This is a genomic window from Pedobacter segetis, from assembly GCF_016623585.1.
Classification (GTDB): domain Bacteria; phylum Bacteroidota; class Bacteroidia; order Sphingobacteriales; family Sphingobacteriaceae; genus Pseudopedobacter; species Pseudopedobacter segetis.
Genome location: NZ_JAEHFY010000021.1, coordinates 1 through 82,937, shown reverse-complemented (window position 1 = coordinate 82,937; position 82,937 = coordinate 1). Strand labels below are relative to the sequence as shown.

Sequence of the window (82,937 nt, the reverse complement as noted above, 5' to 3'; positions counted from 1 at the left end):
CAGTTTTTATTGGATAGCAAATACTTTGCGCAAACACCTGTCTCTGGAGGGCTTGTTGTAAATAAGTCGGGCAATAATCTCGACTTTTCTACAGATAAAGTAAAAGGCAGTTTTAATATCAGCAACGGGAACTGGAATTATTACGGGCTGGTAGGCAGCAATAAACTTATCGACCAGTTGCCAGAGCCCTATTTCTGGAGAGCGCCAACCGATAACGATTTTGGAAACAAGATGCCCGAAAGATTAGGGGTTTGGAGGACCGCACATGATAACAGAATTGTTAAAAGTGTAGATGTATCTGAAAAAACCGCAGATGGTGTTACCATAAAAGTAAACTATTTATTGGCCGATATAGATGTGCCTTATAACATTATTTATCAGATCTTAAATGATGGTTCTGTAAAGGTAACCGCATCAATAAACATGGAAGGTAAAAACTTGCCAGAAATGCCACGTTTCGGGATGCGCATGCAACTGCCAGGTAATTTTGACGATCTAAGCTATTATGGACGCGGCCCTTACGAGAACTACAGCGACCGCAAGACCGCTTCGTTTATCGGTTTGTATAAAGACAAAGTAGAAAACGAATACGCAGAATCCTATATCCGTCCACAAGAAAGCGGTTACCATACCGATGTAAGATGGTTTAAGCTAACTGATGGAGCGGGCAAAGGCCTAAAAGTAGCGGGAGTGGATCAGCCTATTTGTTTCAGTGCAATTAATCATAGCGCAGAAGATTTAGATCCCGGATTAACCAAAAAGCAGCAACACCCATCAGATTTAAAAGAGAAAAACGAAGTTTATTTACATATTGATCTAAAGCAAAGAGGAGTGGGCGGAGACACCAGCTGGGGCGCTTATCCGCATGAAGAATATCTTTTGAAAGATAAAGCTTATGCCTACAGCTATATTTTAAGTTTGATCAATTAATTTATTAGGATGAAATCAATGATTAATAATCTGGCGAAATGTTTGATTTGCCTCTCTGTTGTAGGATTAGCAAATCAGGCACACAGCCAAACCGTAAACAAGAAAAAGCCAAACATAGTATTCTTTTTGGTTGATGATTTAGGATATAGCGATGTGCAAGCCTTTGGAAGTAGTTTTTATGAAACACCAAACATTGATAAGCTTGCAAAAGAGGGTATGAAATTTACCGATGCTTATGCGGCCTGCCCGGTCTGTTCTCCCACAAGAGCCAGTATCATGACGGGTAAATACCCAGCAGGTATGCACACAACCGATTGGTTTGGCGCACCACAACCAGAAGAAGAGGCCAAAAAGAAAAATTATACTCGTCTTTTACTGCCGGCACATTATATAGAAAATTTGCCCTTAAAAGAAGAAACAATTGCAGAGGCCTTAAAAGCAGGCGGATATAAAACTTTTATTGCCGGTAAGTGGCATTTGGGGGGTACTCCAGATTTTTGGCCAGAAAATCAAGGTTTTGATGTCAATAAAGGCGGTAACTCTATGGGAAACCCAGGTAAAGGAGGTTATTTTTCTCCTTATAACCATAACCCACGTTTAGACGCAGGCCCTGCTGGCGAATATTTGCCAGAGCGTTTGGCTAAAGAAACAATGAAATTTATCGAAGATAATAAAGATCAGCCTTTCTTCGCTTATTTTGCATTTTACAATGTACACGGGCCTGATGATACCACCCCGGCACTCAAGGCAAAATACACGGCAAAGAGAGAAAAATTAGGTTTAACGGATCAGTTTGGTGATGAAGGCGGTAAAAAAGTAAGGATCGTACAAAGCGACCCAACTTATGCCGGGATGGTTCAATCTGTTGATGATGCGGTGGGTAAAGTGATGGCAAAATTAAAAGAGCTTAAATTAGATGATAATACCATTGTAGTGTTCTTTTCTGATAATGGTGGTTTAGCAATAAACGAAGGCTCGCCAACTTCTAATTTGCCATTAAGAGGTGGTAAAGGTTGGATGTACGAAGGTGGGATTAGGGAGCCACTTATTGTTAGGTACCCTGGAGTAATAAAACCGAATACCATTAACGAAACGCCAGTTATCAGCAACGATTTTTATCCAACATTTTTACAAATGGTTGGTTTACCACCACTGCCTAAACAAAATACGGGTGGCGTAAGCATATTGCCTTTGTTAGAACAAAAAACAATTAAAAAGCGCTCTTTATTTTGGCATTACCCACATTATGGCAACCAAGGAGGAAGTCCTGCATCGGCCGTAAGAGACGGAGATTGGAAACTGATACATTGGTATGAGCATGATAGGTACGAGCTTTTTAACCTAAGAGATGATGTTGGTGAGCACAACAATCTTCTTACTGCCGAGCCAAAAATTGCAAAGAAACTGAAAAAGGAATTGGATAAATGGTTACAGCAACAAGATGCTTATTTCCCAAGCAAAAACCCTAATGCCAAATAATAAAGAGGTTATTTTATCCATCATAAAAACAAGAAAGTCCATTAATTTAATGGACTTTCTTGTTTAATTTGCTTTTCTCAAAAACCTTTTATTCACTGATTAATATAAAATTTCGATGGTTGTTTTATCCCAAAAAGCAATTTTTAAAAATTTCTTTGCCCCAAAAGCTTGTAAAAGTAAATCATTTTTATTTTTACTTGTTTTGATCTTTGTTTTTAACTTAAAAAGTTCTCTTGCGCAAGAGAAAAATAAAATTGATCTTTCTGGTAAATGGGAGTTTCAAATAGATAGCTTAAATATTGGTATTGCACAAAAGTGGTACAACAAACAACTCGATGGAAAAATCAATTTACCCGGCTCCATGACAACAAATGGTATCGGAAATGATATTGACTTAAAAACTCCTTGGACAGGCGATATATTAGACTCGTCTTATTACAAAAAACCCGAATATGCAAAATACAGAGCAGCCGGAAATATTAAAATACCATTTTGGTTGCAACCGATAAAATATTATAAAGGAGTGGCATGGTACCAAAAAGTGGTTGATATTCCAAAATCATTTGGCAATAAAAGCATCAATATATTTTTAGAAAGGCCACATTGGCAAACCACCTTATGGGTTGATGACAAAAGCCTGGGTTCACAAAACAGTTTGGGTACAGCCCATCAATTTTTAATTGGCAAAGGTTTAACAGAAGGGAAACATATTATTACCATTCGTATAGATAATGGGATTGATACGCTAAAAGTAGGAGAAGACTCGCATAGCATTACAGATAATACACAGGGCAACTGGAACGGTATAATTGGCAAGATGGAGTTACAGGCTATCCCAAAATGTAATATCCAAAACGTACAGGTTTATCCAGATATCCAAAACAAAAAAATTACGGTAAAGCTTTATTTTGATTCTTTTGAAGGTAAAACTCAGAAAGGAGTATTAGAAATTTTTGCACAAAACTCAAACCCATCTGCAGAAAAATTGCCTTTGCTAACCAAAGATATTAAAATAGGCAGATTGAACAACTCAATGGAAGTGGTTTATCCGATGGGTCAAAACCCCTTACTGTGGGACGAGTTTAACCCTAATGTTTACAGTTTAAAAGTTAATTTAAAAACTAAGCTGGGCAACAGTCAAAAAACTGTTGATTTTGGTATGCGAGAATTTGCTGCCCAAGGCAAACAGTTTTTAATGAACGGTAAACCTGTTTTCTTAAGGGGTACTTTAGATTGTGCCGCTTACCCGATAACCGGTTATCCACCAACCGACATAAACTCGTGGATCACTATTTTCAGTAAATTAAAATCTTACGGCCTTAACCATGTACGTTACCATTCTTGGACACCACCTGAAGCCGCTTTTGAAGCCGCAGATAAGCTAGGTTTTTATTTGCAGGTTGAGTGTAGTTCATGGGCTAACGGCGATGCGAGAGTAGGAGAAGGCTGGCCCCTTGATCAATGGCTGTATGAAGAAAGCAACAGGATGGAAAAAGCTTATGGCAACCATCCTTCTTTTGTGATGATGGCTTATGGTAACGAACCTAAAGGGAAAGACCATGTAAAATACCTCACAGATTTTGTGAAGTATTGGGAGGCAAAAGACAACCGAAGACTTTATACCACTGGGGCCGGCTGGCCAGTGATCGCAGAAAGTGATTACGATAATACACCAAACCCTAGGATACAAAGATGGGGAGAGGGCTTAAAGAGCATAATTAATGCAGAGCCCCCCAAAGCAAATTACAATTGGGCTAACCGTATAGAAAAGGCTAAACACCCTACGGTAAGCCATGAAATTGGGCAGTGGTGCGTTTATCCCGATTTCAAAGAAATAAAAGAATATACAGGTATTTTAAAACCTAAAAATTTTGAAATTTTTGAGGATAAGCTAAAAGAAAATAAGCTTTATAGCTTGGCGGATAGTTTTTTGCTCGCATCGGGTAAATTACAGGTTTTATGTTACAAAGCAGATATTGAAGCAGCCTTAAGAACCCCCCATTTTGGTGGCTTTCAGCTATTAGGTTTAAGTGATTTCCCCGGGCAGGGTACAGCTCTGGTAGGTGTTTTAAATGCTTTTTGGCAAGATAAAAATTACATTACGGGCAAAGAATTTAGCCATTTTTGTAGCCCAACGGTTCCCTTGGCCCTTTTCCCCAAGTTTATTTACCACAATAATGAAACTTTGGATATACCAATTAAGTTAGCCCATTATGGCAATAAATTACTTAAAGAGGTTACCCCAACCTGGAATATAAAAGACGTTAACGGAAAAATTTTATTCTATGGCCAACTCAATAAAAAAGATCTTCCATTAGGTAACGATATTGATTTGGGAAATATAAGCCAATCACTATCTGCCATTGATAAAGCTGAGAAATTGCAATTGAATATTAATGTTGCAGACGGACACAACTCTTGGGATTTTTTTGTTTACCCTGCCATATTACCAAAGTTGGAAACAAAGGTTTTTACCACACAAAAATTTGATAAAGAAGCATTAGATGTTTTAAATAAAGGAGGGAGAGTTCTACTAACACTAAAAAAAGGAGAAATAAAGCCAGAAATGGGTGGAAACGTGAAAATCGGCTTTTCTTCTATATTTTGGAATACCTCTTATACTAGCGGGCAAGCACCAAATACATTGGGCATTTTGTGCAATCCAAATCATCCGGCATTAAATAATTTCCCTACAGATTATTATAGCAACTGGCAATGGTGGGATGGCATGATGCACTCAAACGCTATTCGGTTAGATTCGGTTTCCAAGGATATTAAACCAATAGTAAGGGTAATTGACGATTGGTACACCGCAAGCTCTTTAGGGCTGATATTTGAGTGCAAAGTAGGTAATGGAAAACTACTGGTTTCTGGTATCGATCTTTTGGAGGATAACGATAAAAGGCCCGAGGCAAAACAATTGCTCTACAGCTTACAAAAATACATGGGAAGCGATAGGTTTAGCCCAAAAACCGAAGTGAATGTTAACCAGATTAATAAGTTATTTAATTGATGAAACAGCAAAAAACCTGCGTAAAATAACAAATGCAGAAATAACCTGATAATAAACAAAATAGCCCTGTCATTTACTTTGGGGCTATTTTGTTATTTACTCGACCTAACCTTTTTTACTTGCGCAGCTGTTATTGCGCTTGCTTTATTTTGAAAATTGTTTCTTACATAAGTCAATACTGCAGCAATTTGTGTGTCGCTAAGATAGCTGAAGGATGGCATAGGGTTGGTATATTCATCTTCGTCAATCACAACACCTTTGTTATATCCTTTCAACAAAATGTTTATTAAACGGGTTTGGTCGCCCAAAACATAAGTTGTTTTAATTAATGGTGGGTTCATGTTCATTACCCCACTTCCATCAATCTGATGGCAGGGCATACAATATTGTGTGTAAACGGCCTTGCCATTAATGGTTGGGCTGGCTTGGCTAGGTTTGGTTGCTTTTTTAACTGGGGTTTGCGCACCTACCATAAAAGGAAATAATAATATTAAGATAACTAGAGTCTTTTTCACGCTTTAAACTGGTTTATGTGTCTTTTTATCTCCGCAAAGATCAAAAGGTTAAATTATTTATCTGTTGTATGAGATTTTGAAGATTGATCCTTTCGCATCATCGGTTACGTAAAGTGATCCATCTGGGCCTTGTGCCAATCCACAAGGGCGATGTTGTGCTTGCCCAGGTGATATTACTTCTGTAAGTCCAGAAAAGCCATTTGCAAATACTTCCCATTTTCCAGAGGGCATCCCGTTTTTAAACGGAACGAAAGCTACATAATAACCTTCTTGTGGTTCTGGCGAACGGTTCCAAGAACCATGAAAAGCTATAAAGGCCCCGTTTTTATATTTTTCTGGGAACAAATTTCCGGTATAGAACAATAAGCCGTTAGGAGCCATGTGGCCAGGAAACGCTACTATTGGATCTATGTAGTTTTTATTGCCTTCAATTTTTCCATCTCCGCCATATTCTGGGGCTAATATTTTTTTGTGTTGTATTTGATCGTAGTAAATATAAGGCCAACCGGCATTATCTCCCTTTTGTATTTTGTACATACACTCTGCGGGTAATTCTGCAGATTGTTTATCGGTATAGAGTTCTGGCCAAGAAGAGTGCAGATTGTCTCTACCATGCTGCATCACATACAATGTATTGTTGGTTTGGTTCCAATCAAGCCCCATAACATTTCTTAAACCAGTTGCATATCTTTCGCCTTGTGAGTAAGATTGGTTTAATCTGTCGGCTTTAAACTTCCATATACCGCCCATAGAATCAAGCAGCGGACAGCCAGGTATGCCAGGCGAATGTAACGCTCTATCCTTTTCTTGGCAAGAGTTTAATTTTGCACCAATATTTACGTATATGTTGTTATCGTTGTCTAAAACAATTGATTTCGTTTGGTGCTGCTTGCCTGCTAAAAGTCCTGTGATTATTTTTTCTGGATGATCAGGATCAATTACATGTTCGTTACCATCTAGCTTATACCTAAATACTTCCTCATCAGAAGAGGCGTACAAGTATCCGTTTTTGATAGCGATACCTGTACCCGCATAATTCCCGAAACTAGATTTTACGGTGTATTTTCCATCTTTATCATCATCAGATAAAAGCAAAATACCTTTCCCGTTTAGTAAGCGGAAAAGTTTCACATAAATTTCTCCACTTTTAGTAACCACAATATGGCGTGGCCTTCCGGTGTTCTCTATAATTTTAGATGCGGTAAAACCTGCTGGTAAAACTAAACCTGCATTTTGAGGGTCTTTATCTTGTTTTGTTGCCTTTGTAAAAGCAAAACAGAACAGTAATAATGTGGCTAAAGTATAAACAGCTATGTTCTTTGTTCTCATTTTATTCAAATTAAAATCGATTTTTAGTAAATTAAAAAAAACGGTTGAAGATAAACCTATGCTCAACTAGCATCTATCTATAGAATTTTTAATTTTCACAGTATATTTAAAATATTTCTTTATGATGATTTAATGATTTAACATTTAGTGCTCAGATTCTCCTGGTTTCTCAGGGATTCCAGGGTCATCAAGTACCTGTACCGCAGTAGCGGGCCCAAGGTTTTTCCAATCCCACAAAACCCACACCACTTTTTTATCGGGCGTAACCTCTACCAGCTGTGGTCCTTTACCATTATTCCCTCTAGAGCAAATAATAGTATTGCCGTTTGTTAAACGCGTACAGCTTTGGGTATTAATAAAGCGATATTCTTCTGGTAGATCTTCTCGTTTTAATTCCCAAACGGTTTCTTTTGCGGTATTTACTTCTCTGGTTAAGATGTCTTTCTCATCGGTAATTAAAGTGTTCCCGTTTTTTAACCTAATGGCTGCCCATGGCTGTTTAATATCATAAGTCCATAACTCTTTAAAGTTCTTATCGTATTCAATTACCTTATCCATTAACATAAAAGGGACAAGATATGTGCCATTTGCGGTGTATCTTACCCTTCTGAACTGACCATGTACCCCTTTATTTGGGTCGTAAGGCATTTCCTTTTCTACTTCTACTTTATTGGTTTTTATGTTGAAGATAAATAGTTTGGGCGGGGTCCCGTTTTGCATAAATAGCACTTTATCTAAACCAATAGGTTGACAGGCATGTATTTCTGTGCCTTCTGGTGCATCATATCGCCAAACTACTTCCTTTTTTGGTGTAATTTCTGCAATATACTGCATTCTGGTAAACAAAATATTACCGTTTGATAGCATCCATACGTCATCATATTCATATCCACCACCGGTTGAGTAGGTCCAAATTGTTTTTCCTTTATTGATCAAAAACATTTTGTTATACCCTTCGCCAATATATAGCATAGGATGTTGGGCAATTCCGTTACCCGGTAAGTTTTTAGGCACAACAATTGTTGTATCCCATTTTCTTTCTGGTACTTCTGTTTCCCCAGAACCTAAAACCGGGACATCTGCAGCAGAGAATTGGTTTAATAATTTTAACAAAGGCCTATCAGATGGCTTCTTATTTACATTTAGGTTTTGCCCATAACCAATATTTGTTAGTAAAATGAATAGTGTTGGGATACTAAAAACAAAAAAGTTTCTAGCTTTTTTATTCGTAATCATAAACAGCTTTTGTGTTAGTTAGTTCTATTTGGTTTTTGTTCTATTGTTAAGCCTGTAATATTTAGGACGTAATGAATTTTATATAAGGTCAATGATTTTAAAAAGGCATTTATTAGCATCAAATATAAATTAAAATAGGCTTTAACAATATGGATATTTTTCTGATTGTAATGGACAATTTCACTTTCTAATTGATCTTGATTTCCCTATATTTTTAATGGAGAATTTTAGTTTACTGTTATTTTGGTTGTTAATAATTTGAAGTTTGAAAGACGGTTTTTTATGCCTCGATTGAAAATTTAGTTGAAGCAATGATCATGAAACCTAAAACAGAAAATGACTAAACATTTGAAGATAGCTTAATTTTTAACAAAGCAACTGATGTAAAACCAAGGGAGGCTGTTGGATTTTGAATCCTAGTTGAAAATTTGGAAGAACTAAGGCAAAACTGATGGTATTTTTGAATCCTCTTTCTTCATTTTAGCCTTTCAAATTGAAACCTCACGGGTTAAAATTTTAATAAATGAAATGCCTCTTTTATAATTTTAGAGACATTTCATTTAGCTAAATATTTGAGATTACTTTAATTGTACCTCTTTAGAAGATTTGTTTCCTTTGCTATCTGCTATTGTTAGAATGTAAATTCCTCTTTTAAAAGTAGTAACATCTAAATGATAAGAAAAGCTATTTGTATCTAGTTCTTTAACCTTTTGACCATTTAAATTGGTTAAAGTTACCTTAAAAGACCCCACAAAATTAGATGGTACCGCTATATTTAAAGATGTAGTTGCCGGGTTAGGATAAGATATAGCGTTGGTTTGGCTTAAATCTTTAATATTTACGGCTATTTCCTTATTGTACTCAAAAGAACCGTCTTTATCAATGGTTTTTAATCTGTAATAATTTGTGCCAGACAATGGGTTTCTATCTATATAACTATAAGTTTTGGATGAAGAAGAATTTCCGGATGCTTTAACCGTACCTAAAAATTTAAAAGAGCCATCTTCTAATCTTTCGATTTCAAATTTATCTGTATTTAGTTCTGATGCGGTTTCCCATTTAAGATTAACACCATTATTTAGGTAATTGCCTGTAAAACTTGTTAATTTTATTGGGAGGGTAGCATCTGTTGCTATTTTTAAATTATCTGCATTAATAACCACTGCAGAAGCATTATTTTGTCTGGTAGCTAATAATCCAAAACCAAGAAGTGGTGTACCAGTATAAGTATTATCATTAAAAGTTGCTGTAACACCACCCATACTATAATCAACAGTTTCAGGGTCTTCAAATGCGGCAGAACTATTCTGTTTAACGTTGAATTGCCAATTATTAGTAGGATCGTTTGGCCTATATACCAATTTAACGCTTATTGAATTAGTAGTGCTTGCCAAAGGGCCTGATGAGGCTAGATCTACAAAGACTGTATTATTAAATACACCATTAGAAAAACTAACAAACCTAACTTCATTGTTAGTATTGCTAGTTGTTGATTTTTGAAATAAAATCGCATATCCGGAAGTAGATGTTGTAAAAACGTCTTCTACGTTACTACCAATTACAAACATCATACCTTTTCCACCGCTGGTATTATAAGTTGTTAATTGTCCAAAAGCTCTCATGTTGATAGTAAACGTAACATTGCCTGTGTTATCAGATAAAGTGGTTTTATAGTTGGGATTAACTTTTGAGAAACTTGTCATAATACCGTCTTTAGAATTACTTCCTTGTGTACCATAACTAATTACATAATTTCCTGAAGTCTCAGCGTCAGCAACAATTGATGCTATCTTTGTGGCCTGTGTAGTATAAGTTGCTTGAGAAGGTGAACCAGGAACCGTACTTGTACCACCAGAATAAGATCCTTCGGCAACTGCAGCACTACCAAATCCCTCCTGATAAACAACCGTTTGGGCATTGGTATTAGAGCAACAAACCGCAAATAATGCGGCCATTAAATAATTTTTAGCACAAAAGTGCTTTTTGATTGAGTAAAAATTTCCTTTCATAATATGTGTAATTTGGTTTCTGCTAAGGTATTTCCCTTTCTAATTTTTTTTAGCACCCGAAATAGTAAAAAAGGGGGGGTGTTTTAATTTTTTTTGAAAATGGGATTTCCATTAGATCAAAAATTTTGTTAAAAAGCCAACTTTTAGGGTAGTTGATACTTGAAAACGGTTGGATAAACTAAATTGCCCCCTGTCAAAAACGAATAAGCATCCCAGTTACGGCTTACATATATTTTAGTTTTGTATATCTATTTTAAAGATAAACCAATTAACCAATCCTTTAATTATCATAATTATCCAGATTGAATACATACACCTAACTTATTGATATGAACCGTAATTTTTACTTTATCCTATTTCTAGCCTTATTTCTAAGTTCTGCAAGCTTTGCGCAGAAATCTATAACCATAAATGCCCAAACTTACAAGCATATTTTTGAAGGTTCTGGCTGTTCTTTTGGAAATAGCGAAGGTGATTATGCTGGGATGAGCGAAGCTAACCAGGCTTTGGCCGATCAGATGCTAAGCAACGAGCTGAAACTTGATTTTATTCAAACTTACATGAATCAGGATCCCTCAAACCCTGCAAATGCAGGTACTTACGCAAAAAGGATTAAATTTATGAAAGCAGCCAAAGCTATAAACCCTGATAACCAGATAGCGATGGTTTTTCAGGCTTATCCGGGTTACCTATGTATTGGGGGTACAAACAACGGAGATTTGGATTATACCAGAACTGGGATATATGATGAAGTGGCCGACTGGTATTTTAACACTCTGAAATTTTTTAAAGATAGTGGGGTGGTTGTGGATATTGCCGATGTATCAAATGAACCCGATTTGAATAGACAAAACAAATATGGTTATGGTGATCCAAAAAAAGGCTTGGCAATATTGGTGCAAGAGGTAATCCCGAGACTCAAGGCAAAATTGAACGACCCATTAATTAATACTACAAATATTAAAGTTCCGCTAATTATGGGGCCAAGTACCTTATCGGTAACCCAATGTCGTAGTTACGTAAATTACTTTAAAAACAACTATCCATCAGCATGGAATCAACTGGATATTGTTTCTACCCATCAATATGCGGGAGGGTTAAATAATGGTGCATTTGGTGATATTATTGCGGCTTTAGACGGGAAAAAACTCTATCAGAACGAACAACATGGTTATCACAACGATAACTTAGGGCTGGATAATTACGCTGGTTTAGGAGACCAGATCAAAACAGTTTTGGATATGTCTGCGTTGATGAATGTAGCCATCAATAGTGGTGTGCAGGCATGGTATTATTATCAAACTAATAATTCAGCCAACTTTGCAGCTTCTAGTTTAATACGTACCCCAACAAACGGAAATGCGCCATCTCCATACAAGCAATTTAATGCCTTTAAGCAAATAACCAATACACAGCCAAAGAATTCAAACGTATTGGATTATACATCTGCGAATATTACCAATAGTATCAGACAAATTTTAGCCTTTAGAAAGCAAGGTTCGGATAAGGTTTATCTAAACCTAAGCAATTTCACAGACGTAGCCGAGCAAATTACCATTACCCTCAAGAAATCTGATAATACAGATTACCCGATAAAATCATTAACAACAGTTACAACAAGCGTAACCCAAACAGAAGGAACTACAAATGAAACATTTACTCCTAACGTTACAAGCTACACCATTACCACCGAACCGTTCTCGGTAAATACACTTACATTTACCGTGGACGACCCGAGTTTACCAGTCGAATTGATTTCATTTAACGTTAATAAAACTTCTACAAATACCGTAGAATTAAACTGGAATACATCTTCCGAATCAAATAATGATTATTTCACTATTTCCCATTCAACAGACGGAAAAACATTTCAGCTTTTAGATAAAATAAAAACTAAAGGGAACGGTAGCAAACCAAACCATTATCGTTTTGTGCATAACAATCCTAATATCGGTAATAATTATTACCAGCTTCATCAAGTAGATTTAGATGGAACAAGCAAAGATTTAGGGATAAGAGCCGTTAACCTAAGTTTAAATAAACAATCTAGTTTTGTTGCTTACCCTGTTCCGGCTAAAGATTTCGTTACGGTTAATTTCAATGGGAATTTGTATAGGTCAATAACCGTTAGTGATGTTACGGGTAAAGTTGTTTATTCTCAAAATATCGCTTCAAATGCTACTAAAGTCTCCATCAATTTGAGTGCTTACCAAAAAGGGTTATATTTTTTGAGAGGTTTAACCGATAGTTCTATTGATGTGATAAAAATATTAAAGGAATAAAAATTAAGGTGATCATATAAAACTTTTAAAATAAGTAAACTACCAATAAAACTTGAAGGAATTTGGTGTTTGATGTTTGGAAGCAGAAAGAACTAGATAAAATAGAAGTCTGTTGGCCATTATAGTTGATTTTAAGTTGATGGAGGTTAAAAAGCCAAAACAGAAACATTGATAGCCTATAATAATTAAGGTGTTTTTGCCCAATTAAGCACAGATGTCTTGTTTTATTAAAAGGATTTTAGAAAAATCCGCCTAGGTTTTTAAGTTGAAGTATCGACCAAATTATAACCATCATAACAATAAATTAAACTAAAATGAAAAGAAAAGTTTTATTAGCGGGCGCATTACTTACGTTAGTAGGTCTTGCGCAATGTAAAAAAGAGAAAACGCAGCAACAAAAAGTTGATGCGGTAGAAGGGGCTGTAAGTCCTCAAGCGCAAACCACCTTGGCGCAGACAAATATTTTTCCGGATCAGCCCTGGAAAGATACGGCTGGTAATCTTATTAATGCACACTCTGGTGGCGTTATTTTTCAGAACGGATATTATTATTGGTACGGCACACACAAAATACCGGGCAGTAGCGAAAAGAATGGAAAAACAGACGGCGGCGTACATTGCTACCGTTCTAAAGATTTAGTTAACTGGACCGATTATGGGATCGTACTGGCCGTAAATAACACCCCGGGCAGCGATCTTGAGCTTGGGTGCAAAATTCAGAGGGTTAAGGTTGTTAAGTGCGACAATACGGGTAAATACATCTGTTATTTTAAGCTTTACCTAAAAGGGGAAGGTTATGATAAAACTTATGTTGCGGTAGCTACAAGTAACAGTCCTACGGGTCAGTTTACTTATGATCATAAATTTTTGGCAGCTAATGATAGTAAAGGCACAGGCGATCATTTTTTTTATAAGGCAGATAATGGAGATTTGTATCATATTGCAAAAAGAAAAACAGATGGTGTGTTGGTTTATGCCAAAATGACCACTAACTATTTAAACCCCGCTACTAGTTATACAGTAATGAGCGGAATCCAGAAATATACAGAAGGTGTTGCGGTAATTTACAAATCTGGTACTTATCATTTATTAGGTTCGGGTTCTTCTGGCTGGGATCCTAACCCCCCTAGGTATTACACCGCAACAAGCCTTGCCGGGCCATGGACTGTACAAAGTAACCCTTTAAGCGGAACAAATTCTGTTACCGGGATAGGCCCAGATCTAACTTGGGGCGGCCAGTCAAATTATATGTTTAAGCTAGATGGCGAAGAAAATAAGTTTGTGGCAAACTTTGATGTTCATGTGCCAACTAACCCTTCAACCTCACGCTACATTTGGCTACCTTTTCGGATTGATCAGAAAAAACTTCATATCAGTTGGCAGAGTAGTTGGAGCCCTGGCCTATAATAGCTAAGCCGGCTGCGTGTTTAGATACATTAAATTAAATTTATCAGTTAAAACAAATAATGGGCAATCAAGCAAAAGATTGCCCATTATTTTAACTTTTAGGTGCAGTCTCTCCTTAGAATGGTAAAAATGCTTACAGCACATATCGATCTTTATTTTCGATGATCCAAATTTGGAACTGATGTTTAATTACTTTCATTTCTTTTAATGACCAATTATTGTTCGCCATCTTTTGATTTTGCATTTTGATTTACTTTTTCTCGATTACAATTTGGGTTTGGGATAGGCATTTGCGCATTTACATTTTTGCGCCATTTATTCATTATTTCTAACCTTTTCTTTTATAGATTAGGCAATCGTTTTTCTTCTAAAGGCAAATACATTGAACAGTTGGGCACAGCTAATTTCGCAAAAAGCTTTTTATGTCCTTTGTATCCAATCGGTAATTTATCAATATTTGATGTTTTATAAAAGTTGCTCCCATAGCAACTTAAATCCTTTTACCCAATATCATCGATAAAAAAATAACGATATTAGGTTTGTCTGATTTAACTTTGGTTTGCGAAAAAGAATAATAGCTGAAAACACGGCTTATAATAAAAGTGATAAGTTTTCTCATTGTTATCGTTGTGCCGGTAAATTTGTTTAAAAATTTTTTTTAAAGGGAAATCCTTTTTTCAGATTTATTTTTTATGGTATTTTAGGGTCTGTAAAAATTTACAAATAGCGTAGTAACAGCAGGCGATTAAACTTTATTTAAACGATGAACTAAAGAATCCATATTTTGCTGAAAGATGTTATAAATATCAATGGCTACCCAAAGTTTAAACAACTGTAATTTTTATTTTAAATTTAATCATTGGTACAAATGGCGATAATTTGCAATAATCCCGTTTCCTCATCAAATATGAAATGGATTATTTTAAGGTGTATCAAAAAAACAAAGAGATAAATGAATATGATAGCTTTTTTATATCCCTAAGATTATTAACAAAATATGAAACAATTTAATAAGGTTTTCCTCACTTTTTTTTTCTTAGGTTTTGCAACAACGCTTTCGGCACAAATGATTGAGCAGGGAAAACCGTGGCTAGATACGGATGGGGTGATGGTAAATGCCCATGGTGGTGGTATTTTAAAATATAACGATACTTATTATTGGTACGGAGAGTTTAAACGAAGCGGGAAACGTGGGAATATGGCCATGGATGGCGTGAGTTGCTATTCTTCAAAAGATTTGGCAACGTGGAAAAACGAAGGCTTAGCTTTAAAAATGATAGCAAATACCAATAGTTTATTACAACCAGGTTGCATTTTAGAACGGCCAAAAGTTATCTATAACAAAAAAACTAAAAAGTTTGTGATGTGGTTTCATCATGAACTAAAAGGTAAAGGTTACGATGCGGCACTTACAGGTTTAGCCGTTTCTGATCATCCTGAGGGACCATTTAAGTATTTAAAAAGTATAAGGCCCAATAAAGGCGTTTGGCCACAAAACTTTCCTGATAGTTTGAAAAACCTATCTTTTACTATTCCAACGGATAGAAATGCAGAATGGCATAAAAAAGTAATCGAAGGAATTTTGGTGCAGAGGGATTTTAACAAAGGCCAAATGGCCAGAGATATGACTTTATTTGTGGATGATGATGGTACCGCCTATCATATCCATTCATCAGAAGACAACCAAACACTTCACATATCAAAACTTACCGATGATTATCTGGATTTTACCGACGAATATTGGAGGGTGAAACCAGGGGGTAGTAATGAAGCTCCGGCGCTTTTTAAATATCAGAACAAATATTATTTATTTACGTCTGGCACAACTGGCTGGGCTCCCAACCCGGGCAGAAGCTTTGTGGCCGATAAAATATATGGACCTTATAAAAATATAGGTAATCCTGTACGGGGTAGCCAAGAAGATATCAAAACCACTTTCCATTCGCAAAGCACATATATATTACCGGTAAATAAAGGCACAGAAACTAAATTTATATTTATGGGCGATAGGTGGATGCCTGATAACCCGATTGACGGGTGCTACATTTGGTTGCCAATAACATTTGAGAACAATATTCCGGTTATCCGTTGGGAAGATCCTTTTAGATTAATGCCTTAAACCTCTATGAAAAAAGATAAATAACGGGAGATTTTAATTTAAACATAAATAAAGCGGGATATAATCTCCAGAAATAATAATATTATCTATGCTTTTAAAATTTTGTCTATTTTTAAGTGTGCGTAAGTACTGTATATTTGAAACTTGCCCAAGTCTTGGAAAAAAAACCTATTAATTGCAAATAGTGCAGCTTTGTTTAAAATAAAACTGTTTGCAGTATTTTTATAACCATAAATTAATTATAACCTCATTAAAATGAATTTTAAGATTAATCCTTTAATTGCTTGCATTCTGCCCTTTTTTACGCTGTTTTCTTGTACTCAAAATAAAAAAACAGAAGAAGTTAAAAAGCCCAATATCATTATCGTTTATATAGATGATTTAGGCTATGGGGATGTTGGTTTTCAGGGAGCAAAAGGAGTAAGTACACCAAATATTGATGCGCTTGCCAAAAACGGACTTGTTTTTACAGATGGACATTGTTCTGCCTCTACTTGTACGCCTTCCAGATATTCTTTATTAACAGGAAGTTACGCATTTAGAAACAATGCGGCAATTTTACCGGGCGATGCCCCCTTATTAATCGATACCAACAAAACTACCATGCCTGCCATGTTACAAAAAGCAGGGTATAAAACTGCGGTAATTGGTAAATGGCACCTAGGTTTGGGCAATGGCTATATAGATTGGAATAAAACCATTAGCCCTGGTCCAAATGAGCTTGGCTTCGATTATTCTTTTCTGGTTCCTGCTACTCTTGATCGTGTTCCATGCGTTTTTGTAGAAAACCATCATGTAGTAAACCTAGATCCAAAAGACCCTATAAAAGTTGATTATAATAAAGATTTAGGGGCTTATCCTAATGGTTTAGAGGAGCCTCAGCTTTTAAAGTTTGGAGCCGATAAGCAACACAGTAACACCATTATCAACGGAATTAGCCGAATTGGCTTTATGAGCGGTGGTAAATCTGCCTTGTGGAAAGATGAAGATATGGCAAAAGTATTGATGGGAAAGGTAAATAACTTCTTATCAGAAAATAAAGAAAATCCTTTCTTTTTATATTTTTCATTTACAGATATACACGTTCCAAGAGCGCCAAACGAAATGTTTAAAGACAAAAGCACCATGGGTTCTCGTGGCGATGATATTGCCCAGATGGATTGGTCGGTTGGCGAACTGATGAAAGCCTTAAAAAGCAAGGGATTAGATAAAAACACACTGATTATTTTTACAAGTGATAATGGGCCGGTGTTAAACGATGGTTATGATGACAAGGCAGAAGAATTGGTTGGAGATCACAAACCGGGCGGGCCCCTTAAAGGAGGGAAATACAGCATTTATGAGGCGGGTACAAGAGTACCAACAGTGGTGTACTGGCCAGAAAAGGTAAAGCCAGGAACCAGCGAAGCTTTAGTAAATCAGGTTGATCTGTTTGCTTCATTGGCAAAATTAACAGGTCAAAAACTTGCCCCAAAAGATGCCCCGGATAGTTTTGATGTACTGGATGCTTTATTAGGAAAATCAAAAACCGGAAGGGATGTAATGCTTGAAGAAGGTTTTACACTTGCCTTAAGGGATAATAACTGGAAATTTATTGCGCCACAATCAAAACCAACACCTAATTGGTTAAAGAATAAAAATATTGCGTCGGGTTTGCAAGAAACGCCTCAATTATTTGATTTAAAGAGTGATATTTCAGAAACCAAAAATCTTGCGGCTACCAACAAGCAAAAAGCAGATGAAATGGCTGCCATATTAAATAAAATTAAAACCCAAAAAGGCAGCAGACTAGGTTATAGCGAATAATTTTAGATAAAATTTTAAATATGAACTTCAAACGTATCTCAATTTGTATTGGCTTTCTGCTGGCATTTTCCATATCATTAAGTGCCCAAACTGGTAAAAAACCTAATGTCATTTTTATATTATCTGATGATGCAGGTTATGCCGATTTTGGATTTATGGGTTCTAAGCTCATTAAAACGCCAAACCTCAATCAGCTGGCAAGCGAAGGAATAATCCTAACACAAGCTTATGTTACGGCATCGGTATGTTGCCCCTCAAGGGCGGGCATACTGTCTGGCAGGTACCAGCAACGTTTTGGGCAAGAATTTAACGGACCCGATGCAAAACCGATGCCCGGCTTTACACAGGATGATTTGGGCTTAGATGTAAACGAGAAAACCATGGGCGATTATATGAAATCCATTGGTTACCACACGGGCTTTGCCGGAAAATGGAATATGGGGCTTCGTCCACAGTTTTTGCCATGGAAACGTGGTTTCGACGATTTTTTTGGCTTTTTAGGCGGCGCTCGTCCTTATTTTTCAGTAAAAGGTGAGGTAAGTGAGCATTATGTGCTGATTAAAAATAAAAAAGTGTTTCCAGAGGATAGCGTTACTTACCTAACAGATGATTTAACCAATTACGCCATCAGCTACATTAAAAACAACAAGGAGAAACCCTTTTTCTTTTACCTTTCTTACAATTCGGTACACACTCCGCTAGATGCAAAACCAGAGGATTTGGACTATTACAAAAACATTACAGATAAAAAGAAAAGATTTAATGCCGCCATGACCAAGTCTATGGATGAAGGCATCGGCAAAATTAATGCAACGCTTAAACAATTAGGCTTAGATAAAAACACACTTCTTATTTTTTTTAACGATAACGGAGGTACACCAGATATTGCCGCCGATAATGGAGTGCTAAGAGGCCATAAAGGACAAAATTGGGAAGGTGGAATTAGAGTTCCCTGTATTGTAAAATGGCCTGCAAAACTTAAAGCCAACCAAAAATATAATGAGCCTATTATGGGGTTTGATTTTTTACCCACTATTTATGCTGCTGGTGGGGGCAAACAAACTTTGGGCAAAACATTAGATGGAGTTGATTTGATGCCATATCTTTTAAAACAGAAAAGTGATAAACCTCACGAAACATTATTCTGGCGTATTGGCGATAATGCCGCGGTAAGGCATAACGATTGGAAACTGGTGCTTAGCCCGGAAGGGGATTACACTTTGTATAATATAAAAGCAGATATTTCCGAAACTACTGATCTATCAGCAAAATACCCACAGGTAAAAACCGATTTAATTAATAAGTTGAAAAGTTGGGAATCACAGTTACAAAAGCCCAAATGGACAAAAGGTGGAGGCTGGATAAAATACGACATTGCTAACTACCTAAGCCAACAAAACGATAACAAGTAAAACTCAAAACAATGAAATTTTTAAAGCTTTTGATGTTATTGCTTTGCATTCAGCAATTTGCTTTTGCACAAAAAAAGCCCAATATTTTATGGATCACCTATGAAGATACTTCCCCTCAATTTATTGGCTGTTATGGAAACAAGGATGCCAAAACCCCAGTTCTGGATAAGCTGGCCGCCGAAGGCATTAGGTTTACCAACGCTTTTTCTACCGGTACAGTTTGTTCCCCATCCCGCTCAACCCTCATTACCGGTGTGCGAACTTTTGAAATGGGTACAGGAAACCATCGAAGTAATTATAAAATACCTGATTTTATACATGGGTTTCCATATTACATGCAAAAAGCAGGGTATTATACTACCAACAACTCAAAAACTGATTATAATGTAGCCAACCCCAAAGAATTTATTAAACAGGCCTGGGATGAAAGCTCTGGCAAAGCCGGCTGGTGGAACAGAAAACCTGGACAGCCATTTTTTGCGGTTTTCAATTATATGGATTCGCACCAGTCTCGCACCATGACATTCCCATACCCAAAATATATCAGCTCTGTTATTAATGAGCTGCCCGAGGCAGATAGGATAGGCGAAAACGACTTTGCAATGCCGCCTTTTTATAAAGATTCCCCAGAAATGCGCAAGCAATTTGCCCGTGTTTACAACTCCATAAAATTAACAGACAATAAAATAGGCGAACTGCTACAAAAACTAAAAGACGATAATTTGTTGGATAGTACGATTGTTTTTTGTTTTGCCGATCATGGCGAGGGTATGCCACGTGGTAAAACCAACGGGATTGATTATGGTTACCGAGTACCATTTATTGCTTGGTTTCCATCGATGTATAAAAACCTATCACCATGGAAAACAGGCGGGATAGTAACTGACGAACTGATTGATTTTGAAGACCTTGCGCCAAGTATGCTTGCTTTGGCTGGGGCCGATGTTCCTAAATATATGGAAGGTCGGGTTTTAATAGGTGCTAAAAGGGCAAAACCTGTTGATCATTTAATTTTATCGAGCGATAGATCGGATAATGGCGTGGATATGGTGCGCTCCGTAACCAACGGAAACCTAATCTATTCTCGTAATTACTATCCTTTTATCAACGAGGCCAGGTATATCAATTACATGGAGATTGGCGATATTAAAAAACAGATGCGGAAAGATTTTGCCGAAGGAAAACTAAATCCTTTACAAAAAAGCTTATTTGAGGATAGGCCAACAGAGTTTTTGTTTGATCTTTCTAAAGATGTTTGGGAAACCAGAAATTTAGTGAACGATATAGCTTACGCAACCGCTTTACAAAAAATGCGGAAACAGCTGGATGATAAATTAAAGGCATCAAAAGATATTATGTTTTTGCCCGAATATGAGCTGGCACAAATATCGAAAACAACAAGCCCTTACCTATACCGCTTGGATAACCCTAAATATCCTTTTGATAAAATTTACGCCGCAGCCTCATTGGCTGGCAAAAGAGGGGCTCCTATTGTTAAGCAACAAATAGGGCTATTATCAAACGATAATAAAATTGTTCGCTATTGGGCAGCATTAGGTTTACGCTCTCAGCCCTTTAACTTATTACAGCCCTATAAAAAGCAAATTTTAGCTAACCTTAATGATAACTACCCGCCCGCACAATCAACATTATGTGCCGTGGCTTATGCTGCATTTAAGGATACCCAAGCAGAAAGCAATTTAAAGAAATTGATCAAAAGCGATAATGAGCTGTTGGCTTTAATGACTATCAACTACCTAATTTATACGCCTAACAGAGAGGTTTTTTTAAGTACGATACAAGGTTTGCTTTCCAATAAAAAGCTAGCCTACAATGTACAGTCGGCCGGAAGGGATTTTTTAAGAAGTTTAGACATTCATATCGATGAAAGCGAAAGTAGCGAATAATCAAAGGATCGCTAAATAGCCCAACCCATAGGTTATTTTTAAGGGACATGAGTTAAATGCCCCTATTAAAAAATGAATTTGACCCTAGTAAAAACATCAAATTTTGAGAATTTTGAAATCAATGCTCTTGTGTCAAAAGAGTGCAAAATAAACCCTTTAAGTTGATGGATGGTTTTACCATCTAATATTTATTGTACAGCCTAAAATTAAACTTCACAAATAAATTAAATGAAAAGAACCTTTTTATTTCTATTTGTTTTTTTGTTAGCACAAACAAATATTTTATTGGCTCAGGAAGTTTTAAACCTTGCTGGCGAATGGCATTTTAAGTTAGATCCAGATAATAAGGGTATATCAGAAAAATGGTTTAAAAATCCATCAGATTCTGCCATTATAAGGTTGCCTGGTTGTTTGCAAGAGCAAGGTTACGGTAACATCCCATCTATTGATACCAAATGGTGGAACGGTGAGGATTTCCACAAATGGTTTACCGATCGCCCTTGGATGGCGAAATACCAAGATAAATCAAATTTTAAGCTTCAAGAGTTTTTAGTACCAGACAGGCATTATATTGGTGCTGCATGGTACACCCTGCAAGTAAATATCCCGAAAGGTTGGGAACAAAAAGATGTTGAGTTATTTTTAGAACGTTGCCATTGGGAAACCAGGTTATGGCTAGATGGTGAGTATATAGGGCAAAACAGAAGTCTTGGTACGCCCCACATTTATCGTTTAAAAAATATAAAACCTGGGCGGCACACTTTGGTGCTTAGGGTTGATAATTCTGAAATAGTGAACATAGGCGGCAAGCCACATTCTGTTTCTGAACAAACCGCCGGAACTTGGAACGGCATCATTGGCAAACTAGAGTTAAGGGCACAATCGGCAATACATATCACAAATGTTCAACTTTATCCAGATGTAAATAAAAAATTGGTAAGGGTAAAAGGAACCATCGTTACCGAACAGCCAGACCCAAACACACAATGGCTATTGGACGCAAGTGTTAAAGACTTAAACGGAGATGCACAAAAACTCAAAATTCTTAAAGTTTCAGGAGTGCTAAAATCTACCGAAAATGCTTTTGATTTTAATTTCCCTATGGGCGATGATGTAAAACTTTGGGACGAATTTGACGCAAACTTATACCAGATCAACCTGATGCTGAAATTAGGTTCAGAATCTGCTGAAACAATAAATGTTGCCACGCAAACTTTTGGGATGCGCAGCTTTGGAATTGCCGGAAAAATGTTTGCAATAAACGGGCAACAGACTTTTTTACGTGGAAACGTGGACTGTGCGGTTTTTCCTAAAACAGGGTACACTCCTATGGATGTAAATTCATGGAAACGGGTTTGGCAAACCTACAAGGATTTTGGTTTAAACATGGCCAGGTTTCACTCGTGGTGCCCACCGGAAGCAGCTTTTACTGCTGCCGATGAGATTGGGATTTATTTGGCCCCAGAGGTTGGCGAATGGGTAACCGTTAATAAACAGCCCCAGTTTGATTTTTTGAAGGAAGAAAGTCTTGCGATTTTAAACCGTTATGGCAACCATCCAAGTTTTGTGCAATTGGCAGAGGGGAATGAAAATGGTGGGGATAAAGAATTTTTTCGGCAACTGATAGCGACTTGGAAAACCGTCGATCCACGCCACCTTTATTCTATAAAAGCAAATAGTAAAAGCAATCCAGAAAATATAGATTATGAGGTTTTGCGTGGTACCGGGAACCCTTTTCAAAGGATCAGGTATCAAGATGGCTGGCCGCCTTTACCTTTAAATTCGGCTTTCCAAAGTCAGGTGCCGGGTACATCAATAAACTGGGATGAAGGTGTATCAAAAAGAGATATACCTTTGATTCAACATGAAAATGCACAGTTCTGTGCTTACCCAGATGTGATGAATGAAATATCAAAATATACGGGCTACTTAAACCCATCCTATCTTGAAATTGCCCAAGATCAACTTCGGGAAAGAGGAATGCTAAACCAAGTGCCCGATTTTGTGAGGGTATCCGGAAAGTGGCAGATCCAGTTAACCAAAGAGGAGTTCGAAGCTGATTATAGAACCAAAGGTTTAGCAGGTTTCCACTGGTTATGCCTGGCCGATTTTACCGGTCAAGATACCGCACCAGTAGGGTTTACAGATGCTTTTTACGATACAAAACCTTATGTGAACCCCAATATGGTAAAGCAGTGGAATGCACCAACCGTATTATTGGCATCTATCCCAAAAAGAGTATTTACTTCTTTATCCGATTTTAAGGCCGATATAATGGTTAGCCATTTTGGTAAAGAGAATATCAACCTATCGGTTACAGCGCAATTAAAAACTGATGATGGTAAAGTACTGCGATCATGGAATATGTCACAGCAAAAAATAGCGCAGGGCAGCGCACAAATGCTCGGTCAAATAGCTACTCCAAAACTCACCGTTGATCAACCTACCCATTTAGTTTTAGAGCTGAAATCTGCAAGCCCACAATTAACAAATAGCTGGGATATATGGGTTTTCCCAGATGTTAAAGTTAAGGAAATCCCAAAAAATATTACCGTTGCCAAGCAATGGAACGCAGATGTAGCAGAAAAGTTAAAGAAAGGCGGAACGGTTTTGCTTTTACCAGCTCAAGAAGATTTAAAAGGTAAACTGCCTATCTGTTTTACCAATTATTACTGGACAAGCTTTGGCGAAAATGCCGGACAGTCATCAGCAGCAGGTATTTTGATCGATACCAAATATCCGGTATTTAAAAATTTCCCAACAGAAGACCATGTAAATTGGCAATGGTGGGATTTATTGACCTACGCCCATCCCATTATTTTGGATTCGTACGATTCGGTAAACCCTTTTCCAAAATCTTATAAAGCACCTATACAACCCATTGATACTTGGAAAATCAACAGAAAACTGGCACTATTATCAGAATTGAAAGTTGGCAAAGGAAAATTGATGATTTGTGCCATTGATTTGGAAACCGATTTAGATAAACGCCCGGTAACTAAAACTTTCCGCAACAACTTGTTAAATTATATTGCTTCAAAAGAATTTAACCCACAAACCGAAGTGAGCATAAGTACCATTCAAGAGCTTTTTAATGCTAAAAAATAAAATCCATCAAACCAAAAAACCAATTTAACCTAATGATTAGTTTAATCACACTTTCTAAAAAAATCAAACCCAAATACTTGTTCAGTAAAATGGTATTATCGGTGTTTTTTATAGCGATGGGATGCACCGTATTTGCGCAACAAAATGTCCAAATTGATTTTGGGAAAGTTGTAAAAAAGAATGTTAGAAAAGGCGCTGCATCAGCAAATGTTTGTTGGCTAACCGATTCTGATAAAAAAAGGCCTAACGATAAGCAGTCTTTTGCAAACGCAATAAAAGAACTTGGCTGTGGTTCTTTGCGCTTTCCTTATGGCCATTTGGCCGATAACTATTTATGGCACACCCCACCTTATGATGACACAAAAAATGGTTTGCGCCCTAAAGTTGCTTCAAAAGAAGAACAACCTTATAATTGGAAAGAGTTGGTAAATGACGATGGAACTTTTAAATCGGCCATGGATTTTGACGAATATATGGGGCTTTGCCAAAAGCTAGATATAAAGCCTCTGGTAGTGGTAAATGTTTTTTCACAAAAATATAAAGATGGCCCAACTGCCGATGAATTGATTACCGCTGCGACCGAATGGGTAAAGTATGCGAAAAGAAAAAACTATAAAGTTGCTTATTGGCAAATTGGAAACGAGGTTGACCATCATAGAAAATTACTTTCTCAAGATGCTTATGTTGATTTTTATCAGAAAATAACCACAGCCATGAAAGCGGCCGATCCGAGTATCAAAGTTGGCCCCGGCATTCTAGAAAAATCTGAATATTTTGATGCCATTGTCTCAAAATATCCAAACCTCATAGATTTCACATCTGCACACCAATATGCCTGGCAGTTTATCAAATCTTGCTCTAACTATGAAAAATGGAAGGCAAATACAGAGGATTATATACCCGTGGTAAAAGAAATGCAGGATGCCGTAAGCCGTTCAAAAAAGCCTGATATGGATATTGTGATAACAGAAACCGGGCTTTCGCCAATAGGTAAGGGCATGGGCGATATCAATAACACTTATAAAGCATTATGGTATTTTAACATGTTGATGAACGAGCTAACAATGCCTAACGTTGCCTATTCGTATTTTTGGGGAACACATTCGCCTTGGACTGGCTTAAAAGATAATGACGCACATGATGTAGAAGTGCTTTTAAGAGTTGACGATAACTCAAGAAAACCAATTGGCGAGGTTGTAAAATTGGTAAACGAAAACCTGTTTGGCAATATGGTAAAAACTACTACCAACGCAAATTTTGTGCGTTCTTATGCCAGCATCAACGATAAAAAGAATAATTGTAAAGTATTTTTGCTGAACAAAAGCAACGAGCCACAAAAGTTGATCCTAAATTTCAATCAATTACCAAAAAATATCAAAAGCCTAAAAGCAAAAGAATTTAAAGGCGATTCTCCCGAAAGTATCATCATAAACACAAAAGATTTAAAAGCTATTTCTATTTCTGGTAACAGTACAGAAATCACGCTATCGCCATTATCGGTTACCATATTGCAAAATTAACGCTTAAACAAAACATTAAATGATCAAGGCAAAAATAAAACCATTGTCGATTAAAACCGAATTGCTTGTTATAAAGCTCGGCATATTTATGCTCATTGTTTTTACAACTTTAAGCAGTGATGCACAACAACGTCAATATTTATCGGGCAAAGGCCCAAGTGATGCCGTAAATTGGGATTTTAAAATAACAGCGGGGCGCAACAGTGGTTACTGGACAAGTATTCCCGTACCTTCAAACTGGGAGTTACAGGGTTTTGGATATTATACCTACCAAACCGATGATCAGGATTATAAAACCAACCCAGAAATTGGATTTTATAAACACACTTTTAGCTTACCAGATACTAAAAACAAATACGTTAGATTGGTTTTTGATGGCTCCATGACCGATACAAAGGTAACCATCAACGGCAAACCTGCCGGCGAGGTGCATCAAGGCGGCGTTACCCAGTTTTCATACAATATTTCAGATTTAGTGAAAGAAGGAGAAAATTTAATTGAAGTGGAAGTTAGCAAGCCGTCTAAAAACACATCAATAGAACGTTCAGAACGTTCTGCAGACTTTTGGCTTTTTGGCGGAATATTCCGTCCGGTTTATATCGATATTTTGCCAGTTTCACATATAGAACGTATTGCTTTAAATGCAAAGATGGATGGAAGCCTAAAAATTGATGCTTTCCTAAATCAGGCACAAAGTGGGCAATCCCTTACCGCCCAAGTTTATACAATTGATGGCAAAGCAATAGGAAAACCATTTTCTATAAAAATGGGAAGCTCTTTAGAAAGTGCTGCTCTGCAAAGCAAAATCAGTAATGTAAAAGCTTGGTCGCCAGAGTTCCCAAGCCTATATAATTTAAAGCTTTCCCTTATGCAGGGAGGCAAAACCATCCATACCATTATGCAGCGTTTTGGTTTCCGCACTTTTGAGGTGCGAGACCACGATGGCTTTTACCTTAATGGTAAGCGTATATTGTTAAAAGGCGCAAGTATGCACAGCTTTAGGCCAAAAACTGGCAGAAGCTTAAATCCTTCAGATAATTTATCAGACGTAAGGATGATGAAAGATTTGAATTTTAATACCGTTAGAACGCCCTGTTATCCACCCGATGTACATTTTCTGGATCTTTGCGATTCTATTGGGTTAATGGTTTTAGATGAATTGCCGGGTTGGTCAAGCCCTTTAAAAACAGATATTGGCAATGTATTGGTTAAAGAATTGGTAATTCGCGATGTAAATCATCCATCAGTAGTGATGTGGGGCAATGGTAACCATAGGGCCCACAATGCAGAGTTAGAGGATGCGTTTTTAAAATGGGACATACAGCAACGCCGCCCTTATAAAAATGCAGCCAAAACAGAACCTTGGCCAGGTAAAAACCCGGGTAGGTTTCCACTCATCAACACCCAATATTATCCTACCTATGCGGAGCTAACTTCCCGTTTGGCATCAGATGAAATTGTAATGCCCAATGAAACATTGCATGCGCTTTACGATGGGGGCGGAGGCGCAGGTTTAGCTGATTATTGGAAAGCCATTGAAGATTCAAAAATTGGAGGCGGATTGATCATTTGGGCATTGTACGATGAGGGCATCATCCGTACCGATGAAGGCGGTAGAATAGATAACCAAGGGAATAAAGCCCCTGATGGCATAGTTGGCCCTAATCAAGAAAAAAAAGGCAGTTATAATGCGGTAAAAGAAATATGGTCTCCTGTGCAAATTACCACAGAAAAACTGGGTTCTACATTCAATGGTAAAATCGATTTGATCAATAAATACACATTTACCAACCTTAAACAATGCACCTTCGAGTGGAAATATATCCGTTTTGCTGCGCCGATGGAGGCTTCTGACGGTTATCGTACTTTAAAAAAAGGAAACTTGATTGGGCCTGATGTAGCTCCCGGTAAAAATGGCGTTCTGCAAATACCAACCTTTGCAGATTTAAAACAGATGGATGCCTTAGAGATTACAGCTATTGATCCTTATGGCCAACAATTGTGGACTTGGCGTTTATTGCCTGAAGATAAACGTGATTATCTAGCTCGTTTTTTGCCCAATTCTGAAGGGCAAATCGTAAAACAAGATTCAACCGATAAATGGCTTTTCAAATCGGGCAACGTGAAGTTTAAGTTTAGTGAAAACAAGCTTGGGCCGGTAGCTATACAAGTAGATAGTACGCTATTCCCCATTTCTGGTATCCCGCAAATTGTTGCCGAGGCAGATAGTGGGATTTATGATGTTAAACCTGCAACGTGGCATCAACCAACGCTTAAAAAGCAAGGTGGCAATATGGTCATCAGCTATCAAAATATAAATGGTTTTAACAATCTAATCTGGACGGTTATGCCAAATGGTATTTTAAAGTTAGATTATGATTTTACCCTGCCAAAAGGAAAATATTATTATGCGGGAGTAGGGTTTGATTTGCCCGAAATAGCAGTAAAAAGTAAGCGTTGGTTAGGCGAAGGGCCATACCGGGTTTACAAAAATAGGCTGCAGGGAACCAGTATGAATGTGTGGGAGGTTAACAAAAAAGAAAATATCCCCGGCAACGTTTATAATTTCCCAGAGTTTGAAGGCTATTTTGGCAAGTGGTTTTGGGCAAGGTTAAATTTGTTTAACAACCATACCATAGGGATGGCAACGGAAGATGATCTTTATTTAGGGCTGCTTAAACCAAACGAAGGCAAACAGCCCGAAAATGCGGCCATCCATTATCCAAAAAATAGCGGTGTCTATTTCTTTAACTACCTTACTCCAATAGGTGAAAAATGGAAGACCCCAGAAGAAATAGGCCCAGCTGGGCAACTAAATCAAATAAACCAAGATTTAAAAGGGACCGTTTATCTCAACTTTTATGGAGATAAAGGGAATGCCATTAACGGTTATAACGTAGAAATTGAATAGTTGATTTTTTTAAAATATATTGCAACCCCGATACAAATGTGTTGGGGTTATTGTTTTTATGCAACTTTGTGCTATTCCCTTAAAACTTAAAAGATATATTGCTATTTTTAAACAACTTAACCAATAAACCAAGTATATAAATGAAGCGAGTCTTCTCCATATTGTTTTTCTGTTTAACTTTTTTGATTAGCCATGCTCAGCACCTTATCAATCAGTTATCTGTAAACCAAGGGCTAAGCCATAGTGATGTTAGCGTAATGTTGCAAGATAAATCTGGCTTTATATGGTTGGGTACCAATAACGGGTTAAACAGATTTGATGGTTACGATTTCAAGGTTTTTAAAAATGATCTGAACGATGAAAATAGCTTGCCAAATAACCGGATAAAATCTTTGCTTTGCGATTCAAAAAACAGGATTTGGATTGCTTCCGAAACCAATGTGATAGCCTATTATGATCCAGTATCTGGCAGGTTTAAAAAAATCCCGTTAAGCGAGAAAAAATACCGTTTTGGTACGCAAATTATTGAAGATGAGCAAGAAAACATTTGGGTAACTACCAATACAAATGAGCTGTTAAAACTTCAGCTTAAAAATGATAGTGTAGAAAACTCGGGAGTTTTATTGCCTTTTAAAAGCGATATTGTATCCATAAGCTCATTTATGTCGCAAATATGGATTTGCACAAGTGCCGATGGTTTATGGCGATTTAACCAAAATACCGGGGAAATTAAACCAGTAGAAAAAGAAGGTATTTTACAACCCTTTTCTATTAAAAAACTTGGGGATCAACTTTTGGTGGGCGCAAGTAACGGCGTTTTTTCGATAAACAACCGATCTAAAATAAAACAGCTATACCACGGAAAGTTAAGCAGGGTAAGTAGTTTGATTAAGGATTATAAAAACGATATATGGGTAGGCTTGTTTGATGAGGGTGTTTTATGGCTGCAACCAGATTCGGGCGGCAATTATCAGTTAAAACAAGTTTACAACGCAAAAAACTTGTTGAGCACAAATCGCATTAATCAACTATTTATAGATTCTTTCGATATTTTATGGATTGCCACATCTGGTGGCGGCGTTCATTATATTGATTTGCGGGCCAAACCCTTCGCCCTCATCAACAAAGAAAACAGTACCATCCCAGATAATTACATTACCGCGATTTATGAAAATCAAAATAATTATTGGATAGGGACCCGAAGCGGACTAACCGAGTATAATAAAAAAACAGGCACCTCTTTTTTAAAAACAGACGGACATATAGCTGCTATTTTTGAAGACAGAAATGGTCAATTATGGGTCTCTAAGCGTTATGATGGTTTATGGGTTTACAAAAACGATCAGCTTTTAAAGATTTTTAAGGCCGATACTAGCGGCGAATTTCCGACCAGCGAAATTATGGGCGCCGCAGAAGATAATTTTGGGAGAATATGGGCAGCTACCTTTAACAAAGGTGTAGTGATCATTGATGCCGCAACCAAAAATGTTTTATCAGAATTAAACATAAAGAGTTACCTGCCAACCAACAATCTTAATTTTTTATACCTAGATCCTAAACTTAAAGGCGTTGCTTGGCTTGGCAGCAGGGATAAAGGTTTATTAAAGGTAAGTTTTAAAGACCTCTCTAAAATTTCGGTAACAAAATATGAGTTCGACCCAAAAGATAGCACCTCTTTAGGATCAAATTATGTTTGGCCTATCTTAAGATCATCAAAAGGGGATTTATGGGTTGGGGCACTTGGTGCAGGTTTAAATAAGCTCATTATAAACGGTAAAAAAGAAGGTTTTAAGCGATATACCGAAAAAGATGGATTACCAGATAACGATATAGAATCTATTTTGGAGGATAACGCTGGCAATCTATGGTTAGGCGGTAAAGGTTTAACAAAATTTAACCCGCAAAAGCAAACGTTTTTTGTGTACGATGTAAAAGATGGCTTGCAGTCTAACTCTTTTAAAATAGGTGCTGCTTTTAAAAACAAACGGGGGATTTTATACTTTGGTGGGATAAACGGCCTAAATTATTTTAACCCCGCCTTAATTGTTCCCAATCCGCACAAACCAAAACTGATCTTTGATGAGCTTAAAATCCTGAACAAAACCATTAATATTGGTGATAATATCCATGGCAGGATAATACTAAACCAAAGACTAAATCATATAAATAAACTAGAATTTAAGGCCAATGAGAACGAATTTACCATTGAGCTACTGGCTTTGCATTATAGCAATCCCTATAAAAACAAATATGCCTATAAACTTGAGGGCTACAGCAACAATTGGGTGTATTTAACCGCAGACCAGCGTAAGATAACCTTTGCTAACCTACCTTCTGGCAATTACCAGTTCATGGCAAAAGTATCTAATAATGATGGTTTATGGAGCGATGTGCGCACTTTGGAGATTAAAATATTACCGCCATGGTGGGCTAGCTGGTGGGCATATACCATTTACATGGTAATAATTTTGATAGCGCTTTATTATTACGCCGAGTTTGTAAAGCGGCAATCGCAACTTAAGAACGAATTGATCATTGCAGAAAAAGAGAGAAACTTGAACGATGAGAAGATGAAATTCTTTACCAGTATCTCTCATGAAATACGTACACCCTTAACGCTTATACATGGCCCTCTGGATGATATTATCCAAGCAGAAAGCGATAACAGAAAACACCTTGATAAGCTCAGCCTCATCCGTAAAAACGTTAACCGTTTATTAAACCTAACCAATCAGTTGCTAGATTTTAGAAAAATGGAAACTGGGAATATGCAGTTGAGCGTGGCTGAAGGAAATATCACGGCATTTACTAAAGAGATTTATCGCTTTTTTCAAGGATTGGCCGAAGAAAAAAATATAGATTATCGTTTTCATAGCATCCCAGAAAGAATAAACCTAACATTTGATCGCAATAACTTCGAGATTATATTAACCAACCTGATCTCAAATGCTATTAAATACACTAAAAACAAAGGAGAAATTTCGGTTTCCCTTAATGCTATCGGTAGTGATTGGCTGCCAGGGGTTTTCTCAGAAACACAAAACGGATTTAAACTGAGCGGAAACTACCTAGAAATAGTGATAAAAGATACAGGGATTGGGATGTCTCCAAAAGATCTACAGAGAATATTTGACCGGTATTACCAAGTAAAATCGTTAAGTACACTATCTATCCACGGTACTGGTATTGGTTTGGCATTGGTAAAAGGATTGGTAGAGCTACACCATGGAGAAATAGAAGTAGAAAGCTTAGAAAACGTAGGCTCTAGGTTCATCATAAAAATACCTTTTGGTAACAAACATTTTAGTGAAGAGGTTATTTTGAAGGATTTTAAAAAGAGCGATGATAGAACTTTTTACATCGATGAATATATCCAAGAACCTGATGAAACAAAAGAAGAGGTTGAAGGTAATGAATTAAAAAAACGTATCCTTTTGGTAGAAGATAACGCAGAGGTACAAGGATACTTAAATGGGCATTTAAAAAAAGAATACAAAGTTATACTTGCTTCTAACGGTAGAGAAGGCTATGAAAAAGCAGGTTTTTATCTTCCAGATATCATCATTAGTGATGTTATGATGCCAGAGATGGATGGCTTGGAAATGCTGGGCAAACTAAAAAAAGACATCAACCTGTCTTTTATTCCAGTAATTTTGTTAACCGCCAGAACCGCAAATCTTTATGAACTAGAAGGGATTGAAATTGGTGCGCAAGATTATATTACCAAACCATTTAATATCAATGTTTTAAAGGGAAAAATTGCCAATATTTTGTTGGCTAGGGAGAATTATAGGGCAACCTATGCCAGTTTAGCAAAAAATGAAATTTCTACGTTAAAACTGCCCAACTCCGAGCAGAAATTTCTTGATAAAATTTACAAATTAGTACTTAACAACCTATTGAATGAAGAATTTTCTGTGCAGAAACTGGTGCAAGAAATGGGAATGAGCCAATCTAGTTGTTATAAGAGAATAAAGGAGCTAACGGGAAGGTCAGCAGTACAATTAATTAGGGATATAAGACTGCAAAGGGCAGCAGAACTTATAAAGAAAGAAGAATATAATATTTCTGAAGTGGCGTTTATGGTGGGTATAAATGATCAAAAGCATTTCCGTGAAAAGTTTAAAGAACAATTTGGCTGCACACCTAGCGAATTTATAAACCAAAACTAAAGAATTGCCTTAAAGCAGAATTCATCCTCTTTATCAGCTGGCTAATCGGTACCTTATTAAAATAGCTTGCCATTTAGCTTATAACCATGAAAACGGGATGCCAAATGGCTGATGGGATGATAAAGAGAAAGCCTCATAAAGTTTGTAGTATTAAACAATAAATACAGCTTTGTCTTAATATTAGAAAGTTGATCAAAATTCTTATTTTCCCCTTAATAAGTCTTAGAATACCCCCCAATTTAGCTGTTTATTTTAGTTTATTTTGCGCAATAAACCTTAAAATTAAACCAGATAAATGAACAAGTTTCGTATGTTTTTGCAATTAAACATCATATTGTTTTTTGTTTTTGCAAGCACTATTTTTTGTAAAGCAAACCCGCAAACAGATGGGTCGGGCCGAATCGTCTATAATTTCGATGGTAACTGGAAATTCAAATTGGGAGATGATGTAAAAGCCAGTGCATTTAGTTTTAAAGATGATAGCTGGCGCAAACTTAATGTACCTCACGATTGGAGTATCGAGGGAGCATATAACAAAAATAATCCTGCAGGGGTAGAAGGTGCATTTTTACCTACAGGTATCGGTTGGTACCGTAAAGCTTTTAATTGGCAGCCCAACTGGCAAAACAAAAATGTGCGCATACAGTTTGATGGCGTTTATTGCAACTCTACAGTTTGGATCAACGGTATAAAATTGGGCACCCGGCCTAACGGATACATAGGTTTTTCTTATGATTTAACCCCGTATTTAAAAAAGGGGCTTAATATCATCGCCGTAAAGGTTGACCATTCAAAGGCACCAAGCGGAAGGTGGTACACCGGTTCGGGGATTTACCGACACGTAAGGGTAATCGCTACCGAAAAGATTTATGTCCCAGAGAACGGACTTTTAATATCAACACCAGAGATAAAAAATACAGAAGCGGTAATAAAAACAGATTTAGATATTGATAACGGCACAACCAGCGATAAAACGATTAGCGTTTTCTACAATATCATTGCAAAAAATGGAGAGGTACAGGTAAGAAATGAAAAAAACCTAACCTTAAAAAAGGGAACCAATAAGTTAAACTTTAACTTAAATCTTAAAAACCCTCTTTTATGGTCAACAGAAACCCCAAACTTATATAAACTAAAAGTAGAGGTAAAAGAGGGAAGCAAAACATGGGACGTTTATGAATCTAATTTTGGCGTACGCTCAATTTCGTTTAGTGCAGATAAAGGCTTTTTGCTTAATGGTGTAAAAACCATTCTAAAAGGTGTTGGTAACCATCAAGATGGTGGTGCGGTAGGCGTTGCAGTTCCTTACGATGTACTCTATAACAGGCTGGTAATGTTAAAGCAAATGGGTTGCAATGCAATTAGAACAACCCACAACCCTTTTGCGCCAGAGTTTTATGATCTGTGCGATCAAATGGGATTCTTGGTTATGGACGAAGCCTTTGATGGCTGGGAAAAACCCAAGGCCGAATATGATTATGGGCTTTATTTTGAAGATTGGTGGAGAAAAGATTTAGGCGATTTTATCAAAAGAGACTTTAACCACCCCTGCGTAATTATTTGGAGCATAGGTAACGAGATTAAGGGATATACCGATGAAACACAACAAAAACTAATCAGCTTTGTAAAAGCGATAGATACCAGTAGGCCGGTATCTCAAGGGCGTAGTTACTTTACCAAAGGGGTAGATTTAGCAGGGTTTAACGGCCATGGAGAGTATAAAGGAGCCTTGGAAGAATTCCATAAAAAAAATCCGGATAAACCCGTTATCGGTACAGAAATGACACATGGTTTGCAAACCAGAAACGTTTACAGGACCCAAACAAAATACCGCATGAGGGATTACCCTGCCCCTTGGGAAAAGGGAGAAAAATTCAGCTCTATACAAGACAAGGTTTTTTGGCAAGATGATTTAACAAAGAACGAAGTTTTCACAAATATAAACCCAATATATCATTCATCTTATGATAATGACCTTATACGGATGAGTATCAGAGATTACTGGCGAACCACTAAAGATTTGACCTACTTTTTAGGCGGTTTTAGATGGACGGGTTTTGATTATTTGGGAGAGTCTTTTGCTTGGCCCGCCAGAACAATGAATTACGGCGTAATAGATTTGGCCAATTTCCCAACAGATAGCTATTACCTGTATCAAAGCCTTTGGACAGATAAACCTATGGTACATTTACTGCCAAACTGGACACTTACAGGTAAAGAAGGTGTAGAGATACCTGTTATAGCCTATACCAATGCCGATACTGCAGAACTGTTTTTAAACGGAAAATCTTTGGGCGAAAAACCTATGACTGAGGATTATAGGATCCTTTGGAAAGTACCCTATGCCCCTGGCCAGCTAAAAGTTATCGCAAAAAAGAATGGTAAAGTGGTAGCCACAGATGTGCAAAACACGGCTTCAGAAGCCTATACATTTTCTGTTAAGAAGATAGCAAAACCAATGCTCGCAAACCAAGCAGATGTTGCCCAAATAGAAATATCTATTATTGATAAAAAAGGTAACGAGGTGCCTTATGCCAATAACCTCATCAATTTTGAGGTTACCGGCCCCGGAAAATTGATAGGCGTTGAAAACGGAGACGTTTTGGACCTAAGCTCAAGTAAAGGAAGCCAAAGAAAAGCATTTAACGGTAAATGTTTAGCACTTGTACAAAGCACCGATAAGCCGGGCGAGATAAAGATAAAGATAAGCGCAAAAAACTTGGTCTCTAAACAATTGATAATTCCGGTGGGCAAAACAGTAAATAGCTCAGAGACTAGTTTATAACACAAAAAAGCATAATAAACATAGTTGCAGTTGGTATTTATGTATAATTAAGGCCATATCCTTGAAAAAATCAGCCTCAATATTAATAATGTTTTTACTATGTGGTAAAATGGTTAATGGGCAAATGTTGTGGCTTAATACTAAAGGCAGCATTAACGCTTCTGAAAACCAGCAGACTGTAAATAATCTTTTTGATAATGATATTTCTACAACATGGACATGCAGCGGGAAGGGTACAATCTTGTTTACAAACAAAGATAATCCTTATATTTTTACTGGTTATGGCCTTTATTCATCAACGCAAAACAGCCCTAAATCCTCTCGTTTTTATGGTTCACTAGATGGGATTAACTATGATATATTAGATAGTGAAAAGGTCATATCACTATTGGGTAGCTCTCGAAAAATATTCACTACACAAAATGTAGAGCAATACCTTTATTACAAAATAGAGGTTTTTGATACCGAAAATTTTGCCTCCTCAGGCAAACCGGTAGAGCTTTCGGGTTTGCTTTTTGAAGCAAATGGTAAAACCGAAAGTTTTGAAAATCTGCAAATTGGAACAGCAACCAGTAACAACGGTAGTTATAAAGGTGATTATGCCGTTAATTGGACATACACCAATAGCCGCGATGCACAAAATTATGGGGCACAAGGTAAAGCCTTAATGATGCGTGGGCAAGATGGTGCAAGTTTAACTGCAACAGTTAACGGAGGTGTAACCCGCTTGTCTTTTGATTATACAAAAGCGTTTGAAACAGCTGAAAATGAAACCGCTTATTTTGAAGTTTATTTACAGGAACTGGAAACTGGCGGTGCCGAAACAAAAGTTGGGGTTTCCGTAATGGTAGGAAACACCCCAATAAAAGGTATCAAAACTTTTATTTTAGACAATTTAGACTATCGGGGGAAAGTGAAAATAACTGTTAAAGCATTGGGTAAGCCTGTTTGCATTGATAACTTGGGTTATTTCCCAAATTCTTTAAAACCCGTAGCTTCTGCCGATAATGATATTAACAATACATTTATCATAAATACTGATAGCGTAAAGTGGCAAATAAGTAATTATTTGGTAGGGATGCATTCTGTTTATTCTTCAGAACCAGATAAGTTTTATGCTGATGGTAGCTATGCAAAATGGTTAAAAGACACGCATATCAGCACCATGCGTTATCCCGGCGGTACCGTTGTGAAATATTGGGATTGGGAACATCCCACAGGTATTTTAAATCAAGATTCTTGGGATCCCAAATGGGATACTGCAAATAATGCCCCTGCAGAAAACTGGCTTAGTCTTGATGAATATATCGCAGTGGTAAAAGCCTCCGGAATTACTCCGCTGTTTGGAGTAAATATTACATCAGGATACAAATATAACCGGGTGCAGGAAAGTATTGATAGGGCCGCCCGTATGGTACAACATGTTAAAGATGCAGGTTTAGGTGGGGCATTTTGGTATTTAGGAAACGAAGGCACAAACGGGAGCCCGGCTAATGAGGCTAATTTATTTAAACAACATGCAATGGCCATGAAGGCTATAGACCCCAATATAAAATGTATGTTTAACAATAATAACCTTACGCCAGAATATTTAAAAAATTACTTGGCCATAGCAGGAGATTATATTGATATCGCCGAAACGCATGGAAAATGGCCTTACGGCGGAACTCCCGGTTTGCCTCCTGGTACATTTGAGGAGTGGCAAAAGGAGTTTCCTCTACGTGACCGTAAAAACCATAACCGAGAATGGCGTAATGAAGTACCTATTTTACAGCAGGCAGCTGCAGAAGCAGGTTATCCAAACTTAAAATTTGCTGATAACGAGTATGGCTTGGGCTCATCACAAAACTTGATCGGTTTTGATAGATACTTAAGTAACCTTTTAGTGATAGATATGTTGCAAGAGCATATCATTGGAAACTGGTTTATGAGCTGTTATTGGTCGCAAATACTTAGTAACAGTGATGCAACTAGCGTGGCAAGTGGAGAAAACAACTTTAGGCTTAACGCCATGCATTATGGGTTTGAACTGCTTGGCATAATACAGGGTGCTAAAATGTTGGGTATGACTGCTATTGAGAATAATATTTCTGTATATGGATTTGCCGCCGAAAAAGATAACGAGTACTACGTTTATCTATTAAATAAATCCAATCTTGAGCAAAATGTAAACCTTAATTTTATAGGCTCAGGATCACTTTCAGAGCAATTTTCAGAAGGTAAAAGCTTGGTTAATACTCCTGATGAATTTGGCGAAATGAAAGTAACCGGAGTTACCAATGATGGTAAGGATGGGTTTAAGGGTACACTTCCTCCCATGTCATACACCCGCTTTATTTTTAAAAAGGGTTTATCTACATCTGCCCAAACCCCACAGAAATCAAATTTTTTGATCAAAGTTTATCCAAACCCAGTAACAGATGATGTTAATATTAGCTCTGATTCCAATTTTAGGCTAAAATTTTTCACTATTTATTCATCAAACGGACAAAAAGTTAAACAGGGCAATTTCAATGGTAAAAGCACTATACAATTAAATGATTTAAAAGCCGGAACATATTTTATACATCTTTTTGATGATAAAGCCAACTCAAGTTTTGTTAAAGTAATAAAGCAAAATAATTAAGCATATACATTAAAAAGAGCTAAAAATGGCTTAGAGAGTGCCTTTTTAATAAAATACCCCCTTTAAAAAACGATTATGACCTTTACTTAAACCGCTTGCAATTAACATATTTGTATTAGTTAAGCCAGAAATAACTAAACCAATTTAACAAACCTAAATATTAACCAATTCAGAAAAAACAAGACTGTATGAAGCAATTCAACTTATTTTTATTTTTAATGGTTTTTTCCTGTTGCGCCTTTTCCCAAACCTTGATAAAAGGTACCGTAAAAGATGCTTCTGGATTGCCGGTTCCGGGAGTGGGCATTTTTGAAAAAGGAAAGAAAAACGGAACAACCACAGATTTGAATGGAAAGTACCAAATCTCTGTTGCCAAGGATGCAACATTGGTGTTTTCTCTTGTAGGTTACACTAGCCAAGAGATAAAAGTTGCCGGGAAAACCATTATTGATGTCTCTATGGCAGAAGATATTAAGAGCCTGTCTGAAGTAGTGGTGGTAGGATACGGTACACAGAAGAAAGAAAGTGTACTTAGTGCCATCAACCAAATAGATGGTACTAAACTACTAGAAAGCGGATCGGCTAACTTAACCAATGCTTTAAACGGCGTTTCTCCGGGCTTAAACATTGTAGTTAGCTCTGGGCAGCCAGGCAGTGATGATGGTCAGATTTTCATCCGTGGTAATGCCAATCCGTTGATATTGGTAGATGGAGTAGAGATAGTTGGGGGTTTTTCAAATATTAACCCTCGCGATGTAGAATCTATCAGTACCTTAAAAGATGGTGCCGCAACAGCGGTTTACGGTATCCGTGGGGCTAATGGCGTTATCATCATCACTACCAAACGTGGTAAAATAGGTAAACCAAAGGTTAGCTTTAGTAGTGAAGTAGCTTTAAGGTCCCCAACTACGATTCCTAATCTTTTAGATGCTTATAATGCGCAAAGTGCGTTAAATGTTGGTATATTAAATGATCTGGCATTTAATTCTGGCTATTCTAGCGATGCCGATTTAGCCCATTGGAAAAGTGGCGATTTGCCTTACCAATATCCAAATACAGATTGGTTTGGTACGATGATCAAAAAATCGGCCCTTAGCCAAAACCAATCCATTGATGTGCGAGGCGGTACAAATTTTGTAAAATATTATGCGTCTGCCGGTTATCTTAAAGAAGGCGATGTTATAAACACCCAACAATTTTTTGATTACGACCCTAAATTTAAGTTTAGCAGGTATTCTTTTAGAGGGAATTTAGATTTTAACCTTACCAAATCTACCCAATTGCGTACCAGTGTAAGCAACCGTTATGAAGATGCCAGCCAGCCTAGGATTTCTGGGGGAAACACAAACAACTTAGGTAGGATCTTTGGAGGTTTATATACCTCGGCTCCTGGTGGGGTAGTGCCCTATTACCCGGCCGAAGTGCTAGCCCAATTTCCCGATCCACTTTACCCAGGTTTGGTAGAAGGAAGGTTTGGCTCAGGCTCTAATCCTTTTGCAGATATCAATACGCAAGGTGTAAACAGGAATTTTACCACGGTATTTAATCTTGATCTTGAGCTAGAACAAAAGCTGGATTTTTTAACAAAAGGCTTATCGGTTACGGGTAAATATAACTATACAAGTTTATACAATTCATCAGAAAGCATCGTATGGAATCAAATAACATCCCCACGTATAGATACCTATACGCTAAATAGAGACGGCACATGGTTTTCTTTTGAAGGCAGGAATTACGAGCGCCCTTTAACGCATATACGTCAAAGTGAGGGAATAAATAGTAACAATGAAATCGGTTACCAAAGGTTACAATTTAACTATGATAATAGTTTTGGCAAACACAATGTAACTGGTTTAGCTTTGGTAAGCCGTAACAAAAGACTTACCAATACCCAATTTCCTTTTTTTAACGAGGATTATGTAAGTCGTTTCACTTATAATTACGCCTATAAATACTTTTTTGAGGTAAGTGGTTCTTACAATGGCGATGAAACATTTGCCAGAGGATACCGCTTTAAATTTTTTCCTTCGGTAGCGGTTGGTTATAATCTGGCTCGCGAGAAATTCATTTCAGATAAATTTGCTGCGCTTAATAATTTTAAAATCAGGTATTCATACGGCCGTACCGGAGATAAATCTGGCTTAGGCAATAATCGTTACCAATACCTTAGCTTTTATGATTACCAAACACCCATAGAGCGCACAAGGTATTATTTTGGTGTAAATATCAACGATCCGCTTACCCTCATTGGCGTAGATCAATTGGGTAACCCAACCCTTACATGGGCAACTGTAACCAAGCAAAACTTAGGGATTGATTTTGGTTTGTTCGATGATAAAATATCAGGTACGATAGAGCTTTTTAAAGAGGGAAGAGATGGTTTGATCAGTAGAAGATTAGCGGATGTGCCGGGATATTTCGGAAGCTCTACACAGCTCCCGTTCTCTAATTTTGGGGCTTCTAAGAGCCACGGTATAGAACTAACTTTAAGTTACAGAAATAAAACCTCTTTTGGTTTAAACTACAACATAACCGGTTTTTACGCATTTAACGAGAACAGGATCTTGTTTAGCGCAGCAGACGGCCCGGGTACACCACAATATACACAAGTAGCCGGTAAGCCTGATGGGGTAACGCCGCTTTTAAAGGCTAGCGGTTATTTTCAAAATATTGATGAGCTGGTTAACTATCCTTATTCAGGCAGTGCCGGCCTAGGCGATTATCGCTATGTAGATTATAATGCCAATGGCTCTATTACGGGCGATCCAACACAAGATGAAGTAAGGTTTAATCTTCCCATAGCACCAAGCAATAGTTTCAGCCTCAACTTGGGTGGCTCTTATAAAGGCTGGTCGCTTAGCGCATTGGTAAGCGGGGTGGCAGGCCATAAAGGTTTAATTGATGCAGATTTAGCTTATGCCTTGCCAAGCGGAAATGCCGCTGGGCGATTTGAGCAATTAAACTACTGGACACCATCTAACCCAAATGCTGCTTACCCGGCATTACATACCTTAAGCAATCCAAATTTGGCTTCTCCTAGCACCGCTAGGATTATAGATTTGGATTACATCAAATTAAGGAGTTTAAGCTTAGGCTATGCTTTTGATCTAAAGAAATCCAAAACCTTGAGCAACTTAAGGCTATATGTAAGCGGTAATGATCTGCTTACTATTTCAAAGGTCAAGTTTGGTGATCCAGAGGGTAACTCTGCAGGGAGTATTTATCCGATAGTTAGAAGAGTAAATTTCGGAATTAACGTAGGCTTTTAATCTAAAATATATTTAAAATGAAAAAATATAATTATTTATACCTCTTTTTGGTCAGCTTCTTTCTTTTTGGCTGCGAAAAATATTTAGATAAGGTTCCAGAGTTTGATGGCCTTCAACAAAAAGATGTTTTCTCGGATATTCGATTGGCTAGAAACTTTTTAGATGGTGCATACACTAATCTATTGTCTGAAGTGAGTGCCCGCGATGGTGATTCTGACTGGTTGCCGGCAATGACTATGGGTGGCGAAGGTTACCCAGGAAGATTAGAGCTTAACGTACCAGAAACTTATAATTCTTACGCCCAAGGAGATTACATCACCTTAATCAACAGAAAACCGGGTGATTTACAAACGCCTTATTTTGTTGATCGCTATTTTGAGGGATGGAAAGGTATTAGAACGGTAAATAGTTTATTAGAAAATGTGGACCTGATCAAAAATTCAACACCAACGGATGTGGAAAGGCTAAAAGGACAGGCACATTTCTTAAGGGCATTTTTTTACCACCTGATAACCAAACGCCATGGAGGTGTAATTTATTTGAAAGAGAACCTGGACTTAAATGGATCATTGGATAGAAAACGCGAAAGCTATGCCAGCAATTTGGCAAACATGATCGCAGATTTAGATTTAGCCATCAATGAGCTTCCTATCACTTGGGAATCAGAAAATGTGGGCAGGCCTACTAAAGGTGCTGCTATGGCGTTAAAATCTCGTATCACTTTGTTTGCTGCTAGCCCTTTGGTTAATACAACAAATAGCCCAGGCCCTTGGGAAACAGCCGCTAAAGCAGCTGCAGATCTGATTAATTTTGCAAACACAAACGGCCTTTACCAATTAGTAAGTGCCAGTGGCGCAAACAGCATAAGCGTAGGGCATAATGGTGCAGATCTTAACCAACCAGAGTTAGATGCCCTAAAGCCATATAGAAATATCTTTATTGGGCAAGGAGTAAGTAAAGAAATCCCTCAAGAGGTAATTTTTATGGAACCCAATCAGCTATTTGATTATCCAAGCAATAAATTTATCAATCCTATACCACGTTTAAGCCTAACTACCGGTTTTGATATCCTTAAAGGAAACAACAGCCCAATGTGCATTGGTGCCTTGGCTAATTTTGTGTCGAAATTTGAAACCAAGAATGGCTTGGCCATTGAAGACGATGCAACCTATAACCCTCAAGAGCCTTTCATCAATAGAGACCCACGTTTTTATAGCGATATCTTATTTAATGGTGTAAACTTTAAACATACGGTAGGTGCCTTAAACGCAACGGGTGTTACCGATCTAGCCGTAGTTAACAAGCAAGGTAAATTAGGATTGGATTTGCATGATCCCGCTACACCTGCCAATCTACTATGGCGTGTGCGCAACCTAACAGGTTACATGGTACGTAAATGGTGCCCTAATGGTGCTTATTGGGAAAACGGTAATAAAGGTTCATGGGATTTTCATGTCAATAACAACCTGATGCGTATGTCAGAAATTTATTTGAATTATGCCGAAGCCGCCAATGAAGCCTATGGTCCAAACGGGAGTGCGCCAGGCCTAAGCATAACGGCATTACAAGCAGTTAACCTCATCAGAAATAGGGTTGGGATGCCCAATGTTAATGCCATGTACACAGGTTCAAAAGATCTGCTGAGAAAGAGGATAAAGAACGAGAGGGCTATAGAACTTTGTTTCGAGGGCTTTAGATATGACGATTTAAGGAGATGGAGAGACGCAAGTTTGCCAGAAAACGAGAAAGTGTATTTTTTAGAAATGAGATGGCAAGGAGCAGTAAGCGCAACTTACCCTACGGGTTTCAAATATGATGTAGTAGAAAAAGCAAACTTAGCAAAAACGTTTAATGAAAGAAATTACTGGTGGCCAATACCAAGTAGCGAACTTGTTGCCGCACCTAGTTTTTCACAAACACCGGGCTGGTAGTTTGATCACCTAACGATTTAATAAGAGCTAATTTAAAATGGCACAGGTGCGCATTTTTTAATGCTTATCTATTTACAGTTTAACCAATTAAACAAATAAAATTATACAGATGAAACAAACCATTACAGATATAAAAATTTATCTCTTCTGTTTACTTAATATAATACTTGTCGGATCTGTATCTGCCCAAACTGTTCCAATGGGTAATAACATAAAGACCGATACCACGGCAAATAAAAATTCAGACGAAATTTTATCCACACCCTTTGGGGTTTTTAATTTAAGCCAATCTACTGGCGCAGTTTTTAAGGTTTCTGGTAACGAACTTAGAAAAACCCCAGGGAACAGCTTAGCCGAAGCATTAAGGGGCCGGGTACCGGGTTTGAAGGTAACCAGAGGAAACAATACACCGGGCGAAGATGGAGGTTATACCTTTACCCTAAACGGTGGTACACCTTATGTGTTAATTGATGGGGAGCCACGTGGCCTTGAGGTAGATTTAAGAGAAGTAGAAGAAGTGTATGTTTTAAATGATGCCACCTTCAACTCTATGCTGGGCATTTTAGGAGATAACGGGCTTATTTACGTAGTTACTAAAGGAGAAAACGCATCCAAACCAATTGTAGAGGCCAATTATCAAAGAGGCTTAAACATAAGAACTCGTTTACCACAACTTTTATCTGCGGCAGATTACGCTACTGCGATTAATCAGGCAAGCAATAACGATGGTTTCGGGGATATTTATTCTCCAACGGCTATACAAGCTTATCGCGATGGATCTGATCCTATCAGATACCCGAACGTAAATTACCAGGATATGTTTCTAAAACAGTCCTCGCCCTCAAATTTTGCTTCCCTTAATGTTTATGGAGGCAAGGATAATGTGAAATACGGTGCTTTTTTAGGATACTCTGATTGGCAAGGGCTAGAGAAAATCGGTAAACAAATAAATGGGCATGACCTAACCTTCAGAACAAAAATAAGGACACGTATGAACGATTTGATCGAAGCCCATGCAAGTGTTTATGGAAAATTTGGACAAAACGATCGAGCTGTTTTAGCGCCCAATACAATGTTCAACTGGATTTCTACTACGCCAGCTAACGCGTTTCCATTACAAGTAGGAGACACCGCTTATGTTGTGAGCAATCAATATAATAATAACCTACTTTCAGAGCTTAAAGGAGGTGGAAAACATACAGATTATGATGCCCGTATGATCTTTGATTTTGGTGTTGATTTTGATTTTAAAGACTATGTAAAAGGTTTAAAATACACTACCTATGCCATGCTGAGGACCTTCAATTCCCAAACCTTATTGGCTGATAATACACCGGCTACTTATACGATTAACTATGTACCAGATGTAAACGGAAATGACTCACTTACGTTGAGGACATATAACACCGCCATTAGACAGTTAAATGTTTCTAGGTCAAGTTCTGGCATACAGCGTAATTTTGTTTACGGAGGGAATGTTAGCTACGTTAAAACCATCGGCCAAGGCGACTTAAACCTTAACCTTAACCATTTATTATACTTTCAGCCAACCAAAGCCTCGGGCCAGCCCGATGTAAGGCAGCTTACTTTTAATTTAAACGGATCTTATGCGCTCAAAAGAAAATATATCGTTTTCGGTAATGTAAACTCAAGTAGTAGCTCTAAGTTTATAGGTGCTAACCGCACTAGGTTTTTCCCTACCGGCGGGCTTGCCTGGGTTGTATCAAACGAAGATTTCCTTAAAAACAACAGTAGCATAAACTTTCTTAAATTTAGGACTTCTTATGGTGTAATAGGTACAGAATACGCTACCAGTAATTTTCTTTACCTTAACCAGTGGACAGGAGGTAATACCATTTATTATGGGATAGGTGGAAGCTCACCCGCTAATTCTGCCTATAGCCTTAGCCAAACCGCTAATTTAGGAATCAACTGGATTACCTATAACCAATTTTATGCCGGTGCAGAGCTTCGTATGTTTAACAGTTTTAACTTAAACATTAATTATTTCGATATTGCCATTAAAGGGCAAATTGCGCAGGCAAGCGAGCTTTACGCCGCTGCTTTGGGTAACAATGTTTACCTGCCTTATCTAAACTTTACCAACAGAAGAAATAAGGGGTTTAACGCAAATATCAGCTACAACAATAACAAAAACGAGTTTAAATATTATGTTGGTGTAAATGCCGGCTATAATAAAATTACTGGCGAGAGGATAGCAGAACTCCCTTACCCAGATCAATACAGGTTACAACAGGGCCAACCAGAAGATAATATCATTGGTTACGTAAGTGATGGTCTTTTTACCGCACAAAATATTGGGAGCGCCTTACCTCAATTTGGTGCGGTACAAATAGGCGATATCAAATACAAAGATCTAAACGGTGATAATAAGATTGATTCTAGGGATCAGAAAGCCATTGGTAACAACACCCCTCGTTTTAATTATGGGATAAACATCGGTGCAAATTTTAAAAACTTTAATATAGATGTGGTGGGTAATGGTTTGGCAGGCTATGACATTAACCTCAACAGAAACTATTATCAAAACTTTGGCTTAGGAAGTTATTTTGCCACCGTAAACCAAAACTTGTCAAATGGCAACGCCAACCCAAGGTTAGCGGTATTAAAAAGCAATAATAATTACATAAACTCAGATTATTGGCTTATAAAAGGCGACTATTTTAGAATCTCATTGTTAGAATTAGGCTATACCCTTTCTGATAAAGTAATAGCTAAAGGGCCTTTAAATAGCGTTAAGTTTTTTGTAAGGGGAAGTAATATTGCTCTTTTTAGCAAAATGAAAGACCTTGACCCAGAAGATTTAAACGCCGGGGTTTCAGAATATCCAATGATGAGGACATATACATTAGGTGCTTCACTAAGTTTTTAAAATAGTTAACATTAAATATAAACAGATGAAATTAACTTATATATTATTGCTTGCCGGTCTTTTTGCATTAGCTGGCTGTAGCGATTTTTTAGACGACCAAATTCAATACGTCCGCGAAAAGGATGTAACCAGTTATGATCAACGTTCAAGAGGTATCATAAATGATATTTACACAAGTTATTCTTTTGATTATTTCAGGGATTTTTCTTCAGAGTACCTTACGGATAACGGTGTTTCAAGTTCTGATGTTTCGGCATTGGCTAGTGGCTATTGGGGGCCAACCAGTAATCCATTTGAGTATGTTTGGCAACAATCATATAACAACATTCGTCAGGTTTATCAGTACATACAGCTTGTTCACGATAAAAACTTGCCATATTTAGAAAATCCGGCAGATTCATTGGAAAATGCAAGAACAATAGCTAGGTATTACGGTGAAGCTTTCTTTTTAAAGGCTTGGGCCGAGTGGAGATTACTGCAAATATACGGTGGCCCGTCCGCTACTGGCGAAATGTTGGGCTTTCCCATAGTAAATGGTATTTTAGAAAACGATGCTTATGCAAAATTGCCAAGAAATACCTACGATGAATGCGTGGAGCAAATAATGTCTGATCTAGATGTGGCCATTACAAACCTGCCGCTTGTTTATTCTGGGGCGGGTGCCAGCAACCCTGGATACAGCTCGGCCGAAACCGGCAGAGCAAGTGGTTTGGCGGCTTATGCACTTAAAGCTAAGGTGGCCCTTTATGCAGCCAGCCCAGCTTTTAACCCAACTAATGATCTAAACAAATGGAAAACCGCAGCAGCATTGGTTAAACAAGTTATAGATAAGAATGGGGGCTTAAAAAACCTGCAACCTTATGATTATACAAATGAGAACAACCCCGATCAAATTTGGAGATTGCGCAATGGCAGACAAAATAATTCTTTAGAGAAGAGGCTATATCCACCAACGCTTTACGGGCAGGGAGAAGTAAACCCATCAGAAAACCTGGTAGAGGCTTTTCCAGCCGCCAATGGTTATCCAATCAGCCTAGCGCAAAGCAACTATAACGCTGCAACCCCTTATAATTCAAGGGATAAAAGGTTTTATCGTTTTATTTTTTATAACGGTGATGCCTGTTATGATGGGCCAACTTGTACCTCGTACAAACCTTTACAGATATATCAAGGTGGCTTAGATAATTTTGGAGGCTTTATACCAGACGAAGGCACTAGAACAGGCTATTATCTTAAAAAGTTTTTGAATAATCTAAATTTCGATCCGGCAGCTATCAATGCTACCACCAACCTGCCTAAAGTTTATGTACAATTAGGTCTTGCCGATATGTATCTGATATATGCAGAAACGTTAAATGAAGCTTACGGGCAGCCAAGCGTTGTACCTGCGGGCTTTAGTTTTTCTGCCAAAGATGCGTTGGCAAAAATCAGAATCAGGGCGGGTTTTACTGTTGATCCTTACCTAACCACAATGGCCTCAAACCAGTCTGATTTTAGAACTTTGGTAAAAAACGAAAGGCGGTTAGAACTCTGTTTCTCTGGAGAAAGGTTTCACGATTTGAGAAGATGGAACAATATTACCAATACCGAAAACGTAAATGGAGTTAAGATAATCAAAAACCCAAATAACTCGCTTACTTATCAAAATATAGTAGTTGAAAAACGGGCTTACGAAGCCAAAAACAGTTATTTGCCTTTACCATATAGCGAATTACTGTTAAATAGCAATTTAAAACAAAATAAAGGATGGTAGCACAAAAAAGAATATATATCATGACTAAAAATAAATCAAAGGCCGCAGCGATCATGTTGTTGTTTGCCACTATTATCGGGATAACCTTTTCATCTTGTGCTTATAACGATTTTTTAGACAACCAGTTTACTTACACCTCAGTATATCTACCAAAGCCACAGATAGATAGAACTTTTATAGTTGGCGAGGGCATGAAGATAGGTGTGGGTGTGGTGCTTGGCGGCCGCCTAACCAACAAGGAAAACGTTGTGGTAGAATTCTCATTAGACGATGCGCTATTGAGCGGAGGAGCGTTTAGCCCATTGCCTGCAAACTATTACCAATTGGTAGATGCCCAAGGAAACCCTGCAAATAATAGGATTGTTATACCTGCAGGAAATGTACAGGGTTTTGTATATGTTAAGCCCGATTCTACCAAGTTCCTTTCAGATCCTCTATCTTTTAGCAGAAAGTATGCCTTAGGGTTTAAACTTACCAACGTGATAGGTGCCGATTCTATTTTGTCAAATTTAAAATCAACCGTGATTAGTTTTGGCTATACCAACCGCCTTGTGGGCAATTATTTCCAAAAGGGAAGTTTTGTTAAAACCACAGGTGCTAATTCAGAAACCATTAACTATTCTGGTGCTATAAATGATGCGATTGCGCTCTCTACAAACTCGCCCAAAACATTAATAGTTAACGGAGAAGCCCAGTTTAGGGACGCTAACCATAAGATGCAAATTACCATTGCAGATGATAATACAATTACCATACAGTCTGTTGCGGGTTCTGTTTCTGTTACGGATAATGGCGGTTCATCTTTTGACCCAGCAAAACATGAAATTAAACTTAATTACTCATTTACCGATAATGGGATAAACTATAAAGCTTCTGATATACTTCAATTTAGAAACAGAGTTATAGACGGCGTTAACCAAATTTACTAAATTACGGTTGGCAAAATTTTAAAAGATGTGTTGCTGGCCAAAAGCCGGCACCGCATCTTTTTTTTAATATCATAATCTCTACAAAAATGTTTAAAACAGCTCCTTTAATTTTATTGCTCGCCTCTACAGTAATAGCAAACGCACAAACTACCAAAACCTCAAAAGCAACACAAAAACCCAATATTATTTTTATCCTTACGGATGATTTAGGTTATGGCGATTTGGGTGTTTTTTACCAAAACCAGCTTGCTCTTGATCTTAAATCGGGTATTCCCAGGCAGTTTACACCAAACCTCGATAAAATGGCCGGGCAGGGAGCTTTGCTTTCTCAAAGTTATGCTGCTGCTCCTGTTTGTGCCCCTTCCAGAGCATCTATTATTTCGGGAAGAAGCCAGGGCGAAGTGAACGTTAGGGATAACCAGTTTGATAAAGCTTTAGAGAACAACTTAAACATGGCGGTAGCATTAAAGAAAAGCGGTTATACCACTGCGGCCATAGGAAAATGGGGCTTACAAGGAATTGCAGATGATGAACCAAACTGGTCTGCCCATCCCTTAAACCGTGGTTTCGATTACTATATGGGATATATTCGTCATAGCGATGGCCACGAACATTATCCTAAAGAAGGCCTATACCGTGGTAAAAAAAGAGTTTATGAGAACCGGATAGATATTACGGCAGGTTTGGATAAATGCTATACTACTGATTTATGGACAGCAGCCGCAAAACGTTGGATAGTAAAACATGAGAGAGGCGAGGATAAAAACAAACCTTTTTTCATGTATTTGGCCTATGATACCCCTCATGCGGTTCTAGAATTACCAACACAACCTTACCCAAGTGGTAAAGGTTTAAATGGCGGTATGCAATGGACGGGCAAGCCCGGTCAAATGATCAGCACAGCATCTGGTAAAATAGATTCATGGATATACCCAGATTATGCCAAAGCAACTTACGATGATGATGGCAATAAAGAAACCCCAGAAAAACCTTGGCCTAATGTTTATAAGCGGTACGCCACAGATGTACACCGTATTGATGAAGCAGTAGGTGATGTTTTGGCATTGCTAAAGGATTTAAAAATCGATGACAATACTATGGTGGTATTTACCTCGGATAACGGCCCTTCCATAGAGTCTTACTTGCCAAAGCAGGATATACAGCCAACATTCTTTAAAAGTTTTGGTCCTTTTGACGGTATCAAGCGTGATTGTTGGGAGGGAGGTTTACGTATGCCAACTATTGCAAGGTGGCCTGGGCAAATCCCGGCGGGCAATAATATCACTACCCCTAGTATTTCTTATGATTGGATGCCTACCTTTATAGATATGGCAGGTTCGCCAATTCCTGCAATTACTGATGGAGTATCTCTTGTCCCATCTTTAACAAAAAAGGGAGACCAACGACCTAGCAATATTTATATAGAATATTTTCAGAAAGATAAAACACCAAATTTCAAGGATTTTTTACCTGCACACCGCTCACGGGTAAGAAACCAGATGCAGGTATTACGTTTGGGTAATTTTGTTGGGGTAAGGTATGATATCAAAGAACAAAGCGATGATTTTGAGATTTACGATGTGGTAAATGATCCACAAGAAGGGAATAATCTGGCAAAAAATCCCGAAATGGCAGCTCTTCAACAAAAATTTAAAGATCTTGCACTACAATCCCGTATGCCAAACAGTACCGCCAATAGGCCCTATGATGATGAAATGGTGCCTTCACTTGCGGTAGTTGCGAAAGAAAAAGGATTATTATGGAAAGCTTATAACGGCGATTTTCCTTGGGTACCAGAAATGTTGGGTGTAAAACCAGATGCTTCCGGCGTTACAGCAGTTCCTGATGTATCCGTAATGGAAAACAAACAAGCCGGGAGTCTTTATTTTGATGGTTACATTAAAATCCCTGCAGAAGGCAGATATACCTTTTACGTCTCTGCAAATACCGGGGCAATATTAAAAATAAACAATGCCGTAGTAGTAGATGCCGATTTTGCCTACTTCCCAAATTCTGTTAAAAGTGGGAGTATTAATCTTGGTGCCGGTTTACATCGAGTTAGGTTATACACAACAAGCAACGGTTCTGGAAAACATGAAATCAGTTTGGAATGGAGTAAACCAGGCATGGCAAAAGAGACAATACCCGCATCGGTTTTTTACCATTAGAGTTAGTTGAGGATTATGGATAGTGATAGTAGGATTTGTACCGTATGCAGATTTTAAAGACTAAATCACCTTTTCTTTTCTATTAATTTTGATTTGATATTATTGGGGCGGATAATTGTGGTATAGGTTTACTGTTTAACTTTTAGGGATTTCATAATAAGCCGGGTAAGCTTTTGGATGGATGGCGATCTGATCTAAAACAATACCGGTATGGTTAACATAAATTCTCAAGGTTTTTTTGCCGGCCTTTTCAAAATTTGCGATATAGTTTACCTGTGCCGAGTTTCTGAGCACATTTGTTTTCCATTGCTCGCTTCTTCCCCGGGTATTGATCGTGAAATCTTTTACCGGATTTTCATCTACCTGTACACCAATCTTAAAGTCGAAATTGTTGGCATGGGTAGGTAAACAGCGTATGACTATTTCATATTTACCGGCTTTTTTTATTTCAAACTGATATTCGAGATAAGGTTTTTGATCATCAAACTTATGGTTTTTGAAAGGGAATAATGTTACGGTATTATCGCTGTAGCCCAAACCTTCAATTGTTTTCCAGCTAAATATGCCCGTTGCCGTTGATTTAGAAAACTGATTGGTCTGGATGGCAATAGGCTCTACATTCAAATTAGCTGAGCTTGTTTTTGTACTGTCTGTAAGTTTAAAGTCGGGCATTTCGTAAGCAGAAAGTCCACGTGGGTTCATCTGCATCATATTATTCCACTTTCCATTATTTAAACCATTATATTTTTCAGTGAGCGAAACAATGCCTTCATAAGCTTCTTTCGCTTTGTCTAAATCATTTTTATTGTTGCTTTGCAGGTACTTTTGATATTCCAGAAATTTAAAATTCATCATAGCCGATGCTTTAACAGGATATTCAACCAACTCAAAAAAAGCAGCTGATTTTTCAGGGTTTAAATGTCCTTTAATTCCGTCAACTTTTTCGCTTAATGCCTGATAAGCATCTATGCGGCGTTGCAGTTCGTTGTGGTTATAGCGGGTAAATTCACTGGCTTTTGTTTTGGTGTTGGGCTCCGTTTGGCTCCAGCCCATAAATTCTGGTTTGCGCAACATGGCCAGACGGTAATATTCTTCCATCACTTCGGCGGTTTCTTTTGCCTGCTGTTCTCCAAATTCGCGTTTTGCCCAATTTTTAAGATGGGCATTTATGGTGTTTTTTTGTATGCTGTTGATGTTCCAGGCCAAATCCATAAAAAATTCGATGTTGTATTCGGCAGGTTTAATATCGCCAACATTGGCTATCCAGATATCTTTTGCGCCGTTTTGGTAAGCCCGGCTCATTTCGTACCAAATCAATCCGGGTTGGGTGGTAGAAAGCCAAAGGTAATCATGCGGACGGCCCCAATAGCTCAAATGGTAATAAATCCCGCTTCCGCCATTTCGTTTTTGTTCTTGCTCATCACTTAAATGTCTGATGTAGCCATAATTATCATCCGTCCACATTAAAGTAATGTCATCCGGTATTTCTAACCCATTATTGTAAAGATCAAGCACTTCTTTATATGGGATAAAAACCTGTGGAATTTTATTGGCCGGTTGATGAAGCACATCGCTAAGCAACGTTCGCTGATCTTTTATGATCTGCTCTAGCATTGCCGTTTTTTCCTGATTGTTTTTCCCGCCTTCCATACCAGAATCATGGATGCCCCGCATGCCCATGGTGTAAATGTAATAGCCAGATTTAGCTTCTTCTACCCGTTGTTTCCAATACTGCTGCACCTTGTTTTTATTGGTAAAATAGTTGAAATCGCCATTTTTCTTTTCATCCCACTCATCCACATTGTTTCGCAACATGGGTTCGGCATGTGAAGTTCCCACATAAATATGGTATTTCTCGGCCATCTCATGGTTTCCCTTTACATTAAAAAATGAACGGGTTGATTTGTGCATGGCCGGCCAAATGCAGTTTGCTTTTAAGCGAAGCAACAGCTGAAAAATTTTTTCGTAAGTACGTGGGCCAATATCGCCAACTTCGGGTTCAAAGGTTTTGGCGGCCCAGGGTTGTAAGCCAAAATCTTCATCGTTTAAAAATATGCCCCTAAACTTTACCGAAGGGCTTTCCTGCCATCCTTCATCTGGTAAAATCAAATCTATTTTTTTCTGCTTCAGGGGTTTAACATCAGCCCACCACTGCCACGGCGAAACGCCAATTTCTTCGGCTATTTTAAAAATGGCGTAAACGGTTCCTCTTATATCACTGCCAGCAACCAATAAATTTTTGTTTTCTTGTTTAATCTGGAAGCTTTCCCATTTGCCGTTCAAAGCAGTTTTAGATTCTGGAGAAATAGATTTCATCAATCCATCATCAACAGTGCCGATAAATACGCCTTCATAGTTTTTTTGGTATTTATCCACGTAAGTGATTTTAACCTGTTTGCCCGAGATTTCTTTGATGTCTCCGGCCAAATCATTCAATGCCCATTTGATCAGTTTATCTGTATTTTTATCTACATAAAAATTTGCTGTTGAGTTAGCATTCGCCAGTTTAAATTTAATAGTTGAAGCGAATGAGCAAATGACAAAAAAGAAAAGGAAAGCGAGGAGGGCAATTTTTTTAATCATTTTTTGATGATGTTTAAACGGCTTTTTATCTTAATTTATCCAGATTAATTTTTATCCGGTTTAGGGAAATATCTCATATCCATATACCGCAGATAGCTGTCGAATATTTCCGGGTTTTTGGTGCCTACTCTGGGGTCTTTGGTTTTCCGCAGCTCGTTCAATAATTTTTGATATAAATTTTTAGCCACCGTAGTATAAGCGGTTTGGTTATACAGATTATGAATACAATCCGGGTCTGTTTTGATGTTGTACAGCTCAAACTCGGGCCTAAAATCAAAAGCCATGTTAAAGTAAGGGATAATTTGTGGCACTGCATGGTTTTCAATCAAATAGGTTTTGCTGGGAGAAGCATCCACATCAGCAAAAATTTCGCCCTCTGTGTATTTGCCATTTTTATCCAACGAGTACATATTTAATAAGCGGGTACTATCTTTTGCATCATAACTTTGCGGTGCACCTGCGGGCCAGCGGTTAGGTTTCATATTCCAGATCAATAAAAAACCCTTGTCCACAACTGCTCTTTGTGGATAGCCCCAGTTGAGGTAACGTGAGGAAGAATGCCTTTCTCTGGATGAAAACACCGTTTGTGCCGGTGCTTTTCCTTTTAACTGAGGAATCAAAGATTTGCCGGTAAGGGGCAACATGCCTTTATTGCTTACTCCAAAAAGCTCCAAAACGGTGGGCGCTATCTGCGTTAAGCTTACATTTTCGGTATATTTTTTTCCGTTAAACGGAGAGTTTTTGGCAAACTTTATGGCCAGCGGAACATGGATTCCGTACTCGTAACAATTGGCTTTGGTTCTTGGGAAAGGCATTCCGTTGTCTGATGTTACGATGATGATGGTATTGTCGTATTCGCCAATTTTTTTCAGGTAGGCAATCATCTCATCCAATTGATGATCAAACCATTCTATCTCCACGGCATAATCCAATAAATCTCCACGAATGACCTCATTATCTGGCAAAAAAGAGGGTACAATCACATCGCTCAACTTTTTACTATTGCGTTTCCACGATCCTTTTTCGTAGCCTCGGTGTGGTTCATGACTGCCGTACCAAAAGAAAAAAGGCTTGTTTTTATTCTTTCTATTTTTGATAAAATCCTGAAATGCGGCACTATAATTTGTATTGCTGATGCCTTTGGCCGGGAGAACATTTTTATTATCGAATTTAACCTCATAATCTGATGGGCCGGCGGCATTTCCCATTCTCCAAAGGCTGTCTTTTTCGTTTCTGGCATACTGAAAAGGGTCAACTCCTTTTCCGGTTCTGCCAATATCATAACCGGCTTTTTGCAATAGATCAACAAAAGGAATATACTTTTTGGGCCAGGAAGAGGCGTGTTGCCCTGCCTGTTCATTTTGCCAGGGATAGCGACCGGTAATAATTGCCCCTCTGGAAGGTGCACATCCCGGGGAAGCCACATAGGCGTTGGGGAAATAACAACCTTCTTTGGCTAAACGGTCAAAAGCGGGCGTATTTACAAAAGTACAGCCTGCATAAGAAGTATGTGCAAAAGATTGGTCATCGCTAATGGCGAAAAGAATATTGGGCTGCTGCGAAAATGCAGAAAAGCCCTGTGCAATGGTAAAAAATAAAATAAATGCCGACTTTTTAAACGTCATCAATCAAATTAATTTATAGTGTTAATAGTTATTTTTGTGAAAGAAGATGCTTTTAAAACCAGTTCTTTTTCTTTTATATCCACGGCTTTTAAGTTTTCTGTAATGATGATGCCCGGCTTAACAAATCGTTCAATCTTTAAATCTGCATTTTTAGAGGCCAAACCAAATATACCTAATTTAAGTGCCGAGTCTTTAACGGATTTATTTAGGAGGTAAAGATAGACTTTGCCTGCTTTCGGGTCTTTGGCACCAAAGCCGTAGATAGATTTTTCATTACAATCCAGGTATAGATAATCTTTTTGCAGCGCATCGGCATATAGCGTAAATATTTTGCTGATGGGGTTTAACTGCAAGATTTGTGTTCCTTCCGCATTGGTATCAAACACCCGGGATAGGCGTTCGCCCGCGTTTAAATTCCAATAACAGGTTTGGTAAACATCGTTTTTAAACATTTCCATCAGGTAATCGGCGGCCACCATGGCATAATCGAATTTGTTTCCGCCATCTATGGTGCCTAAGCCCCATTCGTTAAAGCTAATTTTAACATCTTTGTTGGCCTTGCGCATTTCGTCTTTAAAACGTTGTATGTACATACCCAATCTTCCATCGTACAAAGGTGTCTCTTGTTGCCATTGTGGTACGGTATGCCCGGTTTTTAACCCCCAAATTACGCCCCATTTTTCGTGGAATTCCAATACGTTTAAATGTTTGGAGTTTTTAGCAATGTATAGCGCTTCCTCAAACCGGTTCTTTTTAAGCGGGCCAAATTTCCAATCGCCAATAATGGTAATGTTTGGGTCAACGCTTTTTAATACCTCGGCGTAAGCATCAATATCTTTGGTGTATTCTTTATAGGAGATGCCTTTGGCATAACCTTCATTGCCGATGTACCAAAATTTTACATGGTAATTTTTTTGTTTGCAATAGGTAATCAGGCGTTTGGCTTCGTCTAAAGATTCGGCAACCCTGTTGTATTGCCGTCCCGATTTGATGTTTACGCCTACCATTGGATCTGCGTTTACTTTACGGCAAAAAGCGATGTACTCGTCTAAATCCATAAACTTTTCGCCCGAGCGTTTTTCGCCGTTATAATTCGGGTCCCAGCTATCATTGCTAAACGGGATACCGGTTAAATGATCCCAATGGTAAAACTGTACCACCGTTCCTCCGGGCCATCTGATGGTGCCTGTTTTGCTATCACGCATAAATTGGCTTATCCGTTCATCGGCATATAAAGAATCCGGCTCATTGGCATAAACAAAATGTTGCCCGGTTAAGTATTTAGAAATTTTCCATTGAGGTTTATCCGCATTTACTAAGGCGTAAGGAACAGAATCTACAAATTGATTTCTGCCGGTAATAAATTTGGCTTCGGGTTCTTCTTGTGAGAAGGCTATGGAAGGATATATCGCTACTAATAATAGGATAAAGCGTAATTCTTTTTTCATGGAAATTATTTATATAAAAAATTAAAAATATAGTGTTTTCTGATGCAATAATTGTTGGTTATTAAAGAAATTAGCCTGAAAGCTAGTTTATAATTTGAAGTACAAAATTCATACAAAAAAGAGCAATAAAAAAAGTCAAATTCGTTTTTTAACAGGGGAGAATTAATTAAAACGCTTTGATTACTTCTTTTTTTGTTTTTTTTAAGTCTGCTTAATAATAGGGCAAGAAGTTTAAAAATTTAAAATGGGTACAAGGACAAAATATTATCATCTGAAAATAAAGTATAGCAGATGCAGAGTTAAGTTTAGCAAAGTTTTGAGATAACCAAATTCGGCATATTTACGAAAATGCCCATCAAGTTTTATCGATCTCTGCACCTGTATTTATATTAACATTTTATAGCTTTGGTTAATTGAAGTTAAGCATTCCAAGTAATTTATTAGTTATTATTTTTGTCAGATACTTACATTTCAATATAAGCCTTAAATAAAAATTTGCATCTAAATCATGATAAAAATACTAAGTATAACCTTTACCGGCATTGCTTTAATGGCAATGTTAAAGGGGCCAGATAAAGTAAATAAAAGTTATTTACCCATAAAAAAAACCGAATCTTTAATTGATAATAAAGAAGCAGCAGCAAATTACAAAAATTATTGTAGCGGTTGCCATGGAGAAAAAATGGATGCTTTTGTGGATCGGAAGTGGAAATACGGAAACGGAAGAGAAGATTTGTTCAAAGCTATAAAGAACGGCTATCCAGATGATGGAATGCCTTCTTTTTCCAAAACTTTTACAGATAAGCAAATCTTTAATCTGTCTGATTATATTTTAACAGGCATTGAAAATATTAAAAAATATACAAATGACGATAAGCCAAAATCTAATATATTCAAAACTAAGCATTTAACAGTTAGACTTGATACCGTTTACGCAAAAGGAGAGGTGCCTTGGTCTATGGCTTTTTTACCAGATGGGGGCTTTTTGGTAACAGATCGGGCGGGAACGCTTAATAGGGTATCAAAAAATAAAGAAGTAACCGAGATAAAGGGCGTTCCACCCGTTAGGGTTAAAGGGCAGGGCGGTCTTCTAGATGTTGTTTTACATCCCGATTTTGCTAAAAACAATCTCTTATATCTTTCTTACTCCAAATTTAAAGAAGAGGATAAAAAAACTTATGCCACAACAGCAATAATGCAATGCCGTTTGGTGGGGGATGAACTTGTAGATCAAAAAGATATTTTTGTGGCATTGCCTTATGCAACAACAGCACACCATTTTGGGGGGCGGATGGCATTTGGGGCAGATGGATATTTATATTTTTCTGTAGGTACCCGTGGTGATGAAACAGGAAGCCCACAAAATTTAATTGATAACAGTTTGGGTAAAATTCACCGTATTAAGGCCGATGGCAGTATTCCCTCAGATAACCCTTTTGTAAACGATAAAAATGTGGTGCCGTCTATTTACACTTTCGGGCACAGAAATCCACAAGGTTTAGCCCTAAATCCTAAGGATAATACCATTTGGGAGCATGAACATGGGCCTCGTGGTGGCGATGAACTAAATATTATTGGTGCTAAAAAGAATTATGGATGGTCAATTGTGTCTTACGGGATTAATTACGATGGTACAACTTTTACCAACAAAACAGAACAAGAAGGTATTGAACCACCTATAAAATATTGGATACCATCCATAGCCCCAAGTGGTATGGCATTCGTAAACACAAAAATTTACAAGGGTTGGGAAGATAACTTAATGATCGGTTCTTTACGTTTCGAGTATCTTGATAGATGCGTGTTAAAAAATAATAAAGTAGTAGAAGAGGAAATATTGTTCAAAAATATTGGCAGGGTTAGGGATATAAGGCTTGCGCCCGATGGATACCTTTACATGGCGGTAGAAAATCCGGGTAGGGTTTATAAAATTGTACCAGTAGGGAAATAAATCTGAACGCTTAAAAACGAGATTTCAATTATAATCGAAAAATAGATCATTCTAAATGATGATATTATAAAATTAGAATCTCAAGCAACGTTAAATTTTAATAAAGGCTTGCTTGTTTTTGATAAAATAACAAAAGCACATTAAAAAAATAAACTCATGAAAAAACTAACTTTAATATTTCTATTCTCCTTTTACGTTCTCAATGGCATTGCCCAAAACAAACCCAATATAGTTTATATTTTGTGCGATGATATGGGCTATGGTGATTTAAGCTGCTATGGGCAAAAAGATTTTGCCACACCTACCATAGATAGTATCGCAAAAAGCGGAATGCGTTTTACACAACATTATGCGGGTAGCCCAGTTTGCGCCCCTTCAAGAGCATCATTAATGACCGGTCGCGACCCTGCGCATTGCCGCGTTAGAGGGAATTACGAAGTTGGCCCTGATGGGTTTGGAGCTGGTTTAGAACTTCTACCTAGCGATGTTACCTTGGGTGAAGTAGCAAAAATGGCTGGTTACCATACTGCGGTAATAGGTAAATGGGGCATGGGTATGGAAGAATCTACCGGCGCACCAAATAAGCAAGGTTTTGATCTAATGTACGGCTTTTTAAACCAAGCACATGCACATTATCAATTCCCTGATTATTTATGGCGAAACAATAAGAAAGAATACATAAAAGAAAATAGCGGTGGCAAAAACGGAGCTTTTTCAAACGATATTTTTACCAAAGAAGCTATTAAATATGTGAGCGAACAAAAAAAAGGGAAACCTTTTTTCCTTTATTTAGCCTATGTTACGCCTCATGCAGAAATGATTGTACCTGATGATTCTATCTTTAGAAGTTTTGTTGGTAAATTTCCAGAAATCCCTTTTACAAAGGGGAAGCAGGGTACCAACGGAGAAAATGATTTTGGTGCTTATCGTAGTCAAAAATATCCTGCGGCAGCTTACGCAGCTATGGTAGTAAGGATTGATAGGGATGTTGCCAAGGTAATAGCACAACTTAAAAAACAGGGCCTAGATAAAAACACGGTAATCATGTTTAGCAGTGATAATGGGTCGCATAAAGAAGGTGGCTCAAACCCAGCCTATCATAAAAGTAATGGAGATCTGCGTGGTGCAAAAAGAGATGTTTACGAAGGCGGAATAAGAGAGCCTTTTATAGTAAGCTGGCCAGGTGTTGTGAAACCGGGGCAAGTAAGCAATCAAATCTCTGCTTTTTGGGATATTATGCCCACCTTTGCCGATATTTTTGGTGTTGATCTAAAAAAAGAAAAAGTAGTTACCGATGGCTTTTCTTTGATGCCCACTTTAACGGATAATACATCGGCACAAAAACAGCACCCGTTTTTGTATTGGGAATTTCATGAGAACAAAACCTCTGATCAAGCGGTTAGAAAAGGAGATTGGAAAGCTGTACGCCACGATCCTGATGCAAAAGGTGTAGAACTTTATAATTTGAAAACTGATATTTCCGAAAGTAAAGATGTGAGCTCAAAATATCCTCAAATTGCAGCAGATTTAAAACATATCATGGATACTGCCCGCACCCCAAATCCTTATTTCCCTTTAAAAAGAAGCAGCGATTTAAAAATTAATAAACCCAATTAGGTTAACGTTTTTTATTCTTATCATATTAAAAACAAATATGATATTAGAAATAATGGGCTAAAATTATTGTTTGCGTTATTTGATATTTTAAAAAAAAACCATGATCTTTAAAAGAAAGTTTTTGCAGTAGCAATTTAGAGACCAAACACCACTTATTTAAAAATTATAGATGAAGAAGATTATTATTGTTTTGATGGTTTTTTTTAGCGCTACAGCAGTTGGTGCGCAAACTAAGAAGCCTAACATAGTAGTGATATTTGCCGATGATCTTGGTTATAAAGATTGCGGCTATACCGGGAGTTCATTTATAGAGACACCTAATATCGATGCTTTGGCAAAAGCAGGGATGGTGTTTAACAATGCTTACGCAGGTGCTGGAAACTGCGCACCAAGCAGAGCATGCTTGATCAGCGGACTTTATACCCCACGGCATGGTGTGTTTGCGGTTGGGAGTACATCACGTGGGCCTGTTAAAGAGATGAAAGTTGTACCTGTTGATAATACCAAAAGTTTAGCGCCATCATTCGTAACCGTGGCTGAGGCATTGAAAGACGAGGGTTATCAAACAGCTATTTTTGGTAAATGGCATTTGGGTACCACGGCGCAAACCAGCCCATTGGCTCAAGGTTTTGATGTTTACATAGATGCTAGAAAATCTAACCCCAATAAAAAATGGAACATCCCAGATGATCCTAAAGGGATGTTTACCTTAACCACGGAAGCTATTAATTACATGAAAGCACATAAAGATGATGACAAACCATTTTTTGCTTATCTGGCTCATCATGCAATACATAGCATTCAAGAAGCCAGACCAGCAACACTTGAGAAATATAAGGCCAAAGGACTGGATAAAAACAAAGCTTTATATGCCGCCTGTACATCAGATTTTGATGAAACGGTAGGTACCGTAATTAAGTTTCTAAAACAATCTGGATTAGATAAAAACACACTTGTGATTTTCAGCAGTGATAATGGTGCAATAAATGAATCTCCGCAAGAACCTTTGAGGGGAAACAAAGGCTGTTATTATGAGGGGGGAATACGCGAGCCTTTTATAGCTTATTGGCCAGATAAAATTAAAGCCGGTACTCTCAATAGCACACCTATCATCAACTTAGATTTTTATCCAACCTTTTTGGCTTTAGCCGATGCGAAACCTAAAAAATTAGACGGAGAAAACCTACTGCCGTTATTTATGGGAAAAAGCGAGACAACAACCAGAAAAGCAATTTTCTGGCACTTTCCTGGCTATTTGAACAAACCGGTAATTCGTGGCCGTGATGATATTTTCCGTTCAAGACCAGTATCTGTTATCCGTAAGGGCGATTGGAAACTGATGTTATACTATGAAGAATGGATAAACAATGGCGGTATCAAAAACATAGCTCACAACAATGCAGTTGAGCTTTACAATTTGAAAGATGATATTGGCGAAAGAGACAATTTGGCCAATAAAAACCCAAAAATGCGAGACGAGCTTTTAAAAGATTTATTGGCATGGTTAAAACATACTAAAGCACCTTTGCCCACAAAAATTACGGCAACTAATAAACCCGTACAAGGTAGTATAAACGATAATGAGGAATAAGCACCAAACTAAAATCTTACTCCAAATGTCAAAGAAACGTTATTCCTTTTTGTGGTAATATTGGCAAGCGGTGCGTTGCCCCCTGTTAACTGATAATTATTGTAAGAAAGCGGATTCTTGCTATTGATATATGCCAAATCAAGATAATATGTACCAAATCTATAACCAAAACCGGCAGAATAAGAGTTAATGGTATAATCTTTATTGTTTAAATTTTTGTATGGGTTTGCTTGCGATTGAAAACCCGCCCTTAATAAAAGATTATCGGTAACCCTCAACTCACCTCCCAAACTGTAGTTAATTACATTTTTATATTCGGTTTTTATTTCTTTATTAGACTTAAAATCTTGGTTAGAGTCAGAAGAGCTAAAATTTATGGTAGAAAAATCCTCGTAACCTATATCGGCGCTCAAAAATCCGTTCTTCCCGAAGAAATAAGCTAAACCCCCGTTCACTTTTAAAGGGGTTCTTAATTTATACTCGAAAGGGTAGTTAACGGTTCCTTCAATTGGATCTATATTATTGTACAAGGTTTCAGAATAATTATCGGTTACGCTAAACCAAGTTGGAGACTCTAAAGAAACACCAAGCCTAAGCTCATTAGTTGGGCGCAAAATTGCTCCCAATTTTAAATTGATGCCTGTTCCCTGAGTGTCAAAATTACGGGTATAATCTACATTATAATTAAAATCATTTGTGGTGTTGGGCTGTCTATATAAACCGGTTTCATTGGTAGTCTCAATAGAGCTATATCTAAATGAAGCTAACCCTATGGCTGCTCCTAAAAAAAGTTTATTGCTAATGTTTGCTCCCAAAGAAAAATCTACGCTAGAGTTGCCCCCGGTTCTATTTACGGTTTGTAATTGGTCAGATTTAATAGAAGTAATGGCAGCGTAATTGGTGCTGCTTCCGTCTTCGTTTATTAAAAAAGAATCGTAAGCGGCACCATTCACGTTGTTTAAATTATTTTGCGGACGGTTTTCTGCAGAGGCTGTTTGGGCAAAAAAATCGCCTAAGCCATTGGCGTTGGTTTTACCGCCATAATTAAAATCATTCCTAAAGCTTCCTCTTTTTTGATAACCTATTCCAAAAGAAAGGCTAACCAAACCTTTATCTAGATCTTTTGATTTATAGGTTTTGGTATTAAAAACAACCCCAACATTGTTCAAATCTAGATTACTGCTTGTATTGTTAGTGCTATTGCCAGAAAGGTTAGAAATACTGATATCGTTATTTCTTAACTTTAAACTTGGAGTTAAACTAAATTCAGATTTTGAAAACATCCCTAAACCGGCGGGGTTTCCATATAAAGAGCTTAAATCTCCGCCAATAGCAGTTTTGGAACCGCCCAAGGCATCAAATCTTGCAGTATTACTATTTTGAAACTGTGAAAACCTTAAGGCATCCTCTGTATATTGGGCATAGGATGTTTTGGCAGCTATTACTATAAAAGCCACCGATAATATTTTTTTAAATCTCATTTAAAACAGTTTTTAATTTCCTCCTCTTGTAGGCCTTGGTGATGAATTGCCACCGCCGCCAGATGATGACCTGCCATTATCAGAGGAAGATGATGGTGGTGGAGAAGAAGGCCTTTCTACTCTTTCTGGTCTGCTGCTTGGTTCAGAAGATCTAGAATTATCTGTACTCCTTGTAGGAGCGGAAGTTGGTCTGGTTGGTCTATTACTAGGTTGAGACGTTGATCCACCAGATCTAGAATCTGAAGAAGAACCCCCTCTTGTAGGCCTAGAAACAGGGTTATAAGTTCCGTTTCCTCTGCTATCTACTGTTCTACCACCGTTGTTAGGATTATAAGAATCAGGTCTCGTGGTTGTAGAAGGAGGTATAGGGATTGTTCTGCCTGCCGGTCTGTCATTATCATAACTACCTCTTGGGCGAGGGCTTAAATTTTTAACAACTCCGTTTCCGTTGTAAGGGTATCCATAATAACCGCTTCCACCGTAATAATTCCCATATCCCCCAAAATAACCTGGTTGATAGTAAGAGTAAATACCCCAATATGGAGAATTGCCATAATAAGAACCATAATAATTCCAACCGTTGGTAAAATAACTATTGTTCCAACCATAATTAAAATAATTGTTATAGCCCAGTCCTATGCTCCAACCGTTATTGAAACCCAAATAATTAGGGTCAAAATAGGGGTCATATCCGAATAAATTTTGTTGATAATACCTGTCCCTCCAAGTATAATTATTCAAATCATAATTAAACCTAGAGTTATACCCATAACCGTCATAATAATAATCATCATTACGGTCATAACCATTTTTATCGTTATAATACCCCTCCTTATAATTTTTTTCTGGTGCGGCAGCATAATTTATTTTATTTGCCGTAACATCAGAAAAATAAACATCATCATTGTTTTGCGAGGCTAACTTACTTGTAGAACAAGCACTTAAAAAAGAAGCTAAAAATAAAGAAGCTAAAATTAAAGGTTGATATTTACTTTTCATGGCTATTAGGTTTTATGGGCTTTCAGCTTTAATCCATTAAATTTATAACTTTGAGCCTGTTAAAATATATTGATATAAAAATACAAAAATTATTCCAAATAAAACATGAGTAAAGGTTTAACTAGCAGATCTGACGATTATTCTCAATGGTATAACGAATTAGTTACAAAAGCCGACCTCGCAGAACACTCATCTGTAAGGGGTTGTATGGTAATTAAGCCTTATGGTTATTCCATTTGGGAGAAAATGCAGGCCGTACTAGACCAAAAATTTAAAGATACCGGCCATAGCAATGCGTATTTCCCACTATTTATTCCAAAATCCTTCTTTTCTAAAGAAGCATCACATGTTGATGGCTTTGCTACAGAATGTGCTGTTGTAACTCACTATCGCCTTAAAAACGATGGTAATGGAAATATTATTGTTGATGAAGAGGCCAAACTTGAAGAAGAATTGATCGTAAGGCCAACCTCAGAAACCATCATTTGGAACACCTATAAAGGATGGATCCAATCTTACCGAGATTTACCAATTTTGGTTAACCAATGGGCTAATGTGGTGCGTTGGGAAATGAGGACAAGGCTTTTTTTACGCACAACAGAATTTCTTTGGCAAGAAGGGCATACCGCCCATGCAACTTCAGAAGAGGCACAAGCAGAAGCATCTCAAATGTTGGATGTTTACGCAGACTTTGCCGAAAATTGGATGGCGATGCCGGTGTTAAAAGGGCATAAAACCGCAAATGAACGCTTTGCAGGTGCCTTAGATACGCTTTGTATAGAAGCTCTGATGCAAGACGGAAAGGCACTGCAAGCAGGTACTTCGCACTTTTTAGGCCAAAATTTCGCCAAGGCTTTTGATGTAAAGTTTGCCAGTAAAGAGGGCAAATTAGAACATGTTTGGGCAACCTCTTGGGGGGTTTCTACCCGTTTGATGGGTGCGCTCATTATGGCGCATTCAGATGATCAAGGTTTGGTTTTACCCCCAAAATTAGCTCCTATACAAGTTGTTATTGTGCCAATTTATAAAGGTGATGAGGAGTTGAACGAGATTTCTGAACAGGTTTTAATAATCACAAATGAGTTAAAAAAGAAAGGTATTTCTTTTAAATATGACAATAGGGATACACAACGCCCCGGTTTTAAATTTGCAGAGTATGAGTTGAAAGGTGTACCCATTAGATTGGCGTTTGGTGGTAGGGACCTAGAAAACAACACCATTGAAATTGCCAGAAGAGATACCAGAACTAAAGAAACCATTTCTAGGGAAGGTTTAGTAGATGTGATTGAAAAACTTTTGGAAGAAATTCAAGAAAACATCTATAAAAAAGCTTTTGATTATAGAGCAGAGATGACCACTGAGGTTAACTCTTACAACGAGTTTAAGAAGGTGTTAGAAGAAAAAGGTGGTTTTATTGCTGCACATTGGGATGGTACCCCAGAAACCGAATCTAAAATAAAAGAGGAAACAAAAGCTACTATCCGTTGTATTCCATTAAAGAATAAACAAGAAGAAGGTATATGTATAGTAACCGGAAAACCTTCAAAAGAAAGAGTGATTTTTGCATTGGCTTATTAAAAGCCTCATATTTAATAGATTGGCTAAAGGGTAAAATTTGTCATGCTGAATTTATTTCTGCATCCCATTGGTAGGTTACTTGCTAAATGAAAACTTATTTTGATGAGGTTCCGATTATCCAGCTGTCTAACGGAATGACATCCATTTTAAGAAAGACTCTTTGGTTATATTTTTCACATCAAAATTGAAGAAGAAATGAAATCATGGCGTTTAAACACGCTATTCGCTCATACTGCACAGTGCATTAGCCACAGGCAGGTATCCGCTGCTATCGTTAACGCAAAAAAAAAAATTATGACAGAGAATAAAGATAATAATGAAAATTTGACAAGTAATCATTCCTCTTTGGATAAGCCGATGAAATTTGCTACTAAAGCAATACATGCTGGCCAACAACCAGATCCAACTACAGGAGCGGTTATGACACCAATCTATCAAACTTCAACCTACTGGCAAAAATCCCCGGGCGATAATAAAGGGTATGAATACTCAAGAGGTACAAACCCAACCCGCAAGGCATTAGAAGATTGTTTGGCAGCATTAGAAAATTGTAAATATGGTTTGGCTTTTTCTAGCGGAATGGGTGCCACGGATGCCGTGATGAAAACTTTAAAGCCGGGAGATGAAGTAATTACAGGTAACGATTTATATGGCGGCTCCTATCGTATTTTTACAAAGGTTTTCGCTAATTATGGTATCAAATTCCATTTTATAGATTTAACCGATGCCGATAATGTTACATCTTACATCAATGAAAACACAAAACTGATTTGGGTAGAAACACCAACAAACCCAATGATGCAAATTGTTGATATTGAAGCTGTTTCCCATATTTCTAAAGAACATGGTTTAACTTTAGTTGTAGATAATACTTTTGCTTCGCCTTACCTTCAAAACCCGATAGATCTGGGGGCCGATATTGTGATGCACTCTGTAACCAAATATATTGGTGGCCATTCTGATGTGGTAATGGGAGCATTATTGACCAATAACGAAGAACTTTATAAGAAACTTTGGTTCATTTATAACGCTTGCGGTGCAACGCCAGGCCCTCAAGATTCTTTTCTGGTTTTAAGGGGCATTAAAACCCTTCATTTAAGAATGAAGGCCCATTGCGAAAATGGGGAGAAAATAGCTGCCTTTTTAAGGACCCACCCAAAAATAGAAAAAATATATTGGCCGGGATTTATAGATCATCCAAACCATGAAATTGCTAAAAAACAAATGCGTGGCTTTGGTGGGATGATTTCCATTGTTTTAAAAGGTGCCGACCTAGCAGAAACTTTTAGGGTTTCTGGCTCTTTTAAAGTATGGACATTGGCAGAATCTTTAGGTGGTGTAGAATCTCTGATCAATCATCCAGCATCTATGACACATGGTTCTATCCCAAAAGAAGAAAGGGAAAAAGTTGGGGTTGTTGATAACCTTTTACGGTTGAGCGTTGGTGTAGAGGATGTAGATGATTTAATAGAAGATTTAAAGAATGCTTTAGGTTAATTATCTTTTTTCAATATTTCCCGTAAAACTAATGGCATCTCGGTTGTTGCTATTTACGTTTAGGGTAGCATTGCCGCTTTTGCTTATGGTTAAGTATAGTGTTCTAACTTTATCGGTATCTTTTGGAGAAATGGTAATGATGTAACCACCCTTACTATCGGCAATTTTATCATAAGAAAAATTTGTGCTTATAAATTGGATACCATTATCTGTAGAGCCATAAGGGGCTTGCTGGGCAACCCCAAAATAAGGTAAATAACAATTGATGCTGTCTTTACTTACCTTTAAATCATAAGATCCGTTTAAACGCTGTAATTGAGGAGAAACCAAACCTGCCCTTAATGGATTTGCCTGTTGCGCTTCAAATTTAAAATCATTGTTTTTTATTAAACTATCAATTAAACCCATTCTTTTTTGTTGTTCTTTTTTGCTGGCACAAGCAGAAAAAATGGTAATGGATAAACAAATCAGTATCAAATAAGATAAGGTTTTTAAGTTTTTCATAATCTAATAATTGTTTAAAAATCAAAACGTTAAAGATTGATATAAATTTTAACAGCAAAAATGATGACAAAAAAATCCGATGACGTTTAAATCATCGGATCGTAATAAATATCTAGAAAGAGTAACTATTCTCCTCCACCAATTTTATCCATTACATCCATGCTAACACCGGTAGAAGAATAACCTCCATCATGGAAAAGATTTTGCATGGTAACCATACGGGTTAAATCAGAGAATAAAGTGATACAATAATCGGCACAAGAAGCGGCATCGGCATTCCCTAAAGGCGATATTTTGTCGGCAAAATCATAAAAATTATCAAAACCTTTAATTCCAGAACCTGCCGTTGTGCGGGTTGGCGATTGGGAAACTGTGTTAATACGCACTTTTTTGTCCACCCCATAATGGTAACCAAAACTTCGGGCTATAGACTCTAACATCGCTTTAATATCAGCCATATCCGTATAAAAAGGATAGGTACGTTGTGCTGCCATATAAGTTAAGGCAACTACGCTCCCACCTTCATTAATGGCATCTAATTTTTTGGCTACCGCAAGCATTTTATGTAGCGACATGGCAGAAACATCAATTCCCTTTGCAAAATAATCGTAATTAGATTCTGTATAAGGGATTTTCTTTCTGATGTTTACGCTCATACCTATAGAGTGTAGCACAAAATCAATCTTCCCACCTAAAACTTCTTGGGCTTCTGTAAAAAGTTTGGTTAGATCCTCAACGTTGGTTGCATCAGCGGGTATAATTTGGGAATTTGTTTTTTCTGCCAAAGTATTTATCTCTCCCATTCGCATGGCGATAGGGGCGTTGGTCAAAACAAAAGTTGCACCTTCTTCATGTGCTTTTTCTGCTACTTTCCAAGCTATTGAATTGGCATCTAATGCGCCGGTAATAATTCCTCTTTTTCCTTTTAGTAAGTTGTATGCCATGTTTGTGTTTTTATTCAAGTATCAAGATTTCAGTATCAAGATGCTTTTTTACGCTAATATATTTATATCGAATATTAAAATTTCTTAAATATTGAATATTAATTTAAAATAATTCAGAATGTGAGCCAGTTCTAATCAAATTTATTTCATTGTTATCTTTTATTTCGAGCCAAATAATTAACAAATCTGGCTTAATATGTGCCTCCCAATTATCTTTATAATTTCCTGATAATTTATGAGCTTTAAATCTTTTATCAATTCCCAAAACACCATCAATTGTTAGGTTTTTTAAAAATTTAGTTATCAATAAAATTTAGAGGGATTTTGTTTCTTTACTTTTTTTAAATCTTTTTTAAATTGATTGGTGGGTATAAGTTTATCCATCAAATAGAATCCATAAATTCGTCAATGTCGGTAATAACTTTTCCTAAGCCTTTACCCTTTCTAGCTTGTTCAATAGTTTTTTGAGTAATTTTATTAGGTATAAGATTTGTTTCATTTAAAATTTCGACATTCATCTTTCTTAAAACTTTTTTTAAGGAATCTTTTTCTTGGTCATCAATCTGTATGGTTAAAGTAGTCATAATTTTAAATATCGTTAATACAAATATAAGCAAACCGCTTATTTAATTATACAATAATTCCCTGGCATTTTGCAAAGCTGATTCTTTTGGGTTTTCTCCGCTCAACATTTTGGCAATCTCTAAAACTCGCTCTTCGTCATTCAAACGTTTTATTTGGGTGTAGGTAAAGTTATCTTTTGTGGCTTTATATACAAAATAATGGGCTTTTCCTTTGCTCGCCATTTGAGGTAAATGAGTAATGGTAATTACCTGCATATTTTTTGCCAGTTCTTCCATGATCAAACCAACCCTGTTTGCAATCTCGCCAGAAACCCCGGTATCTATCTCATCAAAAATAATGGTTGGCAAAGCGGTCTTTTTAGCAATCAAAGATTTGATGCTCAGCATCAAACGAGATAATTCCCCGCCCGATGCTACTTTATTCAACTCGTTTAATTGATGGCCTTTATTGGCATTAAATAAAAACCTGATTTGGTCTAAACCATCTTTATCCAAAACATCGGTTATCTTTTGCTCTATTTTTATTTGGGAATTATTCATGCCAACTTCGGCAAGCGTTTCTAAAATATGCTGCTCAATTTGTGGAATAACTTTTTTTCTGTTCGAGCTGATCGTAGCTGCTTTTTGTTGTAAATCTTTCTCTGTTTTTGCTATATCTTTTTCCAAGTTTTCTAATCCTTCATCTGCAAAAAGAATTTTATTCAGTTTTTCTGAAAGCTCATTTTTAAATGCAATTAGCTCTTCGTTATTGTTTAAACGATGTTTCTTTTGAAGGGAATAAAACAAACTTAACCTTTCGTTGATCTCTTCCGCTCGGTTTTCATTAAAAGAAGTTGCCTGCTCTAAATTTTCAAGCTCATCGTTTATGTCCTTGATCTCAATTATGGTGCTTTTTAATCTATCGGCGAAAGCCATAATATGGGGTTGATATTTCTCTAGGCTTTGAATATAGCTTAACGCTTCTCTCAGTTTTGGCAACGCGGCATCTTCACCGTTTTGTATCAAATAATGTGCGCCCAACAAATTTGTCTTAATTTCTTCCGCATGCGTTAGGCTGTTCAATTCATTTTCTAGCTCTTCTTGTTCGCCCTTGTTGATAGCTGCAAAATCCAGTTCATCAAATAGAAATTGGAAGTAATCTTGATCTGCTTTTGCCTGTTCGTTTTCTTCTTTTAAAGCTTTAAGCTCATGCTGGTTTTTTTTGAAAGATTGGAACAGGGCCTTATATTCTGCTAATAGATCTTGGTGCGCTGCAACTACATCTACTACCAAGAGCTGAAAATCTGAATTGTTGATCTCTAAAGTGGCGTGTTGCGAATGCACATCTATCAATTGCTGACCTAAATTTTTTAAAATAGCCAGCGTAACAGGTGTATCATTAATAAATGCCCTCGATTTTCCATCCAAGGCTATTTCTCTCCTTAAAACGGTTTCATCCTCATAATCCAGATCATTATCCGTAAAGAAATTTTTCAATTGATATTCTGCTATCGAAAAAAAACCTTCTACTATACATTTCTTTTGTTGGTTAAAGAAATATTTCCCTTCTGCCCTTTGTCCCAAAATTAAACCTAAAGCACCCAAAACAATTGATTTTCCTGCTCCGGTTTCTCCCGTGATCACGTTAAGATCATTGCCGAAACTAATATCTAGGTTATCTATTAAAGCATAATTTTTTATGAGTAATCTGCTGAGCATGTGTTTTTAGAAATTTGGTAATTATTTGCCGTTTTTCAATTCTTCATATTTAGAAGAATTTGCTGGATCTACCTCTACCATTATGTTATAAACCTTCGTTCTTTCTAATGGATCAGAATTTTTAAATATATCGATGATTTCATCTGCTTTGGCAGAAAAAAATATGTTGTTTAAAATAGAACCTTGTTTTTGTTTGTCAAGCTCTGTAAGCTGGGCTAGTGATGCGGCAATGTTTTTTCTGCCTTTATTTAGGTCATCGCTCATCAAATCTAACCCCAACCTGTGGTAAGTATAAAGAACTTCCCTTAGCGATAAAAAGGTTTTGTTCTGCAGGTTTTCTATTATCCAATAGCGGTTTCTTAGATTTTCAAATGCTTTCCAACCTCCAAAGGGGGCATTTTGGGCATTATTGAGTACTGTTTGTGCTTTCGCATAATAATCTGTACCGCCCAATTTAGAAAAACTATCGGCATCTAAGCCAACAATTACATAAGCATAAAATGCCAAAATAGAGCTTAAATTACTCTGGAAATTTTGATCGGAAAAATCTAAAGACTGGCCTTCTGTATAGCTAAACTCAAAGTTTTTATCGCTCACGCTTAACAAGGTGGTGTTGTACGAAGTGCCGTAAACTGGCCTGCTGCTTATAATTTGTGCCTCACCTTTGTAATTACTAGATCCATCCCATTCTTTTAGGTTAAAAACTATGGTGCAATCTATACGTTCTTGAGGTTTTAATTCATTTACGCTCCACTTTCTATTGTTTAAAAACTCTGTCATGGCTTGTTGCAGGGCCTCAATGGGTTTATTGTTGGTGTTTTGTATCTGTGGGGATAAAATCTGGACCCTTGCATTAAGATCTTGGGCACTAGATTTTATAGCCAAGCAAATCAGTAAAATTACAAAAAGCTTTTTTATCATAAGATGGATATTATTTTTGCGCAAATATCTTTTGCAATTTCTTTTTTTGTCTTTAGATCAAACGTGGTTTTTTGATGATTTTTATCTAAGATGGTAATCTTATTGGTATCATGTTTAAAGCCTGCGCCTTTATCATTCAAAGAGTTTAGAACAATAAAATCAAGGTTTTTTCTTTGCAGTTTATCAAGGGCGTTTTTTTCTTCGTTTTGTGTTTCTAAAGCAAAACCAACTAATATTTGTTTCTTTTTTTTCTGGCCTAATGTATAAAGAATGTCTTTAGTTTTGGTTAAATCGATAGTAAAAGATTCTGTTTGCTTCTTTATTTTTTGCTCTTCCACAATTGATGGTGCATAATCTGCAACCGCAGCGCTCATCACACAGATATCAACCTCATCAAAGTATGTTAAACAGGCATCTAACATTTGTTTTGCAGAAGTAACATCAATTTTTTTGATGGATGCGTTTGACAATAGATTGGTTGGGCCACTTATTAAAATGACTTCTGCCCCGTTTTTTAATGATTCTTCTGCCAGGGCATAGCCCATTTTGCCCGAAGAATGGTTGCCTATAAACCTAACTGGATCTATGGCTTCATAAGTTGGGCCGGCGGTTATCAATACTTTTTTGCCTTTTAAAGGTAGATTTTGATCGAGTTTGGCAATAATGAAATCATAAATTTCTTGAGGTTCGGCCAATCTGCCTTTGCCATTTAAACCACTGGCTAATTCTCCAGAATTAGGGTTGATGATGATATTGCCAAAAGACATTAACCTTTCGATGTTCTTTTTAGTAGTTGGATGTTTCCACATATCTAGATCCATGGCAGGCGCAACGTAGATGGGGCATTTTGCCGATAGATAGATTGCAGAGAGCAAATTATCACATAAACCATTGGCAAATTTAGCTATGGTATTTGCGGTGGCAGGGGCAATTAAAATAAAATCTGCCCAAAGTGCCAATTCTACATGATTATTCCATTCTCCGGTCTCGGGGTTAGAATAATTACTGAAAACTTGATTTTTTGAAAGGGTAGAAAGTGTAAGTGGCGTAATAAAAGAGGTAGCATCTTTTGTCATTACCACTTTAGCGTTTGCGCCAGCTTTTACAAATAACCTAACAATTTCTGCTGCTTTGTAACTTGCAATACTGCCGCAAACCCCAAGAAGAATATTTTTATCTTTAAGCACATTAGCCATGCTCAAATATAAAACAATTACTTTTGTTCTTTAGCCGGATTTCTGTGATAAACTTTTCCGTGTACAAATTCATCAATTGCCACTAAAGAAGGCTTGGGCATTCTTTCGTAATGCTTTGAGATTTCAATTTGTTCTCTGTTTTCAAAAATTTCCTCTAGGTTATCATTAGAACTTGCAAATTCTGCCAATTTACCATGCAATTCTTCTTTCATGTTGGCAGCAATTTGATTTGCCCTTTTGCTGATGATCACTAAAGACTCATAGATATTGTCTGTTGTTGTATCTAAAGTGCGTAAATCTCTAGTAATTGTAGTGCTAGAAACTGTAGGCTTTGCTATTTCGTTATTGTTGCTCATCTTTTTTTTCAGTTTTAATTCCCGAATATAATTCTAATATTTTTTTTGTTTCTTCTATTCCTTTCAAAGCATCGTCTTTTATGTCTGATGCTTCTTTTAAGTAAACGCTTTTTGGGTATTTTTCTGCAAAAGCGTTATAATCTTCAATAGCTTCTTGATACCTTTCTTCCTGCTTGGTCTCTAAACTGTTTTTAGCATAAAGATATTGGGATTTAATGGTTAAAAATTCCATCTCTTCTGCATACTTAGTATCCGGAAAATCTATTATCGAATTTTTGAAAGCAATTACGGCTGATTGGTAATCCCCTATATCCAAAAACAACTTTGCGTTTTCATAAGACTTACGCTCTAGCTTATCCCTTAGATCTAAAATTAATTTGCTTGCTTCTGCAACTCTATCGCTCTTAGGGTAAAGGTTGATGAAAAGCTGCAGAGATTCAATTGCCTTATAGGTATTATCTTGATCCAAAGAATAATTTGGAGAATCTAAATAATAACAGTAAGCAGCTAAAAACCTACATTCTTCTGCTTTTGGGCTGCTAGGATAGGTATCTGCAAAGGTTTTAAAATGATAACGGGCAGAGAGATAATCTTTTAATTTATAATTTGTATAGGCATAATAGTAGTACAGATCCTCAGATTCTGCCCTTCCACGATAGCGTTGCACCAGATCATCAAACAAGATCAAAGCTTTTGCATAATCTTTATTGTTATAAAGTTTGATGGCTTCTTGATATTTTCTACCTGTATCTGTACTGGTACGTAATTTCTCGAATTTGCTTTTACAACCCGTGAAAGCAATAGCAATAAATAAGATAAAGCCTAAGATTGTTAAGCTCTTGTTTTTAAACATCGGGCAAAGATAGGTTAATAAATAATACAAGTCAATATTTTATGAATAGCAAAATACTAAACTATGCTTATTCTTTTATTTGATAGTTTAATTAACAAATTTTAACAGGTTTTATTATAAGATCATGCCAATGATAAGATTAAAAGAAATATGGTTGCCACATTATATTTTCAATTTAATTGGTTTGAACCGCGTTCCTAAACTGGATTGAAGCGGCACCACGCATTTGCCGACGGTAGGAGGGAAAGCGGAGTATAGCGTAAAGCCAGACGGGTTTTTGTTAAATGGGATTACTTTGGTTTTTCTAAAATAAAATCGATAATTTATGGCCTTTAAATATGATTAAATCATAGAATAATAACTGGCATTTATGGATACGCAGATTCTGCTAGACCTGGTAAAAGAAAGAATGTATTTTGGAAAATATAAAGGCAGGTTACTTTGTGATTTACCTATCTCTTATCTCGAATGGTTTGCCGGTAAAGGTTGGCCGCCGGGTAAATTGGGGCAGCAATTAGCCACTATTTATGAGATTAAACTAAACGGTTTAGAAGATTTATTAAAACCCTTGAGAAAAGGTTAACCCAATTTTTTTTTAAAAGTGAAGTTTCTTTGGGAAAAATAGCTGAATAGCGTAACAACAAAAAAAGTTAAGATGTAAGAAGGTGTTGGATACCAGCCAAAACGATCCACAAAAAGCTTCATAAACAGGTAATTTAATAGGAAGCATACAATTACGATGGTGAAATACCTAAAAAGCTGTATTCTTTTTTGCAGGTACGAACCATCAAAAACCACGTAGGTATTGAGGTAAAAACCAATCGGAAAAGTGATAGAGAATGCAACCAGAAAAGAAAATATGTGGGAGCTAATGGCAACGTTGGGGATGATGTGCACCACCTGTTTTTTTAGTATGATATTTTCCGTGATAGAGAATATGGTAAAGTTTAATACTGCATTTCCCCCGCCACAAACTGCATATCTGAAGGTTTGAGCGGGCATAAATTTTCTGAAAAGCGGATAAAATGCAGTTATAATCCCTAAAACTAGCTTTTTTATGACGAGATGGGCCTTGGCGAACATTTATCTCAAATATAAGAGCTTTTAAAATTCTGAAACAGCATTTATATAATGGATAAAGTTTTAAAAAGGCGGTTCTTCTTCTTCATTATCCCAATTTTTGGGTTTTAATGTAATGCTCTCAAATTGAGAAGATGGCCCTAAACTAGAAAAAGGATCAGAAGCGGCATTTTCTGAAGTGCCGATACCCCCAAAACCGTCTTCCAGATCGGCAAATTTCACATATTTACCGATAAACCTCAAAGGAACAGATCCTGTTTCGCCATTTCTGTGCTTTGCGATGATGACCTCGCCAATACCTGCCGTTGGGTTTCCATTCTCGTCTTGATCTAAACCGTAATATTCTGGGCGGTAAAGGAACAAAACCATATCGGCATCTTGCTCAATAGCTCCGGATTCCCTTAAATCGGAGAGCATTGGTTTTTTAGATCCCCCTGGGCGGTTTTCTACCGCTCTGCTCAACTGGGAAAGCGCAATTACAGGTACGTTCAATTCTTTGGCAACTTGTTTTAACGCCCTAGAAATACTAGATATTTCTTGTTCACGGTTTCCGCCTCCGCCTTTTCCGTCGGCTTTGCCTTGCATCAATTGTAAATAATCGATGATGATCATCTGGATATCGTATTGGGCTTTTAACCTCCTACATTTTGCCCTAAATTCAAATACGTTTAATGCCGGGGTATCGTCAATAATTAATGGGGCTTCACTCAAACCCCCAATTTTTGAGGTCATTTTATGCCATTCCCAATCTTCTAGTTGCCCTTTTCTGATTTTTTCTTGCTCAATTTCTGCCTCTCCAGAAATCAAACGGTTGGTCAGTTGCACAGAAGACATCTCTAAAGAAAAAACCACTACGGGCTTATTAAATTGTACGGCTGCATTTCTTGCACAGGTTAAAACGAAAGCTGTTTTTCCCATTGCGGGGCGGGCAGCTATAATGATCAGGTCAGATTTTTGCCAACCGTTTGTAACCCGATCCAAAGCGGTAAAACCCGATGGAACGCCGGTTAGGGTATCATCTTTGCCCCTTAAAGATTCCAACATTTTTAAAGATTCTTTAACAATGTCGTCCATTTTGCGGGAATCTCTCCTTAAATTGTTTTGTGCAATATCAAAGAGGTTTTTTTCTGCATAATCCAACAGTTCAAAAACATCGCTGGTATCCTCATAAGATTGGTTGATGATGTCTGTAGAGATCCTTATCAGTTCTCTCTGGATAAATTTTTGGGAAATTATCCTTGCGTGGTATTCTATATTGGCAGCAGAGGCAACCCTGTTTGTTAATTCGGTGATGTAAAAAGCACCGCCGATCATCTCTAGATCGCCTTGTTGCCTTAATTGTGCAGAAACGGTTAAAATATCAACAGGAGAGGATGCGGTAAATAATTGTTGTATGGCTTCAAATATTTTTTGATGCGCATCTTTATAAAAAACATCGGGCTTTAAAATATCTATAACGGCAGAAAGTGCATCTTTTTCTAGCATTAAAGCACCTAAAACGGCCTCTTCTAAATCTAAGGCTTGTGGTGGGAGCTTACCTAAGCCAGAAACTAAATTGGTAAGCCTACCTCTTTTTTCTTTTGGAAAAGTCGCTTTGTTTGATTCTGGTTCTAAACTCATGATTACAAAAATATATAAAAATTTGCCACCAGATCAAGTAGTTTTTAACACCATTTTTTGTGTATTGGTTACACTATGCCGATTGCAATAAGTTATCAGGCTAATTATCAACAACAATTGTTAAGAAAGTGTTAGCCTTTTAAATAAGTTGTTATTTAAAACAGCTTAAAGCAGATGTTGGTAAATTGGCAGGTTGTTAACAAACATTTAGTATTTGTTTTTTTATAAGTGTTTTATTAATAGGGTTATCTGTTTTTGTTTAATTTCGCAGCGTATGGAAAAAAGATTTCAAAGAGAGCAAAAAGAAGTTAACCAAATGGTTTTTGGCATTAGGGCGGTAATAGAAGCCATTGGTTCTGGTAAAGATATAGAGTCTTTGTTTTTGCAAAAGGGCTTAAGTGGAGGCTTGATTTCTGAGCTTAAAACTTTGTTGCGTCAGTTTGATATTCCGTCGCAACAAGTGCCCATTGAAAAATTAAACAGGATTACCACCAAAAACCACCAAGGCGTTATTGCATTTATTTCTCCTATCACTTACCAAAAAATTGAAGATTTGGTGCCACAGATCTTTGAAAAAGGAGAAGTACCATTGATTTTGATGCTGGATGGCGTAACGGATGTGCGTAATTTTGGGGCAATTGCCCGTACTGCCGAATGTTGCGGTGCCCATGCAATTGTTGTCCCCAAAAAAGGTTCGGCACAAATTAACCCCGATGCCATAAAAACCTCTGCTGGTGCTTTGCATAAAATACCGGTTTGTAGGCATGATAACCTTTTAATGGTTTTAAGGTTTTTAAAGGATAGCGGTATCCAAATTGTGGCCTGTACCGAGAAAACAGAGGATTTTATTTATAAACCAGATTTTACCTTACCAACGGCAATCATTATGGGGGCAGAAGATGAAGGTATTTCTTTTGAATTGATGAGAAACGCCGATCATCTCACAAAAATACCAATGGTTGGCACTATTGAATCTTTAAATGTTTCGGTATCTGCTGGTGTAATTTTGTACGAAGCAGTTAGGCAGAGGTTGGGTTAATTCATAGGCCATTGGTTGATTAGGATTTGCTTTGCGTATGCTTGGGTTACCATAGCATCTTTTCTTTGCCCTTTAATCTTGGCTCTTGTTTCTTGGCTCTTGGCTCTTGGTTATTTTTTCTCGGTTCTTTAAACCAGCTTATCCATCATCCCTAAAATCCCGAATAACCCGCCGGTGTGTATCATTAATATTTTATCATCTTTTTTAAAATGATTTTTTGAAACCAAATCTTTGATAGCATAAAGTGTTTTTGAGGTGTAAACTGGATCAATTAAAATACCGGTTTTTTGAGTGAAATCTTTGATGAAGTTAATTAATTCAGGTTTTGTTTTGGCATATCCACCAAAGTGCCAGTGGGTATGTAATTGATAATCAATTTTATCTATCAATAAATTATCAATTTCGGGCTTTAAAAACTCGCCACCTTTTAATGCGGGTACAATGTTCACTTTTGTATTTAATTTAGAAATGAAAACCTGATTGATTATACCTGCCGCCGTTGCACCCGTCCCTGCGCTACAAAAAATATGATCGTAACCGTTTTTCAATTCGGTAATTATTTCTCGGCAGCCCTTCTCCGCATTTAATCCATATCCTCCTTCATCCAAAAGAAAACATTCATTATCCTCATCAAAATAACTTTTAAATAACCGTGGTTTGTCTTTATAATCTTTTCGTGTAATAAATATCAAATTCATCCCAAATAATTGGCATAAATCCAATACGGGGTTATTAACTTTTTCTCCCCTCACAAAAGCAGTAGTTTTAAGACCGAACTTTGCGCCCGCGGCCGCAGTAGCCAGCAAATGATTAGAAAAAGCACCTCCAAAAGTTACCAAGTGTGTTTTTTGTTTTTCTTTGGCATCAATAAGGTTGTACTTTAGTTTTCGCCATTTATTACCAGAAATAAACGGATGGATCGTATCGTCTCTTTTGATAAAAAGTTTTACATGATCGGTAATTGGGGGATAGTTGATTTCTTCTTCTCTACTGACAAACTTTAAATCAATCATCTACTCATAAATTAAAAATCCTAGGATTTCATCAAACCTAGGATATAATTATCTTAAAATATATTGGGTTTATTTTCCAATCCCAAAACCAATCCCTCCAGAAACGGCCTGGTATTGCCCTATAGAATAAGAACCGTACAACCTAAAAAACGCCAAATGTAAAGAGAACCCAATATTTGCCCTCAAACCAGAAATGTCGTTCTGTTTGATGTTTACGGGATCGGTAAAAGTGGTATATCTTGGAGTAGGGGGCAGCCCGTTGTTAATGCCTGTGTTCACAATAAAATCGCCCAAAACCTTTAATTGCGTTTGAGACGAATTGTATCCAACAGAAACGAAAGGGGTAAAAACCGATAATTTTTTAGATAAAATGGCATCAACAGTAAAACCACTTAACTTCACATCTACTTTTTGCCCCAAATCCCTTCCTGTATTTTGATCATCTTGTTGGTCTGCAATTGGTAATTTATAGTTATAGGTGAGTTGGTTATAGCCAAAAGCTAAAGCCAAATCAATAGGGATAATTTTATCTAATTTACCAGGGAATAAATATTTTGTGATTTCATGTTTTAAACCAAAGCCTAAAACTTGTAAGGTACCAAACTTTCCGGTTTCTTTCCCTATCTGGGGGGTATATCGTACAGAAACATCCGTATTTTTTATAATACCTACCGTAACTTGCAATTGCGAGGAAGGGGCAAATTTAATACCGCTGCCTTTTGGTAAATCTATACTTGCTACCTCGTTGTTGTTATCATCTTTTAATGAAACAGAAGCGGCATTATTATTATCGCTCAAAAAGGTTGGAGAAACCGGATTGCCTTTTGCAGACGCAGCATTAGACAAACCCAATTTAGAAATATCAAATGTTTGATCTTGAGCGGGCACTAAAGCTGCAGTTCCTTGTATTTTTATATCAAACTTGCCCAGATTCTTTGCTTTTGCAGAATTGTACCAAGCACTGTTCATCCCAAAACCAAAGCCTTTAAATGCGGGCATAAAATAAGCCCTAGCTAGCTTTGTGGCATCGCTGGGGCCGTTATTAATAAGGTTGTTAATTTGTTGAGCGTAAGAAGCAGACAAGAAAGAAACAAAAACAACTGACGCTAGTAGGGGCTTTAAAAACTTCATTTATAAGAGATTAAAATCAATCCCGAAAATATATTTTTTTAATAAGAAATGGAAAAAAGTTTAATACAAACACAAATTTTCTTGTAAATTCTCTCATGTTGCAATCTTTAAGGTTAACATTCAATATTAATAGGTACGTAACCAATATCAAAAATGATACCGCCGTTTATTTGTAGATAGAAAATAATTTAAAAGGTTTAATTTTGCAGCAATGGATAATGATTTTGAGCTTCAGGATAAAGAGGACAACGATTTCTTTGAACACTTTGCCATAACCGTAGATAAAGGCCAATCGCTTTTGCGGATCGATAAATTTTTGATGTTGCGCCTAGAAAATGCCTCGCGAAGCAAAATACAGAATGCGATAGATGCAGAAAATGTTTTGGTAAACGGCAAAACCATAAAAGCAAGTTATAGGATTAAGCCTTTAGATCAAATCAGCATAGTTTTGCCCCATCCACCTCGCGATACCGAAGTTTACCCGCAAGATATCCCTATCAATATCATTTATGAAGATGATGATTTGTTATTGGTAAACAAAGAGGCCGGCATGGTGGTTCATCCGGGGTACGGCAATTGGGACGGTACCTTGGTAAACGCCCTGGTTTTTCATTTTAAACAATTACCGCAACTGCCCGGTAACGATGGTAGGCCGGGTCTGGTGCACCGTATAGATAAAGATACATCCGGCCTGTTGCTCATCAGTAAAAACGAAAAGGCAATGACCCAATTGGCAAAGCAATTTTATGATCACAGCATCACCAGAAAATATTTGGCCTTAGTTTGGGGCGATCTACCTGAAGACGGAACCATTACCGGATACATTGGGCGTAGCGCAAAAGATAGAAAAGTAATGGATGTTTATGATGATGAGGAAAAAGGAAAATGGAGCGTTACCCATTACAAGGTAATAGAAAGGTTTAATTACGTAACCTTGATCTCTTGCGAATTAGAAACAGGGAGGACCCATCAAATTAGGGCCCACATGAAACATATTGGGCATCCCTTATTTAATGATGCACCTTACGGAGGAGATAAGATTAGAAAAGGGACATTATTTGCCAAATACAAACAATTTGTAGAGAACTGTTTCCAAATTATGCCCAGGCAGGCTTTACACGCCCAAACATTAGGGTTTATACACCCAACAAAGAAAAATTACGTAAATTTTGAAACAGATTTACCAAAAGATTTTAACGATGTTTTAGAAAAATGGGGCGCATATCTCAAAAATCAATAAATATTAAATAGAAAGGAATAGATTTGCAATCTTATGTCAAAAAACTTCATCAATTTTAACGGAGAGATTTTAGATGCGGATGATAAAATATTTGGTATCGCCAATAGGGGGTTTAAATACGGCGATGGCTTATTTGAATCTATGAGGATGTCTTTTGGCAGGCTAAATTTTGCCGATCTACATGCGGATAGACTTCAAAACGGCATGAAAACCTTAAAATTGGAAGGCTTTTCTACCATGGATGCTTATTTTTTGAAAGATAAGGCCGAGGAGCTTTGTAAAAGGAATAAAATTGGGCAAAACGCAAGATTAAGGTTAAACGTTTATAGAGATGGCGGCGGCTTGTATGCGCCATCGCAAAATAAACATGGCTATACTTTAGAAGTAACTGCTTTAGAATCGCCACTTTATGAGATAAACCCAAAAGGTTTGATCATGGATATTTATAACGATATCCAAAAACCTATCAATAAGATTTCAAATCTAAAAACCTGTAATGCGCTCCCTTACGTTATGGGGGGCATCTTTAAAGATCAAATGCGATTGGATGAAGCTTTTATCCTAAACCAAAACGGATTTTTGTGCGAGGCCATAAGTGCCAACCTGTTTTTGGTTTACAAGGGCATTCTTTATACCCCGGCTTTAAGCGAAGGTTGCATAGGTGGCGTTATGCGGCAAGTTGTGATGCAATTGGCAAAAGAAAAAGACCTGCAAATGATTGAAGCACAGATAAATCCAGAGATTTTAGAAGAAGTAGAAGAGGTTTTTATTACCAACGCCTCTAAAGGGATACAATGGGTTATGGGCTTTAACCGTAAAAGATATTTTAACGAAGTTTCAAGGTTTTTAATAGATCAGCTGAACCAGAAAATCAAATAAT

The 82,937-nt window shown here is 37.3% G+C and carries 52 protein-coding genes; 30 read left to right on the top strand and 22 right to left on the bottom strand.

The window, feature by feature from the left end; translation table 11 throughout:
• The 3 genes from I5M32_RS14030 to I5M32_RS14020 all read left to right on the top strand — a co-directional run.
• Window positions 1-930: beta-galactosidase small subunit (locus I5M32_RS14030; RefSeq protein WP_234461965.1), on the top strand; the 930-nt coding region annotated here is incomplete at its 5' end.
• A gap of 9 nt (window positions 931-939) precedes the next feature.
• The gene (locus I5M32_RS14025; protein ID WP_200587449.1) at window positions 940-2,409 is read left to right on the top strand and encodes a sulfatase; all 1,470 of its coding nucleotides are present in this window, start codon (window positions 940-942) and stop codon (window positions 2,407-2,409) included.
• Between the two features lie 115 nt (window positions 2,410-2,524).
• Window positions 2,525-5,422: a sugar-binding domain-containing protein gene (locus I5M32_RS14020; protein WP_200587447.1), complete on the top strand. Its 2,898-nt coding sequence runs from the start codon at window positions 2,525-2,527 to the stop codon at window positions 5,420-5,422.
• A 92-nt stretch (window positions 5,423-5,514) separates the two neighbouring features.
• On the opposite strand, the gene I5M32_RS14015 is transcribed toward I5M32_RS14020, so the two are convergent.
• The 4 genes from I5M32_RS14015 to I5M32_RS14000 form a co-directional block, all read right to left on the bottom strand.
• Window positions 5,515-5,937 (bottom strand): c-type cytochrome, encoded by a 423-nt coding sequence (locus tag I5M32_RS14015; RefSeq protein ID WP_317193138.1) that lies wholly within the window; start codon window positions 5,935-5,937, stop codon window positions 5,515-5,517.
• Between the two features lie 57 nt (window positions 5,938-5,994).
• On the bottom strand, window positions 5,995-7,266 hold the full coding sequence (locus tag I5M32_RS14010) for a PQQ-dependent sugar dehydrogenase (protein ID WP_200587445.1): 1,272 nt from the start codon (window positions 7,264-7,266) through the stop codon (window positions 5,995-5,997).
• Window positions 7,267-7,410: 144 nt separating this feature from the next.
• Window positions 7,411-8,502 carry a beta-propeller domain-containing protein gene (locus I5M32_RS14005; protein WP_200587443.1) on the bottom strand — a complete coding sequence of 364 codons (1,092 nt, stop codon included), beginning with the start codon at window positions 8,500-8,502 and terminating at the stop codon, window positions 7,411-7,413.
• A gap of 578 nt (window positions 8,503-9,080) precedes the next feature.
• Window positions 9,081-10,511, bottom strand: a complete 1,431-nt coding sequence (locus tag I5M32_RS14000) for a T9SS type A sorting domain-containing protein (RefSeq protein WP_200587442.1) — start codon at window positions 10,509-10,511, stop codon at window positions 9,081-9,083.
• 329 nt (window positions 10,512-10,840) lie between these two features.
• On the opposite strand from I5M32_RS14000, the gene I5M32_RS13995 reads away from it, so the two are divergent.
• From I5M32_RS13995 to I5M32_RS13910, 18 genes are all read left to right on the top strand, one after another.
• Window positions 10,841-12,793 (top strand): T9SS type A sorting domain-containing protein, encoded by a 1,953-nt coding sequence (locus I5M32_RS13995; RefSeq protein ID WP_200587440.1) that lies wholly within the window; start codon window positions 10,841-10,843, stop codon window positions 12,791-12,793.
• Window positions 12,794-13,107: 314 nt separating this feature from the next.
• Window positions 13,108-14,199 (top strand): family 43 glycosylhydrolase, encoded by a 1,092-nt coding sequence (locus I5M32_RS13990; protein ID WP_200587439.1) that lies wholly within the window; start codon window positions 13,108-13,110, stop codon window positions 14,197-14,199.
• Between the two features lie 997 nt (window positions 14,200-15,196).
• The gene (locus I5M32_RS13985) at window positions 15,197-16,318 is read left to right on the top strand and encodes a glycoside hydrolase family 43 protein (RefSeq protein WP_200587437.1); all 1,122 of its coding nucleotides are present in this window, start codon (window positions 15,197-15,199) and stop codon (window positions 16,316-16,318) included.
• Between the two features lie 255 nt (window positions 16,319-16,573).
• Window positions 16,574-18,124, top strand: coding sequence for a sulfatase family protein (locus I5M32_RS13980; protein ID WP_200587435.1), 1,551 nt, complete (start codon window positions 16,574-16,576; stop codon window positions 18,122-18,124).
• Window positions 18,125-18,144: 20 nt separating this feature from the next.
• The gene (locus I5M32_RS13975; protein ID WP_200587433.1) at window positions 18,145-19,536 is read left to right on the top strand and encodes a sulfatase-like hydrolase/transferase; all 1,392 of its coding nucleotides are present in this window, start codon (window positions 18,145-18,147) and stop codon (window positions 19,534-19,536) included.
• A gap of 11 nt (window positions 19,537-19,547) precedes the next feature.
• Entirely contained in the window at window positions 19,548-21,443 is a 1,896-nt protein-coding gene (locus tag I5M32_RS13970) for a sulfatase family protein (RefSeq protein WP_200587431.1), read from the top strand.
• A 228-nt stretch (window positions 21,444-21,671) separates the two neighbouring features.
• Complete coding sequence (locus I5M32_RS13965; protein WP_200587429.1) at window positions 21,672-24,551, top strand: sugar-binding domain-containing protein; 2,880 nt, start codon at window positions 21,672-21,674, stop codon at window positions 24,549-24,551.
• 32 nt (window positions 24,552-24,583) lie between these two features.
• Window positions 24,584-26,071, top strand: a complete 1,488-nt coding sequence (locus I5M32_RS13960) for a hypothetical protein (protein WP_200587427.1) — start codon at window positions 24,584-24,586, stop codon at window positions 26,069-26,071.
• 88 nt (window positions 26,072-26,159) lie between these two features.
• Window positions 26,160-28,982, top strand: coding sequence for a glycoside hydrolase family 2 protein (locus I5M32_RS13955; protein ID WP_200587425.1), 2,823 nt, complete (start codon window positions 26,160-26,162; stop codon window positions 28,980-28,982).
• Window positions 28,983-29,122: 140 nt separating this feature from the next.
• Window positions 29,123-33,154, top strand: coding sequence for a hybrid sensor histidine kinase/response regulator transcription factor (locus I5M32_RS13950; RefSeq protein ID WP_200587423.1), 4,032 nt, complete (start codon window positions 29,123-29,125; stop codon window positions 33,152-33,154).
• Between the two features lie 295 nt (window positions 33,155-33,449).
• Window positions 33,450-35,939 carry a sugar-binding domain-containing protein gene (locus I5M32_RS13945; protein ID WP_200587421.1) on the top strand — a complete coding sequence of 830 codons (2,490 nt, stop codon included), beginning with the start codon at window positions 33,450-33,452 and terminating at the stop codon, window positions 35,937-35,939.
• An 88-nt stretch (window positions 35,940-36,027) separates the two neighbouring features.
• Window positions 36,028-38,565, top strand: a complete 2,538-nt coding sequence (locus tag I5M32_RS13940) for a T9SS type A sorting domain-containing protein (protein WP_200587419.1) — start codon at window positions 36,028-36,030, stop codon at window positions 38,563-38,565.
• A gap of 218 nt (window positions 38,566-38,783) precedes the next feature.
• Window positions 38,784-41,834, top strand: coding sequence for a SusC/RagA family TonB-linked outer membrane protein (locus I5M32_RS13935; protein ID WP_200587417.1), 3,051 nt, complete (start codon window positions 38,784-38,786; stop codon window positions 41,832-41,834).
• A gap of 17 nt (window positions 41,835-41,851) precedes the next feature.
• Window positions 41,852-43,765: a RagB/SusD family nutrient uptake outer membrane protein gene (locus I5M32_RS13930; protein ID WP_200587415.1), complete on the top strand. Its 1,914-nt coding sequence runs from the start codon at window positions 41,852-41,854 to the stop codon at window positions 43,763-43,765.
• A 109-nt stretch (window positions 43,766-43,874) separates the two neighbouring features.
• Entirely contained in the window at window positions 43,875-46,658 is a 2,784-nt protein-coding gene (locus tag I5M32_RS13925) for a SusC/RagA family TonB-linked outer membrane protein (RefSeq protein WP_200587413.1), read from the top strand.
• Between the two features lie 25 nt (window positions 46,659-46,683).
• Window positions 46,684-48,411 (top strand): RagB/SusD family nutrient uptake outer membrane protein, encoded by a 1,728-nt coding sequence (locus I5M32_RS13920; RefSeq protein WP_200587411.1) that lies wholly within the window; start codon window positions 46,684-46,686, stop codon window positions 48,409-48,411.
• 20 nt (window positions 48,412-48,431) lie between these two features.
• Entirely contained in the window at window positions 48,432-49,340 is a 909-nt protein-coding gene (locus I5M32_RS13915; RefSeq protein ID WP_200587409.1) for a BT_3987 domain-containing protein, read from the top strand.
• A gap of 86 nt (window positions 49,341-49,426) precedes the next feature.
• Window positions 49,427-51,508 (top strand): sulfatase-like hydrolase/transferase, encoded by a 2,082-nt coding sequence (locus I5M32_RS13910; RefSeq protein ID WP_200587407.1) that lies wholly within the window; start codon window positions 49,427-49,429, stop codon window positions 51,506-51,508.
• A gap of 135 nt (window positions 51,509-51,643) precedes the next feature.
• On the opposite strand, the gene I5M32_RS13905 is transcribed toward I5M32_RS13910, so the two are convergent.
• Genes I5M32_RS13905 through I5M32_RS13895 form a run of 3 tightly spaced genes read right to left on the bottom strand, consistent with a single transcriptional unit; the run spans window position 51,644 to window position 57,164 of the window.
• A complete protein-coding gene (locus I5M32_RS13905) occupies window positions 51,644-54,091 on the bottom strand; it encodes a glycosyl hydrolase 115 family protein (RefSeq protein WP_200587405.1) in 2,448 nt (815 codons plus the stop codon).
• A gap of 44 nt (window positions 54,092-54,135) precedes the next feature.
• Window positions 54,136-55,716 (bottom strand): sulfatase family protein, encoded by a 1,581-nt coding sequence (locus I5M32_RS13900; RefSeq protein WP_200587403.1) that lies wholly within the window; start codon window positions 55,714-55,716, stop codon window positions 54,136-54,138.
• Between the two features lie 8 nt (window positions 55,717-55,724).
• Window positions 55,725-57,164 (bottom strand): hypothetical protein, encoded by a 1,440-nt coding sequence (locus I5M32_RS13895; RefSeq protein ID WP_200587401.1) that lies wholly within the window; start codon window positions 57,162-57,164, stop codon window positions 55,725-55,727.
• A gap of 508 nt (window positions 57,165-57,672) precedes the next feature.
• Here I5M32_RS13895 and I5M32_RS13890 point away from each other — a divergent pair.
• The 3 genes from I5M32_RS13890 to I5M32_RS13880 all read left to right on the top strand — a co-directional run bounded on the left by I5M32_RS13890 (window position 57,673) and on the right by I5M32_RS13880 (window position 62,323).
• Window positions 57,673-59,115, top strand: coding sequence for a PQQ-dependent sugar dehydrogenase (locus I5M32_RS13890; protein WP_234461964.1), 1,443 nt, complete (start codon window positions 57,673-57,675; stop codon window positions 59,113-59,115).
• 156 nt (window positions 59,116-59,271) lie between these two features.
• Window positions 59,272-60,732, top strand: a complete 1,461-nt coding sequence (locus I5M32_RS13885; RefSeq protein WP_200587399.1) for an arylsulfatase — start codon at window positions 59,272-59,274, stop codon at window positions 60,730-60,732.
• 169 nt (window positions 60,733-60,901) lie between these two features.
• Window positions 60,902-62,323 (top strand): sulfatase, encoded by a 1,422-nt coding sequence (locus I5M32_RS13880; protein WP_200587397.1) that lies wholly within the window; start codon window positions 60,902-60,904, stop codon window positions 62,321-62,323.
• 8 nt (window positions 62,324-62,331) lie between these two features.
• Here I5M32_RS13880 and I5M32_RS13875 read toward each other — a convergent pair whose 3' ends face one another.
• A complete protein-coding gene (locus I5M32_RS13875; protein ID WP_200587395.1) occupies window positions 62,332-63,804 on the bottom strand; it encodes an OmpP1/FadL family transporter in 1,473 nt (490 codons plus the stop codon).
• A 12-nt stretch (window positions 63,805-63,816) separates the two neighbouring features.
• Window positions 63,817-64,803: a hypothetical protein gene (locus tag I5M32_RS13870; protein WP_200587393.1), complete on the bottom strand. Its 987-nt coding sequence runs from the start codon at window positions 64,801-64,803 to the stop codon at window positions 63,817-63,819.
• 105 nt (window positions 64,804-64,908) lie between these two features.
• Here I5M32_RS13870 and proS point away from each other — a divergent pair, with 105 nt between their 5' ends.
• Complete coding sequence (gene proS, locus I5M32_RS13865) at window positions 64,909-66,381, top strand: proline--tRNA ligase (RefSeq protein ID WP_200587391.1); 1,473 nt, start codon at window positions 64,909-64,911, stop codon at window positions 66,379-66,381.
• Between the two features lie 357 nt (window positions 66,382-66,738).
• Window positions 66,739-67,878 (top strand): cystathionine gamma-synthase, encoded by a 1,140-nt coding sequence (locus tag I5M32_RS13860; protein ID WP_200587457.1) that lies wholly within the window; start codon window positions 66,739-66,741, stop codon window positions 67,876-67,878.
• On the opposite strand, the gene I5M32_RS13855 is transcribed toward I5M32_RS13860, so the two are convergent.
• From I5M32_RS13855 to I5M32_RS13815, 9 genes are all read right to left on the bottom strand, one after another.
• Window positions 67,879-68,382 (bottom strand): DUF4251 domain-containing protein, encoded by a 504-nt coding sequence (locus I5M32_RS13855; protein ID WP_200587389.1) that lies wholly within the window; start codon window positions 68,380-68,382, stop codon window positions 67,879-67,881.
• 125 nt (window positions 68,383-68,507) lie between these two features.
• Window positions 68,508-69,326 carry an enoyl-ACP reductase FabI gene (locus I5M32_RS13850; RefSeq protein ID WP_200587387.1) on the bottom strand — a complete coding sequence of 273 codons (819 nt, stop codon included), beginning with the start codon at window positions 69,324-69,326 and terminating at the stop codon, window positions 68,508-68,510.
• 103 nt (window positions 69,327-69,429) lie between these two features.
• Window positions 69,430-69,633, bottom strand: coding sequence for a type II toxin-antitoxin system RelE/ParE family toxin (locus I5M32_RS17030; RefSeq protein WP_200587385.1), 204 nt, complete (start codon window positions 69,631-69,633; stop codon window positions 69,430-69,432).
• A gap of 76 nt (window positions 69,634-69,709) precedes the next feature.
• On the bottom strand, window positions 69,710-69,910 hold the full coding sequence (locus I5M32_RS13840; RefSeq protein ID WP_200587383.1) for a hypothetical protein: 201 nt from the start codon (window positions 69,908-69,910) through the stop codon (window positions 69,710-69,712).
• Window positions 69,911-69,952: 42 nt separating this feature from the next.
• Window positions 69,953-71,608 carry a DNA repair protein RecN gene (gene recN / locus I5M32_RS13835; protein ID WP_200587381.1) on the bottom strand — a complete coding sequence of 552 codons (1,656 nt, stop codon included), beginning with the start codon at window positions 71,606-71,608 and terminating at the stop codon, window positions 69,953-69,955.
• Window positions 71,609-71,629: 21 nt separating this feature from the next.
• Window positions 71,630-72,526 (bottom strand): type IX secretion system protein PorD, encoded by an 897-nt coding sequence (gene porD / locus I5M32_RS13830; protein WP_449580859.1) that lies wholly within the window; start codon window positions 72,524-72,526, stop codon window positions 71,630-71,632.
• Window positions 72,526-73,716: a bifunctional phosphopantothenoylcysteine decarboxylase/phosphopantothenate--cysteine ligase CoaBC gene (coaBC, locus tag I5M32_RS13825; protein WP_200587455.1), complete on the bottom strand. Its 1,191-nt coding sequence runs from the start codon at window positions 73,714-73,716 to the stop codon at window positions 72,526-72,528. Before coaBC ends, porD begins: the two co-directional genes overlap by 1 nt.
• A gap of 26 nt (window positions 73,717-73,742) precedes the next feature.
• Complete coding sequence (locus I5M32_RS13820) at window positions 73,743-74,081, bottom strand: DNA-directed RNA polymerase subunit omega (protein WP_200587377.1); 339 nt, start codon at window positions 74,079-74,081, stop codon at window positions 73,743-73,745.
• Window positions 74,068-74,934 carry an outer membrane protein assembly factor BamD gene (locus tag I5M32_RS13815; RefSeq protein ID WP_200587375.1) on the bottom strand — a complete coding sequence of 289 codons (867 nt, stop codon included), beginning with the start codon at window positions 74,932-74,934 and terminating at the stop codon, window positions 74,068-74,070. The genes I5M32_RS13820 and I5M32_RS13815 overlap by 14 nt, the downstream gene beginning before the upstream one ends.
• Before the next feature lie 370 nt (window positions 74,935-75,304).
• On the opposite strand from I5M32_RS13815, the gene I5M32_RS13810 reads away from it, so the two are divergent.
• A complete protein-coding gene (locus I5M32_RS13810) occupies window positions 75,305-75,517 on the top strand; it encodes a DUF3820 family protein (RefSeq protein WP_200587373.1) in 213 nt (70 codons plus the stop codon).
• Here I5M32_RS13810 and I5M32_RS13805 read toward each other — a convergent pair.
• Together I5M32_RS13805 and dnaB are read right to left on the bottom strand one after the other, a co-directional pair.
• Entirely contained in the window at window positions 75,514-76,017 is a 504-nt protein-coding gene (locus tag I5M32_RS13805; RefSeq protein WP_200587371.1) for a GtrA family protein, read from the bottom strand. The two genes, I5M32_RS13810 and I5M32_RS13805, sit on opposite strands and share 4 nt — an antisense overlap.
• Window positions 76,018-76,077: 60 nt before the next feature.
• Window positions 76,078-77,634, bottom strand: a complete 1,557-nt coding sequence (dnaB, locus tag I5M32_RS13800) for a replicative DNA helicase (protein WP_200587369.1) — start codon at window positions 77,632-77,634, stop codon at window positions 76,078-76,080.
• 274 nt (window positions 77,635-77,908) lie between these two features.
• On the opposite strand from dnaB, the gene rlmB reads away from it, so the two are divergent.
• Window positions 77,909-78,673, top strand: a complete 765-nt coding sequence (gene rlmB, locus I5M32_RS13795; protein ID WP_234461962.1) for a 23S rRNA (guanosine(2251)-2'-O)-methyltransferase RlmB — start codon at window positions 77,909-77,911, stop codon at window positions 78,671-78,673.
• 128 nt (window positions 78,674-78,801) lie between these two features.
• Here rlmB and I5M32_RS13790 read toward each other — a convergent pair whose 3' ends face one another.
• On the bottom strand, window positions 78,802-79,686 hold the full coding sequence (locus I5M32_RS13790) for a 1-aminocyclopropane-1-carboxylate deaminase/D-cysteine desulfhydrase (protein ID WP_200587367.1): 885 nt from the start codon (window positions 79,684-79,686) through the stop codon (window positions 78,802-78,804).
• A gap of 69 nt (window positions 79,687-79,755) precedes the next feature.
• Window positions 79,756-80,817: a DUF6588 family protein gene (locus tag I5M32_RS13785; protein WP_200587365.1), complete on the bottom strand. Its 1,062-nt coding sequence runs from the start codon at window positions 80,815-80,817 to the stop codon at window positions 79,756-79,758.
• A gap of 211 nt (window positions 80,818-81,028) precedes the next feature.
• On the opposite strand from I5M32_RS13785, the gene I5M32_RS13780 reads away from it, so the two are divergent.
• Window positions 81,029-82,057 carry an RluA family pseudouridine synthase gene (locus tag I5M32_RS13780; RefSeq protein ID WP_200587363.1) on the top strand — a complete coding sequence of 343 codons (1,029 nt, stop codon included), beginning with the start codon at window positions 81,029-81,031 and terminating at the stop codon, window positions 82,055-82,057.
• A 33-nt stretch (window positions 82,058-82,090) separates the two neighbouring features.
• Window positions 82,091-82,936, top strand: coding sequence for an aminotransferase class IV (locus I5M32_RS13775; RefSeq protein WP_200587361.1), 846 nt, complete (start codon window positions 82,091-82,093; stop codon window positions 82,934-82,936).
• Window position 82,937 lies beyond the last annotated feature (1 nt).

Excerpts from the sequence above, each read along its gene's own strand:
- I5M32_RS14025 (WP_200587449.1), top strand. The coding sequence starts at position 940 with ATGAAATCAATGATTAATAATCTGGCGAAATGTTTGATTTGCCTCTCT.
- I5M32_RS14020 (WP_200587447.1), top strand. The coding sequence starts at position 2,525 with ATGGTTGTTTTATCCCAAAAAGCAATTTTTAAAAATTTCTTTGCCCCA.
- I5M32_RS14010 (WP_200587445.1), bottom strand. The coding sequence starts at position 7,266 with ATGAGAACAAAGAACATAGCTGTTTATACTTTAGCCACATTATTACTG.
- I5M32_RS14005 (WP_200587443.1), bottom strand. The coding sequence starts at position 8,502 with ATGATTACGAATAAAAAAGCTAGAAACTTTTTTGTTTTTAGTATCCCA.
- I5M32_RS14000 (WP_200587442.1), bottom strand. The coding sequence starts at position 10,511 with ATGAAAGGAAATTTTTACTCAATCAAAAAGCACTTTTGTGCTAAAAAT.
- I5M32_RS13995 (WP_200587440.1), top strand. The coding sequence starts at position 10,841 with ATGAACCGTAATTTTTACTTTATCCTATTTCTAGCCTTATTTCTAAGT.
- I5M32_RS13990 (WP_200587439.1), top strand. The coding sequence starts at position 13,108 with ATGAAAAGAAAAGTTTTATTAGCGGGCGCATTACTTACGTTAGTAGGT.
- I5M32_RS13985 (WP_200587437.1), top strand. The coding sequence starts at position 15,197 with ATGAAACAATTTAATAAGGTTTTCCTCACTTTTTTTTTCTTAGGTTTT.
- I5M32_RS13980 (WP_200587435.1), top strand. The coding sequence starts at position 16,574 with ATGAATTTTAAGATTAATCCTTTAATTGCTTGCATTCTGCCCTTTTTT.
- I5M32_RS13975 (WP_200587433.1), top strand. The coding sequence starts at position 18,145 with ATGAACTTCAAACGTATCTCAATTTGTATTGGCTTTCTGCTGGCATTT.
- I5M32_RS13970 (WP_200587431.1), top strand. The coding sequence starts at position 19,548 with ATGAAATTTTTAAAGCTTTTGATGTTATTGCTTTGCATTCAGCAATTT.
- I5M32_RS13965 (WP_200587429.1), top strand. The coding sequence starts at position 21,672 with ATGAAAAGAACCTTTTTATTTCTATTTGTTTTTTTGTTAGCACAAACA.
- I5M32_RS13960 (WP_200587427.1), top strand. The coding sequence starts at position 24,584 with ATGATTAGTTTAATCACACTTTCTAAAAAAATCAAACCCAAATACTTG.
- I5M32_RS13955 (WP_200587425.1), top strand. The coding sequence starts at position 26,160 with ATGCTCATTGTTTTTACAACTTTAAGCAGTGATGCACAACAACGTCAA.
- I5M32_RS13950 (WP_200587423.1), top strand. The coding sequence starts at position 29,123 with ATGAAGCGAGTCTTCTCCATATTGTTTTTCTGTTTAACTTTTTTGATT.
- I5M32_RS13945 (WP_200587421.1), top strand. The coding sequence starts at position 33,450 with ATGAACAAGTTTCGTATGTTTTTGCAATTAAACATCATATTGTTTTTT.
- I5M32_RS13940 (WP_200587419.1), top strand. The coding sequence starts at position 36,028 with ATGTTTTTACTATGTGGTAAAATGGTTAATGGGCAAATGTTGTGGCTT.
- I5M32_RS13935 (WP_200587417.1), top strand. The coding sequence starts at position 38,784 with ATGGTTTTTTCCTGTTGCGCCTTTTCCCAAACCTTGATAAAAGGTACC.
- I5M32_RS13930 (WP_200587415.1), top strand. The coding sequence starts at position 41,852 with ATGAAAAAATATAATTATTTATACCTCTTTTTGGTCAGCTTCTTTCTT.
- I5M32_RS13925 (WP_200587413.1), top strand. The coding sequence starts at position 43,875 with ATGAAACAAACCATTACAGATATAAAAATTTATCTCTTCTGTTTACTT.
- I5M32_RS13920 (WP_200587411.1), top strand. The coding sequence starts at position 46,684 with ATGAAATTAACTTATATATTATTGCTTGCCGGTCTTTTTGCATTAGCT.
- I5M32_RS13915 (WP_200587409.1), top strand. The coding sequence starts at position 48,432 with ATGACTAAAAATAAATCAAAGGCCGCAGCGATCATGTTGTTGTTTGCC.
- I5M32_RS13910 (WP_200587407.1), top strand. The coding sequence starts at position 49,427 with ATGTTTAAAACAGCTCCTTTAATTTTATTGCTCGCCTCTACAGTAATA.
- I5M32_RS13905 (WP_200587405.1), bottom strand. The coding sequence starts at position 54,091 with ATGATTAAAAAAATTGCCCTCCTCGCTTTCCTTTTCTTTTTTGTCATT.
- I5M32_RS13900 (WP_200587403.1), bottom strand. The coding sequence starts at position 55,716 with ATGACGTTTAAAAAGTCGGCATTTATTTTATTTTTTACCATTGCACAG.
- I5M32_RS13895 (WP_200587401.1), bottom strand. The coding sequence starts at position 57,164 with ATGAAAAAAGAATTACGCTTTATCCTATTATTAGTAGCGATATATCCT.
- I5M32_RS13890 (WP_234461964.1), top strand. The coding sequence starts at position 57,673 with ATGATAAAAATACTAAGTATAACCTTTACCGGCATTGCTTTAATGGCA.
- I5M32_RS13885 (WP_200587399.1), top strand. The coding sequence starts at position 59,272 with ATGAAAAAACTAACTTTAATATTTCTATTCTCCTTTTACGTTCTCAAT.
- I5M32_RS13880 (WP_200587397.1), top strand. The coding sequence starts at position 60,902 with ATGAAGAAGATTATTATTGTTTTGATGGTTTTTTTTAGCGCTACAGCA.
- I5M32_RS13875 (WP_200587395.1), bottom strand. The coding sequence starts at position 63,804 with ATGAGATTTAAAAAAATATTATCGGTGGCTTTTATAGTAATAGCTGCC.
- I5M32_RS13870 (WP_200587393.1), bottom strand. The coding sequence starts at position 64,803 with ATGAAAAGTAAATATCAACCTTTAATTTTAGCTTCTTTATTTTTAGCT.
- proS (WP_200587391.1), top strand. The coding sequence starts at position 64,909 with ATGAGTAAAGGTTTAACTAGCAGATCTGACGATTATTCTCAATGGTAT.
- I5M32_RS13860 (WP_200587457.1), top strand. The coding sequence starts at position 66,739 with ATGAAATTTGCTACTAAAGCAATACATGCTGGCCAACAACCAGATCCA.
- I5M32_RS13855 (WP_200587389.1), bottom strand. The coding sequence starts at position 68,382 with ATGAAAAACTTAAAAACCTTATCTTATTTGATACTGATTTGTTTATCC.
- I5M32_RS13850 (WP_200587387.1), bottom strand. The coding sequence starts at position 69,326 with ATGGCATACAACTTACTAAAAGGAAAAAGAGGAATTATTACCGGCGCA.
- I5M32_RS13840 (WP_200587383.1), bottom strand. The coding sequence starts at position 69,910 with ATGACTACTTTAACCATACAGATTGATGACCAAGAAAAAGATTCCTTA.
- recN (WP_200587381.1), bottom strand. The coding sequence starts at position 71,608 with ATGCTCAGCAGATTACTCATAAAAAATTATGCTTTAATAGATAACCTA.
- I5M32_RS13820 (WP_200587377.1), bottom strand. The coding sequence starts at position 74,081 with ATGAGCAACAATAACGAAATAGCAAAGCCTACAGTTTCTAGCACTACA.
- I5M32_RS13815 (WP_200587375.1), bottom strand. The coding sequence starts at position 74,934 with ATGTTTAAAAACAAGAGCTTAACAATCTTAGGCTTTATCTTATTTATT.
- I5M32_RS13810 (WP_200587373.1), top strand. The coding sequence starts at position 75,305 with ATGGATACGCAGATTCTGCTAGACCTGGTAAAAGAAAGAATGTATTTT.
- I5M32_RS13805 (WP_200587371.1), bottom strand. The coding sequence starts at position 76,017 with ATGTTCGCCAAGGCCCATCTCGTCATAAAAAAGCTAGTTTTAGGGATT.
- dnaB (WP_200587369.1), bottom strand. The coding sequence starts at position 77,634 with ATGAGTTTAGAACCAGAATCAAACAAAGCGACTTTTCCAAAAGAAAAA.
- rlmB (WP_234461962.1), top strand. The coding sequence starts at position 77,909 with ATGGAAAAAAGATTTCAAAGAGAGCAAAAAGAAGTTAACCAAATGGTT.
- I5M32_RS13790 (WP_200587367.1), bottom strand. The coding sequence starts at position 79,686 with ATGATTGATTTAAAGTTTGTCAGTAGAGAAGAAGAAATCAACTATCCC.
- I5M32_RS13785 (WP_200587365.1), bottom strand. The coding sequence starts at position 80,817 with ATGAAGTTTTTAAAGCCCCTACTAGCGTCAGTTGTTTTTGTTTCTTTC.
- I5M32_RS13780 (WP_200587363.1), top strand. The coding sequence starts at position 81,029 with ATGGATAATGATTTTGAGCTTCAGGATAAAGAGGACAACGATTTCTTT.
- I5M32_RS13775 (WP_200587361.1), top strand. The coding sequence starts at position 82,091 with ATGTCAAAAAACTTCATCAATTTTAACGGAGAGATTTTAGATGCGGAT.